Consider the following 111,521-nt stretch of genomic DNA (forward strand, 5'->3'; position numbering starts at 1 on the left):
CGAAGGACGTGGGACGCGACATGCGCTCGGGCGGCATCACCGGCCTGCATCCGACGCGCGAAGGGCACCTTTACATCTCGGCCAACACGCCGCATTTCTGGCAGGCACTGTGCGCCAAGGTGGGTTTGCCCGAACTCGCGGCCGACGAGCGCTACGACTCGGTGCGAAAACGCGCGCTGCACTTTGCAGAGATCGTTCCGCGCCTGCGCGACGCGCTGGCTGCGCGCACCGCGCTCGAATGGGAAGAACTGTTCGGCGAGGAGGTGCCTTGCGCAGCAGCCCGCACCGTCGAGGACATGTTCGACAACGAGCAGGTGCTGGCCGAGGACATGGTGGCGAACTTCGCGCATCCCACGCTCGGCTCATACCGAGGGTTCACGAGGGCAGTGAAGTTCGGACGAACGCCCGGCCCCGAACCTTTTGCGGCACCGACGCTGGGTCAGCACACGGACAAGGTATTGAAGACCGCGAACGCAGCGGACTGAAAACGCGCATGGACGTCAGCTACCCCAACAGCAGCGGAGCGCGCCGACCCGCCGGCGTGGCGCCGGAGGGCGCGTGCGATGCGCACATGCACATCTACGACCGCAGCTTCGCGCTGCATGGCTCGCCCGACGCGATGGTCGACAAGGCCACGGCCGACGACTATCGCCTGCTGCAGCAACGCATCGGCACGCAGCGAACGGTCGTCGTACAGCCGCGCGTGCATGGCACCGACAACAGCGTGACGCTAGCCGCCATTTGTGCGCTCGGTGCCGAGAACACGCGCGGCATCGCAGTGGTTTGCCCCGACGTAAGCGATGCCGAACTCGAATGGCTGCACGCAGGCGGCATTCGCGGCATCCGCTTCACGCTCTACACGCAGGCCAACGCGGCGACTGATTTCTCGATGGTCGAGCCGCTCGCGCAGCGAGTCCATGCGCTCGGCTGGCATGTGCAACTGCACTGGAGCGCCGATCAGATCGCGGCGCATGCGGACCTGCTCGCGCGGCTGCCGTGCACGATCGTCTTCGACCATCTTTCGCGCCTGCCGTTGCCCGATGCGCTGTCGCATCCTGCGTTCGATGTGGTCAGCCGGCTGCGCGAGAACGGCCGCACATGGATCAAGCTGTCCGGCCCCTACCTCGACTCGAAGGCGGGCGCCGCGGGCGGCTACGCCGACACGACGTCCATCGCGCAGGCCTGGGTCCGCCAGGCCCCCGAACGCGTGGTGTGGGGCAGCGACTGGCCGCATCCCACCGAGCCCATCGCCAAGCCCGACGACGCGGCGCTGTTCGACCTGTTGAGCCAATGGGTGCCCGACGCGGCCACGCGCCATCGCGTGCTGGTCGACAACCCGGCGCTGCTCTACGACTTTCATGAAATGACGACAAAGACCGAGACACCTGAAAAATGACGAAGAGACGCCTCCTGAAATTCATCGCCGCGCTGGCCGCGTGCACTCCGCTGCTCGGCTGGGCTGCATGGCCCGACAAGCCCATCCGCATGGTCGTGCCGTACGCCGCGGGCGGCGGCGCCGACAACACCGCGCGCGTCGTCGCGCAGCACATGAGCACTGCGCTTGGCCAGCAGATCGTCATTGACAACAAGCCAGGCGCAGGCGGCGTGATCGGCGAGGACAACGTGGCGAAGGCCCCGGCCGATGGCTACACCGTGCTCTACGACGCCTCGGCGTTCTCGGTGAACCCGTCGCTGCGCAAGCTGCCGTTCGATGCGGCGAAGGATTTCATTCCCGTCTCGCTGGTGGCCACCGCGCCACAGATCCTCGTCGTGCCCGCCACCGCGCCGTACAAGACGGTGGCCGAGTTCCTCGACTTCGCGCGCAAGAACCCCGGCAAGCTCAGCTTCGCCTCGGCCGGCGGCGGCACCGGCTCGCATCTGGCGGGCGAGGCGCTGAACGAGCAGGCGAAGGTCAACCTGATGCACGTGCCCTACAAGGGCGGCGCACCGGCGCTGACCGATGTGATGGGCGAGCAGGTGTCGGCGTACTTCGGCAACGTGGCCTCGACGCTGGGCTATGTGAAGTCGGGCAAGCTGCGCGCGCTGGCCGTGAGCTCAAGCAAGCGCGTGAACGGGTTGCCCGACACGCCCACGCTCGCCGAGTCGGGCCTGCCGGGCTACAACGTGGTCGAGTGGAACGGCGTGTTCCTGCCCAAGGGCACGCCGGCCGATGTCGTTCAGCGGCTGGGCAAGGCGGTGCAGGCGGCGGTGAACGATCCCACCGTGAAGCAGAAGCTGCTGCAGTTCGGCCTGGAGCCGGCGGGCACCACGCCCGAGGCGTTTGCGAAGTTCGTGCAGGACGAGACGGGGCGGGTGAGCGCGTTGGTGAAAGCTCGGAACATCCGCGTCGATTGAGCGCGGCCATGGGGCAGCGACTCAGGCAGGGGAGACGTCCCAGCGCTTCTTGAAGGCAGCGAACACCGCAGGCGGATTCAGCTGCTCGGCCGACCGGTCCTCCAACGCTTCGGCTTCGTCGGAATCCGAGATGCTGCAAAACAGGGTCAGCGCCTGCCTGTCGGCCCCCGCGCCGAAGAAACCTTCCTGGTCCAGATCGGCCAGTGCCTGGACCATCGTGTCGTGCAGTCGCGAGCGGAAGGCACCGAAGGCACGGTCGTCGTCCAGCGTCAATAGATGGGTGCTCAGACGCTTGCACGGTGCGTCGAACCGCTCCGCGTGCACGGCTTCGTAGGCCCACTCCGCAGTGCCCCAGCGGGCATATGCGACATCGGCGGGGTCGGTGAATTCGCCGTCCAGCAGGATGCGTTGAAAAGCCTCCTCGCTGTTGGCGCTCGGGCAGACCGTCATCGCGCCGTCGTCGGTGTAGAGGGCCATCGCATAGAACCGCTCGTTCGGTTGCGCGGCACGCAGCGTGCCGAAGGCGTGGCGGGCGGCATCGCGAATCTGGACGCGGAGCGTTTCGAAATCGAAAGAGGTCATGTGGGCTGAGGGCAAGTGAGCCAGCCGCGATGTTAGATGGGCTCGCTTTCATTGGCCTCCGCCGCTCGGACCACGCGAGCGCAATCAGCCTGCGCAAATTGCCGCGGCTGGCCCCGGGTACTCCATCTCCTGCATAACCCAGTCACGCCGTGCCTCGCCATGGCGCGCGGCAATCTCGCACAGCGTGCGGTCCAGTTGCTGAACCGGCTTGAGCGAGGAAGTCAGCAGCAGGCGGGTCGATTTTTCGCGAGCTGGCTGCGTAACGAGCACGAGGCCGCTGCGCAACGTGACCGCCCCGGACGCAGACGCGGACGCAGCATCGACTTTCATATGCCCCGTGCGCGTCCACGCATCCGCCGCCAGCGCAAGCGCAATGTCGTCGGTGCCGTTCCGCACTTCGATTTGTCCCTGCTCGCCGCGCCAGAACGCGGCCTTGTTGAGCAGGTAGCTGCTGCCGCGCTTCATGTTCAGGCCGAAGGGTGCACTGTCGTGTTCGGGGCTCCACGAAGCCACGCCCAGTTCGTTGGCCATCGACTTCGCCTTCTCCGGCCCGCCGATCGCCTCGACCAGCGCCAGCATCGTCGGCACCGAGGCGGTGATGCCGGTGGTGGTCGCGACATCGCGGTCCATCACGTAGCGTTGATGCGGCACATGGGTCGTACCGGGGTGCCGCTTCAGCAGCGTCTTGCGGTCGTACCAGTGGCCTGCGAAACGCCGCCCATCTAGCAGCCCGGCATGGCCGATCACCAGTGCGCCCGAGCAGACGCCGATCACCCGCGCGCCCCGTGCCGCCTGCTGCTTCAGCCAGGCCGCCACCGCTGGATCGTCTTCGACGATCATCGCCGGCACGATCACGTAGTCCGGACCCGAGGGATGCGCACGATCGAAGCTTGCGAAGTCCTGTGCGCCATCGACCTGCAGCGCGGGGTACAGGGTCACCGGGCCGCTCTTCGGCGCGACGATCCGCACATCGGCCAGGTTGGCGCGCTGCAGCACTGCGTGCGGCAACAGCAGATCGGTTGTCTCGGTGCCTTCGTTCAATGCGAGCACGGCGACCACCGGCCTGCCAGCGCGACGCGGTTTCAGGGCTTCGACGAAGGCCTGCTGCTCGCGCTCCCTCGCGGAGGCGTCGGCCGGCGCGGGCGGCAGTGGCGCGCCTGCGCCGCATCCTGCGAGGGCAAACGCTGCAATACTGGCGCCGATCAGCGCCCACACCGCTCTCCACATGGCTCTGTTCTCCTGTCAACCTGACGATGCCCAGAGATTAAGAATGCCGATCCCGACCCACAAGGACGAAGACACCGCGGTTCCTGCCAGCAACGTCGTGCTGGTCGTGTTCGACGGCGTCGAGGTGCTCGATGCCGCCGGCCCTTCCAGCGTGTTCAGCAAGGCCGAGGAGATGCGCCCCGGCACCTACCGCCTGCACATCGCATCGCCCGGAGGCGGTACGGTATCGACGAATGGCGGATTGCAGTTCGGCGGCACGCTGGCGCTGCAGCAGTTGCCCGCCACCATCGACACGCTGATCGTGGCCGGTGGCGACGAGCCCGCGGTGCGCGAGGCGATCGTCGAGCACCGCATCGGCGCGTGGCTGAAAGACGCCGCACCGGGCATCCGCCGCGTCGCGAGCGTGTGCAGCGGCGCCTTCGCACTCGCGGCGGCGGGCCTGCTCGACGGCCGCGCGGCCACCACGCACTGGCGCTGGTGCGACCAGCTGCAGGCGCTGCGGCCGCAGACGCGCGTGCAGCGCGAACGCATCTATGTGCGCGATGGTCCGGTGTGGACATCGGCCGGTGTCACGACCGGCATCGAGCTGGCGCTGGCGCTGGTCGAAGACGACCTCGGCCATGGCGTGTCGATGGACATCGCCCGCACGCTCGCGCTGCCGATGCTGCGCGGTGCGGAGCAACCGCAGCTGAGCCAGGCGCTGCAGGCGCAAGGCGCGGCGAGCCATCGGTTGCGCGAGCTGGTGGCGTGGATCGGCACGCATCCGCAAGAGGCGCTGTCGGTCGAGCTGCTGGCCGAGCGGGTGCAGATGAGCCCGCGGAATTTTGCGCGCGCATTCGCGGCTGAAACAGGATGCACGCCAGCGCGGTTCGTCGAGCAGACGCGCGTGGCGGCGGCGGCGCAGTTGCTGCGGCAGACGGAGTGGCCGCAGGAGCGCATCGCAGCGCGCAGCGGTTTCGGGTCGGTCGACGCACTGCAGCGTGCGTTCGCGCGGCAGCATGGTGTGACGCCACAGCGCTATCGCGATGGTGGCGATGGCGAAGGGCGCCATGCATCCAGGTAGCGAACTGCCATTCGACCCGGCGCGGCCGCCCCCGATGAACCGTCACGCGCAGATCGAACTGAATGAACAATGACAACGAGGAGCACCATGACCCTTTCGACGAAGAACCTGAAGCCGCTCCCGGGCATCCAGGAACTGAAGCGGCTGACGCAATCGCTCGCCATGCTCGACGCCATCCTGTCGCCGGAGTGGGAGTACCGCTACTACTCGTTCAACCAGGCGTGGTCGGATGGCGGGATGATGGCCTCGATGCGTAATGGCTCGGGGGACCACTGGTTCGCCATCTTCTGCGCGGCGGGTGCCGCCATCCATGGCCTTGCGCATGAGGCGCCGATTTTCAGGCACGGCAATCCGCAGCCCGCGATCTTCGAGGGCCTGCCTTCGGCGTTCCACGCGAACCTCTTGCACGAGCCCGCATTCGCCACCCACGACAGCACGTTCTGCATCTGGCGCCTGAGCGACGACGAACACTGGTCCTGCGGAAATGTCGAACTTCCGGCGGGGGAAGACCCCGATGGATCGGCTGATTTGCTCGGAATTCTTGCGGGGCGCCCCGAGCAATACGCAGCGTTCGCCGGCGAGTACTACGAGCGCGATGTCGACGTGGGCGAGGTCGCCGCGATCTACCGCCACGAGCCGCTCAGCGTGGAACTCGTTCGGCGGCTCAATCCCGATATCGATCTGGCGTCGCTCGCCGATGACATCGCCGAGATCGGGTATCCGCGTTGAGCGCGCGCTAGATCACGACCACCAGCTTGCCCTTGGCCTCGTTCTGCTCCATCGCCCTGTGCGCTTCGGCGATGTCGTCGAACGCATAGGTCTTGTCGATGGGAACGGAAAGCTTGCCCGACGCCACATCGTCGAGATAGCCCTGCAGGACGGATGACGGCAGGTCCGCCGCCTCGCCCGAATAGGCGCACAGCCTCACCGCATCGGGCAGATAGCCGATCGGGTAGAAATCCTTGACGGTCCACTCATTCGACAGCATGCCCGTGAAGCACGCGACACCGCGCCGGCGCAATGCGCGCAGGGTGTCGGGCAGCGTGGGCGTTCCGACCAATTCAAGGGCGAGATCGACCCCTTCCGGGAAAAGCTTGCGGACCTGCGGCGCCACGGCACCGTCGTCGATCAGCACATGATCGACACCGGCTGCGGCCAGCGCGGACTGCTTGGCTGCGTTTCGCGTGGTCGCAAGGACGGTCAGGCCGCGTTGCTTCGCAAGGCTCGCCGTGGCCAGCCCTACCGATGAGGTTCCGCCCCGGATCAGGATTGACTGGCCCGCCTTTGCATCGAGCGCCGACACGAGCGAGCCGTACGCGGTCTGCAGCATCTCGGGCACCGCGCCCACCACGTCCCAGGGCAGCGTGCTCTTGAAGGCGATCACATTCGACACGGGCACGCAGGTGTATTCGGCATAGCCGCCGTCGTAGGTGCGGCCCATGTTGCCCATCATCGCGACGACCTGCTGCCCGACCGCGAACTCGTTGCCCGGGCACGCGGCGACTTCGCCGCACGCCTCGATACCCAGCACGCGCGGAAAGGTCACGCCCTCGGCAAGGCCGATGCGGGTGTGCAGCTCGGAGCGGTTGAGCCCGAAGGCGCGCACCTTGATGAGCACCTGCGCGGGACCTGGCACGGGAATGGGCAGGGCGCGAATCTTCAGGGCCTCGGGCGGGCCCGGGGCATCGAGCACGACGGCGCGCATGGTGGGGGTCATGGAAGTCCTTGGAGTCGAGGACCGAAGCGTAGCGTTGTCGAGTTGCCGCTGCGACTCCGCTGGGGAAAACTCATTTCCACCAGCGCGGGTAGTCTTTACCTCGATGGCTTGCCACGGGGCGTTGCCGGAAGCGTCACCGGATACGGAGCTCCTGCCCTTCGCATCGACAGACTGGGCCGTCAGGTGCTTGCCCGGGCCCGTCGCTGGCGTCCGCCCGCGGCATCGACTGACGGCTATACGTTTGCGGTGATGGCGCGGGCCGTGCCTGCCTTTATGCTGTGCGGGATCACAACGCACAGCCCTACGCCATGACCGACTTCCGCCCTGTCTACGACCCGCGCTTCGACAACATTCCCGCCGATCGACTCCCCGAACTGCTGCGCGCCATGCCCAAGGCCGAGCTGCACATGCACATCGAAGGCTCGCTCGAGCCCGAACTGATCTTCGCGCTCGCGCAGCGCAACGGCGTGGCCATTCCGTATGCCAGCGTCGAAGACCTGCGGAAGGCCTATGCCTTCACCAACCTGCAGAGCTTTCTGGACATCTACTACGCCGGCGCGAGCGTGCTGCTGAAGGAGCAGGACTTCTACGACATGGCCTGGGCCTACCTCGAGCGTGCCGCGGCCGACAACGTGGTGCACACCGAGATGTTCTTCGACCCGCAGACGCACACGGCGCGCGGCGTGGCGATGGAAACGGTGGTCGATGGCCTGCACCGCGCGTGCGTCGATGCGCAGCCCAAGCTAGGCGTGAGCGCATCGCTCATCCTCTGCTTCCTGCGCCACCTGAGCGAAGAAGAGGCTTTCGAAACGTTGGAGCAGGCACTGCCGTTCCGTGACAAGTTCATCGGCGTGGGCCTCGATTCGAGCGAGGTCGGCCATCCGCCCGAGAAGTTCGCGCGCGTGTTCGCACGCTGCCGCGAACTGGGCCTGCGCCTCGTCGCGCATGCGGGCGAAGAAGGCCCGCCCGAGTACGTGTGGAGCGCGCTCGATGTGCTGAAGGTCGAGCGCGTCGACCACGGTGTGCAGAGCGCGAAAGACCCGGCGCTGATGAAGCGGCTCGCGCAAGACCGCATTCCGCTCACCGTGTGCCCGCTGTCGAACCTCAAGCTCTGCGTGTTCCCGGACCTCTCGAAGCACAACCTCGGCGCGCTGCTCGATGCGGGGCTGGTCGCCACGATCAACTCGGACGACCCCGCCTACTTCGGCGGCTACATGAACCAGAACTTCACGCAGACCTTCGAAGCCACCGGGCTCAAGGTGCAGCACGCCTGGCAGCTCGCGGCCAACAGCTTCGAAGGCAGCTTCATCGACGTGGCCACCAAGCGCGCCTACGTGGACCGGCTCAACGCCGTCTTCGCGAGCTTCTGATCGGCAACGGCCGGCCGCGGCACCAGCAGCGGCATCGCCACCAGCGCGCAGGCGCTCGCCGCTAGCCACACCATCGGCCAGCCCTGCAGCGCGAGCAGGTGCGGAATGGAGAAGGGCGTGACGAAGCACACCAGGAACACGCTGGTGTTCGCCATGCCCAGCGCAGTGCCGGCGCGCGCCGCGCCGGCCAGCGTGGCGAGCTCGGTGTAGGCCACGCCGTGCCAGGCCGACACGCACACGCCGCTCACCCCCAGCAGCACGACCAGCGCGATGCGCAATGCCAGTGAATCGGCGGTGTGCGTGCCCGCGGCCATCACCAGCACCGCGAGCGCGGCGAAGAGCAGCACGCTGAGTGCGCTGCAGGCGCGCAGGTAGGCGGGGCGGTTGCGGCGGCGGTCGGTCCAGCGGCCGCTCCACACGCGCATCACCATCGCGCCGACCTGGGTGAAGACCATGGTGGCCGTGATGGTCGCGAGGCCCGCATGGCCGAAGTCGTGCAGGAACACCGTGCCGAAGGACAGCACCGCGAACTGCGGCGCGCAGAGGATGCCGATGCCCAGCACGATGCGCCAGACGCGGGCGTCGCGCAGCGGGCCGGTCTTCGGGGCTTCGGCTGCTGTCGGGGCACGCGGCGCATCTTTCGCAATCGGCGGTTCGTGTACCCATGCCCAACTCATCAACGCGCTCAGCGCACACAGCAGCGCGAGCAGGCCGTAAAGCGCCGCGAAGCCGAAGTGCAGCGCGACGAACGGCAGCACGAGCGCGCCGATGCCACCGCCCAGTGGCACGGCAGTCTGTCGGATGCTCATCGCGAGCCCGCGTTCGCTCGCGTCGAACCATGTCATCACCGCGCGGCCGCTCGCGCCATTGACGCTGCCGCCCAGCAGGCCGACCAGCAGCAGGCCCGCGGCAAGCCAGCCGAGGCCGGGGATGTGCTGCGCGCTCGGCGCGGCCCAGAGCGCCATCGCGACGAGTGCCATGGCGGTGCTGCCGAGCCCTGTGAGGAGCACCGGCCGGTCACCCCAGCGGTCGGTCAAAAGGCCCCACGGCAGTTCGCTAACCGCGATGCCAAGGCCCATGAGGCCGAGCACAAGGCCGAGCGTCGCGTTGTCCAGCTGGTAGCCGGTGCGCATCAGCACTGCCGTCATCGGGATGCCGCTGAAAGCCACGGAGAACGCCGCGTTGGCGGCCACGCCCGCGGCCAGCACCTTCCAGCGGTGGCGGGGCGAGTACGAAGGAGAAAGAGGCGAGTGGATCATGGTGCGGCGAAGTTTCCGTCGCTGCCAAGGTTTTGAAAATCAGAAAATAATGAGTGAACCGTCCCGAAAATCAGGACGATTAAAAAAGGATGAATCCATGTCCCAGGTGATGTTCGATCTCGACGTGCTGCGCAGTTTTTCCACCGGCATCGCACTCGGCAGTTATGCCCGCGCGGCCGACCGGCTGGGGCGCTCGACCTCCGCAGTGAGCGCGCAGTTGAAGAAGCTGGAGGCGCAGGCCGGCACCGTGCTGTTCCGCAAGGCCGGCCGCGGGTTGGAGCTCACCGATGCCGGCGAAACCTTGCTGGCCTACGCCCACCGCATGCTCGAACTCAACGAAGAAGCGAGCGCCGCCATGCGCGGTGCCGACCTCGAGGGCTGGGTGCGCCTGGGCCTGCAGGAAGATTTCGGCGAGACGCTGTTGCCCGCGGTGCTCGGGCGCTTTGCGCGCGCGCATCCCAAGGTGCGCATCGAGGCCTGCGTGGCGCGCAGCGCCGAATTGCGCGAGCGTCTCGAACTCGGCAAGCTCGACCTCGCGCTGGCGTGGGATGCGGGGGACCAACCGCCGTCGCTGCACGCCGAACGGGTGGCGCGCCTGCCGCTGCAATGGATCGGCCCTGCATCCGGCGACGTGCTCGATGCGCCCTGGTGGAAGGAGCGCGAGCGCCGCGATGGCGTGGGTCGTGGCGCGCGCAAGTCGAAGGAGCCGCTGCCGCTGGTGCTGCTCGATGCGCCGTGCCCGCTGCGCGACATCGTCACCCAGACGCTCGACCGCGCCGGCGTGCCGTGGCGCCATGCGTTCACCAGCGCGAGCCTCGCGGCCTTGTGGGCCGCGAGTTCGGCGGGCCTCGGCCTCACGGTGCGCACGCCTTTCGGGCTGCCTTCGCATGTGCGCGCCATCGACCGCACGGCTGTGGGCCTGCCGGCGCTGCCGCAGATGTCGATGGCGCTCTACCGCGCGCAGGCCAATGCCGAGGCGCCCGTCGGCCGGCTCGCCACGCTGCTGCTGGAGGCTGTGCGCCAGCACGTGCAGGTGGCCCCTGTGCAAATGCACTGAGCACAATCCCTCGTATCGCTGCCGCGCCGATCCATGAGAATCCGCCGCTGGAGACAAAACACAAAAGCAACACGGCATGGCCACGCAGCAGCAGCAAAACTTCCTGCACCTTTGGGATGACAGGTTCCTCTACATCACGCCGGCGATCCAGTCGGGCCTCACGGCGCGCTCGTCGGCCACGCTGCTGGCCTCGGTGAGCGGCCATCCGTTCACGCTCGAGGCGGTCGATGGCACACGCGTGCGCTGCACAGCCGCGCTGGTGGCGCCGCATGTCTCGCGCCGGCTCGATGTCGATGGCTGCGGCCTGCTGTCGCTCAACCTCGACCCGGCCTCCACCGCCTACCGCATGCTCGCGCGGTGCATGGGCGGCCACGGCATCCAGCCCATCGATGCGCGCTGCTTCGGCAAGCTGCGCGATGACTTCGATCCCGCGCAGCGCGGCATGCTCAGCGACCGCAGGCTGCAATCGCTCAGCGCGAAGCTGGTCGAGGCGATCACCGAATGCCCCGAGCTCGCGGCGCCGATCGACCGGCGCATCGAGCGCGTGCTGCAGTCCATCCGCGCGCACGCGGGGCAGATTTCGCTGAAGGAACTCTCGGCCGTGGCCTGTCTTTCGCCCGACAGGCTGACGCATCTCTTCGCCGAGCAGGTGGGCGTGTCGGTCAAGCGCTATGCGCTGTGGACCAAGGTGCGGCGCACAGTGCAGCAGTTCACCAGCCACCGGCCGCTCACCGATGTGGCGCTGGTCAGCGGCTTCACCGATGCGGCCCACATGAGCCGAACCTTCCAGCGCTACTTCGGCTTGCCGCCGTCGTTTCTCGCGAGCAAGGTGCATGTGACGGCGGACGAGCAGGCCTCGCACGCATGGGGCGACGCGACCGTTCATTGAACCAGCGTTGCCCGCATGACAGCGGCTGCGTTCAAGCCGCAGCCGGTCTCCCTGCCTAAGCTGCAAGGTGCTCCGCCAAGAGAGCATCAACTGGAGACATCAATGAGACAGACATCCTCGCGCGGCGCCAAGCCGCGGCTTTCGCTCGTCCCGCTGGTCCCGCTCGCATTGGTCGCGGCAGCCGCGCTCACCGCCTGCGGCGGCGGTGGTGGTGGCGGCAACGGGTTCTCGTTCCTGCCCACTGCCGGCAATCCGCCCGTCAACCCACCGGCCGAAGGCAGCTACAAGGCCGAGATCCGCCGCACCGCCATGGGCGTGCCGCACATCAAGGCCGACAACTGGCCCGGCGTGGGCTATGGCTACGGTTTCGCGCAGGCCGAAGACGACTTGTGCACCATGGCCGACTCGTTCCTCACCTACCGCGGCGAGCGCTCGCAGTACCTCGGCGGCGATGTGCAACTCGTGGCCAGCAGCACCATCGCGCGGCCGAAGAACATCGACTCCGACTTCTTCCACAAGCATGTGATCTCGGCCGATGTGCTCCAGAAGATGATCGAGGCCCAGCCCGACAACCTGAAGCAGCTGGTCGAAGGCTTTGCCGCCGGCTACAACCGCTACGTGCGCGACGCAAAGGCCAGCGGCACGGCGCACGAGGCCTGCCGCAACGAGGCCTGGGTGAAGCCCATCACGGCCGAGGACATCTACCGCCGCATGTACGCGGCCAACCTCGCGGGCGGCTACAGCAACTTCCTGCCGAACATCGCCAACGCGATCGCACCCGCGCCGGCGGCGCCCACCAAGACGGCCGCGCGCGGCAAGTTCAACAAGGGCACGCTGCAACTCGCGGCTGGCGGCACGCGCGTGCCCGAACTCCAGGTCGGCGGGCACGAAGGCGTGGGCAGCAACATGATCGGCTTCGGCACGGCCGCCACCGGCGACAGCAGCCCGCTGCTCTTCGGCAACCCTCACTGGTACTGGCGCGGGCCCGACCGCTTCTACCAGGCGCAGCTCACGATTCCGGGCCAGCTCAACATCAGCGGTACCTCGTTCCTCGGCATCCCGGTGATCCTGATCGGCTTCAACGACAACATCGCGTGGAGCCACACGGTGTCGACGGCGCGCCGCTTCGGCTTCTTCGAGATGAAGCTCGCAGCGGGCGACCCGACCAGCTACATGCGCGACGGCAAGGCCGTGAAGATGCAGGCGCTGGCCCTCACGGTCAACGTGAAGCAGGCCGATGGCAGCGTGGCGCCGGTGACGCGCACGCTCTACAAGTCGGAGTACGGGCCGATGATCAACCTGGCCCCGCTGAACGCGGCGCTGGGCTGGAGCCAGACCACCGCCTTCGCGATCCGCGACATCAATGGTGAGAACTACCGCACCTTCAAGAACTGGCTGCGCTGGAACCAGGCGAAGTCGCTCGACGAATTCATCGCCATCCAGCGCGAGGAGTCGGCCATTCCGTGGGTCAACACGGTGGCTGTCGGACGAGGCGCGGCCAAGGCCTGGTATGCCGACATCGGCGCGATTCCCAATGTGTCGCCCACCCAGGTGACTAACTGCACAACGCCGCTGGGCGCAGCGCTCGGCCCGTCGCTGCCGCGCGTGCCGGTCTTCGATGGCTCCAGGAGCGAATGCGACTGGCAGACCGACGCCGACTCCGCGCAGAAGGGCGCGCTCGGCGCGTCGCGCATGCCCAGCCTGATGCGCGACGACTATGTCGAGAACTCGAACGACAGCTACTGGCTCGCGAACCCGAAGGCGCCGATGACCGGCTACCCGGACATCATGGGCCCCGCGGGCACGGAGGCCGTGAGTTTCCGTACGCGTCTGGGCAATCTGCTCGCGCAAGGGCGGATCGACGGCACAGACAACTACGCCGGCAAGGCGGCCACGCCCGACACCGTCAAGCAGATGGTGCTCAACAGCCGCGTGCTGACGGCAGAGCTCTTCAAGGACCAGGCGTTGACCATGGTGTGCGCCGCACCGACTATCAACGTGGCAACTGATCCGCAAGGCGGTGCTGCCATCGGGCGCGACGTCGACACCGGCCCGGCCTGCGCGGCGCTCCAGGCCTGGAACAACACCGGCGTGACCGGCGCGCGCGGCGCGCACATCTGGGACGAGTTCTGGAGCCGCGCTGCGCTTCTGCCTTCGGCCACGCTCTACAACGTGCCGTTCAGCGCGAGCGATCCGATCCACACGCCGCGCGACCTGAAGCCCGCAGCCGCGACAGCGCTGCAACAGGCCTTCGGCGCGGCCGTCGCGCGGGTGGAAGCCAGCGGCTACGCGCTCGATGCGCAGCGCGGCGACTATCTGTTCGCCACGCGCGGCGGCCAGAAGATTCCTCTGTATGGCGGCTGCCACGGCCCGGGCTACTTCACCATCGCCTGCTCGGAAAACCGTCTCGACAAGGGCGGCTACACCATGGACGGCAACCCGAACGGCAACAGCTACATGCAGATCGTGCGGTTCCCTGAAGGCGGCGTGGAGGCGCACACCTTCCTCACGTTCTCGCTGTCGGACGATCCCGCATCGACGCACCACGCCGACTACACCCGCGCCTACAGCGCCGGGAAGTGGCTCAAGGTGCCTTTCTCCGAAGCCGAGATCAAGGCCGACACGGCCTACCGCAGCGCGGTCGTCAGCGAGTAGCCGACGACGCAGCAGTGGATGCCGCGCGCTGCGCGAGCCAGTTCCACCCGGCGCCTGCTGCCATGAGCACGCAGGTGCCGAGGAACACGGCCCGCATGCCGATGTGTCCGCCCACGAAGCCGCCGAGCAGCGGGCCGGCGACCTGTCCCGTGTACTGCGCCGAGGTCGAGTACCCGAGCATGTTGCCGGCCACGCGCTCGGGCACGTTGTGGCGGATCACGCTCGCGATGCAGGGCAGCAGCCCGCCGAGCGAGAGCCCCATCAGGAAGCGCAGCACCACCAGCTGCCAGCCCGAGGTGACGAAGGCCTGCGGAATCAAGAGCAGCGCCGACACCGCCAGGCACCCGACGATCACGTTCCAGTGCCCCACGCGGTCGGCCAGTTTGCCCAGGCGCGAGGCCGAGAGGATGCTGCCGAGCGCGGCGGCGGACATCACGAGGCCGGCCATCATCGTCACGCGGTTCGGGTCCTCGACCAGCGTGGCGACGTAGACGGTGATGATCGGCTCGATCGACATGTTGGCCAGCATCAGCAGCATGCCGGTGAAGAGCATCGCGATGAGCGGGCGCTTGTCGGGAATGGCGGCCCAGCCGGTGTCGGGGGCGTCGCCGTGCTTCGAGGCCGACGGTGCCTTCTTCTCTTCGCGGATCATGAAGGCGGTCGCGAGAAAGGCCACGAAGATCATCGCGCCCGCCGCGAAGAAGGTCGCGCGGATGCCGATGAGCGGCGGCAGCGCGCCGCCGACCAGCGGGCCCACCAGGTTGCCGGCCATGATGGCCGAGGACATGGTGCCGAGCGCCCAGCCGGTGCGGTCCTTCGGCGTCTGCGTGGCGACCAGCACCATCGAGCCCGAGGCGTAGCCGCCCAGCAGGCCCGCGAGCAGACGCAGGCCGACCAGTTGCCACACGTTGCCCGCCATGCCGATGAGCGCCATCGCCACCGCCATGCCCAGGCTCGCGCGGATCAGCATCGGTTTGCGACCGTAGCGGTCGGCCAGGCGCCCCCACAACGGCGCGACCAGCGCCGCGCTGAAGAAGGTGGCGCCGTAGGCCACGCCGGACCATTGCACGATGGCCGCATGGTTCTTCACGCCCAGTTGCTCGACGTAGAGCGGCAGGAAGGGCAGCAGCAGCGTCATCGCCACGATGGTGGTGAAGGAGCCGAACATGCAGACGGCGAGGTTGCGCTGCCAATGCGCGTGGCTGGCTTGGGTGATCGGGTTCGTCATGGGCGGACGGATTCTCCGGGTGCGTGGCCGAATCCGCGCCTGCCGATTCGCGGCGGCACCCATCGTGGCGTTGCATGGGTGCGCATGGCACGTCGATTGACGCCGTGCGGGATGTCACTTAACTTATGGCTGGAATAAATTGAAAACCTCCTTTCAGGACATCATGCACAAGCGCATCGCAGTCGTCGTTTTTCCGGGCTTCCAGATCCTCGACCTGGCCGCCGTCGCCGCCTTCGAACTGGCCAACAAGCACGCGGGCCAGCCGGTCTACAAGGTCGAGCTGCTGTCGGAAGCCGGCGGCGTCATTCCCAGTTCGTCGGGCATCGGCGTCGAGACGAAGCGGTTGACCGCATCGAAGTTCGACACGCTGGTGATGACCGGCGCGCTCACCATCGAGCCGACCTCCGAAGGGCTTTGCAGGATGCTGCGCACGGGCCAGCGCAACGCGCGCCGCATTGCCAGCATCTGCACCGGCGCATTCGGTCTTGCGGACGCGGGGCTGCTGGACGGCCGGCGCGTGACCACGCACTGGGCCTTCGCGCAGGAACTGCAGAAGCGCCATCCGCTGGCCAAGGTGCAGCCGGACCGCATCTTCATCAACGACGGCTCGCTCTGGACATCGGCCGGCATGACCGCGGGCATCGACCTGATGCTCGCGCTGGTGGAGGAAGACCTGGGCGTGGAGGCCGCACGCATGGTCGCGAAGAACCTTGTCGTCTACCACCGCAGGGCGGGCGGGCAATCGCAGTATTCGGCGCTGCTCGAGCTGGAGCCCAAGTCCGACCGCATCCAGCAGGCGCTGGTGCATGCGCGCGCCAACCTGCGCGATGCGCTCTCGGTCGAAGACCTTGCCGAGGTGGCGCACCTGAGCCCACGCCAGTTCAGCCGTGCCTTCAAGTCGGAAACCGGCCAGTCGCCCGCGCAGGCCGTCGAGCACCTGCGCGTGGAAGCGGCGAAGGCGTTGATCGACGCGGGCGGCCTGGCGCTCAACGTGGTGGCCGATGAAACGGGCTTCGGCGACCCCGAGCGCATGCGCCGCGCGTTCCTGCGCACGCTGGGCCAGCCGCCGCAGGCCGTTCGCCGGGTCGCCAGGCAAATTTCGGAAGTGGCGTAAAAAGAGGTTTATACGACATTTACGCCATCGCACTGACGGAGGAAACTTACCTTCACGCCGCAACAACGCGGCTTTCAAAGGAACCTCCAATGACTGCGACATCCAAGGGCACTGCCCTCATCACCGGCGCTTCTTCAGGCATTGGCGCCGTCTACGCCGACCGGCTCGCCCGCCGCGGCTTCGACCTCGTGCTGGTCGCGCGAAATGGCGATCGCCTGCAGGCGCTGGCCGCCAGGCTCACGGCCGAGACGGGCCGCAAGATCGAGACGATCGCCGCCGACCTCACGGACAAGAAAGACATCGCGCGCGTCGAAGCCGCCATCCGCACGAACCGCGAACTCACGCTGCTGGTGAACAACGCCGGCGTCGGCGCCACCGCGCCGCTGCTCGCCTCGGACATCGAGAAGATGGAAGAGATGATCGCGATCAACGTGAATGCGCTCACGCGCCTGACCTATGCGGCCGTGCCGGGCTTCGTGGCACGGGGTGCGGGCACGCTGGTGAACATCGCGTCCATCGTGGCGGTCTCGCCCGAAACGCTCAATGGCGTGTACGGCGGCAGCAAGGCCTTCGTGCTCGCGCTCAGCCAGTCGCTGCAGCATGAAGTGGGCGACAAGGGCGTGCGTGTGCAGGCCGTGCTGCCGGGCGCGACCGCCACCGAGTTCTGGGGCATTGCCGGCTTGCCGGTGCAGCACTTGCCGAGCGCGATTGTCATGAGCGCGGAAGACATGGTCGATGCCGCGCTCGCGGGGCTCGACCAGGGCGAGAAAGTCACGATCCCGTCGCTGCCGAGCCAGGACGAGTGGGACGCTTTCGATGCGGCGCGGCGCGCCATGTCGGGCCGGATTTCCAGTTCGGTGCCTGCCGCTCGTTATGGCGTGAAGAGCACGAGTGCGGAGGCAGCAGCGGTGGCCTGAAAACGCCCGCACTAAAATCCGCATCCCGCAGTTGGGCGTCCCGGCCGACTGCGGGTTTTTGCTTTTCCGGGGCCATGTAGAGGACCACCATGTACAAAAACCTCGCGGGCCGCGCCGTTCTGGCGTGGGTGACCGCCTGTTTTTTATCTCCCGCTTTTTCGCAGACACAGGCGCCCGGTGCGCCGCTGAAGATCGGCTTCGTCTACGTCACGCCGGTCACCGATGCCGGCTGGGTGCGCCAACATGAAGAGGGCCGCAAGGCCGTCGATGCGGCGCTCGGCGCGAAGGTGAAGACCACCTTCGTCGAGAACGTGGCCGAAGGCGCCGATGCCGAACGCGTGATCCGCGATCTTGCGCAGCAGGGCAACAAGCTCATCTTCACGCCCAGCTTCGGGTACATGGAGCCGACGCTGAAGGTGGCGCGCGATTTTCCGGATGTGAAGTTCGAGTCGATCACGGGCTACAAGCAAACGCCGAATGTGGCGACGGCCAATGCGCGCTACTACGAAGGCCGCTATCTCGCGGGCATCGCGGCCGGGCGCATGACGAAGACGAACGTCGCGGGCTATGTGGCGGGCTTTCCGATTCCCGAGGTGCTGCAGGGCATCAACGCGTTCACGCTGGGCATGCGCTCGGTGAACCCGAATGCGAAGGTCATCGTGGTGTGGCTCAACGAGTGGTTCGATCCGCCGAAGGAGCGCGATGCGGCCATGGCGCTCTTCAACCAGAACGCCGACGTCGTCGCCTTCCACACCGGCTCCACGGCCGTGATGGCTGCGGCGCAGGAGCGCGGCAAGATGGCCATTGCGTACCACTCCGACATGCGCAAGATCGCGCCCGACGCGCAGATCGTCGCGGTCACGCACCAGTGGGGCGGCTACTACACGCAGCGCGCGAAGGCGGTGCTCGATGGCACCTGGAAGAGCGGCAACCTCTGGGGCGGGGTGAAGGAGGGAATGATCCGCGTCGGCGACTTCGGTACCAGGGTGCCCAAGGCGGTGCAGCAGGAAGTGCTGGCGCGGCAGCAGGACATCGCGGCGGGCAAGCTGCAGCCGTTTCGTGCGGTGGCGGGCGATGTGCGCGACAACGAGGGCCATGTCGTCATCGCCAAGGGCGCGCAGTTGAGCGACGAGCAGATCCTGAAGATGAACTGGCTCGCCGAGGGCGTGCAGGGCCGCGTGACGCGCTAATTAGCCCAATCGCTCCACAACGAAGTCGACGAAGGTCCGCAGCTTGGCGCTCGGCCGTGCTTCGGGCAATCGAATGATGTGCACGGCGCGCGTCGGCAATTGCCACTCGGGCAGCAACTGAACCACCTGGCCCGAGGCCAGGGCGGGGCCGAGCAGCGCATCGGCCTGCACGATCACTCCCACGCCGGCCATTGCGGCGGCGAGCAGCGCTTGCCCGTTGTTGGTGGTGAGCGGACCGCGCACCGGCACATGCACCGTCTGGCCGTCGCGCGTGAAGCGCCATGAATGGTCCGGACCCCAGGTGGCGAAGCCCAGCAGCGGAAAGGCTTCGAGCTCCGACGGATGCTTCGGCTGGCCGTGGCGCGCGACCCATGCGGGGCTTGCGACCGCGAACATGCGCGCCAATGCGAGCGGCCGCGCGATGAGGCGCTCATCGACCGCCGCGCCCGAGCGGATGCCGCAGTCGAAGCCTTCTTCGGCCAGATCGACCACACGGTCGTTGAGCACCAGGTCCACCTTCACCTGCGGATAGGCGGCGATGTAGTCGCCGATCACCGGGGTGAGCCGGTGTGCGCCGTAGGCCACCGGCGCCGTGACGCGCAGCACGCCTTGCGGCATGGCGCGCAGCGACTCGGCCACGCCGTCGGCGGTGTGCACGCTCGCGAGCACGTCGCGGCAGCGCTCCAGGTAGGCGGCGCCGATTTCGGTGAGCGCATGGCGCCGCGTGGTGCGCTCGAGCAGGCGCGCCCCCAGTTGCGTTTCGAGCGCGCGGATGTGCTTGCCGACCATGACGGCCGAGAGATCGAGCGCCTCGGCGGCCGCGGCAAAGCTGCCTGCGTCCACCGTCGCGACGAAGACTTCCATGGCGCGCAGCTTGTCCATATTGAGAACCCAGAGTTTCGAATTGCCGAACCGGATGGCAATTTATCAAACTATCCATTCGCAAAACAATGGGCGCTTCTTGATTCATTCGGCGAGGTTTTCATGAAGATTCTTGTTGTGGGCGCGACGGGTGCCATTGGCAGTGCGGTGGTTCAGGTTCTGGCCGAACGCGGGCACGACGTGGTGCGCGCAGGGCGCACGCGGGGCGACCTGCAGGTTGACATCACGAGCGACGCGAGCGTCGAGGCGCTGTATGCGGCGGTGGGGCGCGTCGATGCAATCGTCTCTGCGGCGGGCGGCTTGTTCTTCGGCCCGCTCGCTGAAATGCGGCCGGCCGATTTCAACGTCGGTCTACAGGACAAGCTGCTCGGCCAGGTGCGGCTCGCGCTGCTGGGCCAGCACGTTCTGGCTGATGGTGGGTCGATCACGCTGACCACGGGCGTCGCGGCCGAAGACCCGGTTCGTGGCGGGAGCAACGCGGCGGCGGTGAATGCCGGGGTCGAGGGTTTCGTGAAAGGCGCAGCGATCGAGCTGCCGCGCGGCCTGCGCATCAATGCGGTGAGCCCGACGCTGCTGACCGAATCGCTGGCCGCGTATGGCGCGCTCTTTCCGGGCGTCGAGACCGTGCCGGCCGCGCGCGTGGCGCTGGCATACGTGCGCAGCATCGAAGGCCCGCTGACGGGGCGCGTGTTGCGCGTATGGCAATGAACCGGCGCGCGCGGCTGGTCGGCATGTTGCTCGCGCTCGCCGCGACGGCGGCCACCGCCGCACCGCCCGTCGTGCAGGCGCTGCCCGAGGACTGGTATCCGGAGAGCGTCGCCATCGGACCGGACGGCGCGTTCTACGTCGGCAGCTGGCGCCAGGGCGCGGTCGCGCGATTGAAGCCGGGCGCCGCTACTAAAGCCGAGGTGCTGGTGAAGCCCGGTGCCAACGGCCTCGCGAACGGGCAGGGCGTGCTGGTCGATGCGAAACACCAGGCCCTCTGGGTCTGCTCGGGCAACAGCGGATTCACCACCGTGCCGCAGACGCCGAGCGCGCTCAAGCGCTACGACCTCGCCACCGGTGCGCCGCGTGCGAGCTATGCGATGCCGGATGCAGGCTACTGCAACGACCTGGCGCAGGACGCGCACGGCAACGTCTACGTGACCGACTCCTTCCATCCGCGCGTGCTGCGGCTCGCGCCGGGTGCGGCCGCGCTCGCGGTCTGGAAGGAAGACCCGGCGCTTGCCGGCGAAGGTCCCTACAAGGGACTGAACGGCATCGCGATCGATGGTGGGCGCGACGTTTATGTGAGCCTCGTGGCGGCGTCGTCGCATCTGCTGCGCATCGGCTTGGGCGCGGACGGCCGGGCAGGCGAGGTCACGCGCATCGAGACGCCACGCGTGATGAAGAACGTCGACGCGATCCGCGCCTGGAAGCCCGGGCGGCTGGTGCTGTTCGAGAGCAATGCCTTCGGCGACGGCCCGTACGGCGGCCAGGTCACGGTGGCGCGTGTCGATGGCGTGAGGCTCGGGCTGCAAACGGTGGTGGCAGGGCTCAACGATCCGTCGTCGGGCGCGGTGCTGGGCGATCGCGTCTATTTCATCGAGTCGAAATACGCGCTGCTGACCAAGCGCAAGGGCGGCGACGGGCCCGTGCCGCCCGGCGTGCCGTTCGACATCCAGTCGCACGTGTTGCCGCAAGACTGAGAGGCCGCCGGGGAGTGCATTCGGCATATAGCACTCATATGCGCATGGAAATTGCGACTGCGCGGGGCTGGATTACCCTCCGCAGCCACGATGAAAAAAGCCTACCGCGCCTCCCTCCTGCGATTCGACAACGCCGGCCTGCCCCTTTTCGATGAAGACGGCCTGCTGGTCGTTGCTCCCGACAGCGCCGGTCGCCAGCGCGTCATCGATGCCGGCAGCCATGCCGCCGTGTCGCCGCGCCATCTCGATGCCGAGGTGACGCACCTGCCGGGCCGCATCCTGGCGCCGGGTTTCGTGGACATGCACATCCACTTTCCGCAGACCGACATCATCGGCGCGCCGTCGCCAGGCCTCTTGCCCTGGCTCGAGAACTACACCTTTCCGGCCGAGAGCAAATTCGTCGACCCGGCGCATTCACGCGAAGTGGCCGATGTGTTCTTCGACGAGCTGCTGCGCAACGGCGTGACGACGTCGCTCACGTTCGCGACCTCGCACGTTGCCTCGGTCGATGCCTTCTTCGAGAGCGCGCAGCGCCGGGGCCTGCGCATGATCACCGGCAAGGTGCTGCAGGACCGCAACTCGCCCGACGGCGTGCGCGATGAAACCGAGCAGAGCCTGGTCGATACCGAGTCGCTGATCCGCAAGTGGCACAACGTTGACCGCCTGGGCTACGCCATCACGCCGCGCTTTGCGCCGACCAGCACCGACGCGCAGATGCGCGGCGCGGGCGAGCTGGCCGCGAAGTACGGCGACACCTGGATCCAGTCGCACGTGGCCGAGAACAAGGACGAAGTGAAGTGGGCGCGGGAGCTCTATCCGAAGTCGCGCTCCTACCTCGACGTGTACGCCGGCTTCGGTCTGATGCGCGAGCGCGCGGTGTACGCGCACTGCATCTACATCGACGACGAAGACCGCCGCCTGATGCGCGAGACGAAAACCGCCGCGGCCGTGAGCCCGACGAGCAACCTGTTCCTGGGCAGCGGCTTTTTCGACTTCGGCGCGGCCGACCGCATCGAGTCGCCGTACGGCCTCGCGAGCGACGTGGGCGGCGGCACCAGCTTCAGCCCCTTCCACACCATGCTGGCAGCCTACTACGTCGGCCGCGAAGGCCAGACCAAGACCGGCCTGAGCATCCCGCCCTCGCGGCTGTGGTGGCACCACACCGGCGGCGCGGCGCGCTCGCTGGGGCTCGATGGGGTGGTCGGCAACCTGCAGCCGGGTTGCGAAGCCGACTTCCTGGTGCTGAATCCCGCCGCCACGCCGCTGCTGGCGCGCAAGACGAAGCAGGCGAACACGCTGGAGGAAATGCTCTTCGCGATGATCGTGCTGGGAGACGACCGGCTCATCGAGCGCACGGTGATCTCGCAGGCCGGCTGACCTCTGCGGGGGAGGGCGTCGAGGGCGCCCATGCCACAATTCGGCCCCGATTCCCCCGCAGCAGCAGCGAGCGCATATGAGCATCAAGAGCGACAAATGGATCCGGCGCATGGCCGAGCAGACTGGGATGATCGAGCCCTTCGAGCCCGGTCAGGTCCGCGAAGCCTCTGGCCACAAGATCATCAGCTACGGCACCTCGAGCTACGGCTACGACATCCGTTGCGCGCCCGAATTCAAGGTCTTCACCAACATCCACAGCACCGTGGTGGACCCGAAGAACTTCGACGAGAAGAGCTTCGTCGACATGCACGGCGACTACTGCATCATCCCGCCCAACAGCTTCGCGCTGGCGCGCACCGTCGAGTACTTCCGCATCCCGCGCAACGTGTTGACCATTTGCCTGGGCAAGAGCACGTACGCGCGCTGCGGGATCATCGTCAACGTGACGCCGTTCGAGCCCGAATGGGAAGGCTACGTGACGCTGGAATTCAGCAACACCACGCCGCTGCCCGCCAAGATCTACGCGGGCGAAGGCTGCGCGCAGGTGCTGTTCTTCGAGAGCGACGAAGTCTGCGAGACCAGCTACAAGGACCGCGGCGGCAAGTACCAGGGCCAGCGCGGCGTCACTCTGCCGAAAACCTGACGCGCCACCGGGCTCAGCACTGACGCCCGGTTACCCCGGGCCGCCTTAGGGCAAGTACCATCCTGCAACGGTCCGGCAACACTTGTGCAACGCCGGGAAGGAGACTGCGATGAGATGGGAAGGCAACGAACAATCCGACAACGTTGAAGATCGCCGCGGCGAGGGCGGCGGTGGTGGTGGAGGCGGCTTCATCGGCGGCCGCAGCATCGGCATCGGCACCATCGCGGTTGCGTTGATCGCAGGCTGGGTCTTCGGCATCAACCCGCTCACCGTGCTGAGCCTGCTCAGCGGCGGCGGCGGTCCGGCCCAGGTGCAGCAGGCACCGCAGGGCCCGGCACCCAAGCCACCTTCGGGCGACCGCGAAGCGGCCTTCGTTTCGACCGTGCTCAAGAACACCGAAGTGGTGTGGACCGACATCTTTCGCAAGAACGGCGGCAACTACCAGGCGCCCCGGCTCGTGCTGTTCCGCGGCGCCACGCCCACGGCCTGCGGCACTGGGCAATCGGCGATGGGGCCGTTCTACTGCCCGGGCGACAAGAAGGTCTACATCGACCTCGGTTTCTACGACACGCTCAAGAACCAGCTCGGCGCGCCGGGCGAGTTTGCGCAGGCCTACGTCATTGCGCACGAGGTCGGCCATCACGTGCAGGACGAGCTGGGCATCACCGCCAAGGTCGACGGCATGCGCGGGCGGCTGAGCCAGTCGCAGAACAACGCGGTGAGCGTGCGCGTCGAGCTGCAGGCCGACTGCTTCGCGGGCGTGTGGGCGCACCATTCGCAGGAGTCGAAGAAGTGGCTCGACCCGGGCGATATCGAGGCCGCCATGAACGCCGCGCAGAAGATCGGCGACGACGCATTGCAGCGTTCCGCGGGCCGTGCGGTGGTGCCAGACAGCTTCACGCATGGCTCCAGCGCGCAGCGACAGAAGTGGTTCGGCGCGGGTTATCAAAGCGGCGACATGAAGTCGTGCGACACCTTCAACGCGCGGAATCTTTGAACTTCATGGGCCCGCAGGCCCGATGTTTATTAACTTCGATGCTATTGAATAAGTAGCAATGCCGGCGGCGCGGACGTTGTCACGGCGCCGTCACTGCCGTTTTTTGCGGCAATGCGACAATAGCGGGCTCAATGACAAGCTCCTTCTCCAATCTTTCGCTGGCAGAACCGCTGGCCCGCGCCGTAGCCGAAATGGGCTACGAGACCATGACACCGATCCAGGAGCAGGCCATTCCGGTCGTGCTTTCGGGCCAGGATGTGATGGGCGCCGCGCAGACCGGCACCGGCAAGACGGCAGCGTTTTCGCTCCCGCTGCTCCAGCGCATGCTCAAGCACGAAAACGCCTCCACCTCGCCTGCGCGGCATCCGGTGCGCGCGCTCGTGCTGCTGCCCACGCGCGAATTGGCCGACCAGGTCGCGCAACAGGTCAAGCTGTACGCCAAGTACACGAACCTGCGCAGCACGGTGGTGTTCGGCGGCATCGACATGAAGCCGCAGACGCTGGAACTGAAGAAGGGCGTCGAAGTGCTGGTCGCCACGCCGGGTCGCCTGCTCGATCACATCGAAGCCAAGAACGCGGTACTCAACCAAGTCGAGTACGTGGTGCTCGACGAAGCCGACCGCATGCTGGACATCGGCTTCCTGCCCGACCTGCAGCGCATCCTGAGCTACCTGCCCAAGCAGCGCACCACGCTCCTGTTCTCGGCCACGTTCTCGCCCGAAATCAAGCGCCTCGCCGGCAGCTACCTGCAGAACCCAGTCACCATCGAAGTGGCGCGGCCGAACGAAACGGCTTCCACCGTCGAACAGCATTTCTACAGCGTCTCCGACGACGACAAGCGCCGTGCGCTCAAGCAGATCGTCAAGCAGCGCGGCATCACGCAGGCCTTCGTGTTCGTCAACAGCAAGCTCGGCTGCGCGCGCCTCGCACGCTCGCTGGAGCGCGACGGTCTGCGTACCACCGCACTGCACGGCGACAAGAGTCAGGACGAACGCCTGAAGGCGCTCGCCTCGTTCAAGGCCGGTGAAGTCGACCTCCTGGTGTGCACCGACGTCGCGGCCCGTGGCCTCGACATCAAGGACGTGCCCGCCGTCTTCAACTTCGACATTCCGTTCAACGCCGAAGACTACGTGCACCGCATCGGCCGCACCGGCCGTGCCGGCGCCTCGGGCCTGGCCGTGAGCTTCGCCAGCGGCGGCAACGATGCGCGCCTGGTGGCCGACATCGAGAAGCTGATCAAGAAGAAGATCGAGCTCGAACCCGTCGAGTTCGAAGAAGACCGCCCGCGCGGCCGCATCAACGACGGACGCCGCCACTGGCGCGAAGAAGGCGAAGCAGGCGATGCACGCGACGTGCTCGACCAGCCGCGCGAACGCAGCAGCAGCGGCTTCGGCGCCGACGCTCCCCGTCGCAGCAGCAGCGGTGGCGGTGGACGCCCGCACCGTGCGCCTTCGGCGCCGCGCGATCCGTTCTTCGACAAGCCCTACGAGCCGGGCGCAGCCGACGCCACACCGGCATGGGAAGCCGCCGCCAAGGCAGCGCCTGCACGCGGCATCTCGAGCAACATCAAGAGCAAGCGCAAGGTCGCGGCGCTGTTCAAGAGCGCCGAGCCGAGCTGATCCGGTAGGCGAACCGCGGCGCGATCCGCCACGGTTCATTGGCGCTCATCGCCATCCGCGGTGCCAGCCGTATTGCGGATGGTGCCAACCCCAGCCATAGCGCGGGTGGTACGCCCACACGAAACCAACCCCTGGCGACACATACGTCGGCGCCATATAGGCCACGCCCGGAGGCGCCGAATAGACGGGTTGGGCCGGTGCAACGACGCAACCGGTAAGGGCGGCTGAGAGCGCAGCGGCCGACAGCGCAAGAACAACAGGAAATCTCATGGTGAAGCTCCTAGGGACGAGTTGTTGTGGATGGTGCACAACCAACGCCCTGCAGAGCCCGTGGATGACGGCCTTTACGCCTGCGACACAGTGTCACCGGCGTGTTGTCATCCTTTCAAAACGCTTTCTCAGATCACCTTGAAATGATGCGTGCCGTCGCGCCCGAGTTGCGCGACCAGGCCGTACTCCCAATCCAGATACGCCTGCATCGCTTCCACAGGCGCATCGGTGCCTTCGTAGGGCCGGCGATAGCGATCGGTGCGTGCCGTTGCAAGGCGCGTCTCGCCGGTTTCCGCTTCGAGTCCGGCAGCAAACCATGCCGTGTTGCCACCGGCGAGCACCAGCACTTCGACATCGCGCTGCCCGCGCGCATCGAGCAGCGCGCGCAGGTCGGCTGCGGCATAGCGTGCGAGCAGACTGCTGCCGCAGGTCAGCACATAGCGCTGCGATGCAGGAATCGCAGCATCGATCGCACCCGCGAGCTGCGCGCGAATCACGTACCAGGCGCCCGGAATGTGACGCTTCACGTAATTCGCGCTGGTGGTCACGTCGAGCACGGCGGTGCCGGGCTGCTTCAGCAACTCGGCCAGTGCGCTGGGGGCGATCTCGCCGACCGTCGCGGCGACGCGCGGATAGGCGGGTGAGGGCGCCGCCTTCTCGGTGAACGCCGAAGCGGAAGGCGCCGTGTCAGGCACATAGACCTCCCACCCCATCTGCGCGAGCCACGACGCGCTCATCGAAGCGCGCACGCCATCGTCGTCCGCCAGCACGATGCGCGCACCACGCACCGGCACCTGGTGGTCGGTCTCCTGCACCAGTTGCCCACCGGGCGCGCTTGCAAAGCCGGGCAGATGGCCTGCCGCGTATTCCTCGGGCGTGCGCACGTCGAAGCGATAGACCGTGCGGCCCGGCGCCTCCAGCGTCTGCACCGCATCGAGCGGGATGCGGCGCACGCCGGCCTTGTCGGCCACGCGACGCGCATCGGCCTCTGCCTGCGCACGATGCGCATCGGACACCGCAGCCGGCGCCTGCCGATCCGCCCCGTGGTCCAGCACCTGCCCAGCGAGCTTCCAGCCGATCGTGCCGTTGCGCAGAGCAGCCACCGGATTCGGAATGCCCGCATTCACCAGCGACTGCGTGCCGATGATGCTGCGCGTGCGGCCCGCGCAATTGACGATCACCTGCGTCGCCGGATCGGGCGCCAGTTCGCGCACCCGCAGCAGCAGCTCCGCGCCGGGCACGCTGGTGGCCGAGGGAATGCTCATCGTCTGGTATTCGTCGAAACGGCGCGCGTCGAGCACCACCACGTTGGCCTTGGCTTCCACCAGCGCCTTCACCTCGGGTGCCGAAAGCGATGGCGTGTGCCGCTCGTGCTCGACCAGTTCGCCGAACGACTTGCTCGGAACGTTCACGTCGCGAAAAAGCTCGCCGCCCGCCGCGCGCCAGCCTTCGAGGCCGCCTTCGAGCAGGTGCACGTTCGTATAGCCGAGCGCGGTGAAGGTGCGCGCGGCAAGCGGCGCCAGATCGACGCCGTCATGCGCGCCGTACAGCACGATGAAAGTGTCGAGGCGCGGAATGCGCCGCCACGCCTCGATCTCGATCTTCGAGAGCGGCAGGTTCGCGGCCCACAGCGGATGCTCCTGCGCGAACGGATCTTCCTCGCGCAGGTCGAGCAGCGCCGTCTCTTCGCGCGCAATGAGCCGCTCGCGCACGGCGGAAAAAGACACGAGGGGGAAGGCGGTCGTCGTCATGCGAATGTCGATCTGAGTTCTTCGGAGCGGTCCCAGAGGTTGGGAAGCAGCGTGTTGGAGTAGCCCGAGACAAAGGGCTTGCGCCCGCCCTCGGCCGGGTAAGTATGCCGCCGTACCGCACCGATGTTGGCGCCGTAGACGTGGATGCTGATCGACACGCGGTCCGCATGCGCGTTGTGCACGCGGTGCAGATCGCCGACGGTCGGCGACACGGCCTCCACGTCGCCGGCATCGAGCCGCACCGCGTCGCCCTGCGGCTGCGCGCGGCCTTCGCCATCGAGCACATAGCCCTGGCTGTACTCCGCGCCGCGCAGCATGCCGATGAGGCCCCACACCGTGTGGTCATGGATCGGCGTGGCCTGCCCCGGCCCCCAGACGAAGCTCACGACCGAGAAGCGCTCGGTGCTGTCGGCATGCAGCAGGAACTGCTGGTAGCGCGCCGGGTCGGGCCGCGCGAAGGCGTCGGGCAACCAGTCGTCGCGCGCGACCAGCGTGCGCAGCAGCGCACTGCCCTCACGGAGGATGCGGGGCTCGTCGGGCGCGCTGTCGAGCAGCCGGCCGAAAGCGCCGACGAAGTCGCGCAGCGGCGCGATCACGCGGGGCGCTTCCAGAGCTGCGTGTCGGTGATGGCGCGCACGTCCACGCGCACCGGCAGGATGCCGTCGCGCGCCGAACGGTCGGCCACGGCTTGCAGTGCGACGATGTCCGCCTCGCTCACCGGCCTTCCCGCGACAGAGGCGCGCGCTGTGATGATGCGTGCCGACTCGATCGGCAAGCGCGTGAGCTGGCTGTAGGCCTGCGCATAGGCCTCGGGGTTGGCCAGCGCCCAGTCGCCCGCGCGGCCCAGCCGGTCTAGGAACTGCACGATGGCCGCGCGCTTGGCCGGATCGGCCAGCGAATGCTCGCTCGCGGTGATGAAGCCCAGGGCCGTGTTGATGCCGCGCCCGTCGCGCAGGATGCGGCCGCCCTGCTGCAGCGCGATCGCGTAGTACGGATCGAAGATGGCCCAGGCGTCGATCTGCTTGGAGGCGAACGCGGCCGCCGCATCGGTCGGCAGCACGAACTTCACCGTGACCTCGCTGCGCGGCACGCCGGCCTCTTCGAGCGCGCCGTAGAGCTGGTACTGCGAAATGCTGCCGCGCGCCGAGGAGACGATCACCGTCTTGCCGCGCAGGTCGCTCACGCTTCGCAGCGGTGAATCGGGCTGCACCACGATGCCCAGCGAATCGGCCTTGCCGACGCGCGTGGCGACGATCTTGAGCGGCGTCTTGCCAACTGCCGCGGCGAGCACCGGAAGATCGCCGGCCATTGCCGTATCGACCGCGGCGCTGCGTTGCGCCTCGAACAGCGGCGCGGCGCCCTGGAAGTTGGCCCAGCGGTAAGCAAATGGTGCGCCCTCGAGCGCCTTCGACGCTTCGAACAGCGAGCGCAGGCCACCGGCTTGGTCGCCGAGGATCAGCGTGGTTTGCGGCTGCGCCCACCCACGCAACGAGCCGGTCGCGGCCAGCGAGAGCGCGGCGCCTTGTTTCAACCAATTGCGGCGCGATGCCTTGGAGAACAGCAGGTCGGTCACGCGGCAACTCCCGTCGAGAGCAGCGCGCGCTTGCCCGCGCCCACCAGGATCGCATCGTTCTGCGGCGTGTGGATGCGGCTGCACAGCACGTCGCGGTAGTGGCGCTCCAGCGGGTTCTGCCGCGTGAGGCCGTGGTTGCCGCTCAGTTGCAGCGCGAGTTCGACCACGCGCACTGCGTTGCCCGTCACCGTGTACTTGAGCAAGCCGCTGTCGATGGCTGGCTGCGCGTGGCCGTTGTCGACGGCCGAGGCCGCGTCGTCGAGCAGCACGCGGTTGGTGCGCAGCAGCGCCTCGATCTCGCCGACATGCTCCTGCACGCGCGGCAGGCTCGCGAGCGGCGCGCCCAGGCTGCCGGGCGCGCGCTGGTTCAAGAAGCCCACCAACCAGTCGCGCGCGGCCTGCGCCACCGCGTCGTAGAGGCTGCCGAGCAGCACGACCATCCAGGCCTGCTGGGTGGCGTGCGCGTCGATGTCGGTCTGGCTCCCGGCGTCGGGCGCCCAGTCGGCTGGTGCGCGCAGGTCGACGGCGTGGTCGATGTCGATGGCCACGTTCTCGAAGATCACCTCGTGGCTGCCCGAGGCGCGCAGGCCCAGGTGGTCCCAGCTGGCGATCACGCGCACGCCGGGGGCGTTGCGCGGCACCAGGAACACGCCGGTGCGCGGCGTCGCTTCGTCGGTGCGCGCCCACACGGCGAGCCATGTCAGGCCTTCGATGCCGGTGGTGTAGAGCTTGTGGCCGTCGATGGTCCAGCTGCTGCCGTCGCGGCGTGCGACGGTCGCGGGCAGGCCGCCGCGGGCCGGTGAGCCCAGCGCGGGCTCCACGCGCAGCGCATTGATGAGCGCGCCGCGTTCCACCGCATCGCGCGCCACGCGTTCGCGCAGCTGCGGCGGCCAGCGGTTGTCGCCGCGCGTGAGTGCGTGGTGCTGCAGATAGGTCATCGTGAGGATCAGCGCAGTGGCCGGCTCGCCGCGCGCCACGGCGGCGATCACGTGCCTTGCCGTCGCCAGCGTGGCGCTACCGCCGCCATGCGCCGCGGGCGCGACGAGGCCGATCAAGCCGTTTGCCTGCAGTGCCTCGAAGTTCTGTTGCGGGAAGGCGCCGCTGCGGTCGTAGTCGGCCGCGGTGGCTGCGAACTGGGCCGACAGCCGGGCCAGCAGCGCGGCATCGACGGTGGTGGAGGGGGGTTCTTCTTCAGGCGTGGCCGACGGGCGGCGCAAGGGGAGTGCACTCATGGTTCCCGCACGGTACCGACCCGCCGGCCGCCCGAAAACTACGCATCCTGCATATGCAAACTCGTTTTTCTGCGTTCGCTTTTGCGAGGCGTCTCGGTACGGTCTCGCTTCTCTCCTGCGGCTCCCGTGGGCAGGGAAGAAGAAAGACCGCAACGCATGACACCCGATTTCCCCCTCGATCGCCGTAGCCTGCTGCAGGCCGCCGCCGCATGGGGTGCAGCAGCCGCCGCTGGCCTGGGGGCGCAAGTGGCCCAGGCCGCAACGCCATCGCGCGACCTCTCGGGCGTGACCTTGCGCGTCGGCACCTACAAGGGCCTGTGGCGTCCGCTGCTGCAGGCATCGGGCCAGGCCAACACGCCCTACAAGATCGACTGGCGCGAGCTCAACAACGGCGTGCTGCACATCGAGGCCATCAACGGCGATGCGCTCGACCTGGGCTCGGGCAGTGAGATCCCGCCGGTATTCGCGGCGCGCCAGAAGTCCAGCGTGCGGCTCGTCGCCGTGACGCACGAAGACCTCAACAACCAGGCCACGCTCGCGCGCAAGGACGCGCCGATCCGCACCATCGCCGACTTCAAGGGCAAGCGCGTGGGCTACGTGCGCGCCACCACCTCGCACTACTACCTGTCCAAGCAACTGGCCGAGGCGGGGCTCTCGTTCAGCGACATCCAGGCCGTGAGCCTCACGCCCTCGGACGGCCTCTCGGCCTTCGCACGCGGCGACCTCGATGCCTGGGCGATCTACGGCTACAACGGGCAGATCGCGCGCACCCAGTACGGCGCGCGGGTCATCAAGACCGGCGTGGGTTATCTCTCGGGCAACTTCCCCATTTACGCCAACCCGCGCGCGCTCGACGACACGCTGCGCCGCGCGGCTTTGAGCGACCTGCTGCAGCGTCTGCAGCGTTCGTTCGCGTGGATCAACGGCAACTACCTGGCCTATGCGCGCGCGCAGTCGGCCGAGACGCGTGTGCCGGTCGGCGACATCGTCGAGCTCTTCAACGGCCGCAGCGGCGACTACAGCCTCGGCCCGGTCAGCGACGCGGTGGTGCGCAGCCACCAGGACGTGGCCGACACCTTTTTGAAGATCGGCGTGCTCGATGGTCCCGCCGACGTGAAGCCCCTGTGGGACCGCAGCTTCGAAAGCGTGCTGCGCCTGCCCGCCGCCTGAAATTCCCCAACACCTCGACAACAACACAAGGACTCCCATGAGCCAGAACACCCAGAGCGACGTTGAATTCATCGGCATGATCCAGGGCCAGAAGGTCTCGGAGATCCACCCCGCCAAGGGCCCGGCTATCGACAGCGACTACGTGCGCGCATTCGCACAGGCGCACGAGAACGCCGGCTTCGACCGCGTGCTGGTGCCGCACCATTCGACCGGCCCCGACGCCACGCTGACCGTGGCCTACGCCGCCTCGGTCACCGAGCGCATCCACTTCATGCTCGCGCACCGCCCAGGCTTTGTGGCGCCCACGCTTGCGGCGCGGCAGTTCGCCTCGCTCGACCAGTTCAGCGGCGGCCGGCTCGGTGTGCACTACATCTCGGGTGGCTCCGACGAAGAGCAGCGCCGCGACGGCGACTGGCTCGACCATGACCAGCGCTACGCCCGCACCGACGAATACCTGGACGTGCTGCACAAGGTGTGGACCGCCGACAAGCCCTTCGACCACGAAGGCGCGCACTACCACTACCAGAACGCTTTCTCCGAAGTGAAGCCGCTGCAGACGCGCAACGGCAAGCCGCATGTGCCGGTGTATTTCGGCGGTGCCTCGGAAGCTGCGATTCCGGTCGCGGGCAAGTACGCCGACGTGTATGCGCTCTGGGGCGAATCGCTCGATCAGGCGCGCGAGCTCACGACGCGCGTGCGCGCCGAGGCTGCGAAGCACGGGCGCAGCGTGCGCTTTTCGGTGTCGTTCCGCCCGATCCTCGCGGAGACCGAAGAGGCCGCATGGGCGCGTGCCGAAAACATCCTGGCCGAGACCAAGCGACTGCGCGTGGTGCAGGGCTACAACCGCGGCGGCCCGCAGCAAAGCGAAGGCGCCAAGCGCCTGCTCGCCGCGGCCGACAAGGGCCCGCGCGTCGACAAGCGCCTCTGGACGGCCGTCGCGCAGGAAATCGGCGGCCGCTCCAACAGCACCGCGCTGGTCGGCACGCCCGAGCAGGTGGCCGATGCGCTGCTCGACTACTACGACCTGGGCGTGACCACCTTCCTGATCCGTGGCTTCGATCCGCTGGAAGACGCGACCGACTACGGCCGCGAGCTGATTCCGCGCACGCGCGAACTCGTCGCGCAGCGCGCTCAATCGCAACGCAAGGTGGCCTGAGCGATGAGCGCCGTTCTTTCCATCGACCGCAGCGCGGCCCAGCCGCTGAAGCTCAACCCGAACCCGCAGCAGAAGTACTGGTTCGACCCGGTCCCGCCGCGCACCAGCGTGCAGGCCGAGCGCCGCCACCGGCAGGAGCGCCTCGCAGGCGCGTTCCGCCTGTTCGCGCGCTTCGGCTTCGCGCAGGGGCTGGCCGGCCACATCACCGCGCGCGACCCCGAGCTCACCGACCACTTCTGGGTCAACCCGCTGGGCATCCACTTCTCGCGCATCAAGGTGTCCGACCTGCTGCTCGTCAACGCGAAGGGCGAAACCGTGATCGGCGACAAGCCGCTCAACAAGGCCGCCTTCGCGATCCACGCCGCGATCCACGAGCACAACCCGAAGATCGTCGCCGCCGCCCACACGCACTCGACCTACGGCAAGGCCTGGTCCACGCTCGGCCGCAAGCTCGATACGATCACGCAGGACAGCTGCGTGTTCCACGAAGACGTGGCGCTGTTCGACGACTTCACCGGCATGGTGGTCGACACCAGCGAAGGCGACCGCATCGCCGAGGCGCTGGGCGACAGGAAGGGCGCGATCCTCAAGAACCACGGCATCCTGACCGCGGGCCCGACGGTGGAGGCCGCCGCGTGGTGGTACATCGCGCTGGACAACGCCTGCCACACCCAACTCCTCGCCGAAGCGGCCGGCAAGCCGCAGCCCATCGACGAGGAAACCGCGCGCCACACGCACAGCCAGATCGGCGGCCCGGAGGGGGCGATCCATTCCTTCGACAGCCTCTATGAAGGGCTGGTCGAGGCCGAGCCCGAGTTGCTGCTTTGAAGCCCGATCGCACACGGAAACCCATGGACCCGCGCCTCGACCCATCCCGCCGCAAGCTCCTCACCCAAGGCATTGCCGCCGTCACCGCCGCCGCCTTACCCGCCTTCTCGCTGCCTGCCCGCGCACAGCAGGGCCGCCCGGTGCTCAAGGCCGGCGACCAGAAGGGCGGGCTGCGCGCGCTGCTCGAAGCGGCCAACGGGCTCGAAGGGTTGACCTACGACATCCAGTGGTCAGAGTTCCCCGCCGCGGCGCCGCTGGCCGAAGCGCTGAACGCGGCGGCGGTCGATTCGGGCCCGATCGGCGATGCGCCTCTGATCTTCGCGCTGGCAGCGGGCACGCGCGTCAAGGCCATCGGCGCGAACCGGTCGGACTCCTACGGCACGGCAGTGCTGGTGCGCCCCGATTCGACGCTCAAGACCGCGGCCGACCTCAAGGGCAAGAGCATCGCGACCAACCGGGGCTCCATCGGCCACTACGTGACGCTCAAGGCCATCACCGCGGCGGGCCTGAAACCCGAAGACGTGAACATCCGCTTCCTCGCGCCGGCCGACGCCAAGCTGGCGCTCACGCAGGGCTCGGTCGATGCCTGGGCCACCTGGGAGCCCTACACCGCGCTGGCCGAGGTGAGCAAGCACGCGCGCGTGCTCGTGAGCGGGCGCGGCCTGCTGCCGGGGTTGAGCTACCTTGCCGCGACAGATTCAGCCATCGCGGCCAAGCGGCCGGTGCTGCAGGACTTCCTGCAGCGCGTGGTGAAGGCGCAGCTCTGGTCGTACCGCAATGTCGATGCCTACTCGGCCGCGCTGGCCCGCATCATCGGCATTCCGCCCGAGGCGGCGAAGCTGCAGTTCGAGCGGCGCCAGCAGAAGTGGGTGGCCATCGATGCGCAGGTGGTCGCCGACCAGCAGGGCACGGCGGATTTCTACCGGCAGGTGGGGCTCATCAAGCAGCCGCTCAATGTGAAGGGCACCTTCGACACCGGCTTCGGCGTTGCGGCTTAGGCGGACGGCACCTGCGGCATCTGCCAGGGGTCCGGGCGCTCGAGGCGGTACGTCTGCGACAGCGCGCGGAACTCCTGCGGCGCCATGCCGTGGGCCCGGCGAAAGGCGCGGGTGAAGTCCGACGCGCTCTTGAAGCCGACCGCATAGGCCACGTCCGTCACCATCATGTGCGGGTAGCGGGCGAGCTCGTCGGCCGCCTGGCGCAGCCGCAGGTGGCGGATGTAGGCGCCCAGACCGCCTTCGTGCTGGAACATGCGGTAGATGGTCGGGCGCGACACATGCAGGGCGCTGACCACGCCTTCGGGCGTCAGCTCGGCGCGGTGCAGGTTGGCCTGGATGTAGCGCCGCACCCGGCCGAACAGCGCCGCCCGCGCCGCCGAGCGTGCATTGCCGCTCAGGCCGGCCTGCTTGCCGAAGGCGGCGACCACCAGATGCGCGGCGTTGCGCACGGCGCTGTCGGCCGCGGCGGCGGTCATGCCGCCGATGTTGGCGCCCAGCGCCGCCGCGTGTTCGAGCGCCAGCCGCGTGAGCGGGGTCGCGTCCTGGATCGTGCGGCCGTGGATGGCTTCGGGGTCGGGCAAGGTCTGCTGCACCAGCGAGGCCGGCACGAAGAAGGTGAGCACCCGGCAACTGCTGCGCCGCATGCGCACCGGCTGGTTCATGTCCAGCGCGAGGATCTTGGTGGTGGCGCTGGAAGAGGGTGTTTTGTGGCGCGGCGTGGAGGCGCGCAGTGCGACGTCATCGACGCCGCCCTCGGAGAACACGTGGAAGACGTAGTCGCGCACGTTGTCGGTCGAAATGCGCGCCAGCGAGCGCTCGAGCAGCATCGCGTCGGAGCGGCAGTCGGTGAAGAGGAGGCCATCGACCTTGTAGCGGTCGATCTCCGCGCTGAAAGGCTTCCCGATGTCCGCCTTCGAAGGCAGCACGTCGATCACGTGGCCCACCCGCTCCCGCCAGGCCAGCAGTTGCCGGTGCGCCGGCTCGCCATGCACGCTGAAATGGCTGCGCGCCACGATGCCTTGCGCGGGAAGGGCGGGGGCCTGGAGGTCGCCTCGGCGGGCGCGGGAGTTCATGGGTGAGGAGAAATTCGCGAGGTGCGACCGCTGCGATTGCGCGATCGCGGCACCCAATGAATGGAAAAAACCGTTAAATAAGGCGCAAATTCGAATGAATTCTCTCAATAACTGAGACGGACGGTCAAGTCCGCCGGAGCGGCTCCACGACTCTTGCCTTCGAGCGGCCGCATGGCCGAACGAACCTGATTTCTTGAGCGAGTACCGAAATGTCCACAGGAAAAGCCGATCCCGCCGCAGCCACCGCCGCAGCCGGTACCTTCGGTCATCTCTTCAACGAGGCCAGCGAGGACGAACTGGCCGCCCTGATGTTTTCCATGGAGCGCAGCCATTCGCCCGGCGCCTCGCGCATCGCGCGCCACATGCTGGCGTTGATCGCGGCGGCCGCGAAATCCCGGCCTTCTTCGGCCATCGCAACGAAGCCGCGCCCGGGCGCCGCGCCGCCGGCGGCGAACGTTTCGCTGTCTCCGCGAGAACTGCAGGTGCTGCAACTGGTGTCGCAGGGCCTGAGCAACCGCCGGATCGCCGAGGCGCTCAGCCGGTCGGCCAACACCATCGACACGCAGATCAAGAGCATCTACCGCAAGCTGGACGTCAATTCGCGGACCCGGGCGGTGCGCGCGGCGATGGAGCAGGGCTTGCTGAGCTGGGACGGCAGCCGGCCGCAGTAGCCCGGCGCCCAAAGCGCTTCAGGCGCCGATGCGTTCCGCAGCCCGCGCCAGTTGCGACAGCCGCTTGATCAGCGGCTCGAAAAGCTCCGCCGACGTGTTGCCGTAGCCCAGCACCAGCCCGTTGTCCGAGGGCAGCGGCTGCAGCGCGAAGCTCGACAGGGCCACGGGCGCGAGCTGGTGGCGCAGCGCCTCGGCGGCAATGCGGCGGTCGTCGAAGCGGGGCGGCAGGCGCACGGTGAGGTGCAGCCCGCAGTAGCCGCCGTCGATCTCGTGCGGCACTTTCAGGTGCCGGGTCAGCGCGAGCCGCAGCGCCTGCTGCCGGTCGCGGTACAGCCGCCGCATGCGGCCCAGGTGCCGGCCGAACTGGCCGCTCTCGATGAAGTCGGCCATCGCCAACTGCTCGTGGCGGTGCCCGCCGCGCAGCATTTCCTCGAGCGGCGCCTGCACGCTGGCCAGGAGCGCTTCGGGCAGCACCAGGAAACCCAGCCGCAGCGAGGGGAACATCGTCTTGCTGAAGGTGCCGATGTAGAGCACGGGCGCGTCGGGCACCAGTCCCTGCATCGCGCCGATCGGCTCGCCGGTGTGGCGGAACTCGCTGTCGTAGTCGTCCTCGATGATCCAGGCACCGTGCCGGCGGGCCTCGGCGATCAGCGCGAGCCGGCGCGCGATGCTCAGCACCGCACCGGCCGGGTACTGGTGCGAAGGCGTCGTGTAGACGAGGCGGGGCGGGTGCTTCTGCCAGTCTTCCGCACTTGCGTTGAGGCCTTCCGCATCGACGCGGATCGGCACCATGTGCATGTCGCCCGCGCGCATGGCCGCCTTTGCGCCGCGGTAGCCCGGGTCTTCGATCCAGCCGGTTTCGCCGGGGTTCGAAAGCAGCCGCACGCACAGCGAGATGGCTTCCTGCGCGCCCTCGGCGATGACGACCTGCCGCGGCTCGCAGCGCACGCCGCGCGCAATCGCCAGGTGGCGCGCGATCGCCGCGCGAAGCCGGGGCTCGCCCAGCGGATCACCATAGCCGAGCGTGGCCGGGCTCGCGGTGCGGATGGCGCGGTCGAGCGCGCGCCGCCAGGCGGTCGCGGGAAAGTGCGACAGCGCGGGCACGCCGGGGCGAAAGGTGGCATCCGGCTCGGTGAAGGCGGTGCGCGGCTGGATGCTCGCGAGGCGGTGCGCGGTGGTTGGCGAGCCCGGGGGCTTGGTTGTCGTCGTGGTCGCCGCCGGAGACGACAGCTCGGTCACCCGCGTGCCCTGGCGGTCGGGCTGCACGTAGCCCTCGGCGGCCAGGTGCTCGTAGGCGGCAGTGACGGTGTTGCGCGAGATCGCGAGCGCCTCGGCCAGCGCGCGCGAGCCGGGCAGGCGGCTGCCCGGGGCGAGGCGGCCATCGAGGATGGCGCGCTTCAGGCGCTCGTGCAGCTGGCGCTGCATCGAGTCCGCGTCACGGTCCCGCGCAAGCGGGGACTCGAGCAATGCGGCGAGATCTGGCGGATTGGGCATAAGGCGATGGATCGGAGCGTGGCACCACGAAATGAATACCTCGTGGCACTTCTCGTGGAGCCACGGCGGGCGTACTTTACCGTTCTCCGGCATCGCCGCTCTTCGCTCCTGAAAGACTCTTCATCCCATGCCAGCCCGCCACAACGAATTCGGCCAATCCCTCGGCCCCCTCATGCCCGAATGGAGCGCCCGCCCGCTGCCGCCGCGCGCGCCCGTCGAAGGCCGCTACTGCACGCTCGAGCCGGTGAACGCCGCCAAGCACGCCGACGACCTGCACGCCGCCTACGCGCAGGCCCCCGACGCCCGCGACTGGACCTACCTGGGCGCCGAGCGGCCCGCCGACCTGAATGCCATGCGCGCCCACATCGAGCGCCTTTCGCAAACCACCGACCCGCTGCACTTCGCCGTCATCGACAGGCAGAGCGGCCGGGCTGTCGGCACGCTGTCGCTGATGCGCATCGACGCCGCCAACGGCGTGATCGAGGTCGGCCATGTCAATTTTTCGCCGCTGCTGAAGCACACGCCGATGTCGACCGAAGCCCAGTACCTGCTGATGAAGCTCGTCTTCGAGGGGCTGGGCTACCGGCGCTACGAATGGAAGTGCGACAACTTCAACGAGCCGTCCAAGCGCGCGGCAGGCCGCCTGGGCTTCCAGGCCGAGGGCCTGTTCCGGCAGTACAGCATCTACAAGGGCCGCAGCCGCGACGCGGCGTGGTTCGCGATCCTCGACAGCGAATGGCCCGTTCTGCGCAAGGCGTTCGAGCGCTGGCTCGCGGCGGAGAACTTCGATGCGGAGGGCAGGCAGCGCATGGCGCTGGACAAGTTCCGGCTGCCGCGCGCGGATTGAGGGGAGGGCGGGGCGGCGCCGGGCTCGCGCGGCCTTGGGGCAGCAGGCGCGGGAAATGCTAGATGGTTCAGGAAACTAACGATTGTTGAAAGCCCGGCAGCTTTCTATGCTGGGCGGACGCCTGCATTCTTTCGCTCTCCTGTTCTGTCTTCCCCCTTGCCACCCATGCCCATCGATTTCGCATCCACCCCTTCGCCTCGTCAAAACCGTCATCAGCGCCGCCTGTTCGCGCTCGTTCCCGCCGCCTTCCTGCTCTTCGGCCACGGCCTCGCGCAGGCCGCCGAACTCTCTCCGGCCCTCGCCGAGCGCCATGCACAGGCCACTTACCGCGAGTACTTCGAACTGCTGGCCCTGCCCAACGACGCCACCGTGCCGGAGGACATCCGCAAGAACGTCGACTGGCTCGAGCAGGCCTTCCGCAAGCGCGGCTTCACGACGAAGCAGTTGCCCAACAACGGCAAGCCCATGCTCTACGCCGAGTTCCCGGGGAGCGACCCTGCGCGCAGGACGGTGCTCTTCTACATGCACCTGGACGGCCAGCCGGTGATTCCCGCGCAGTGGGCGCAAAAGAGCCCGTGGACGCCGGTGCTCAAGCGCAAGACGGACAAGGGCGACTGGGAAGAGATCGATTCCGCCCCGCTCTTCAGCGGCCCGCTCGACCCCGAGTGGCGCGTGTTCGGCCGGGCCTCGGCAGACGACAAGGGGCCGATCATGATGATGCTGGCGGCCATCGATGCGTTAAAGGCCGGCGGCGGGCAGCCGGCGGTCAACGTCAAGGTGATCCTCGACAGCGAAGAGGAAAAGGGCTCGCCGTCGATCAGCCAGGTCATGCAGGCGCACCGCGAACTGCTGCGCAGCGACGCCATCGTGATCCACGACGGCCCGATGCATGCGACCAACCGGCCCACGCTGGTGTTCGGCAACCGCGGCGCGGCCGATGCGCGGCTCACCGTGTACGGCGCCAAGGTGCCGCTGCACAGCGGGCACTACGGCAACTACGCGCCCAACCCGGCGCAGCGCCTCGCCAGCCTGCTGGCCTCGATGAAGGACGACACCGGCCGCGTAACCGTTCCGGGCTACTACGACCGCGTGAAGATCGGCGAGGCCGACCGCAAGATCATGGCCGCCGTGCCGGACGACGAGGCCGCGCTCAAGCGCCGCCTGGGCATCGCGCAGACCGACAAGGTCGGCGCCAACTACCAGGAGGCAATGCAGTACCCCTCGCTGAACGTGCGCGGCATGGCCTCGGCGGCCGTGGGCGACAAGGTCGCGAACATCGTCCCCGACAAGGCCGAGGCCGAGATGGACCTGCGCACCACGCCCGATTCCGACGCGCCGTACCTCGGCAAGCTGATCGAGGCGCACATCGCCAAGCAGGGCTACCACCTCGTGAAAGGCTCGCCGACGGATGAGGAGCGCGCCCGCTACGACAAGATCGCGAGCTTCAGCTACCGCAGCGAGGGCGCCGACGCGGCGGGCTCGCCGATCAATTCACCGATCGGGCAGTGGGCCTACACGGCCTTGACCGACACCTTCGGCACCAAGCCCGAGCCGGTGCGCATCCGCATGATGGGCGGCACCGTGCCGACGGCGGAAATCGTGCGCGTGCTGCAGGTGCCCTTCGCGATCATTCCGCTGGTGAACGCCGACAACAACCAGCACGCGGCCAACGAGAACCTGCGCATGGGCAACTACGTGACCGGCGTGCAGACGGTGTACGCGCTGATGACGCACGGGTTCTGAGCGCGCGGCGCGCTTGCTCGTCAGGCTTGCTTGCCGGGCTTCTGCGCCGCTTCGCACTTCACCTGGATCAGCTCGCGCTCCTCGATCGTCGCGCCGATGCGAACGGCGCTGAGGCATCCGCCCCAGACGCAGCCGGTGTCGGTCGAGAGCAGGTCGGGCCGCGAGAGCCAGCCGAGCGTGGACCAGTGGCCGAAGGCGACGGTGGCTGCCGCGGTCTTGCGGCCCGGCACGTCGAACCACGGCAGGAGGCCTTCGGGCGCGGGGATCGCGCCGTCCTTGGTTTCGAAGTCCATCACGCCCTCGGGCGTGCAGTAGCGAAGGCGCGTGAGCGCGTTGACGATCACGCGCAGGCGCGCGCTGCCGCTGAGGGTGTCGCTCCATTGCGCCGGCTCGTCGCCGTACATGGTGAGCAGGAAGTCGCCGAGCGCCGGGCCGCGCAGCACCGATTCGACCTCTGACGCCAGCGCGAGCGTGTCGCCGACCGTCCACTGCGGCAGCACGCCGGCGTGCACCATCAGCAGGTCGCCGCCACCGATCTGCATGTGCAGCGCCATGTGCTGGTGGCGGACCCAGTCGAGCATCGCCTCGCTGTCGGACGCGGCCAGGAGGTCGGCCAGCGTGTCCTTGCGGCCGGCCTTGCGCGCGCCGTGCGCCACGCCCAAGAGGTGCAGGTCGTGGTTGCCCAGGAGGCTCCGTGCCGAGGCGCCGTAGCCCTGCACGCGGCGCAGCACGGCGGCCGAATCGGGGCCCCGGTTGACCAGGTCGCCGAGCAGAACGAGGGTGTCGCGGCTGGGGGAGAAATCGATCTCCGCGAGCAGCCGCCCGAGGGCAGGGTCGCAGCCCTGCACGTCGCCGATACAGTAAAGTGACATTCCCTCATTCTCTCCCCCTGTTCATGGATGTCTTCCTGCTGGCCTTGCTGACCACCCTCAACGCGGTGTTCGCAATGTCCGAAATGGCCCTTTCAACCAGCCGGCGCGCACGCCTCGCAGCCCTGGCCGAAACGGGGGACACCGGCGCGGCCGCCGCGCTGAAACTGATGGAGGCGCCCACCCAGTTCCTCTCGACCGTGCAGATCGGCATTACCTCGATCGGCATGCTGAGCGGCATCGTCGGCGAGGCCGCCTTCGCTGCGCCGCTGGCGGTGTGGATGGAAAGTGTGGGCATGGGCGCGGGCACCGCCAGCATCGCCTCCACCGCGGTGGTGGTGACCTGCATCACCTTCTTCACCATCATCTTCGGCGAGCTGGTGCCCAAGCGCATCGGCCAGCTCTACCCCGAGCCGGTGGCGCGCTGGGTGTCGCGCCCGATGCGGGGCCTCGCCAAGGGCGCGAAGCCCTTCGTATGGCTGCTGGCCGGCGCCACGGCCACCATGCTCAAGGTGCTGCGCATCGATGCCAATGCGGCACGCTCGGTGACTGAAGAAGAAATCTCGGCCAGCCTCGAAGAAGGCGTCGATGCCGGCGTGATCGAGCAGCACGAGCACCAGATGGTGCGCAACGTGTTCCACCTGGATGACCGTCGCCTGTCGTCGCTGATGATCCCGCGCGCCGACATCGAATGGCTCGACGCTTCCAACACCGTGTCGCAGGCGCTGCAGAAGGTGGCGGATGCGGCTGCGCTCAACCTCGTGCACTCCTGGTATCCCGTCTGCCGCAACTCGCTGGACGACGTGGTCGGCGTGATCAGCGTGGCGCACCTGCTGCGCCTGGGTTCGGCCCACAAGGGCGTGCTCGGCCAGGAGGCCACGCCGGCCGTGTTCGTGCCCGAGACGCTCACCGGCATGGAGCTGCTCGAGCAGTTCCGCGCCCGCGCCGGCCGGCTGGTGTTCGTGGTCGACGAATACGGCGTGGTGCAGGGCCTCATGACCCCGCGCGATCTGCTCGAAGCCATCACCGGCGAGCTGCAGCCCGGCATGCAGACCGACGCCTGGGCGCGCGAGCGGCCCGATGGCGTGTGGGAGCTCGACGGCCTCATGCCCGTGTCGGAACTGCGTGCGCGCCTGGGCATCCGCGAACTGCCCGAAGAAGACCGCGGCCGCTACAACACGGTGGCCGGCTTGCTGATGTCGGTGTCGGGCCGTCTGCCCGCGGTGAGCGAGCGCATCGAATGCGCGGGATGGATCTTCGAGATCGTCGCGCTCGAAGGCCGCCGCATCGACCGCGTGCTGGCCTCGCCCGATCCCGCGGCGCCGCGCGAAGAATAAGCAACAGGCATCGCACGGCCATGCTGTCGCTGCTCGCACTGAGCTGCCCGCAATGCTCCGCGCCGCTGCCCCGCGCCGCACGCTGGCGCACCGTCAACTGCAGCTACTGCGGCGCGACCATCACGCGCGGCGAGGAAACGGTGGAGCGCGAGAGCTTCCGCGCGGCCTTGCGGCGAGCCAATGCCGACGTTGCAGGCGGACGCATCGTGCAATGGCGCGGCGCGCGCTACCGCGTGCTGGCGCCGCTGGGCTTCGGCGAGCACAGCGAAGTGCTGTTCGCCGAGCGGCTCGGTGCGGTGCCTGAGCGCGTCACGCTGAAGCTGGCGCGCGAAACGTCCGACAACGATGTGCTGCTGCGCGAAGGCGCGGTGCTGCAGGCGCTGCAAGCCCTGTCCGTTCCGGGCGCCGCCTACTTCACGCGCCGGCTGCCGCAGCCGTTGGGCACGGGCATCGCCGAAGGCCTCGGCGACGGCAAGCGCCAGGCCCTGGTGCTGCGCCATCCGACCGGTTTCTGGGGCAGCCTGCAGGACGTGCAGCAGGCCAACCCGCAAGGCATCGACCCGCGCCACGCCGTCTGGATCTGGCGCCGCATGCTCGAGGTGCTGGCCTTCGTGCATGGCGCCGGCTGGACGCATCGCGATCTTTCGCCCGCGCATGCGCTGGTGCATCCGCGCGACCATGGCGCGCTGCTCATTGGCTGGTCGCAGGCGCGGCAAGCCTCGGGTTCGGCGCATGCCGCCGCTGCGGCGCGCGACCTCGCACAAACCGCGTGGACCGTGCGCGCAGTGCTGCACGGCGGCGCGGCGGGCGATCCTGGCTTCGGCGCACACACACCCGCGCCACTGGCCGCACTGCTGCGCCAGTGCAGCGAAGACACCGCCTTCTGCGAACGCCTCGGCGCGCAGGGCATCGAGCAGGCCCTGTCGGCCGCATCGCGCGAATCCTTCGGCGCGCCGCAGTTCGTTCACTTCGATCCCGCGCCGCGCCTCGGCGGCTGACTGACCGACATTCCAAGGAGCACCCCATGGGTTACGGAAACTATTCGCACGCCGCCCACACGGCGCTGATCGCCGACCGCGCCGCCAAGCCCGGCGCCGAGGTGTTCACGCAAACGGCCACGCATGCGCTGATGAACCCGCACGGCCTCAAGGTGCGCGAATCGCGCGACAACGCCGACCATCCCAACTCGCTCGGCATCGTGTTCGCGCTCGACGTCACCGGCTCGATGGGCGACATCCCGCAGACTCTTGCGCGCCGCGAGCTGCCCACCTTCATGAAGCTCTTGACCGACTGCGGGGTGGCCGACCCCCAGCTCATGTTCATGGCCATCGGCGACGCCACCTCAGACCGTGCGCCGCTGCAGGTCGGCCAGTTCGAATCGACCGCCAACCTCATGGACCAGTGGCTCACCTGGAGCTACCTCGAAGGCGGCGGTGGCGGCAGCGGCGAAGAGAGCTACGAACTCGCCTTCTACGTGATGGCGCAGCACACCGACATGGACTGCTGGGTCAAACGCAAGAAGCGCGGCTACCTGTTCGTGACCGGCGACGAGCTGCCGTACCCCGCCGTCTCGCGCCACCAGATCGAGGGCCTCATCGGCGAGAAGCTCGACGAGGACATCCCCATCGAGGAAGTCATCGCCGCCGCGGCCGAGACCACGAACCTGTTCTTCCTGATTCCCGACGCCCAGCGCCGCCGCCGCTGCGAGCCGCGCTGGCGCGAGCTGCTCGGCGATCACGTCATCTGCATGGACTCGCCCGACGACGCCTGCGCCGTGGCCGCCGGCATCGTCGCGCTCACCGAGAAGGCCGTGCCCAACCTCGACGGCCTCGCCAGGGTGATGGGCGCGACCGGCATGGCCAAAGAGCGCGTGGGTGGCGTGCTGCACGCGCTCGATGCGTATGCGGCGCTGCTCGACCCGACTGCGCCGCGCCGCGCGCCGCCGGCCACGAGCGCGCCACGGTCGTCGTGGTGGAAGCGGCTCTTCGGCTGAAGGCTGCGTGAGCATCACCGCCGCGGCCACGCGCTACGTCTCGCTGCTGGGCCTGGGTTTCGGGGACTGCGGCAAGGGCCTCTTCACCGATCACCTGTGCGGCGCATGGCAGGCGCACACGGTGGTGCGCTTCAACGGCGGCGCGCAGGCCGGCCACAACGTGGTGCTGACCGATGGGCGGCACCACACCTTCTCGCAGTTCGGCGCCGGCAGTTTTCATGCGGGCGTGGCGACGGTGCTCGCGAGCCCGGTGGTGGTGCATCCGACGGCACTGCGTGTCGAGGAAGAGGCGCTGCGCCGCGTGGGCGTGACCGATGCGTTCGCGCGCTTGCGGATCGACGCGCGCTGCCGTGTGACCACACCATTCCATCAGGCTGCCGGCCGGCTCCGCGAGTGGGCGAGGGGAGCGGCGGCGCATGGCACGTGCGGTGTGGGTGTCGGCGAGACGGTGCGGCAGGCGCTGGCTGCGCCCGGCGATGCGCTGCGCTACGGCGACCTCGTGCATCGCGCGCGCACGCTCGAAAAGCTGGAGGCTTCGCGCATGGCGCTGCGCCGCGAGTTCGCGGACATGGCGCCATCGCACCCCGAGGCCGCGCAGGAGCTGGCATTGCTGGCCGACGCCTCGCTCGCCCAGCGCTGGCTCGATGCCGCCGCGCCATGCGTTCGCCTGTCGCCGCCTGCAAGCGCCGACGCCATCGGTGCAAGGCTCGCGCGTCCCGGCACCGTGCTGTTCGAAGGCGCACAGGGTGTGCTGCTCGACGAATGGCGCGGCTTTCATCCGCACACCACATGGAGCACCATCTCGGCCGCCGCTGTCGAAGCCGTGCTGCATGACGCGGGGATCGATGCGCCCGTGCAGCACCTGGGCGTGCTGCGCAGCTATCTCACGCGCCACGGTCCTGGCCCGCTGCCCACGCACGATCGCGCACTCGACGCGCGATTCGCCGAGCCGCACAACGCCGACGAAGGCTGGCAAGGCGCGTTCCGACGCGGCCACCCCGACGCGGTGCTGCTGCGCTATGCGCTCGCGGCGGCCGGACGGCTCGACGGTTTGGTGGTGAGCCACCTCGACGCCATCGACGGCGCGGACCTGCGTTGGTGTACCGGCTACCGCACCGCCGATGGCGCCAACGTCGCGTCACTGCCGTTCAGCGACGAACCGGATCTCGAGCATCAGCACGCGTTGACCCAACTGCTGCAGGGCGCGCAACCCCTCTACGAACCGCAACCTATCGGCACCGCGCAAGCGTGGGTGGAGCGCGCCGAAGCCCTCAGCGGTCTGCCTGTGCGCTTCGGTGCCTTCGGCCCGACGCGCGACACCGTGCGTGCGCGCGAGCACATCCGAAAGACCGTGTGACGCCCAACATCTTCCTGATCGTCGGCGCAGCGCTCAGCGCCGTTGCCGCGCTGCTGCACATCTGCGTCATCTTCGGCGGGCCTGCGTGGTATCGCTTCTTCGGGGCCGGCGAGCGCATGGCCAGGGGCGCGGAAGCGGGGCACTGGTATCCGCCCATCGTCACGCTGCTGATCGCCGGCGTGCTGGGCGTGTGGGCCGCGTACGCGCTCTCCGGTGCAGGCGTGTTGCAGCCGCTGCCGTTGCTGGCATTCGTGCTGCCCGCCATCACCTCGGTCTACCTGCTGCGGGGGCTCGTTGCCGTGGCGCTGGTCGTGTTCGACCGGCGGCGGCTGAGCGCCTTCTGGGTGTGGAGCTCGGCCATCTGCTTCGCGTTGGGCCTCGTCCATCTGATCGGGCTCGTTCAGGTCTGGGAGGCGCTCTGAACGACGTCGGCTCGCAGGCCGACGGACTCTCTTACCCCTGCGCTTCGAACCCAGGCGCCTGGCTCATCTCCGAAGGCTTGTAGATCTTGTGCTGCGCGATCGCAGTGCCCGCGTCGGAAACCACCAGCAGCCGCCAGAGCGGCTCGCGCACCGAGCAGGCCTGTTCCTCGCTCGTGAGCTGGAACTTGGGCGAGCCCGTGGCGGTGCCCTTCACCACGACGCGCAGGAGCGTCGCGCCCTTCGCATTCGACACCTCGATGCTGTAGCCGATGTTCTTGCCGGTCAGGTCTTCGGCGTTGTAGCCGTAGCCCTTGAAGTGGCGCATGACGTAGTCCATGGCGGCGGCCTGGACTTCTTCGCGCGAAACCGGCGCGGGCGGGGCGGCGACTTCCGGCTCGGCCTCGGCCACGACCGGCACGCTGCCGCGCGCCGCGGCGGCCTTCACTTCCGCCTCGTCGGGCGTCCAGCCGCGCGGGCCGCGGACCAGCACCGCGAGCTGCTGCTCGGGCTCCCAGCTGGCGACGTGCCATTCGGCATCGTCGCGCACGCGCGTGGAGACCTTCGCGGCCTTGTTGCTTTCCAGTTCGGCGATGGCGACCCGGTTGGTCTGCAGCACCGCCCGGAAGCCCTGGCCTGCGTCGAAGGTGCGCTTGAGCAGTGCGAGGCGGTCCTTGGCGCGCTGGACCTGGAAGGCGGTGCGCGTGCCGCCGCCGGCGCGAAGCTGCGTGTCGAGCGATTCGAGGCAGAACCAGCGCCCGCCGCTGCCGACGCTCACGTATTCCGCCCAGATGGTGGCGATGACGTTGTCGCCGGTCGCCAGCCAGGCCTGGTCGAACGGCTTTTCCCGAGCGTCGAACACCCCCATCTTGGCGACGATCTCGACCGGCGTGAGCCGGGGTCCTGAGAGTCGCATCTCATCGATGACGGTGAGTACGTGGGGGTCGACTTCCTTGTCCATGCGGGGTGGGTTCGTGGCGTGTTTGGGGGGTGGGAGTATGCCGCATCGGGTGCGACCGATGCCGCGTGGCAGGCCGTCGCACTTGTCGCGGCGGCCGCAATGGGCCATTCTTTTGCCATGCCGGGCGTCCGTTCGGCGTTCGGAAAAAGGAATTGCCATGACCGGGGCCGACCTGCCCACCCTCTACCGAAGCTATATCGCCTGCCTCAACGCGCGCGACTGGGCGAATCTCGACAGGTTCGTTCACGCGGAGGCGCACTACAACGGCCGGCGCATCGGCCTCGCCGGCTATCGCGCGATGCTGGAGAAGGACTGCGAAGAGATCCCCGATCTGCACTTCGACATCCGCTTGCTCGTCTGCGATCCACCCCGCATCGCCAGTCGGCTGCAGTTCGATTGCACCCCGAAGGGGACTTTTCTCGGGCTGCCGGTGAACGGCCGGAAGGTCTCGTTCGCCGAGAACGTGTTCTATGAGTTCCGGGACGAAAGGATCGCAAGCGTCTGGTCCGTCATCGACAAGGCGGCCATCGAGGCTCAACTCGTCGGCGACAGCAGCAACAGCGCGGCACCGGAACAAGCAAGGCAATCCCCATGAAGATGTCCGCCTGAAGGCGCCGACCGCGCGGCGACCTCACATCGGCGGCATCCTGTCGAACTTCGGCAATGCCGGGTCCAGGAAATCCCATGCGTGACCGCGCACGCCGTATGTGATTGCCTGCGGTCGGTAGCGGCCAGGGTCATCGAGGCTCGCGGCATGCACGGTGAACACCTCGGGCATCGCGGCGAAGGTCAGGTACACGGGGGATCCGCAGTGCGGACAGAACGCACGGGTCTTCAAGTTGCCGCTGTCGCCGACCATGTCCCACAGCGTCGCTTCGCCGCTGTGCTTCACGCCGGCGCGGGGAAAGGTGAGGTACGAGCCATGGCCGGTGCCGCTCTTGCGCTGGCAGTCGCGACACTGGCAATCGTTCTGGAAGACCGGCTTGCCCGAGATCTCGTAGCGGATCGCGCCGCATGCGCAACCGCCGGTGTAGGGCTGGTCGATCTCTGCTGTTTTTTCGATGATGTCGGTCATGGGCGCTCCGTTCCGTTGGTTCCAAAAAATCCACGCATGCCGCATGGCGTGATGACCAATCTATTCGAGGGAGCGAATCGCGAGGGAGTAACAAGATCGTCGCGAATCACCGTGTCGGGCCGCGCGTTGGTGCGCGGTCTCGACGAGGTTTCCGCTGGATATCATCGCGCTCCAAAACAACGGAGCGGATTCATGGGGAACAAGTCTTCGCCATCGTGTTGCTGGCGTTCGGGGCTTACAAGCTGTTCAAGCGCTAGGCCTCATCAGCGGCGCTGCCGCTGAGACATTGCGCTTTGCCATTTATCGAAGCCGGGCCTGAATGCTCCTCAGATTCGAGAGCCACGCGAGATAGTCTTCATCGTCTTCGCCCAGCTCCGCCCACGTATCGTGCCCATCCGCTTCGGGGTCGTCGATGATGGCCTGGATCGCATCGATGGCGGCTTGCTTGAGTGAGGCCGGCGGCGCGGCCTTTCCGGTGCACCATGCGACGACATCCGGATGGACGTCGCCGCAGTCTTTTCCGCTGAGTACCGCGAGCACGGCGCCGGCTGCAACGACGCTCTCCGTCGAGCCCGAGGTCAATGTCTCCTCGATGAACGGCAGTGCGCCGGGCGCTTCCTGCAACTGGCCAAACCAATCCAGCGCATCGTCATTGCCAAAGCTTTCCCCAGACCATGTGCCCATTGCCGAACTCCTGTGCTTGTGTGTGAGAGGGTGCGTGCAGCATAGCTAGAAAACGAACTCGACCTCGCGATCCGTTGCCGCAATGCTTTGAACCGCGGTGTCCGGGGCCACGACGAAGAGCGGTCCCCGCGCAGGCAGCTCACCGGGGCTGAAAACAATGGCCACCTCCTTGCCCGCGATGCGGCAGTGCAGCGCCGTATGGGTCGATGAGTACTGCAGAAAGCGTGAGGCCACGACGGCGTTCACCAGGCTTTCGAGGCTGCATCGCTCGGGCAGCTCGAAGGTTCGCGCCAGCGGCCCCATCTGGTCGTCCTGTGCGCAACACGCTTGCCGATGGACTTCGATCTTCATGTGGCTTCTCCGTTGCGAGGGCTTGTGCCCGCATGGCGCGCGTGGTCGGTTCAGGAGGCCGGCTGATCGTCGTCCGCAAGCTGCAGTTTCGTCGCGATGCCATAGAGCGCCAGCATGCCCAGCACGTGTCCGATGGCGACGCCCGGCTCGCCCGATTCGATGCGCGCAATGGTCTGGACATGCACGCCCAGCCGCGCCGCGGCGGCCGACTGGCCTTCACCGGCGCGCGTGCGTGCCAGCTTGGCCTGAGCCCCCATGTGCTTGATCGCCTGGAGGGCGTTGCTGTCGATGTCTGCCGAGATGCGTTTGCCTTGAGCCATGGCGGGATTGTCGCTGCACGATCCCGCCGTGGCTCCAGCCGAGCGCGCGAAACCTGGCGTCAGAATAGCCACCGTCAGTCAGTCAGTCAGGTGACATGGAAGGATTCGGCATGGCGGTGATTGCAAAGGATCTGCGGATGGCGGCGTTGCAGGGGCTTGGCCTGTCCGAACCCCTGATGCGGCTGGCGGCGGGCGAGTGCATCCACGATGCGTTCAGAGGGCGTTGCCTGGGGCCTCCGTTCCATGTCTACCACCGCGCCGGTGTACCCACCGGGCCGCCATTGATTCCACTGTGGGACAGCGGCGACATGGTCTTCGGCGTGTGGGAAAAGGCCGATGCCCTCGAGTTCATCGAATTCAGCATCGAGACCCCCGAAGAATTCGGGCTCGTCGCGAAAACCGAGCAAGGGTTCTGGGCTGCGCGCTTCGACTTCCTGTACGAATGCGATTTGCCCGATGAGGATCTTCAAAGCGCCGCGGCTTCGGTGGGCTTCCGATTTCTGACTCGGCAACTGGCGTCGAGGGAAGAAGCCGGGGAACGGCTCGATACCTTCCAGGGCCATTGGGCATGGCTGCAAGAACTGGTCGCGGAAATCGATCGGGATGTGGGCCAACACCAGGAGAATCCATCCGGCTTCCGCCGCGCGCTGCATCCGTCGGCGCTTTCCTGAACGCAGACCGCGAGAACGTGCGCATGAAATTGAACTGGTCATATCGCTTGCCCAAAGAGCGACAGGTCGGGGCCAGAGTCCCCGTCGCAAGCGCCGAAGCGGTGCTCGTTGCCTTTCACTATGACAAGGCGGATTTTTACGAAAGCGCGCTCGTCGCACTCGATCGGACGACCGGCGAGGAACGCTGGCGCACCACCATTCCCCATGTGATCACCGAGCCCGTGACGACACCGGATGGCGCCGCGTACGTCAGCAGCTTTTCCGGCACGGTCCACGCTTTTGGCAGCAACGGAGAGAAGCTGTGGGACGGACGATGCGGAGACCGCAACATGGGCAAGCCCTGCCTCGTCGGCAACGATCGGCTCGTGGTTGCGGAAGCCGGGGGCGGTGCGTCCAGGACGTGGTGCCTCGATGTGCGAACGGGCGCGGTCGTCTGGGCCTTCGAGAACCAGGGACACAGCTACGCCCTCGCGGCGAGCAACGGCCGCCTTGTTCATGCGACGGTGCTTGCAAAGGGCGCGGGGGTCCGCCTCCATTGCGTGGAGATGTCGAGCGGGCGCTCGCTTTGGGCCGTCGAAAGCGCGGAGTGGATCTTTCATCCGGTCGTGCAAGACCAGACGGTCCTGATCGGCGCCCGCGGATCGCTGCGCGCCTATGCGTTGCAGACCGGCGAGTTGCTGGCAAGGCTGGACCTGCAAGACCAGGAGGCCATCGATGGGCAGATGCTGGTCTCGGACGATCGCGTTTATTTCGGCACGGATGCGGGACGCGTTCGCTGCGCGGTGATGCAGAACAAGCGATCCTTCTTCAAGACCCGGCTCTCGCTCGAGAGCGCGTGGCAGGCCGCATGCGAAGGCGGCATCCGCGGTCGGCCGGTCATGGCGGGCAATGCGCTGGCAGTTCTCGCGCAAGAGGAGGGAATCGTCTTTCTGGAGGCGTCCACCGGGCAACGGCTTTCGGTGCTCAAGATGCCCAAGGGGGACGGCGGCGGTCTGCTGTATGACCGCGAGTGGCTCCATGCATCGGTGGGGCGGGAGGTGCGGGCCTTTGGTCCTGGATAGATCGATGGAGCGGTCAGGGCAGAGGTTCGGGCGGAGCACGCAGGGCCTGTCGCTGCACAATCCAGCCGTGCCCCGAACCCTGCCAGACCCTCAGCCCGCGCCCACTCCTTACTGGCTCTATCTCCTGGAGTGCGAAGGCGGCGTGTACTACGCGGGAATCGCGCTCGATGTGGAGCAGCGCTTTTTCCAGCATGTCTTCGGGCTGGGCGCCAAGTTCACGCGCGCGCGTCCGCCGTTGCGTGTGCTTGCTGCCCGCGTCTATCCGGACAAGGGGGCCGCATTGCGGGCGGAGCTCAAGGTGAAAGCACTGCCTCGAATCCGCAAGCTCGCCTTCTTCGAGGCCGATACCTAGCCGCGGTCCGCCGCAGGAAGAGAACAGCGCATGGCGACAAAGGTGCTCCTGGGTTTCATCGCTTCGGTTTGCGACAAGGGCCTGCTGCTGCGAATCGACGCCAGATCGGTGCTTCGTCCGGTCCTCGCGCTGGGACTCGCCGCCATGCTCGCGGCCTGCTCCAGCCTGCCTCCGCAAGTCGCCACGCCGCCGACCGCCGCCATCGGCGACTACGCGCAGACGCCCCTCGGCGCCATCACGCAGAAGGTGCTCCCCACCGATGGCCGCTCTGGGTTCCGTCTCCAGCCCTACGGCCCCAATTCGTTCGCCACGCGCATCGAACTCACGAAGCTCGCCACCCGCAGCCTCGACGTGCAGTACTACCTGCTGCCAGGCGACAACACCGGCCGCGCGCTGATGCGCGCCATGCGCGATGCCGCCGCACGCGGCGTTCGCGTGCGGCTCCTGGTCGACGACCTCTACACCTCCGGCGAAGACGATCTGCTGCTCGGCCTTGCGAGCTACCCCAACGTCGAGGTGCGCCTCTTCAATCCGTTCCCGGGCGGCCGAAGCAGCATGGCCACCCGCTTCATCAGCTCGGGCTTGTTCGACGTCCGCCGCGTCAACCGGCGCATGCACAACAAGCTCTTCGTTGCCGACAACGCGGCGGCCGTGGCCGGTGGCCGCAACATGGCCGACGAGTACGTGATGAATGCCGAGGGCAGCAACTTCATCGACATGGACACCTTCGTGGCCGGACCGGTGGTGCGCGACCTGTCCGCCGAGTTCGACCACTACTGGAACAGCGAGGTCGTGTATCCGCTCGAGCGCATCGCGCACAGCGGTTTGAGCCGCGCGCAGTTGCAGGACCACTTCGAGCGCCAGACCGCGGCCGCCAAGCCACCCGTGGCGGCCGAGATTCCACTGGACGGCAAGCCGCTGCATCCGAGCCCGGACGATCCGCCGCTGCTGCCGCTCGAACTCGTGCCCATGCTCAATCTTCCGTTCGAGCTGGCGAAGCGCCAGGTGAGTCCGCTGCTGTGGGCCAATGCACGCGTGCTGTTCGATCCGCTCACGAAGACACAGGGGCTCAACGAGCGCGAAGGCTCGATCAAGGGCACTGTCACCGAAAGCGTCGTGCAGTGGCTCATGACGGCCGACAGGAACATCAAGATGGTGTCGCCGTACTTCGTGCCGAGCGACGAGGCCGTGGCGAACCTCGTGCGGGCGCGCAAGGCCGGCCTCGGCGTGGAGCTGGTGACCAATTCGCTCGCATCGACTGACGAGCCCTGGGTCTACGTGGGCTACTGGCCGCACATCAAGGATCTGCTGGCCGCGGGCGTCGTCATCTACGAGATCAGCCCCTCGCTGAGCGTGAAGCGGCGCAAGCTCGGCGTCTTCGGGCACCGCACCGGCGCGCTGCACATGAAGAACGCGATCCTCGACCACAAGGAAGTGTTCCTCGGCTCGATGAACCTCGACCCGCGCTCAGCGAGGCTCAACACCGAGCTGGGCATCATCATCCAGAGCGAGGAAATGGCGCGGCAGCTGGAGAGCTTCGCGGATGCGGGCAGCGGCTACACGCTGCGCCTGGGTGCCGATGGCCAGAGCATCGAATGGGTGGAGGAAGACGACGACGGCAAGCAGACGGTCTACGACGTGCCGCCGGAGACGACCGCGTGGCAACGCCTGCGGCTGCGCCTGCTGGCGCCGTTCATTCCCGAGCAGGAGCTGTAGCAGGCCCGGCGATGTTCGTGCCCTTTGGGGACGAAGGCCTGTTGCCAATGAACACGCCTTTCGCGAGGCGCCCTTGAATAAACTGTTCCGATGAAACGCAAGAGCCTGGGCATCGGAACGGGCCTGGCCGTGGGTGTGGCCATCGGCCTGGCGATCGACAACATCGGTATGGGAATCGGCATCGGGCTCGCGCTCGGCATCGCGCTGTCCCTGGCCATCGACAGGAAGGACAAATGACTTCATGAGCACCGCGGACGATATGGACGATATGGACGATATGGACGACACGGACGACATGGAAACCTGGCTCCTCGAAGCGGGCGACGCAATCATCGAGAAGAAGGCGGCGCAAGGCGAAGCGTCGCTCTCGCCGCCCGAGCGTGCGATCTATTGCATGTGGGCCCTCGACTACGCCGTGAGAAATGCGGGCTCTCTCGATGCGCTGGAAGACGTGCACGAGACCGCGATCGAAGAACTGGCGGCCTTTGCTCGCGCACAGAAGATCGACACGCTTTCCACGCTGCTCGACATGGCTGCGGATGAGGATGAGGAAGCGTTCGTCGATGCCTACTACGAGCAGTTCGACACCGTCTGCACCGAACTGAGGCGTTTGAACGAAACAAGGCATTGAGCGGAAAGGGCTGCGCTCTTGGAGTGCATCGATATGATCGCCGCCACACAACCGCGGAGACCGGCGATGCGCATGCACCGAAAGATCGATTCTTCACTGGCCCATCTCGCAACCGCATTGCTGTTCGCGGCCATGCCGTTCAAGTCCGCATGGGCCGATGAGCCCGCCACGTGGCCCACCGCAGGTTGGGCCACGAGCACGCCCGAAGCGCAGGGCATGGACTCGGCGGCGCTCGCCAAGCTGGTCGAACGCGGCGAGGCGAACAGCCTGGACAGCATCCTCATCACGCGCCACGGCAAGCTGGTCGCCGAGGCCTACTACGCGCCGTACCGCGCGGGCCTCAAGCACGCGGTCAACTCCGTCACCAAGGCCGTCGTCGGCACGTTGACCGGCATGGCGATTCAAGACGGCCTGCTGGCCTCGCGCGAGCAGCCCGTGCTCGAGTTCTTTTCCGATCGCACGGTGGCCAACGCCGATGCCGCCAAGAAGTCGATCACCCTCGGGAACCTGCTCGACCAGACCTCGGGCCTCGACTGGAAAGAAAAACTCGACGCCAGCATTCCCGAGAGCCTGATCCAGTTGCGCCGCAGCCGCGACTGGCAGGGCTTCGTGCTCGACCGCCCGATGGCACAGGCGCCCGGCAGCGGCTTCAACTACAACAGCGGCAACTCGCACCTGCTGTCGGCCATCGTCGCGAAGAAGACCGGCGGCAGCGCGCTGGCCTATGCGCAGAAGCGGATGTTCGAGCCGCTGGGCATCGCCGACGTGCGCTGGATCAAGGACCCGCAGGGCATCGAAGCGGGCGGCTTCGGCCTCTACCTGCAGCCGCGCGACATGGCGAAGATCGGCTATCTCTACCTGCGCAAGGGCCATTGGGCGGGCCGGCAACTGCTGCCCGCCGAATGGGTAGAGAAGGTGTTCAGCGCCTCCGTCGACATGGGCTTCGGCGCGAAGCCGGCCTTCAGTTATGCCAATGGCTGGTGGACGATTCCGGAAAAGCGCGCCTACATCGCGGCGGGCTACAACCGGCAACTGATCATCGTGCTGCCCGAGGTCGATGTGGTCGCCGTGACCACGAGCCGGCGCAACTTTCCGCTGCCGCCGCTCATCGACGCGATCACCGCCGCAGCGCGCTCGACCTCGCCTCTGCCCGCGGACACCGCCGCAGAGGCGCAACTGGCCGACCGCATCCGCAATGCATCTATCGAGAAGCCGAGTGCCGTCGGCCCCACGTCCGAGCTGGCGACAGCGATTTCCGGCAAGGTGTGGCAGTTCGATCGCAATGCGCTGGGCGTGAGCCGCCTGACGCTCGACCTGAAGGCCGCCACGCCGACCTACGAGATCGTGTTCGACAGCCGCGACCCCGGTGCGGTCGCGCAGCCTTTCACCGGACCGATCGGGCTCGATGGCCTCTACCGCGTCAACGACAAGGCCCCCAACGCGCCGGTCGCGGTCAAGGGCAACTGGCTCGACGCGCAGAGCTTTCGCATCGACTCACGCGTGCTTGGCGAAGACGAGGTGACGATGTACACCCTGCGCTTCGACGGGCAGCGGGTGAACGTGGCCTTCGAGAACAACCGCGGCTTCAAGGCGCAGATGCAGGGCAGGGCGGCGGAGTAGCTGCGCAGGCGATGAAACCGCGCGCATGTTCGCGCCGGACGGCTTGCCGCGCATCGGCCGGCTCGGGTGCCATCGGCGGGCGAAGGAAGAAGAAAACGCCTCACCCGCCGGGGAACTAAATCCTGACACAACCCTACCCAGGAACGAGGCGAAACTAGGGCACCGCTCAAGTACAGAAACACAGGCCTCGCGCCACCTGCCTCGCTGCTCAGGAAAAAACCTTGCTCTCCAAAGCCAAAGTCGCCCGCATCGCGCTCTCCGCCTCGGCCGCCGCCATCGGCAGCCTCGCCGCCTACTGGACCCTTCTTGCCACGCGGCAGGGGCACATCCTCTTCAATGCCCGCAAGCACCCGGTCGTCCAGCTGTCGGACGACTTTTCCACCTATTCGCACACGGTGCCGGGCGGTATGGTGCGCGGCTATGTCTACCACCCCCAGGGCGAAGACGCGGTGCAGGACCTGTTCATCTATTTCGCGGGCCGCAGCGAAGACGTTCGCGCGACCGCGCAGACCTTGCACTGGCTGCCGGAAGGCTTCGGCTTCGCCGCCATCAACTACCGCGGCGTGGCCGACTCGCAAGGCCACCCTTCGGAAATCGCCTCGGTCGAAGACGGCGCGCAGTTCGCGAAGCACCTGCGCCGCGCCTTCCCGAATGCGCGGCTGCACGTCGTCGGCCGCAGCCTCGGCACGGGCGTGGCCATCCAGCTCGTGGCGCGGCAGGAATTCGCGAGCCTGCAACTGGTCACGCCCTACGACTCGATGCTCGAAGTGGCGAAGAAGCGCTTTCCGCTCGTGCCGCTGTCGCTGCTGCTGCGCAACCGCTTCGACTCGCTCACGCACTGCGCGGAGGTCGCCGCCAAGACCCAGGTGCTGCTCGCCGAGCGCGACGATGTCGTGCTGCCGGAGCGCTCGCAAAAGCTCATCGCGGCATGGCCGACGCCGGTGTCCGTGGAGACCGTTCCGGGGTCGGACCACTACAACATCATGGGGCTCGAAGAGACGTGGCTGAGGCTGATCGACTTTGCATTGACGGCGATATTGCCGGAGCCGAAGGCGGCGTAAGTCGCCTTCGAATTCGATAAGGCGGCCATGAAGTTTCAACGCATCGGCAAGCTGGAGGGATTCCTCCACTTGGTGGATGGCGCAATCGGCCTCGGATTAATCTCCGGCGCCGCGCTGGCAGCGATCGTCGGGCAATTCATCCTGGGCGGAATATTGGCGGCGCTCGCGCTCGGCATGTTCTTGCGATTCAAGCGCGGGCGCGTTCGCAAGTAGAAGCTCCGAAGCCAGCACGCACCCGCATCGAAACCACGGCAAACCCCGCTGGCGATCAAGCCTGTAACGGCGAGCATTGCCGCAGTGTGAACACCGACCGCCGCGAACGCGAGCATCAGTGAGTCGGATGCGGCGATCTGCTTGCCCGCGCCATCTGTCATGCACAGCGGAATCAACGCCGGCACCAGCATCAACCCCGCCCCATGCGCGGTGGACATCATGAAAGACCAGAGCGCGAGCCCGGCGTGCCCTGCCGGCGCACGCGCAGCCTTGGGTGTCCGGCGCCACAGGTGAAGCACCGCGGCCGCAACGAACAAGCCGCCGGCCAGCACCTGCATCGCCACACGGTCCATCGCGAGGCCGAACGCCACCGCGCCGGCGACCAGCCCGATCGATGTCGCATGCCCGACAGCGATCGGCATCAGTGCCCGCAGCGCCGGTGCCCGATCACCCGAGCGCACGCCCCACGCGGCGGCCAGCATCCAGCCGGTTGCGGGATTCAGCCCGTGAAGGGCGCCGACCCCCGCGACGGCGAGCCATGGCCAGAGGTCCGCGGCTGCCATGGCATCGTCTCCGCGCGTTCAGTGGTTGCCGTGGTCGTCGCCGTGGCAGCACGAACCCGCCGCGGGCTTCGCGGCCACCGGCTGCGGCTCGTAGCGGTCGTGATGCCGCACCCAATCCATCGCGTAGACCGGATTGGGCTCGTCGCGGCCCTTGGGCGTGAGGTCGAGCAGGTTGTAGGTGCCCATCATCACTTCGACGCCGCGCTCGTAGGTCGAGTAGGTGTGGAAGACCTCGCCCGTGTCGTCCTTGTAGAACACGCTGATGCCGGGCGCCTCCTGCGCGGGGAAGGGCCGCACGCTGTAGTTGTAGTAGACCTCCCCCTTGCCCTCGGCCCACGCCTCTGGCTTGAAGCTCACGCCGAAGTCGTAGTTGAAATCGCTGTCGTATGCCGACACCCACTTGAACTGCCAGCCCATGCGTTCGCGAAAGCGCTCGATCTCGGCCAGCGGCGCGCGCGAGACGACCAGCAGCGTCACGTCGCGGTGCTCCAGGTGCACCTGCATGCCCGCGATGTGATCTGCCATGTACGAGCAGCTCGGGCAGCCTTGCTCCCACTCCGGGCCGAGCATGAAGTGCTGCACCACCAGTTGGCGGCGGCCCTCGAAGAGATCGGCGAGCTTGCGTGGGCCTTCGGGTGTGTCGAAGCTGTAGTTCTTCTCGACGCGTGTCCACGGCATGGCACGGCGCTCGCGGGCGATCTGGTCGCGCAGGTGCGTGAGCTCCTTCTCGCGCGCCAGCAGCGCCTTGCGCTGGGCGAGCCATCGGTCCTTCGACACGACGGGGTGGTTCTTCAGGCTGCTGGTTACTTCTGCAACGGCGGTGTTCATGGTGTGTTCTCCTTGAGTGAGTGGGGAGCGCGAAGGCTGTGTTCAGGCCCGGACGGATTTCGGACGGCGCACGGCGCGGATTTTTCCGGTGCCGCCGCCACCGCAATAGAAGAGATCGGCCCCATCGGACTCGAGCCCGCTGATGTTCACGCCGCGCGGCATTTCCAGCCGGTCGAGCACGGCGCCGCTTCGGGGATCGATGTGGCGCAGTTCGCTCTCGTCGCCTTCCCAGGTGGCGTGCCACAGCTCGCCGTCGACCCAGGTCACGCCGGTCACGAAGCGGTTCGATTCGATGGTGCGCAGCACCGCACCCGTGGCGGGGTCGATCTGGTGGATCTTGCGGTCGCGGTACTGGCCGACCCAGAGGCTGCCCTCGGCCCAGGTGAGGCCCGAGTCGGCGCCGTGGCCGGGCGCGGGAATCGACTTCAGCACGTCGCCGGTGGCGGGGTCGATCTTGTCGATGCGCTCCTCGGCGATCTGGTAGAGGTGCTTGCCGTCGAAGGCGGTGCCGGCGTCAGCGGCGCGGTCCAGCGTGCGGGTCTGTTCGCCGCTGTCGGGGTCGAAGGCGATCAACCGGGCGCCGGTGGCGGCCCAGACGCGCTGGCCGTCGTGCGTCACGCCGCCGACCTTGTCGACGCCGTCGAAGGGGCCGTACTCGCGCACGACCTCGGCCATGCGCACGGCGGACTGGGTGCTGCTGCTGTCTTTCTTGCTGTTCATCGTTGGCTCCTTGGGGAGGCACCGCGGATCGGCGCCTTGGAGACAACTTTAGGCAATCGGCAGCGAAGAGGGGAGTAACAAGATCGTCGTGAATCCCGCGAGCGGCGGCGCGAGCCAGCGCTGCGCCCGCGCCCGCCCGATGGCGCGCACGCGTCCCTCGGCTTCCAGCTCGGCGAGCGCGCGCTGCACGGTGCGCTGGCTGGCGTCCAGGGCGAGCGCGAGGGCCGAGGTCGACCACGCCGCGCCATCGGAGAGCAACGCCACCAGCGCGCCCTGCTCGCCGTCGATGGGCGGCGCCAGCAGCACCACCTCGCGCCCGTCGCGCGGCCTGAGGGCGAAGCCGCGCGCGGTGGCTTCGATGCCCGCTTGCGCCCCGACGAGCGCGCGCAGGCGGCCGATTTCGACGCGCAGGCGCGCGCGCAGCGTTTCGTCGGGATGGCGGGTGTTGAAGGCGTAGGCGATCAGCGCCTCGCGCTCGACATCGCCGGGCCAGGCTTCCGCGAGCGCACGCGCCAGAGCGAACAACACGGGCCGGCGCGCGAGCGGCCGCCATGCATCGCCGGCGCCCACGCCGCGGCGGCAGGCATCGACCACCAGCGCGTTTGAGGCCAGGAGGTCGGCGACTTCGTCCAGCCGCAACGCCTGCTCGCCACCGGGAAAAAGCCGGCGTGCGGCGGGGCGGTCGAGCGCGGCCAGCGCTTCCGCCACCTCGGCCGCGAGCGCCGGCACTCGGGCGCGCCCGGCCGCCTCGTGCGCACGGGCGAGCGAAGCACGCGCGGGGCCGATGCGCAGCGAGCGCAACGCGAGCTCGGCCGCGGTGAGTTCGGCCACCGCCGCGAGCGGCGGCGACAGCGCCAGGCCGTCGAGCAGCGCCAGCGCGGCGGCGGCCTCGTCAAGGCGTCCGAGCAGCAGCAGCCGGCGCGCCGCGATGAGTCGCGCCTGCCGCGCGTTGGCGAAATCGTCATGCGCTTCGAGCGTGGCAGCCGCCGCTGCGAGCGCGCGTGGCGTGCCGCCCAGGTCGCGCATCGCCATCGCCACTTCGGCCTCGGCGACGATGCAGCGCGCGCGGGCCAGCTCTTCGTGCGCACCGAAGGCACGCGCGGCGCGGCGCAGCAGCTCGCGGGCGCGCGGGTGTTCACCAAGCTGCGCCATCGCGATGCCGCGCAGGGCCAGCGCGGGCGGATCGTCGCGCAGCGCGACCCGCTTGAGCGCGCCGAGCGCATCCCCGCCGGCGAGGGCGCGTGCGGAGGCGGCGATCAGGGAGTCCATGGGGGCCGAGGCTACACCGGCAGGGGCGCCATCGGCCTCCATGTCCGGCCGGCATGCTTCCTCCTGTCCTACACGGATCTCGCGGCATGGTCCGCAGGATCGCCGCATGAACAAACTGATCCTTGTGGGTGTGAGTGTGGTCGCGTGGTCTTCGTTCGCCGCCGCGGAAGAGGTGAAGGTGCCGATCGACAGCAGCGACAAGGGCACCGTTTACGTCGCCCCCAACGTCAACTCGACCGAAACCTCGGCCTACACCAAGGGCGCGACCGTCGGCGTGCAGCGGCCCGACGGCAGCGGCACGTACATCGGCACCGACACCTCCATGCCGCGGCCGGTCTACTCGCTCGGCGGGAGCACGGGCGGCAGCCTGTCGTTCAACGGCGGCGTGACCTCCGACGGCAAGGCCAACAACGGAGTGAAGGCGGGCGTCACCATCAAGTACTGATCCGGTCCGACGGATAGACTCCCCCGCACCATTGCTTGAGGAGACCCTTGATGCCGATCGACACCCTCGCCACCTGGCACCAGCTCGTGAAATCGCATGACGCGAAGGGGCTCGATGCCCTTCTGGACGACAACGCAGTCTTCCTCTCCCCCGTGGTGCACAAGCCGCAACTGGGCAAGGCCATCACCGCCAAGTACCTGGGCGCGGCCTTTCATGTGTTCTTCAACGAAAGCTTCCGCTACGTGCGCGAGCTGAAGAGCGAGCGCGATGCGGTGCTCGAATTCGAAGTCGAGATCGACGGCATCTCGGTCAACGGCGTCGACATGATCAAGTGGAACGACGCGGGCCTGATCACCGAATTCAAGGTGATGCTGCGGCCCCTGAAGGCAGTGAACCTGATCCACGAGAAGATGGGCGCGATGCTGCAGGCGGCATCGTCGCTGTCCTAGCAGGCCCCTTCAGACCAACGTGCCGTACACGATGAACCCGTCGTGCGCGGCCACCTTGTCGTAGAGCGTGCGCCCCGCTGTGTTGGTCACATGCGTCTGCCAGTAGACGCGGTGGCCGCCCACGCGCTTCACATGCGCGTACACGCCTTCGATCAATTGCCGGCCTACACCCTGGCCGCGCTCCGATGACAGCGTGAACAGGTCCGACAGGTAGCAGGTCGGCTCGATGCGCGTCATGCTGCGGTGAAAGAGGTAGTGCGTGAGCCCCACGAGTTGGCCGTCACGCTCCGCGACGAGCGCATGCATCGGCTCGTACACATCGAAGAAGCGCTGCCACGTGACCTGCGTGATTTCGTCCGGCAATGCGGTCGAACCTTCGCGTCCATAGAAGGCGTTGTAGCCGTCCCAGAGCGGCTTCCAGCCCGCGTAGTCGTCGGCCACCGGCGGGCGGATCAAAAGAGGGGAAGAAGAGGTCGTCGTCATGCGTCGGCTGCCTGCACGTTGTTGAAAAAACGTGCGATTGCAACACGGCCCCGGGCTCAGCGCGAGAAGAAAATCGCTCAGCGCCGCCTCCGGCAGCCGCTCGCGCAACCCGATCGCCACCACGGCCGCGCGCGCATCGTCCGGCGGCACGGCCTTGCGCAACGACCCGTGACGGCCCGCGAACTGCACCTCTGACCATTCGTCGCCGCCACCCGCGCCATGGCCGGTTCGCAGCATGCCCTTGAGCCGCAGCACGCCGGCGGGCACCTCGCGCAGCCAGGTGCGCAACGCGGCGGCGGGAATGACCGCCTCGGGTTGCGCGCTCCAGGTCGCGAACAGCGCGCCGTGGTCTGGCGCGTGGTCGTGATGGTCGTGGTGGTCGCACTCGGGACCGCAGGCATGAGCGGCCGCGTGCGCAGTCGCAGGCAACGCCAGGCCGCTCAGCAGCGACAGCGGCACCGTCGCCTGCGCGGTCTGGATGCATGGCGTTCCGGGCGCGGTGGCGTCCACCCAGGCCCGCGCTTCGGTCAAAGCCGTTTCGCTCGCCAGGTCGATCTTGTTGACCACCACCAGGTCGGCCGACTTCAACTGCCGCGCCAGCGTGTCCGCCAGCAGCGGGTCGCGCGACTGCCGCGCCGCGGCGCTGGCGTCGACCAGCACGATCACGCCCTCCAGGCTCAGCTCCGGCGCGGCCATGCCGATCTGCGCGATGCGCCAGGGGTCCGACACGCCGCTCGCCTCGATCACCACCGCGTCGAACGGCGTCGTCGCCTCGATCACATCGACCAGCGCGCGGCCCAGGTCGTCGCCGATCTGGCAGCACACGCAGCCGTTGGTCAGCGCGAGCGTGTCGCCGTGCGTGGCGGCGATGAGGTCCGCATCGATGTTGAGCGCGCCGAAGTCGTTCACCAGCACCGCCATGCGCAGGCCCTTCGCCTCGCGCAGCCAGCGGTTGAGCAGCGTGGTCTTGCCGGCGCCCAGAAAGCCGCCGATCACGGTGAACGGCAGGCGCTTTCTTGTCGGCATCACGCGTGCGCCCCGTTCAAGCGTATTGCGCCTTGAACACGCGGCCAGAGAGCACCGTGCCCCACACGCGCGCATCCTTCAGGGCCATCGGGTCCATCTCGAGCGGGTCGTCTTCGAGCACGCAGAAATCGGCGCGCTTGCCGCACTCGATGCTGCCGATCTCGCCGTCCAGCTTCAGCGTCCAGGCCGCGCCGAGCGTGATGGCGCGCAGCGCCTCGGCCACCGTGATGCGCTCGGCCTCGCCCAGCAGCCGGCCCTTGGGCGTCACGCGATTGACTGCGCACCACGCGGTGAAGAGCGGCCCGAGCGGCGTGACCGGCGCATCGGAGTGAATGGCCAGCGGCACGCCTGCGGCCAGCGCGCTGCCGCAGGCATCGAGCCGGTTGGCGCGGTCGGGACCCATGGTCATTTCGTAGTGCTGGTCGCCCCAGTACCAGATGTGGTTGGCGAAAAGGTTGGCGCAAAGGCCGAGCGACGCCATGCGACGGAACAGCGGCGCATCGATCATCTGGCCGTGCTGCAGGGTGTGGCGGTGGTCGGGCCGCGGCGCACGCGTGAGCACGCGCTCGATGGCATCGATGGCGACCTCGCTCGCCTCGTCGCCGTTGGTGTGCGTGTGGATGGTGAGGCCGGCGCGGTGGTAGGTCTCGAAGTCGGCCTCGTACTGCGCGGGCGCCGTGACCCAGATGCCGTTGGGCGCGCCGTTGAAATGCCCCGGCCAGCGCAGCCGCGCCGAGAAACCCTGGATCGAGCCGTCGAGCATCATCTTCACGAGGCCGTAGCGCAGGCGGTCGGTGTTGCGCGGCACGAGGCTCTTCACGTGCTCCGCGCCCAGCGCCGCACCGTGCGTGCCGTGAAAGGCCTGGAATGCGGGGAGGATGCGCACGCCGAAGCCGTCGTCGCCCGTCGTTGTCTCCAGCACGCTGCAGTCTTCGGGCGTGAGCTTGTTCACCAGGTCGGTCGCGGTGGTCACGCCCTGCAGGCAGGCCAGCTTCGCGAAGGAGCGCACGCCGGCCTCGGTCATCGGCGCGAGCAGGCCGGCGTTGCCGATCTTGCGCAGCACCAGGAACATGGCGGCCGGCTCCTGCAGCTCGCCGGTGGGCTCGCCTTCGCTCGGCCCTTCCGCGAACTTGACCACGCCCTCGACTTCGTTGTCGCACGTGATCTCGGCGATGCGCAGCATCGCGCTGTTCACGTTCATCAGGTGGCCGTTGGCATGGCCGATGACGATGGGGCGCGTGGCGCTCGCGCGGTCCACGTGCCGCACGGTCATGCGCTCGCCGCCGAAGTAGATCGGGTCGAACCCCCAGGCGATCAGTGGCTCGGTGTCGGGCACGCCTTCGGCGGTCATCTTCGCGGCCACCTCGGTGAGGCGCGCCACGACTTCGTCCATGGAGCGCAGGCCGCTCCACACCTTGCCCGCGGGGTCGCGGCGGTCGAACCAGCCGAGGTATGTCCAGTCCCACATGCTGCCTTCCTTCAGGTGGCAGTGGCCTTCCACGAGGCCGGGCATCAGCACCTTGCCGGCAAAACGCTCGTCCAGCGTGAACGCGCCCCAGGCCTGCATGTCCGCGAGCGTGCCGACGGCCAGCACGCGCCCGTCGCGCACCGCCACGTGGGTGGCGTGCGGCTGCATCGGGTTCATGGTGATGATCTTGCGGGCGGGGTAGACGGTGGTGGTTGCGTTGTTGGGACTCATGGCGACTCTGGAATCGAAAGAGGAGGGTGCGGCAGTCCGTCGACGACGTCGACGCGCCTGCAGCGCACCCAGTGATCGGGCGCGACCTCGCGCAGCGGCGGCAGCTCGGCCGCGCAGGCCGGCTCGGCCACGGGGCAGCGCCCTGCGAAGCGGCAGCCCTTGGGCGGATCGATGGGGCTCGGCGGATCGCCGCTCAGCTTGATGCGGTTCGCGGCGCGGCGGCGCCCGCCACTGACCGTTGGCACGGCCGACATCAGCGCCACGCTGTACGGATGCAGCGGCCGCGCGAAGAAGCTGCGCCGCGGCGCGCGCTCGACGATCTGGCCGAGGTACATCACAGCGATGTCGTCGCAGATGTGTTCCACCACCGCCATGTCGTGCGAGATGAAAAGATAGGTCAGCCCCAGCTCGCGCTGCAGCCGCGCGAGCAGGTTGAGGATCTGCGCGCGGATCGCGATGTCCAGCGCCGACACCGGCTCGTCGCACACCACCAGCTCGGGGTTGGTGGCCAGCGCCCGCGCGATGTTGATGCGCTGGCGCTGCCCGCCCGAGAACTGGTGCGGAAACAGGTGCTGCTGCTCGGGCCGAAGGCCTACGGCCTCGAAGAGTTCCGCCACGCGGCGGGTGCGCTCCTCGGGCGTGCCGACGCGCATCAGGTCCAGCGGCGCGCGCACCGCCGCGCCCGCGCGCTCGCGCGGGTTGAGCGAGGAGAACGGGTCTTGAAAAATGATCTGCATGCGCGTGCGCGCCTGCCGCAGCGCCTCGCCCTGCAGCGCGCCCAGGTCGGTGTCGCCCAGCTGCATGCGGCCCGAGGTGACGGGTGCGAGCCGCATCACCGCCAACGCGGTGGTGGTCTTGCCCGAGCCCGATTCGCCCACCACCGCGAGCGTGCTCCCGCGGCGCACCGCGAACGACACGCCATCCACCGCCTTCACCACTTCGGGCTGGCGGCCCCAGCCGGACTTGCCGCGCGGAAAGTGGACCTTGAGGTCTTCGACCGAGAGCAGCGTGTCGGTCTTGCCGATGAATGTCATGCGGCCTCCCGTTCGCGTGCTTCGAGGGTTTTGACGGTTTGGGCATGCAGCCAGCAGGCCGCGCCATGCGGCGTGCCGGCCGCCACTTCGCCAGTCACCGCGAACATCGGCGGCACCTCGGCCGCGCAGCGCTCCATCGCGCGCGGGCAGCGCTCGCGAAAGGCGCAGCCCGTGCCCAGTTCCCAGATCGAGGGCACCACGCCCGCGATCTCGGCGAGGTCCTCGCGCACGTCGCCTTCCCGGGCCGCGCTGCTGCCGAGCTCGGGCAGGCAATCGATGAGGCCGCGCGTATAGGGGTGGCCGGGCTCGGACAGCACCTGCTCGGTGGTGCCCTGTTCGATGACGCGGCCGGCATACATCACCATCACGCGGTCGGCCATCTCGGCGACCGCGCCCATGTCGTGCGTGATGAACATGATGGCCGTGCCCTTCTCGCGCTGCAGTTCGCGCAGCAGGTCGAAGATCTGCGCCTGCACCGTCACGTCCAGCGCGGTGGTGGGCTCGTCGGCAATGAGGATGTCGGGCCGGCAGGCCAGCGCCATGGCGATCATCACGCGCTGGCGCATGCCGCCGGAGAGCTGGTGCGGGTACTCGTCCACGCGCCGCTCGGGTGCCGGAATGCCCACCTGGCGCAGCATCTCGATGGCGCGCTGGCGCGCCTCGCGCGCGTTCATGCCGGCATGCAGCTGCAGCGATTCGCCGATCTGGTCGCCCACCGTGAACACCGGGTTCAGCGAGGTCATCGGCTCCTGGAAGATCATCGAGATGCGGTTGCCGCGCACCTCGCGCATGCGCGCGTCGCTCGCCTGCACCAGGTCTTCGCCCTGGAACAGCACGCGGCCATTGCGAATGCGCCCCGGCGGCGAGGGGATGAGCCGCAGCAGCGCCAGTGCCGTCATGCTCTTGCCGCAGCCCGACTCGCCGACCACGCACAGCGTTTCGCCGGCGCGAATCTCGAAGTCGACCCCGTTGAGCACCAGCGCCTGGCCACGCCGGGTCTTGAACTCGACGTGCAGGTCCTGCACGCGGAGCAATGCGTCATCGTGGTTGTCGTTACCCGTCGCCATCAGCGTTCCCTCAGCTTGGGGTTGAGGGCATCGTTCAGCCCGTCGCCGATGAGGCTCACGGCCAGCACGGTGATGAAGATCGCGGCGCCCGGAAAGGCCACCGCCCACCAGCACGACAGCACGTACTGCCGGCTCGAGCCGATCATGAGGCCCCAGCTCATCTGGTTCGGGTCGCCGAGGCCGAGGAAAGACAGGCCCGCTTCGAACAGGATGGCCGCGCCGATGGCCAGTGTGGCCGACACCACCAGCGGCGGCAGCGCGTTCGGCAATATCACCTTCCAGATGATGCGTGCGTCGCGCGCGCCGATGGCCCGCTCGGCGCGCACGAACTCCAGCCCGCGATATTTCATGAACTCGGCGCGCGTAAGACGCGCGGTGCCGGTCCAGCTCACGATGCCGATGGCCAGCGTCACCGTCACCAGCGTGGGCGAGAAGAGCGTGACCACCACCATCGCGAAGAGCAGCGCGGGCAGCACCTGAAAGAACTCGGTGAGCTTCATCAGCGCCGCATCGATCTTGCCGCCGTAGTAGCCCGCGAAGGCGCCGAGCGTGATGCCGATCACCACCGACAGCAACGCGGCCACCGCGCCCACCAGCAGCGTGGCGCGCCCGCCGTAGATGAGCGCGGTGAGCACGTCGCGCCCGAGGTAGTCGCTGCCCAGCCACGCGTCTTCGCTGAAGGGCGGGGTGAGCGGCGCGGTCCTGATCTCGAACGGATCGGCCGGATAGAGCCAGGGCCCGGCGATGGCCACCGCCAGCATCAGCACCAGCATGACCATGCCGGCGATGGCGGCGGGGTTGCGCAGGAACATGCGCATCGCTTCCATGCCCGGGTGCTCCACCCGCACCGCCGCGGGCAAGGCCTTGGAAGCTTTTGAAGATGCGGCTGCGACAGAAGGCATCGTGATCACCTTGCTCATGAGGCCTTGATCCTCGGGTCGATGAAGCGATAGCAGAGGTCGGTGAGCTGGTTCATCACCACCACCACGACCGAGGAGAACAGCAGCACGCCGAGGATGGTCGGGTAGTCGCGCCGCAGCACCGATTCGAAGGCCAGGCGGCCGAGGCCCGGCCAGTTGAACACCGTCTCCACCAGGATCGCGCCGGCCAGCACGTTGCCGAACTGCAGCCCCAGCACGGTGACCACCGGCAGCAGCGCATTGCGCAGCGCGTGCTTGTAGAGCACCACCCGGTCGGCCAGCCCCTTGGCGCGCGCGGTGCGGATGAAGTCCGAGCCCAGCACGTCCAGCATCGAGGAGCGCGCAAGGCGGCTGTACTGCGCGAGATACACCAGGCTCAGCGTGAGCGTGGGCAGCACCAGGTGGTGCGCCACGTCGAGCATGTCCTTCAGGCCACCGCCGCCGGTGGAGTCGATGGAACGCATGCCTGCGACCGGAAGAATCGGGAACACCGAGGCCAGCAGGATCACCAGCATGATGCCCAGCCAGAACACCGGCGCCGCGAACCCCACCAGCGACAGCACCGTGATGAACTGCGAGAGCCAGCCGTTGGGCTTGCGCGACGACAGCACCCCGAGCGCCGTGCCCGCGAAGAAGGCCAGCAGCACCGAGCTGAGCACCAGCAGCAGCGTGGCCGGGACGCGCTCGGCGATCATGGCCGTCACCGGCAGGTTGAAGAAGTACGAGTAGCCCAGGTCGCCCCGCGCCACCTTGCCGAGGTAAACGCCCAGTTGCACCGGCAGCGATTGATCGAGCCCGTACTGCGTGCGCAGTTGCGCCATGAGTTCGGGCGACATGCCGCCGCTGGCGCCGGCGATGGTTTCCACCGGGTCGCCCGGCGCGGCGTGCACCAGCACGAAATTGAGCACCACCACCGCGAGCACCAGGCCGATGGCCTGGAGCAGTCGCGAGGCGGCGTAGCGAAGCGTGTCCATCGCGCCCGCCCTACTTGAAGTAGACCTCGTCCATCGGCGAGAGTGGCCCCCAGATGGTGGCGGGCACGTTGCCCAGCTTCTTGCTCGCGATGGTGTGGTAGGGCACCTGGTTGATGAACTCGATCGGCAGGTCGTCCGTCACGATCTTCTGGAAGGTCGCGTAGTAGGCCTTGCGCTGGGTCGCGTCGATCAGCCCGCCCGCGGTGTTGAGCAGCTCGTCGACCTTCGGGTTGGCATACGACTGCGTGTTGGTCCACACGATCGGCTTGATGTTGGTCGACAGGTACGTGCGGTGCACGCCGATGATCGGGTCGCCCCAGTTGAACACCAGGTCCATCGACATGTCGAAGTCATGCGAGGCCAGGCGCTTGGCCCACGCCGGAAAGTCGGCCGAGGCACGCACCTCCACCGTGATGCCCACCTTCTTGAGCTGGCCGCGGATGTATTCGGCCACGTTCTTCTGCTGATCGTCCGCGCCCGGCAGGTAGTCGATGGTGAGCTTGAAGCGCTCGCCGTTCGCGCCGGCCTTGTAGCCGGCCGCATCGAGCATCTCGCCGGCCTTCTTCAGGTCGAGCGGATAGCGCACCAGGTCGTTCACCGCGAAGGGGCTCGCGGCCACCAGCGGGCCGTCGGAGACGGTCGCGAAGCCGCCCATGAGCGCCTTGGCGATGAAGTTCTTGTCGATGGCCGTGGCGATGGCCTTGCGCACCTGCACGTCAGAGAGCGGCTTCTTCGCGGTGTTGAAGGCCAGCCAGTTGAGCGCGCCGATGCCGTCGTAGCCCTTGGGGGTGAGCGATACCTTCGGGTCGGTCGCCATGCGGCGCAGGTCGGTGGGCAGCGTGGCAAAGGGCAGCATCTGGATGTCGCCGCGCTCCATGCCGAGCATGAGGCTCGCCATGTCGGGCGTGACGTTGACGATCACCTTGTCCAGGTAGGGCTTGCCGGCCAGGAAGAACTTGTCGAAGCGCTCCAGCACGATGCGCTGCGCGGGCTTGAACTCGGTCACGCGGAACGGGCCCGAGCCCACCACGTCGGTCGTGTTGCGCGGATGGTTCTTCAGGTCCTGCCCGTCGCCGTAGATGTGCTTGGGAAGAATGGGGCACAGCGCCGGCGACATCGCCAGCACGATGGCCGGGTGCGGCACGCTCATGCGGATGATGGCCGTCTGCGCATCGGGCGTCTCCACCTTCTCGACCGGGCCGAGCATGGTGGTGAACGGATGGTTCGCCTTGATGGCCATCACCGAGAACGCCACGTCGGCCGAGGTGACCGGCTTGCCGTCATGGAACACCGCGTCCTTGCGCAGCTTGAGCGTGAGCGACTTGCCATCGTCGGCGAGCTTCCACGATTCGGCCAGGTACGGCTGCGGGTTCCACTTGTCGTCGAAGCGCAGCGGGCTTGCGAAGATCTGCGTGGAGGGCATAGCGGTCGCAATGCCCGACTGCACCGCGCCGTTCAGGTGCCGCGGCGTCTGCGTGCTGCCGATCACCAGCGTGCCGCCGCGCTTGGGTTCGTCGGCGGCCGATGCGGGCAGCGGGAGCAGCGTGCTCGCGGCCACCGAGGCGGCCGAGAGCAGGGTGGCACGGCGCGTGAAACGGGGAAGGGACATGGCGGGACCTCAGGAAGTTCGACACAGGCAACAGGCTTCGGCCGCTTGGGCCTTGGCGTCGAAGATAGGCGCTGGCCGCGCAGGGACGAAGAGCCAATTGCGCGCGACTCGCAGGGCCAGAAGCCACGGGTTTGCCCCGTTGTGCACCAGCGGCATGCGCCACTTCGGTGAATGCGCGCGGGCGGTGCGCGGCTCGGCGCTCCTTGATTGCTTGCTTGTCTACTTTTCCTACTTCTCGTCGCGCAGCCAATACCACTTGTAGAGCGCGCGCTGCCCGATGCGCCGGAATGGCGCGAACGCGCGCGACTCCACCAGCCCCATCACGTTCGGGAACGGCAGCGGCGAGTGGTAGATCGGGAGCTCGAACACGTCCTGCCCCGCATCCTTGCCCGCCACGCGCTCGGCGAGCCGCTTGCCCGCCCATGTCGAGAACGACACGCCGTTGCCGCCGTAGCCCACGGCGTACCAGATCTTCTTGGCCGCATCGGGCTGCGTGATGCGCGGCATCATGTCGTGGCTCATGTCGACCCAGCCCCACCACGAGTAGTCGATGCGGATGTCGGTGAGCGGCGGAAACTTGCGGGCGATCGCGTCGGTCAAGAGCTTCAGGTGCACCGGGTCTTCGGCATCCGCGCCGCTCACCGCGCTGCGGCTGCCGATCTGCAGCCGGTTGCCCTTGAGCAGCCGGTAGTAGAAGCGCAGCGTGCGCGTGTCGGTCAAAAAGGTGTGCGACTTGAAGTTGGTCGCGGCCAGTTCCGCATCGGAGAGCGGCCGCGTCACCACCGAGTTCGAGAGGATCGGCATGATCCGGTTCTTCAGCATCGGGCTCAGCGCCTGCCCCGTGTAGCCACCCGTGCACACCGCCACGCGGCGCGCGCGCACCGTGCCGGCCGGCGTGCGCAGGTGGTGCACGCCGTCGATGGTGTGCCAGCCCTGCACCGGGCTCGAGGTGTGCACCGTCACGCCCAGCGCGCGCGCCCGGCGCATCAGCCCGAAGGTGAACTTCAGCGGATGGATGCCCACGCCCTCGGCCTCGAACATCGCGCCCTTGGCCTCGCGCTCGTCGCAGTAGTCGCGCCGCAGTTCCTCGGTGCCCATCATGCGGGTCGCGTAGCCGAAGGTCTCGCGCATCAGGCGGGCCTCGGCTTCCAGGCCGACCAGCTTCTCGGGCCGGTGCGCGAGGTAAAGATGGCCGCCATCGAAGGCATCGCAATCGATCTGCGTCGTGAGGTGGCGGAAGTTCTCGAAACCCTTGCGGATTTCGGCATCGAGCTTCTTCGCGGTGTCCAGGCCCCAGCGTTCGATCCACTGTGAGCGCTTGAGGCGCCCGCTCGCGTTCTGCCCCTGTCCGCCGCTGCGACTGGAGCACCCCCACGCGGCCTGGTTGGCTTCGAGCACCGTCGCCTTGATGCCGTGTTCCTCCGCGAGGTACAGCGCCGTCGCCATGCCCGTGGCGCCCGAGCCGATGATGGCCACGTCCACATCGATGTCCTGCAGCAAGGGGCCGTCGTCTTCGGGCGGCGTGCCCGCGCTCGCCACCCACCAGGTGGGCGCGTACGCGCGGCCCGCGCCGGGGTCGGGCGCGAGCAGCGGGTCGTATTGCGGGTCGTAGGGGCGAAACGGGTCTTGCGGTGGTTGCATGGGGGCGGCGCCGTCGATGGTCGCGGCGCTGGCGTCACTGGTGAATCGGGTGGTCCCTGCTGCGATGGTCATGAGAGGGCTCCAGGTGAGGAAGGCGGGTCGCTGCCGGCCAGCTACTTCGCTGCCGGCAGGTTCGGCCGGGCCTTGCGGAACACGTTCTTCAGGTGGATCTTTCCGTCCCTGAAGGTGAAGACGTCGATGCCGTCCGTTTCGATGCGGCTGCCGTCGGCGGCGGTGCCGGTGAAGGTCCATTGCGAAGTGCCGAAGTCGCCGTGCACGAAGTGCTGGCCGTTGATCCACTGCGCATCCGGCACCGCCTGCCAGGCGCCCGCGAAGGCCTTGCGCACCGCCTCTGTGCCGACATGCCGGGCGCCGCAGGCATCGGGGCCAGCAGCGGTCTGGAAGATGCAGTCCGGCGTCATGAAGCTCATCAGCGCGTCGATGTCGTGGCGGTTCCAGGCGTCGCTGAAGGCGGCGAGGGTGTCGGTGGTCACTGAGGAAGAAGAGGAAGAGGGCTGGGCGGTCACGCGGGAACTCCGGAGCGGAAATGAATGGCACAAGCGTAGGCAGCCGGGTGGCGGCGCGATAGGGCCAGATGGGGTGATTCGACCGAGCCAGAGCGCCATCGGGCATTGCCGGGGCACCACGAAGGGGGTGCCTGTCCTAAACTGCGGCGCACCATGCCCTCGAACCCGCGATCCACCCAGTGGGCGCAGCTTTTTGCGCTGCCCGACCAACCGGCGCTGCCGCTGCAGGCGCGTTTGCGAACCGCCGTGGTGCAGGCGATCCTCGAAGAGCACCTTGCGCCCGGCGCGCCGCTGCCGTCATCGCGCGAACTGGCGGCGCTGCTCGGGTTGAGCCGCAACACGGTGACCTCGGCGTACCTGCAACTGATCGACGAAGGCTTTCTGGAAGCGCGCCCGCGCAGCGGCGTGTTCGTGGCGCACAACGCGCGCCCGCTTTCCGCCGTGCATGCCGAGCCGCTGGTCGGCCGCAGCGGGCAGGCGAGCCAGCCACCCGACTGGTCGGGCCGCGTGCTGCGCTCGCTGGTCGACAAGCCCACGCTCTCCAAGCCGGACAGGTGGCGCGACTACCCGTATCCGTTCGTCTACGGCAACTACGACCCGCAGTTATTTCCGACCGAAGACTTTCGCGAATGCTGCGCGCGCAGCCTGGCGCGTTCGCAGTTGCCGCACTGGACGCCCGATTTCGAAACCGACGATGTGCCCGACCTCATCGAGCAGATCCGCACGCGCTTGTTGCCCAAGCGCGGCGTGTTCGCGCTGAAGGAGGAGATTCTCGTCACCATGGGTGCGCAGCACGCGTACTACCTGCTGGCCGAGGCTCTGTTCGACGAGCAGACGCGCGTCGGCCTCGAAGAGCCCGGCCACCCGCATGCGCGCAACAGCTTTTCGCTGCGGCAGCCGAAGTGGGTGGAAGTGGATGTCGATGAAGACGGGCTCGTGGTCGATGCACTGCCCGCGGCCGATTACCTGTTCGTCACGCCCTCGCACCAGAGCCCGACGACTGCGACGCTGAGCCTGGAGCGGCGGCAGTGGCTGCTGCGCAAAGCCGAGCTGCAGGACTTCGTGATCATCGAGGACGACTACGAGGCGGAGAACCTGTACGAAGGCGCGCCGATGCCTGCGTTGAAGAGTCTCGACAAGACGGGGCGGGTGATTTACGTGGGGTCTGTGTCGAAGAGCTTGTCGCCTGCTTTGCGGCTGGGGTTCATCGTGGCGCCTCGGGCATTGATCAAGGAACTGCGCGTTATTCGGCATGCGATGGTTCGGCATCCGAGTGCGTTCTTGCAGCACGCGTATGCGCTGTTTCTTTCGCTGGGGCATCACGAGTCGCATGCGCGGCGGGTGAATCATGCAATGCAGGAGCGGCTGGCGATGGCGGCGCAGGCGCTGCGGGATCATTTGCCGGATTTCGAGTTCCGTCTGCCTTCTGGGGGAGCGTCCATTTGGGTTCAGGCGCCTACCTGGGTGGATGCGACGGAGCTGTCTCTTATGGCTCGGAGCCATGGGGTGCTGATCGAGGCTGGTGATGTGTTCTTTGCACGGCCGCCGTATCCGTGTCCGTTCTTTCGGCTACGGCTTTCGTCAATTGCTGCTTCACAAATTCCGGCTGGTATCCGTGCGCTAGGGATGGCGGTTGAGGAGCTGGCTTTGGCGCGCGGCGAGAAGAGAACCGCTGGATTTCGTACGCATTGATCTAGTTTTCTTTCCGAGGCCGGGTCTCGCCCCGGCAGGCGACTTACTTTCTTTTGCTTCGCCAAAAGAACGTAAGCAAAGAAAAGGCGACCCCACTGTCTGCGACCCCTGCGCTTCGCTACGGGGCAACCTGCGGTGCTCGCGGTTCGCGGGGTCTCGCAGAACTCGCCTTCGGCTCAAACAGCTGCGAGCCCTGATCCGCGAACCGCTGCGCTCCTCGGCGCAGCCAGAGGGGCTTGGGCACCGAACGGGCCATTGCTTCGCTCGGCCCGAGGGGCAGACACGCTTTGCGTGTCTGCCTTGCATTGGCTGTTGATATTGCCTTGCCGAGCGCAGCGATGGCGTGTTGGTCCCCAAAGCCCTTCTGTATGCGCCGAGGAGCGGAGCGTTTCGCGGATCAGGGCTCGCCCTTGTTTGAGCGAAGCGAGTTTGGGCGAGACCCCGCGAAACGTGAGCACCGCAGGTTGCCCGAAGCGAAGCGTAGGGACGCAGACAGCAGGGTCGCCTTTCTTTTGCCTACCTTTCTTTGGCGAAGCAAAGAAAAGTAGGTCGCCCGCCGGGGCGAGACCCGGCCTCGGAAAGCAAAAGAAAGCAAGTAACTCAAAGCCCAGGCAGCGCCGCGGGGCCAGCAAGAACGCCCCGTCTGAGTGCCATATGCACCACAACAAGGGTATTCACGGACAAGCTGGCTCCATCCCCCCAACCTCGCTGGTACTTCCTGGCCGCACGCGTTAAGTGCAAAGTCGCTCCGATTCACTCAATTGGAGAAACCCGATGACCACGTCCCGCCGTCTCCCCCTCCAACTCGCCATCCTGGCCGCCACCCTCACGCTCTGCGGCATCTCCTCCGCACAGCAAGCCAAGGAGGTCACCTTCGCCCACCAGGACATGCTCGTCCCCCTGCGCCTGGTCATGGAATCCGGCGAGGTCGAAAAAGCCACCGGCTACAAGATCAACTGGCGCATGTTCTCCGGCGGCGGCGACGTCATCCGCGCGATGGCTTCAGGCGACGTGCAGATGGGCGAGACCGGCTCCAGCCCGCTCACCGCTGCGGCCAGCCAGGGCCAGGACATCAAGCTCTTCTGGATCTCGGCGGACATCGCCAACGCCGAGGCGCTCATCGCCCGCAACGCGTCGGGCATCAACAGCATGAAGGACCTCGCCGGCAAGAAGGTGGCCACGCCCTTCGTCTCGACCGCGCACTACCAGCTCATGGCCGGCATGAAGATGGACGGCGTCGACCCGAAGAGCGTCAACGTGATGAACATGCGCCCACCCGAGATCGCCGCCGCATGGGAGCGCGGCGACATCGACGCCACCTTCATCTGGGACCCGGTGCTCTCCAAGATCAAGGGTACGGGCAAGACCATCGCCACATCGGGCAGCATCGGCAAGCGCGGCGCACCGACCTTCGAAGGCATCGTCGTCAACGCCAAATGGGCCGCGGCCAACGAGCCTTTCATGATCGCGTTCGTCAAAGCGCTGAACCGTGCGAACGAAGAGTACAAGGCCACCGGCAAGAGCTGGACGCCCGATTCGCCGCAGACCAAGGCGATGGCCAAGTGGACAAAGGCCGACCCGAAGGACGTGGGCGCGGCCATGTCGCTCTACACCTTCCCGACCATGGCCGAGCAGGTCTCGCCCACGTGGCTGGGCGGCGGCGCGGCCAAGGCGATGGCGGGCACGGCGGCCTTCTTGAAGGAACAGGGCCGCGTGCAGGAAGTCAAACCCGACTACGGCGCCTATGTGACCACCGTGTACGTCGACAAGGCGATGGGCAAGTAAGAGCGGGGCGCACATCCGATGCCCACGCTCGACATCCGCGACCTCACGGTCAACTACGCCGTCAAGGGCGGCACGCTGCAGGCGCTGGCGCCCGTCAACCTCACGATGCACGACGGCGATTTCGTCGTCGCGCTCGGTGCTTCGGGCTGCGGCAAGACGACGTTGCTCAACAGCATCGCGGGCTTCCTGCCGCCATCGACCGGCGAGATTCTTCTGGATGGCAAACCCGTCGTCGGCCCCGGTGCGGACCGCGGCGTGGTGTTCCAGAAACACGCGCTCATGCCCTGGCTCAATGTGCGCGACAACGTGGCGCTGGGCCTGCGCCTGGCCGGCGTTGGCAAGGCCGAGCGCGATCGCATCGCCGAAGACAAGCTCGCGCTCGTCGGCCTGCAGCAGTACGCGGATCGCGCGGTGTACGAACTCTCGGGCGGCATGCAGCAGCGCGTGGGCATTGCGCGCGCGCTGGCCAGCGACCCGGCCGTGCTGCTGATGGACGAACCTATGGGCGCACTCGATGCGTTCACGCGCGAGCAGGTGCAGGAGATCCTTCTCAAGGCCTGGTCCAAGTCGAACAAGATGGTGTTCTTCATCACCCACTCGGTGGAAGAGGCGCTGTTCCTCGCGACGCGCCTCATCGTGATGAGCCCGAGCCCGGGGCGCATTTCGCACGTTTATGACAACGTGCCGTTCTCGCGCCAGTACCTCTCGCACGGCGATTCGCGCAAGGTGAAGTCGGAGCCCGAATTCATCCGCATGCGCGAAGAGGTCTTGTCGATCATTCACCATCGCGAGGCTGCCCATGCCTGAGGTCACCATCGCATCGCCCAGTGTTGTTGCCGTCATGACGCCGCCATCGAAACCCGCCGCAACGCCGCCACCCGCCCCGGGCGCCAAGCTCAAGACCAGCGCCTTCAAGGTGCCGGGCGAGGGCTCCAGCGTCGTCATCAGCGTGGTCACCGTGGTGTCGCTGGTCGCGCTGTGGTTCATCGTGACCAACATGGGCTGGGTCAAGCCGCTCTTCCTGCCGACGCCGCAGGCGGTGTTTCAGCAGTTCTACGAATACCTCACGGGCCAGGCCAACGACAAGCCGCTGTGGCAGCACTTCCTCGCGAGCATGTTCCGCGTGTTCTCGGCTTTCTTCCTTGCGTGCGCCACCGCCATTCCGGTCGGCATCGCGATGGGCATGAGCCGCTTCTGGCGCGGCATCTTCGATCCGCCGTTGGAGTTCTATCGGCCGCTGCCGCCGCTCGCATACCTGCCGCTCATCATCATCTGGTTCGGCATCGACGAACTGCCCAAGGTGCTGCTGATCTTCTTGAGCTGCTTCGCGCCGCTGGCCCTGGCCGCGCGCTCGGGCATGCGCAGCGCATCACAAGAGCAGATCAACGCCGCGTACTCCATGGGTGCGAGCTACATGCAGGTGATCCGCCACGTCATATTGCCCTCGGCGCTGCCCGACATCCTCGTGGGCATGCGCATCGCCATCGGCTTCGGCTGGACCACGCTGGTGGCCGCCGAGATGGTCGCGGCCAACATGGGCCTCGGTCAGATGGTGCTGAACGCGTCGAACTTCCTGCGCACCGACATCGTCATCATGGGCATCATCGTCATTGGCGTGGTGGCGTATCTGTTCGACCTGCTGATGCGGTGGCTCGAGCGACGCCTAGTGCCCTGGAAAGGGCGCATGTAACAGGGGGCGAGACCGGTGACGCCGGCGGCGATGCCGGCATCGTGGGCGGGTCGCCCAGCGGCTCCATCGACTTCTCCAGGAAGTCGAGCATCGCCCGCATCGCCGCGCTGTTGTGGCGGCGCTGCGAGTACGCCGCATACAGCCAGTGGTCGCGCGGCATGTGCTCGCGCAGCACCGGCACCAGCGCACCGCGCTCCAGGTGCGATTGCGCCAGCGGCTCCGGCACATAGGCCACGCCAACGCCGCGCAGCGCCAGCTCGATGAGCGCCATCGCGTCGTTGGCCTCCATGCGGCTGTGAACCGCCACCTCGTGCGGCCTGCCGTCGGTCTCGAAGGGCAGGTGCGTGGTCGGCATCGACGCATAGCTCAGGATGTCGTGGCGGCCCACGTCCTCGGGCACCTGCGGAATGCCGCGCCGCGCCCAATAGGCCGGCGAGGCGCACACCACCATGTCGTACTGCACCAGCCGGCGCACGATCAGGTTCATGTCGTCGATGCGTCCACCCGTCAGGTGGATGTCGATGCCTTCCTCGATCAGGTCGATGTCGCGGTTGGTGAACACCAGGCTCACGTACACGTCGGGATAGAGGTTGATGAACGCGGCCATCACATCCGAGAGCCAACCCGCGATCATCCCGTTCGGCGCGCTCATGCGGAGGCGACCCCTGGGGTGCGAGCCGTGCGCCTGCAGGTCGTTGAGCGTGTTCTCGGCCATCGCGACCAGTTCGGTGCTGCGGTCCAGCAGCACCTGCCCGGCATCGGTGAGGCTCAGCGAGCGGGTGGAGCGATTGAGCAGGCGCACGCCGCTGCGCGTTTCGAGTTCGGCCACATAGCGGCTGACCGTGGCCTTGGACATGCCGAGCGAATCGGCGGCGCGGGAGAAGCTGCGGCGGAAGGCAACTTCGCGGAAGGTTTTGATGAGGTCGAGGCCGTCCATGGTGGGCGATCGTTTCAGCTTCGAACTCGATGCATCGGGCCGCAGGGCACCCTCATGCCAGCACCTTCAGTCCGTGCTTCTCGACCACGGCCAGCAGCTTGAGCGCCATGCCGCTGGGCCGCTTGGTGCCGGCCTCCCACTTCTGCACCGTCGATTCGCTGGTGTTCAGATAGCGCGCGAACACCGGCTGGCTCACATGCGCGGCTTCGCGGATGTGCTTGATCTGCTGGGGCTCGAGCACCGGCGGAGCGACGAGGCAGCTTTCATCGAACTGGCGCATGGTGGCCTTGTCGATCGCGCCGATCTTTCGAAGGGCGCTCGCCGAGGTATGGATGGCTTCGAAGGCATCGCTCTTGAACTTAGGCCGTGTCGTCATGGCATATCTCCACAAAATGTTTGGCGCGCACCAGTTGCGCGATCTGCAGGTCCGTGAGCCCGGCATAGCTTTTGGCCAGCAGGCGGAACGCAACCAGTTCGTCGGGCTCGATGTTGTCGCGGTCTTTCTTGGCGAACAGGTACTCGTAGACCCAGTAGCGCCCGCCCTTGGCGAGCACGATGGAACGATGCATGTTGTCGTTCAACCGCTTCTTGAACACGCCGCCGCCCAGATCATCGGCCTGTCCGGCCATCGCCTGGGCGATGGCCTCGCACAGGTCCACGTCACTGATTCGCGCCTTCTTTGCATCCCTGCTGAACCTGGAGGTCTTGAAGACCCGTGTTTTTCTTCTGGAAGGCATGCAAAAAGTGTATCACCCAGTGCTACTTCGAGGCCCGCATTGCCTTTCGACCCCACAGCTTTCGGGGGTTGCCGAAGGGAATCTCCAGTTGGCTTCGAGGTGAGCTCTACAGCAACTGCGGCCGCTCACGCATTTGCCGCGCCGTGCGCCGTATGTCCGCAAGCTCGTCGGTGCCGAATTGCCGAAGGTTGTGCGTCATCACCGTCGTGCGCGGGTTGTTCTCGAGCATGCGCGCATGCCGCGCCACGAAGTCCCAGTACATCACCGTCATCGGGCAGGCGCCTTCGCCGCTGCGGGTGCCCGGCTTGTAGCGGCAGCCGTCGCAGTAGTTGCTCATTCGGCGGATGTAGGCGCCGCCGGCGGCATAGGGCTTGGTCACGAAGCGTGCGCCATCGGCGTAGAGCGACATGCCCACCGTGTTCGGCAGCTCGACCCACTCCACCGCATCGACATACACCGACAGGTACCACGCATGCACCTGCGCCGGCGCCACGCCGAAGGTGAGCGCGAAGTTGCCCGTGACCATCAGCCGCTGGATGTGGTGCGCATGGCCGCGTTGCAAGGTCTGGCCGATCGCCTGCTTCATGCAGTTCATGCCGACGTCGCCCGTCCAGTACCAGCCGGGCAGGTCTTCGTGGTGATCCAGTGCGTTGGCGCCGGCCAGTTGCGGCATGCGCCACCAATACACGCCGCGCATGAACTCGCGCCATCCGAGGATCTGGCGCACGAACCCTTCGACCGATTCCAGCGGCGCCGCACCCGCACGCCACTGCGTGACGGCCGCATCGATCACCTCGCGCGGATCGAGCAGCTTGAGGTTGAGCGACGACGACAGGAGCCCGTGATACAGCACCGGCTCGTCGGTCCACATCGCGTCCTGGAAGCGTCCGAAGTCCTGCAGCCTGTGGGCCATGAAGTCGTTCATGGCGACGAGCGCCTGCTCGCGCGTGACCGGCCAGTCGAACTGCGCGGCGCTGCCGTAGTGGCCAGCGAAGTGCGTTTCGACATCGGCCAGCACCTCGCGCGTGATCGCGTCGGGCGCGAACGAGGGCGGCGGCGGCAGCATGCCCGGCCCGTTGCGGCCGAACGCGTTGCGGTTGTCGTGGTCGAAGTTCCACTGCCCGCCCTCGGGCTGGCCGCGCGCATCGAGCAGCACCTCGTGCTTGAGCCGCATGCGGCGGTAGAAGTCTTCCATCACGAGGCGGCGTTTTCCGTGCGCGTGCTCCGTGAACTCGGCACGCGAGGCCATGAAGTGCAGGTCGTCGCGAACCACCAGCCGCACCTGCGCGGCTTGGCACACCTTTGCGATCGTTTGTTCGAGACGCCATTCGCCCGCCTCGATCATCACGACCGCTTGGGGGCGATGGTGCGACAGCGCGTACGTCAACGCGGCCTCGATCGATGTGAAAGCGTGCGCGCCCAGCTTCAGGTAGTCGATGGGCATGCCGCGTGCGGTGATCGCCTCTGCAAAGTGGCGCATCGCAGACAGGAAGAGGGCCGTGCGCATCTGCGTGCTCGGCACATGCTCGGACTCCTCGCGCACCTCCGCCATCCACACGCGGTCTTGCGCGGCGTCGAAGCCATCGAATGCCACGCTGGAGAGGCTCAATTGGTCGCCCAGGACCACGACTAGGTTGCGAACAGGCACGTTTCGATGAAGAGGTGAGGGGTGGGTGGGAAGTGCTTGCAGGGTCAGGCGATTGCCCGTCTTGCGGTGTCAGCGCGGGGCTGATCTTGTTGTGGTGCGTGGCTATACTGCGCCGGTCACGTCAAAAACAGGCGTGACCGGGATTGGCGTCCCGAGTAACTGCTGCGACGAAAGCCGCAGATTTTCTCCGCAGAGACCTGCGGCTTTTTTCGTTCGTGCCTCCAGTTTTGGCGGCTCGAGCAGGGAGCCGCAAGGCTCGCCGGTTTGCGCAAGCAGTTCCCGGTACGCCAACCTGTTCGAGCTGCCGCCCTCAATTGGCGTTGGGTGCGGCGGTTTACCAAACCGAACTGCTTGGAGGCCACTGATGGCTCACTCTCCCTCGTCCCCCGAATCTTCTGAAATCCCCGGCGCAGGATTGCTCGCGCTGCGGGCTTGCGATGACATCGACAGTCTTCGTGTTGTGCAGCGCGCCTATGCGTGCCTTGAGAAACTCATCGGGCCGCAGCATGCGAGCGACACGGAAGAATTCGGCCCGGATCGCACGGAACTCTGCGCGCTGGTGGGGCTTGTCAACGAGGCTTTGGAACGGAGTATCGGAGCCACGGATATCACAGTGCAGTCGCTGCGCGCTGCCTTGGACGGAGGCGCCGCGCCAGCGACGAGCAAGCGGCCCGTCTGAGAGCCAAGAACCGTATCTTCGTACCGCGAGGGCCGCTTATCGCTATCTGGAAAGCCGATGGGGGGTTCCGGCCTCGCGGCCAGGGGAACGGGGATCAAAAAAATCCAGGCTCATCCAAACTGGCTTCAGCTGCGTACAGCTCCCAACGGCACGCTTGCCTTCGAGGAGAACCCTATGCCCCAAGACCTCACCTCCGCCCTCCACTGGGTAGAAAAAGGCCTCATTCCTGACCCTTTCGTCCGCCGAGGCATCCGCCGCCTCCTCAAGGACCGCCTGACTGAGCTGCAAGCCGGCAACCCCCTGGCCATCGCCGACCTCACCCAAGCCTTCCTCACCCAGATGCGCTCCGCCCACCTGGCTCCGCTCCCGGAGAAGGCCAACGAGCAGCACTACGAAGTCCCCGCCGCCTTCTTCGGCGAGGTTCTGGGAAACCACCGCAAATACAGCAGCTGCTACTGGCCCGAAGGCACCCACACCCTCGAGCAAGCCGAATCCGCCGCCCTCACCGCCACCTGCGAACGCGCCGGCATCGTCGATGGCCAGGACGTCATGGAACTGGGCTGCGGCTGGGGCTCCCTCACCCTCTGGATGGCGGCGAACTACCCGAACAGCCGCATCACGGCCCTCTCCAACTCCAACTCCCAGCGCGAATACATCGAGGCCCAGGCCACCCAACGCGGCCTCGCCAACGTCCGCGTGCTGACCCGCGACATCAACGCTTTCGACACCGAAGAGCGCTTCGACCGCATCGTCTCCGTCGAGATGTTCGAGCATCTGCGCAATTGGCCGCAGGCCTTTGCCAACGTCGCGCGCTGGCTCAAGCCGGAGGGCCGCTTCTTCATGCACGTCTTCGCGCACCGCGAGGCGCCGTATCCGTTCGAGGTGCGCGATGCGAGCGACTGGATGAGCAAGTACTTCTTCTCCGGCGGCATGATGCCCAGCGACGATCTCGCGCTGCACTGCCAGGACGACCTGCGCCTCTTGCGCCGCTGGCGCTGGGAGGGGAGCCACTACCAACGAACGGCCGAGGCGTGGCTGCGCAACATGGACGCGCGGCGCGAGCAACTGCGCCCGCTGTTCCAGGCCACCTACGGCGCCGAGGCCAATGTGTGGTGGACGCGCTGGCGGCTGTTCTTCATGTCGGTGGCGGAGCTGTTCGGCTTCGATGGCGGACAGCGTTGGTGGGTGAGCCACTACCTCTTCGAGCGCCGCGCATGACGACAGGGGGAACAACAGGCATCGCATTCGCCGGATTGGCATGGGCCGCGCTGGTCGTGCTGCTCACCTGGCTCGCCAGCCTCGCGCGCCATGACGTGAGCCTGGTCGACCGCGTGTGGTCCGTCTGCATCGTGGGCGCGGGGCTCGTCTACTTCGCGCTGTTGCCGGGCCACACGGCGCGCGGCCTGTGCATGGCGGTGCTGGGCGCGGCATGGGCGGTGCGGCTTTGCCTCTACATCACCTGGCGCAACTGGGGGCACGGCGAAGACCGCCGCTACCAGGCGATGCGCGCGCGCAACCAGCCGGGCTTCGCGCTCAAGAGCCTGTACATCGTGTTCGCGCTGCAGGCGGTGCTCGCGTGGATCGTCTCCGCGCCGTTCCTGCCGGGTATGGCGGCGGTGCAGCCGATGGGGTGGATCGACATCGCCGGCATCGCGCTCTCGCTGTTCGGCCTTTTCTTCGAGGCCATCGGCGATGCGCAGATGGCGCGCTTCAAGGCCGACCGCGCGAACGAAGGCAAGGTGATGGACCGCGGCCTCTGGCGCTACACGCGCCACCCCAACTACTTCGGCGAGGCCTGCGTCTGGTGGGGGCTGTGGCTCATCGCCATCGGCGGCGCGGGCTGGAGCGGCGCGTGGACCGTCGTCTCGCCGCTGCTCATGACCTGGCTGCTGCTGAAGGTCTCCGGCGTGCGCATGCTCGAAGAAGACATCGGCGAGCGCCGCCCCGCTTATCGCGACTACATCGCACGCACCAACGCCTTCGTGCCCGGGCCTGTGCGCAACCACCGGAATCGCTCATGAGACAAACGCTCTTCGTGCTGGTCGCCCTGTGGTGCGGCGCCGCTTCGGCCGCCGGCCCCGCCAGCGGCGAATGGAATTTCCGCGTGCTGCTCGACGACTCTCCCATCGGCGAACACCGATTCGTACTGGCGCCGAACGGCGAAGAGCGCAAGCTGACCAGCGAGGCGCAGTTCGCGGTCAAGCTGCTGGGCGTCACGGTCTATCGCTACCGGCATTCGGCGACCGAGCAATGGCGCGGCGATTGCCTGCGCCAGCTCGCATCGAAGACCGACGACGACGGCACGCCAGAGAAGGTGGATGCAAGCGCGACCGGCGACAACGCGCTCACGGTGACCACGGCCAAGGGCACGCAATCGGTCGACGGCTGCGTGATGAGCTTCGCCTACTGGAACCCCGCCATCCGCAAGCAGGAACGCCTGCTCAATTCGCAAAGCGGCAAGCTCGAAGCGGTGCAGGTGAGCCGCACCGGCAGCGGCACGGTGGAGGTGCGCGGCCAGCAGGTCGCGGCCACGCGCTGGCGCATCGCGACGCCGGCGCAGCCGATCGACATCTGGTACTCGGCCGAGGGCGAGTGGATCGGCCTGGACTCGACGGTGAGCGGCGGCCGCAAGCTCAGCTACCGGCTGAAGTAGAGCGCCGCCTCAGCGCGAAGCGGTGACAACGGGCGCATCCGCCGTATCGACCGCATCCGCCGGCGATGGGCTGCGCCCGATCATCCACGCACACAGCGCCGACACCACGCCCGCGAACAGCACGTACATGCAGATCTGCCACGGCTCGCCGCCACCCGATTTGAGCAGCGCGGTCGCGATGATCGGCGTGATGCCCGAGGCGAAGATGCCCGAGAACTGGTAGACGAAGCTGATGCCCGTGTAGCGCACCTTCGCATCGAACAGGTCGCAGAAAAGGGCGGCTTCGGGCCCGTACACCGAGGCATACAGGATGCCGAAGGGCACGATGATCGCGAGCCACACCAGCAGCACGTTGCCCCCGCTGTGCGTCATGAGCCAGAAGCCCGGAAATGCCGACACCGCGGTGATGAGCGACCCCCACATGTAGACCTTGCCGCGTCCCACCTTGTCGGACATGCGGCCGAAGAAGGGGATGAAGAAGATCATCACCACCGCCGCCGCCATCACGCCCAGCAGCGCGTCGGTGCGGCTGATCTTGATGGTGCTGGTGAGATAGTTGATCGAGAACACGCCGAAGATGTTGAAGAACACGCCGTCGATGTAGCGCGCGCCCATGCCCTTCAACACATTGCCCGGGTAGCGGCGCAGCATGTCCATGAACGGAATGCGCAGCTCGGCGTTGCGCGCCTTCACCGCCGCGAACTCGGGCGTTTCCTGCACATGCAGGCGGATGTACATGCCCACCAGCACCATCACGCCGGAAATCAGGAACGCGATGCGCCAGCCCCACGACATGAACTGCTCGTCGGTGAGCAGCGACGACAGCAGCGCCACCACGCCCGAGGCGAGGCAGAGGCCAATGGCCAGTCCGATCTGCGGCAGCGATGCATAGAAGCCGCGCTTGTCCTTCGGCGCGTATTCATACGCCATGAGCACCGCGCCGCCCCATTCGCCACCAAGGCCGATGCCCTGTGCCACGCGAAGCAGCAGCAACAGCACGGGCGCCGCGATGCCGATCTGCGCATAGGTGGGCACGAGGCCGATGAGGAAGGTGGCCACGCCCATGATCATCAGCGTGATGATGAGCATGCTCTTGCGGCCGATCTTGTCGCCGAAGTGGCCGAAGATCACGCCGCCCAAGGGCCGCGTGACGAAGCCCACCGCGAAGGTCGTGTAGGCCAGCAGGACCGACACCACCGGGTCGCTGCCCGGAAAGTACAGCTTGCTGAACACGATGCCGGCCACCACGCCGTACAAAAAGAAGTCGTACCACTCGATGGTGGCGCCCACCAGGGCGGAGATGACCACCCTGCGAATCGCTTTCTCGTCGGTTGCGCTCATGTGTTTGTCTCCAATGCGTTGTTGTATTGCGGCGGCCTCTTCGGGCCTTTGATATCAGGAACCCTTGGCGTCCTCTCTGATCATGTCGACGGCCTTCTCGGCCATCATCACGGCGGGTGCGTTGGTGTTGCCGGACACCAGCGTCGGCATCGCCGAGCAATCGATGACGCGCAGGCCCGCGATGCCGTGCACGCGAAGGCGTGCATCGACGACGGCGAGCGCGTCGCTCCCCATGCGGCAGGTGCCGGTGGGATGGAAGATGGTGGCGCCGTTGTTGCGGCAGAACTCGAGCAGGTCTTCATCGCTCGCAGCCGTGGGGCCGGGCTTCACTTCGCGCTTCACGTAGGGACGCATCGCGGGCGCATCGGCAATGGCGCGCGCCGCCTTCACGCCGGCCACGGTGGTCGCGCGGTCGAGTTCGGTGGCCAGGTAGTTGGGCTGCATCTCGGGCGGCTCGGCCGCATCGAGCGAGCGGATGCGGATGTGCCCGCGCGACTCGGGCCGCAACTGGCACACCGACATCGTGAAGCCCGAGTACGGATGCACCTTGCCGCCGGCCATGTCGGCCGAAAGCGTGGCGACGTGGAACTGGATGTCGGGCGTGGCGGCCACGGGTTGGCCGTGTTCGTCCTTCAGCGCGCGCATGAAGCAGCCGCCCTGGTTGATGCCGACGGCCAGCGGGCCGGTGCGGTGCATCAGCCACTCCATGCCCATGCCGATCTGGCCGGACCAGGCGTTGAGCTGGTCGTTGGTGGTGATGGGTTTCGTGCACTCGTAGCCGAGGCGAATTTGCAGATGGTCTTGCAGGTTCTCGCCGACACCGGCAAGGTCATGCACGACCGGAACGCCCAGGCGATCGAGCAGCGCGCGCGGCCCGATGCCCGAGAGCTGCAGCAACTGCGGCGACTGGATCGAACCTGCCGAGAGCAACACTTCGGCGCGGCAGCGTGCGGTCTTCAATTCGCCGCCTTGCCGGTAGGTGATGCCGACGGCGCGGCGCCCTTCGAACACGAGCTTGCTCGCGAGCGCTTCCGTTTCGATGCGCAGGTTGGGGCGGTGCTTCGCGGGCGTGAGGTAAGCCTTGGCGGTGCTGCAGCGCCAGCCCTTGTAGGTCGTGAGCTGGTAGTAGCCCGCGCCTTCTTGCGCGGCGCCGTTGAAGTCCTCGGTGCGCGGCACGCCGGTCTGCCGCGCGCCGTCGATGAAGGCTTCGATGAGTTCGTGCTTCGCTGCGATGTCCGACACCTTGAGCGGCCCGTCGCCGCCGTGAAAGGCATCGCCGCCGCGCTGGTTGCCTTCGGACTTGATGAAGTAGGGCAGCACGTCGTCGTAGCCCCAGCCGGCGTTGCCGAGCGCGGCCCAGTGGTCGTAGTCCTCGCGCTGGCCGCGGATGTAGATGAGGCCGTTGATCGCGCTCGATCCGCCCAACGTCTTGCCGCGCGGCCAGTAGATGCGGCGGCCGTTCATGTTGGGGTCGGGGTCGGTCTCGAAGCGCCAGTTGTAGGTGGGGCTCCACATGGTCTTGCCGTAGCCGATGGGCAGATGAATCCAGAGCGACCGGTCGCGCGGCCCGGCTTCGAGCAGCAGCACGCGCGTGGCGGGGTCTTCGCTCAGCCGGCCGGCCAGCACGCAGCCGGCCGACCCGGCGCCGACGACGATGTAGTCGAACTCTTCATCACGCATGCTTGGCACCGCTTGGCATCACTTGGCATTCGGGGAGTGGAACAATCGCTTCCGATCCGCCGCATCCTAGGTTATTGTTTTTCGGAACGCAATGTTCCATTTTTAAGGTTTACCCGCATGCCACGAGCCGCGCGCGCGCCTGCTGAAGTGATTTCCGCCGTTCCTGACGCCCCTCTTGTCGAGGAGGCCGCCTCCGGTTCGTCCGCCGAGCGCAGCCTGCGCTTGCTGGCGCTGCTGGCCAACGAGGGCCGGGCGCTGACGCTGGCCGAACTGGCCGCGCAGCTCGGGCTGCCCAAGGGCACGGCGCACCGCATCTGCACGCAATTGCTGGCGACGGGGTTCCTGGCACGCGATGTGGACGAGCGCTCGTTCAGCGTCGGGCCCGCCTTGCGCAAACTGGCGTTCGACACGTTGAACCACGGCGTGGTGCGGGGGCTGCGGCACGAGGTGCTGTCCGAGCTCGTGCGACAGGTCGGCGAGACCTGCAATCTCACGACGCTCGACGGCGCGCAGGTGCTGTATCTGGACCGGGTCGAAGCGCAATGGCCGTTGCGGTTGACGCTCGATGTGGGCTCGCATGTGCCGCTGCATTGCACTGCGAGCGGCAAGCTTTTTCTGGCGCTGATGCCCAAGCATGCGCGCGATGTGTTGATCGACAGCCTGCCGCTGGTGCGCAAGACGGCCAACACGGTCACCAATGCCGATGCACTGCGCACCGAGTGCGATCAGATCGCCAGGCGTGGCTACTCGCGCGACCGTGAGGAGTTCATCGCGGGGCTGGTGGCGGTGGCTGTGCCGGTGCGCGATGCGGCGGGCGAAGTGCGCGCGGCGCTGGCGGTGCATGCGCCGACGGCGCGGATGTCGATGGAGGAGGCGGTCAAGCGCATCGATGCGTTGAAGGCGGCTGCGGAGAGGATGAGCAGCTTGCTCTGAGGTTCAGGGCGTGCGCACAGGCCACCGGGTACTCCCCTCCGCGAATGTCCCCCGGGGCTTCGCCCCTCCTCCTTGATTTCGCTGCGGGGAGCACCCGATGCCCTGCGCGCACAGGGCGCTGTCGTTGTGCCGGACGGTTGAGCGCGGCGCTCATTGTTCGTAGGAGATGTCCAGGCGGACCAATGCGCCTTTGCTGTCGATGCGGTCGGCGCGGAAGTAGTAGCGGTTGCGGTAGCTGTCGAGGTGAAGGGGCAGGTCGACAGGGTCGCCCCAGCTCGTGAGTGCGAAGCCTTGGTCGCGCAGATGTTGCAACAGGGCATTCAGGCGCTGCGGGTCTGGGTCTACGCGGATGTCGGCGTCTGCGGGCGGGGTGCCTTGCGGGGCTTGCAGCCATCGCGCGAAGCTGCCGAGCAGGGTGAAGGTGTGGCCCTGTGCGCGCAGGGTTTCGAGCAACGCGGCGGTGGCTTGCAGGTCGATGCGCTCGCGCTGTTTGCAAAAGACCAATGCGTATTCGTGGCGACGGTCGGTGCGCGCATCGGTGCTGGGCTCATCGCTTTCGTGTGGGTAGATGAGAACGCGCTCTTCCTCCATGACGAAGAGCGAACCCAGGATGCGCGCGAGGTCGAAGGCGAGGGGCAGCACGCGGTCGCCGAGGCGGATGTTCTGCACCATCGCAATACACGCGCCGCCCTCGCGCAGGCCCGCGCGGACGCGGTGGAACACGTTGCGAAGACCGTCGAGGTGTTGGGCGTAGCTCTGGCTGTCGTAGAGCTGCGAGGCCGCGGGCGCGCCAGTCCAACCGCAGCCGAAGTAGGGCACGTTGGCAAGGCAGAGGTCGAAAGGCGGGAGTGAGGCGTCGTCGAGCGCATCGCACGAGCCGTACAGGAGCGTTGTGCCCTGCGCGAGATCGTGGCGCGTCAGCCGCTCGCGGATGAGACCGATGCGGTCCGCATCGACCTCGCAGCCCGAAGCCAGCCGACCTTCGAGCCTTGCCGCCAGCAACGTCGTGCCGAAGCCTGCGAACGGATCGAACACCGTGTCGCCCGGCTGCGAGAACTGGCGCACGAAGGGCAGCATCTGCTCGACCCATCCGCAATCGCGCCCGCCCATCGGATCGCGTGCGCGCAGGTCGTCCGGCAGCCGGTAGCGCGGCGATTCGTGGTCGAGCATCAACCAGCTGTGGCTAGCCATGGGCGAGGGCCTGTTGTTCGGTGCGGGTGTCGAGCAGCACGTCATGCCCCGGCTCCCAGCCTGCGCAGAGTTGGCCGTCGGCAAAGTAGACGAGCTTGTAGATGTCGCCGGTCGCATGGCGTTCGTGCATGGCGCCGTAGTCGGCGCTTTCGAAGACGACGTTCAGTCCGCTGGCGGTGCGAAGGCGCAGGTTCCAGAAGTAGTAGCCCTCGGTGAGGGCGTCGAGTGTCCATCCGCGCGAGACGTCGGGGTTGTCGAGGCAGGCGGTCAGCAGGGCGTCCATGGACACGCGTTCCGCGCGCAGGTAGCGCGCGGTGGCGTTGTCGCGGTAGCCGTCGTCCAGGCGCGAGAACTCGCGGAAGACGACGGTGCCGGCGCCGCATTGCCGTGCCCACAAGAGGTACGCCGCCACGTCCTGCGGTTGCGCGACGCCGCCGCGCTGCAGGATGCACACGAGGCGCAGCGGAACCGCGTCGGCCAGTTGCAGCGCGGTGCGTTCGAACACCGCCTGATCGCCGATCGCCACCTCGGGGCGGAATCGCATGATGGCCTGGTTGGTCGCGCCGTCGTGGTGATGGCGGGACAGCTCCAGCCAGCTCAGGCCGAAGGCTTGCAGTGCGCGTCGCAGCGCCTCGCCTTGCGGCGCGGCGAAGCCGGCACCGTTGGTGTAGAGCACGCGATCTTCGATGAGCGGGCCGTCTTTTTCGCTCGCGGTGAGCGTGTGAAGTAGCTGAAGCATCCAGTCGGCGTCGTCGCTCGTCTCAAGTCCCGAGAGCGACCACGAGAGCGGCACGCCGCGCAGGGCCCGCAACGCGCGAGCGAGGCCGTCGAAGTAATCGGACGCGGGGCGCAGCCGTGAGGCCGGCGTTCCGCCATCGGTCTTGCGCAGGTTTTCCGAACAGAAGCTGCAGCGCGCCGAGCAGGGCCGTACCGACGCATACGGCGTGAAGGTGATCGGCTGTGCAAAGCGCCGCGCGACGCCGCCGATGGTGTGCGTGTGCCAGCGCGCGGCTTCATGCGCCAGCGGGGTGCGCCGGGTCACCTGGCTCACCGAGGCGCGCAGCCGTTCGAAGAGCGGGGAACCCGCGCTTCGTGGCAAGTCGGCAAGGGCAATTTCGACGGGAGGGGCGTGGTGCATCACGGGTGGTGGAGGGGGCGGAAATGGCTGCAGCCGCAACGATACGACAGCGCCGTCTCCGATTGGGAATTCGTGCGCGATCTGTTAGAACCGCCCCATGCGCACCTCCCTCGTCCTCATCCCGCTTTTCTTCGCCGTCCTGGCCGCGAATGCGGACGTGGTGCGCTGCACCGATGCCAACGGCAAGATCTCGTACACCGACAGCAAGTGCCCGACCGACACCAAGCAGTCGCGGCAGGTGGCCATCGACGACTCGCCGCCTCCGCCGGTGCCGGCCCCGCGCCCGCAGGCCGAGGAATCGCGCCAGCCGGCCTACACGCCGCCGCCGCCAGTTGCCGCGCCTTCGGGCCCGGCCATCATTCCGCGCCACCCGGTCGCCGAGGCGCCGCCCATCGATCCGCCGGTCTACATCCTGGGGCCGGAGCCTTACTACGACGGGCCGCAGCGGCATGCGCAGCGTCCGCCCCGCGTGCGCGATCCGGGGCCGCCGCCCGGCCAGCGGCCGTGCCAGAACCTCGCGGGCATCAAGCGCAACAACTGCTGAAGGCTGAGGGGCGCCGGCCCTGCATTCGATCCATGACTCTTTCCGCTTCCGCTCCGGAGCGCCCGCACCACTGGACCGTCCATTGCGACGGCAGCGCCATGCCCAACCCGGGCCGCATGGGCATCGGCGCGGTCATCACGCAGCCCGACGGCACCCGTCACACGCTCTCGCAGGCCACGCATGCCATCGGCTGCAACAACGAGGCCGAGCTGCGAGCGCTGACCCTGGCCTTGAAGGAACTGCGCGCCCGCGGCGCCAGCGCCGTGGTGGCCTACAGCGACAACAGCATCCTGGTCGAGCAGCTCGGCGCGGCCGATGCCCGGCCGATCGCGCGGCTGGCACCGCTCTACGACGATGCCCGTGCGCTGCTGGGCGAGTTCGAAGAAGCCCGCGTGCAATGGATTCCGCGCCATCGCAACGCCGAGGCCGATGCGCTGGCACGCGCGGCCCTTGGCATGGGGCCGAAGCCGCCGCCCAAGCCCTGGAAAAAGCGGCGCTGAAAAGCGCCGCTGGTCGAGGTCCTTATCATTCGGGTCGTTCCCGAACCACAGACTCCCATGACCGAAGAAACTTCCCGCCCGCCGCTTCCCGATCACCTCTCCACCGATGCGCGCAGCCCGCACCACGTGGCCGCCGTCTTCGAATTCCCCATCGGCATCCGCTTCAACGGCAAGGAGCGGCTCGACGTGGAGGAGTACTGCATCAGCGAAGGCTGGATCAAGGTGCCGGCCGGCAAGGCGGTGGACCGCAAGGGCTACCCGCTGCTGCTGAAGCTCAAGGGCACGGTCGAGGCCTACTACCGGTAAGACAGAAGGAGGGGGCCTTGCGCCCCTTCAGCGCCACTGCAGCAACAGCGACCACGGCTGGCGGCTCATGTGGCGATCGATGCAGCCGGCCATGCCAGTCGTTCCCGTTGCACCGGCCGTGCATCCCTCGGGCAAATAGCTCCGATCCAGCAGTCGCGTGCCGGGTGCGAACGCCAGGCGCCGTAGGGTGACCGACTGGATCACGTTGCCGCCGATGGTGTCGAAGCCCGCCGCATCGACACCCACCACCACATCGCAATGCATCGGCAAGGCCTCGCCGCCTGTAGGGCGCTGGGCCAGCACTTCGCCGATCCGCTCGAAGGTGTCATAGCCCGAACCAGCGCCTCGCGCCTGGCAGACGAGGTCGCCCACGCGCGGCGGTGTGCGCATCAGGTCGCAGGCGCGCATTGCATAGCGCGTCGGCCGGTTGGCCGCTTCGTCGAGGCCCGCTTTCCACGCCGCGCCTGCGTAGTCGGCATGGGCTTCCGAGAAAACGAATTCATCGTTGCCGAGCCCGGCCCGCTGTGCGATCCAGCTGATGAAGGCGGCGGACCACGGCGCATCGATCACCGCGACTCGGCTCAATGCGTTGTCGATGGACTGCGGCTCGGACGAGTCGAGCGCGGCATCGGGGTCGGTGCCGCGCAGGCGCACGCCGGTCGCCTGCCAGTAGCCGAGCACGCGCTGCCAGGGCGCAAGGTCTTGCGCGGTGGCGCGGAAGTTCTCTGCCTCCCAGGCCCCGGCGTAGGTGAGGCGGCCGTCGGCATCCATGGTCTGTGCGCCGAAGGCCTGGTGCTCCTGTTGCGCGAAGGTCGCCATGGCGAGTGCGCGGGAGGGCGACGGGATCTGCGTGGCGGTGTCGAGGCAGCCTGACGCGGCCGAGGCGCTGCCCGCGGCCGCCAGCAGAAAAACAAAAACGCCCACGGCCAGGCTCTTCGGAGATGAAGAAATGGCGGTGGGCGAATTCATGGCAAAGGAGCATAGCCCGTCGGGCCATGCGCCTGTCGCCATGCGCGTACTAGTTGCAGTACTGCGCGTCGTTGTCGGTGTTGATCGGCGCGGGTGGGTCGGCCAGGAACTGCTGCACCGGCACGATGGTCGCCTGGCAGTTCGCATCGGTGGTCATGTCGAACACATGCCAGATGCGCGTCGAGGAGGTCTCGCCGGCCGGCGGAGCGAAGATCGACTGCGCGCCGCGGTTGGCCACCTCTATCCGTGCTGGAGAGCCGGTCTGTCCCGGATCGAAGGTGTCGGAATAGTTGTGCACGACGAAACGGTAGGTGCGGTTCTTCGCGAGCTTCGCGAACGTGGTGACCTCGGGGCCGAAGCTGTCCCGGTCGTCCACATCGAGGCCGATGAACGGCGCCTCGGTGAGCGAGCCCTTGTTCTCGAAATACACCAGCTCGTTGGCGTTCGCACCGAAGGTGTACGAATCCAGGTCCAGCGGGCGCGAGCCCCAGGTGAGCTTGACCGACACCGCCGAGCGCGTGAGCGTCAGGCAGGCGCCCAGCGAGACGTCTTCGTCGCCGACAGACACCGTGGGTGCGTTGGAGATTTCGGTCGTGGTGTTGGCGATGACGTAGGCCTCGCTCGTGCGTTTCACCGCCACCGAGAACTCGCCGTTCGCGTTGGTCAGTGCGGTGGCCAGGCCGGTGTAGGTCTTGCCTTCGCTTGCGACCAAGGCGCCGCCCACCCGCTCGCCGGCCGCGTTCTGCACGCAGCCGTTGATGCGCACGGTGTTGTAGATCTGGTCCGCGTTCCAGGTCGTGAAGTGCGTGACCGTGCCTTCGTAGTACTGCGACGGCGCCGTGCCCTGCAGCGTGGCCGTGCCTTCCTGTACCCACAGGCCAGTCGTGGTGTTGTAGTGGAAGAGCGGCACGCTCGGCGGCAGCACCGTGGCGCGCGACGAGGGCGCGATGCGCAGCGTGGCGTCCATGCCCGCCGTGAGGTTCAGCGGTGCGCCGTCCGCATCGACGAAGCTGGCGTCCAGTGCGCCGAAGCTCTCGATCGGTGCGGCGCCGCCGTCCGTGCCGGCGAGGTAGTTGCCGGGCATCACGTTGACGTCGCTCGCAGGAGCAATGGGCGTGACGCGTGCGGTTGCAGGGCCGGTGGGCGCGCTGCCGTCGGCGCGGCGCAGCGAGTTCGCGCGCAGCCGCGCCATGGCGGTGGAGCCGGGCACGACGACGTCGTACGCGGCCTGCGGATCGAAGTTCACCGTGACCGCCACCGGCAGCATCGGGATGTTGATGACCGTCGAGGAGCCCGAGGCCGACAGCGCGGCGGTGGCGCGGCTCTGCGGCACCATGCCGGCCTTGGTGAAGCTCAGCAGCACCGAAGTGGCGGGCGCGATCTCGGTGAGGGTGTAGCTGCCGTCGTCGGCGGTGAGGGTGGACGAGGAGCCGGTGCTGACCGTGACCTGGCCCACGCCCTGGCCGCCGAGTGCGTTGGTGACGCGGCCGGTGACCTTGGCTTTTTCTACCGGCGGTGGGGGCGGCGGCTCCTCCGGCGGTGGCGGCGGGGGCGGAACCTGATACCAGAACGGATTCGATCCGCCGTCGCCGCCTCCGCAGGCAACAGTAGCCAGGGCGACGAATGCAGCCGCCAGCAGTAGTTTGAATTTCATGGTGATCCCCTCTTCTCTTTGAAAACGATTTGTTGAGCCATGTCGCGGGCTCGAATCGCCAGCCGGCAGGGCTGCCCGATGGTGCGGAACACGGGGGCGTCATGCCAGTGCCGAAGGGCACGTGTCGAAAGACACATGCCGAAAGTCACTTCGAACGAGAGAGGAGACGAGAGGAGAGCTTCGGCCCGCAAACGCAGGTCGATGGAACTCTGTTTCAGGCCAGCAGGCTGAAGAGCGAACGCAGCACGCTCACCGTGGCCAGCGCGATCAGCAGGTTCAGCACATGCTTTCTGAACTGCTCGGGCGACACGCCCTTGAACGAGCGCTGACCCCACCAGATGCCCGCCAGCATCGCGGGCGCTAGCCACAGCGCCCACTTGAGCGTGGCAGGTCCGAGCAAGTTGCCCGACGCATGCGCGGAAGATGGCATGAGCGCCGCGGCGATCAGCGACACCACGTCGCTGAAGAGCAGCAGCGCGATCAGCGTGGCGCGCAAGGCGGCGGGCGCCATCTTCGCGGTGCTCAGCAGCACCGCGATGGCGATGCCGCCGATGGCTGCCACGCCATTGATGAAACCCGAGGCCAGCCCCGCCGCGAGCCGCACGCCGCGCGTGGGCACGAGGGTGACGTGCGCGCCGCCGCGCAGCAGCAGCGCCGCGGCCATCAGCAGCGCACCGATCAGAAGGCGCAGCGGCGTCTCGGGCAGCCATGCGAGCAGCGCCACGCCGAGCGGAATGCAGATGAAATTCCCCACCATCAACCAACTGAGCCAGGGCATGTCGACATCGCGCGCGATGCCGCGCAGCTGGCTCAGGCTCGCGAGGATCTCCAGCATGAAGATGGCCGGCACCACGAGCGCGGGCGAGACCACCAGCGACATCCCCGCCACAGTGATGGCAGAGAAGCCGAAGCCCGCGAAGCCGCGCACGATGCCGGCCGCGAACACCACGCAGAGGCTGTAGGCGAGCAGCGCCGGCGCGAGCGGCGGAACCAGCAGTTCGGCCGCCGTCATCCCTCGAAGAGCGGCAGCAGTTTCAGGCGCTGCACCTTGCCCGAGGGTCCGCGCGGCAGGTCTGCGACGAAGCGGTAATGGCCCGGCGTCTTGTAGCGGCCGAGCGCGGTGGCGCTGAAGACGCGCAATTCGTCCTCGGTGCAGGCGCAGCCTTCGCGCAGCACGATGCACACGCCGATCTCCTGGCCATAGTGGCGGTCGGGAACGCCCACGGCCGCGGCTTCGAGCACGGCGGGGTGCCGCAGCAGCGCCTCGTCGATCTCGCGCGGTGCGATGTTCTCGCCGCCCTTGATGATGAGTTCCTTGATGCGGCCGGTGACGAAGAAAAAGCCGTCCTCGTCGCGGTGACCGAGGTCGCCGGTGCGCAGCCACCCGTCGGGCGTGAAGCTCGCGCGCGTGGCCTCTTCGTTCTTGTAATAGCCGAGCATCACGTTCGGCCCACGGATGACGAGCTCGCCGGTGACTCCGTCGGGCACGGCCGCAAGCTCTGCATCGACCACGCCGGCCATGCAGCCCGAAGCGCGGCCGACCGAGCCGAGCTTGCGCGCGGCCGGGTCCATCGGGTTGGAGAACGAGGGCGCCGCGGTCTCGGTGAGGCCCATGGTCTCGACGATGCCGATGCCGAACATCTGCTCGAACGCGCGGTGATGTTCGGGCGGCAGCGCCGCCGAAGCCGAGCGGCAGAAGCGGATGGCCAGCGTCTGCGCGAGCGGCGGCTTCGGGCCTTCGAGCAGGTACGAGATCATGGTCGGCACCACGTTGATCCAGCTGCACTGCGTTTGCGTCGCCTGTTCCCAGAAGCGGCCGGCCGAGAACTTCGGCGGCATCGCGAGGCTGCCGCCATGCGCGAGCGGCGCGAGCATGGTCACGGCGAAAGCGTTGATGTGATAGAGCGGCAGCACCGCGAGCACGCGGTCCGCGGGTTGCAGCGCATGCTCGGCGCTGATGGCATGCGCATTGGCTGCGAGGTTGCGCTGCGAGAGCATCACGCCCTTGGGCATGCCGGTGGTGCCGGAGGTGTACATCAGCAGCGCGACGGCATCAGGGGAAAGCGGTGGCGCATCGGCTGCTGCATCGGTTTCGCCCGGCAACGCCTCGGCTTCCGGATCGACCACGATCACCGTCACCGCCCGGTCGAATGCGTGCACCATCTCGCGCACGCGCGTTTCCCATTCAGGCGCCACGCAGACCACGCGACAGTCGGAGTGCGCGAGCACGTAGCGCATCTGCTCGGGCTGCGAGAGCAGGTTGACCGGGTTCACGCAGTAGCCCGCGTGCATCGCACCCAGCAGCAGGCGCAGCGTCTGCAGGCCGTTGGGCATGACGACCGAGATCGTCTCCCCGGGCTTGGCATGCCGGGCCAGCACACCCGCCGCGCGACGGCAGCCGCGTGCGAGTTCGCCATAGGTGATGTGGCGATCGCTCTCGGTGGCGCGCGCATACACCGCATGCGGCTGGCGCGCCGCCTGGCGCTCGATCAGCGCATGGACTGTCGTGGAGGCTGCGGCGCCGTTCATTTCGCTCCGTGCCTGGCGAAGTACGCGCCGAAGATCTCGTCCTCGCTCGGCACCTTCTCCGGAATCGGCCGCGACACGCGCGTGATGTTCAGGTAGTGCCGGTAGTTCATGTTGTCGGAGAAATTGTTCTTGCCCCAGGTGCCGCAACCCATCGAGAGCGAGAAGGGCAGCCCGTTGTCGAAGCTGCCGCCGGTGGCGATGCAGTGCGCCTGGTCGACGATCACGCGTGACACCGGCAGCGTGAGGCCCAGCGCCGTCGCGCGCTCGGGCACGGCGCTGTGCAGGCCGACCGAGTGGCCCGCGCCTTCGTAGGCGTAGATGCGCTCGACCGTGGCGGCTGCTTCTTCGAAATCGCGTGCGGCGTAGACCGCGAGCACGGGACTCAGCTTCTCGCCCGAGAACGGATGGTCGTGGCCCACGCCGTCTTCGGCCACCATGAGGATGCGCGAGTCGGTGGCGGCAATGGCGAGCCAACCTTCACGGTTGGCTCCATCGACTTCCGCAGCGCGCTGTGCGATCGTGCGTGCCGATTGGCCGATGACGGCGGCTGAGAGCTTGCCCTCGGGCCACATCAGCGATTGCAGCGTGGCCTTCTGCGCGGCAGCGAGCATGACGGCGCCGCGGTCCTTGAGCGCAGCGAGCATCGAGGCGCGCACCGCATCGACGATCACCAGGCTGTTCTCCGACGAGCAACTGGTCGCGTTGTCGAAGGTCTTGGAGCGCACGATGCGTTCGGCCGCCGCGTTCACGTCGGCCGTTTCATCGACGATGCCCGCCACGTTGCCCGCACCCACGCCGAAGGCCGGCGTGCCGCTCGCATACGCGGCGCGCACGTTGGCCTGCGAGCCGGTCGCCACCACGAGGTCGCACAGGCGCATCAGCTCGGCCGTCGCCTGCTTGTTGATGGGCATTGGCAGCAGCTGCACGAGGTCGCGCGGCGCACCGATGCGGTCGAACTCCGCATGGATGAATTCGACGAGCCGCGCCGCAGTCGACCAGCCCTTGGGCGAGGGTGCGACGATGACCGCGTTGCGCCCCTTGAGCGCATTGATGATCTTGTTGGCCGGCGTCGCGCCCGGGTTGGTCGAGGGCGTGACCGCGCACACCACGCCCACGGGTCGCGCGATTTCCACGATGCCGCGCGCCGGGTCTTCGCCGATCACGCCGACCGAGCGCGCACCGTGCAGGTCGCGCAGCAAGCCGAAAGTCTTTCTATGGTTCTTGCGGACCTTGTCCTCGACGTTGCCCACGCCGGTGTCGGCCACGGCCAGCTCGGCCAGCTCGCGGTTGCGCGCCGGTTCGATGATGGCCCAGCCGGCCGCGACCACCGCGGTGTCGACCTGTTCCTGCGACCAGGTTTCGTAGATGCGCTGCGCGGCGCGAGCGCGCGCCACGAGCTCGGCAATGGGGGAAGAAGAGGGGGCTGCGTTTTCCATGGATCTTGTTTGTCTGTCTGCGTCGATCAATCGACTTTGATGCTGGCTTCTTTCGCGAGCTTCTGCCAGCGCACGAGTTCGGTCGTCACGACCTTGCCAAGTTGCTCGGGCGTGCCGCCGACGCCTTCGCTGCCTTGCGCCAGCAGCTTCTCGCGGATCTCGGGCTCCTTCACCACGGTGTTGATCACGCGGTTGAGCTTGTCGATGACGGGCTGCGGCGTCTTCGCGGGCACGAACACGGCGTACCACGAGTCCACGTCGAAATCGGGAATGCCGGCCTCCTGCATCGTCGGCACGTCGGGGAAGGCGGCGCTGCGCTTGGTGGTAGAGACCGCGAGCGCCTTGAGCTTGCCGGCCTTCACGAATTGGGCGGCTGCGGGAATCGACACCCACAGCAACGGAACCTGCCCGCCCATCACGTCGGTCACGGCCGGGCCGCCGCCGCGGTAGGGAATGTGGGTCATGTGCGTGCCGGTGCGCAGCTTGAGGAGCTCGCCCGCGAGGTGGCCGGGCGAGCCGTTGCCCACCGAGGCGAAGGAGACGCTGTCGGGCTTGGCCTTGGCGAGCGCCACGAGTTCCGCCACGGTGTTCGGCGCGAACTGGTTGTTGGCCACCAGGATCTGCGGCAGCGATGCGACGAGGCCGACGGGCGCGAAGTCCTTCGCGGTATCGAAGCTCAGCTTGGTGTAGATGGCCGGATTGATGGTGTGCGAAGAGAGCGTGAAGAGCACCGTGTAGCCATCGGGCGCGGACTTGGCGACGACCTCGGTGCCGATGGAGCCGGCCGCGCCGCCGCGGTTGTCGATCAGCACCTGCTGGCCGAGGAGGGTCGAGAAGCGCTCCTGCACGATGCGCGCGATCACGTCGGTGCCGCCGCCGGGCGGGTAGGGCACGACCAGGCGGATCGGCTTGGTCGGGTAGTCGCTGCCGTTCTGCGCCTGCGTGGCGAAAGGTGCTGCCAAGACTGCCAAAGTTGCAGCGGCCAAGAGGCCCGCGCGCAGCCAGGGGGCGGGGAACAGGTTCATTCGAGTCTCCTTCTCTTTATGGTGGATGTCGTCGGCAGCGCGCTCGCGCGGTAGCCCAGCGTCACGCTCGCATCGCGCGCACAAGCCATGAGGCGGTCGGCCAGGCCCCGCGCCTGCGTGCGCGCGAAGCGGATCGAGGGCACGCTCATGCCGACGGCCGCGACCGCTTCGCCGCGTGCGTTGAACACCGGCACGCCGAGGCCGCAGACGCCCAGGCGCCATTCCTCGCGGTTCTCCGCGTAGCCGCGCGTGCGCGTGCGTTCGAGTTCGAGAAGGAGTGCATCGAAGTCGGTGATGCTGTTCTTCGTGTGGGCGGCCAGCGTGCCGAAGCGCTCGTGCAGCGCGGGCGCATTGGGCGCCGCTGCGGCCAGCAATGCCTTGCCCGATGCCACGCAGTAGGCCGGCGCCCGGCCGCCGATGCGCGAGTAGGCGGCCACCGGCAACGGGCTGTCGAACTTGTCGAGGTAGACGATCTCCGCGCCGTCGAGCACGGCGAGGTGAATGGTTTCGCCCGTTTGCTGCGCGAGCGCCGCCAGGTGCGGCCGCAGCAGCGCGCCGACATCGGCCGCATCGCCGATCAGCGCGCCCAACTCGAAGAGGCGCAGGCTCGGGCGGTAGGCGCTGGTGTCCGGGTCCTGCACGGCCCAGCCGCAATCGACCAGCGTCTGCAGCGTGCGGTGCGCGTTGCTGCGCGCCATGCCGAAAGCTTGCGCCAGATCGGTGAGGCGGCAGGGGCGTTGCTGGCGCGTCATCCATTCGATGGCGGCAAGACCTTTGGCGAGCGTGGAATCCATGAGGCTTTCAGATGTGTTCCAAATATCGGAACGCTGTTCCCGGATATGAAACCCAATGTAAGAACCATGGGTGCCCTTTGTCAATCGGGACTTGGATGTAATCCGAAAAGCCTCAGCCTTGCCTCAGCGCTTTGCCTGCCTCAACGGCGGTGGCGGCCTGCCATCAAGTCGATCACTTCGCGAAAGATCGTGTTGCCCGTGGACGTGGCCAGGTCGAGCACATGGCTGCGGCTGTAGTACGGACTCAGGTCGAGCCCGACGCCGATGCCCGCGATCTCGATGTCGCCGCGCTGCTCCTGGCGCGCGACCACGTCGCGCAGGTGGTGGTCGAGGTAGTGCGCGTCGTTCGCGAGGTGGGTGGCGCTGTCCATGGGCGAGCCGTCGGAAATCACAAGCAGCAGCTTGCGTGCCTCGAAGCGTTGGCGCAGGCGCATGCAGGCCCAGTCGACCGCCTCGCCGTCGATGCCTTCGCGGAACAGGTCGGCTTTCAGCAGCGCGGCCATCGCGGGGCGCGCGCGGCGCCATGGCGTGGCCGCGGCCTTGAAGACGAGGTGGCTGCGCTCGTTGAGGCGGCCGGGATGGGAAGGCCTGCCGGCGCGAACCCACTCGCGCTGCGGGCGGCCACCGGTCCATGCGCCGGTGGTGAAGCCCAGCACTTCGCTGGTCACTCCGGCCTGCTCGAGCGCGCGCGCGAACACATCGACCATCATCGCGACCGATTCGGCGTGCTCCTTCATCGAGCCCGAGCAGTCGATGAGAAAGCTCACCATGCAATCGGCGACCGGCTCCATGCGTTCGGTGCGAAAGAGGCGTCGCTCGGTCGGCGAGGCGACGAGCTGTGCGAGCCGGCGGCCGTCGATGAGGCCTTCTTCCTGCCCGCCGTCCCAGCCGTCGCGCGTGGGGTCGGCGAGCAGCGCGCGCAGTTCGCGTGCGAGGCGCGCGATGTTCACGCCCTGCGCGGCGATGCGGCTGTCGAGCTTTTCGCGGTGGTCAGCGAGCACTTCCTTGCGCGCGAGAGTGGCCGCGTCGTGCTCGCGGTCGTAGGCGGTGGTGAAGACGCGGTAGGCGCCGCCGGCCTCTTCCATCACCGCGCTGCGGCCCGACTCGGCGGTGGTGAAGCGCTCGATGATCTCGCGGTCCATGTCGGCGACGAGCATGAAGACGCTGCGCTTGTCGTCCACATGGGGGGCGCGCGCATCGGAGCTTTCCTCGCCGGCCTCGTGCAGCATCGCGGCGACGGTGCGCGCGATGGCGAGGGCGTGCACGGCGTAGGCGGCCTGGTCGGCGCGGTCGCGGCGCAGGCCCGCAAGTGCGTGGCCGATGAGCGGGGCGAGGTGGAAGCGCGTGGCTTCGAGCATGTCCTCGGTTTCTTCCACCACCTGTTGGCCGCTCACACGCGCTCTGCAGATCTGCGCGACGGCATAGAGCAGCAGCCCGCGCGCGGTGTCGGTCAGCCCCGAGTGGTGAAAGGCGAGCGACCACTGCTCATGGCGATGCCGCAGGTTGTGGCGCATGCCCGCCATGACCTCGGGCGCGAGCGCTTCGACGCGGAACTGCTCGAGCATTTCGAACAGCATGCGTTCGACCGGCTCTTCGGGCCGAAGGCTTTCATGCAGCGCCGCATCGGACACGGTGAGCCGCAGTGCGAGCCCGTCGGCCACACCGCGAAACGACGCAAAGTCATCGGTGTCCGCCGAGGGATGCAGGTGCGGCGCGAACCACGGCAGCGCCACGCGCCCACGGTGCAGGCGCTTGCCGCGAAAGTGCAGGTCGCGCTCGCCGCTGAAGGCCCGCACCACGCCCGCGCAGAGTTCGGCGACCTGCTCCTCCTGCCGCACGCGGCGCTGCATCGCGCTCGCGGACGTGTCGGTCATTCGCTCGAACCCGACGACAGCTGGTGCGACTCCTTCAGTTCCTGGTCGAAACAGCGCTGGAAGTATTCGGCCACCAAGGGCCGCTCGGCGTCGTCGCACTTGTTGACGAAGGAGAGCCGGAACGCGAGCGCCGGGTCCTTGAAGATCTCGACGTTCTCGGCCCAGGTGATGACGGTGCGCGGCGACATCAGCGTGGAGAGGTCGCCCGCCGCGAAGCCCTTGCGCGTGAGATCGGCCACGGCCACCATCGCCGTGACGAGCTTGCGGCCCGCAGCGTCGGCCAGCGAGGGCACGCGCGCCTGCACGATCGCGATCTCTTCATCGGCCGGCAGGTAGTTGAGCGAGGCGACGATGTTCCAGCGGTCGATCTGCGCATGGTTGAGCCGCTGCGCGCCGTGATAGAGCCCATTGAGATTGCCCAGGCCCACGGTGTTGGCGGTAGCGAACAGGCGAAAGAACGGATGCGGCCGCAGCACCTTGTTCTGGTCCATCAGCGTGAACTTGCCGTCGCGCTCCAGGATGCGCTGGATGACGAACATCACATCGGGCCGTCCGGCGTCGTACTCGTCGAAGATCAATGCCACGGGCCGCTGCAGCGACCACGGCACGATGCCTTCCTGGAATTCGGTGACCTGTTGGCCCTCGCGCAGCACCACCGCGTCCTTGCCCACGAGGTCGAGCCGGCTGATGTGGCCGTCGAGGTTCAGCCGCACGCAGGGCCAGTTCAGGCGCGCGGCCACCTGCTCGATGTGCGTCGACTTGCCGGTGCCGTGCAGGCCTTGCACCATCACACGGCGGTCGCGCGTGAACCCGGCGAGGATCGCGAGCGTCACGTCGGGGTTGAAGCGGTAGACCGCATCGACCTCGGGCACGTGGTCGTCGCGCTCTGTGAAGGCGGGCACCTGCAGGTCGGTGTCGATGCCGAACACCTCGCGCACGCTGAGCATCCGGTCGGGTCGCAGGTCTGCGATATCGGTCACGGTGGGGCTTTCGAAAAGAACTCTTGGGGATCAGGCCGTGGCGCGGTCGCTGCCCACGTCGGTGTCGATGCGGCTCAATGCGAGCGCAGCGCGTTGCAGCGCGGGCAGCAGCGTCTTCGCCTTGGCCGCGTCGAGCCGCATGATCGGCGCCTGCACCGCGATGCAAAGGTTCGACGGCGCTTCGTCACCCGAAGGCACCAGCGCGGCAATGCACAAGAGGCCGGGCAGGAACTCTTCGTTGTCGATCGCAAAGCCGTCCTTGCGTACGCGCTGCACTTCCTTCTCGAGCGCTTCGGGATCGGTCAGCGTCTTGGGCGTGTACGTTTCGAGCGGCGCGTTGGAGAGCAGTCTTCGGCGCTGCGCCGCACTCATCTGCGAGAGAAAGATCTTGCCGCTGGCCGAGCAGTGCACCGGCACGCGCGAGCCCGGGTGCAGGTAGAAGCGCAGCGGCGCGGCGGTCTCCACGCGGTCGAGGTACACGACCTCGCTGCCCGAGAGCGAGGTGAGGTTGCAGCTCTCGCCGATCTCTTCCACCAGTTGACGCAACACCGTGTGGCGCGCGCCGTGCAGGCTGTCGTTGAAGAGCAGGTTCTCCGACAGGCGCCGCAGCCGCGTGCCGATGCCGTAGTGGCGCCCGTCGCCTTCGCGCTGCAACAACCCCGCGCCTTCGAGCTGCTGCAGCATGCGGTGTAACGTGGGCTTGGGCAGGCCGGTCTCTTCGACGAGGCCCTGCAGCGAGTAGCGCTGGTCCTTGGCGGCCATGACTTCGAGCAGCCCGAAGAGGCGCATGGTGGGCGTGTCGCCCGCCGGTTCGGACGCTTCCGGACGCGCTTCAGAGGAAAGGCCTTTGACGATCTTCATGCGGCGGATCATAGTTGTTTTACAAAAAACAAGACGAGGCGTACCGATTTTTGTAAATTGTTTGACGCCAAGGCATTGCCGTCCTATATTCCGCCGGAAAGAAATTCGGAACAAGTGGTTCCGACTTTCGAGCTTCGGCATCCCGCCCGACCCCGCCCCATTCCCATCAGGAGACGCTTCCATGAGCCAGAAGAAACCAGCAGCACCCGCCCGCGAAGCCGTCACCGGCGTGCAGAAGATGACGCCCTCCGAGGCCTTCGTCGAGACCATGGTCGCCAACGGCGTGACCGACATCTTCGGCATCATGGGTTCGGCCTTCATGGACGCGATGGACATCTTCGCGCCCGCCGGCATCCGCCTGATTCCGGTGGTGCACGAGCAGGGCGGCGCGCACATGGCCGACGGCTATGCGCGCGTCTCGGGCCGCCACGGCCTCGTGATCGGCCAGAACGGCCCCGGCATCAGCAACTGCGTGACTGCCATCGCAGCCGCCTACTGGGCGCACAGCCCGGTCGTGATGATCACGCCCGAGACCGGCACCATGGGCATGGGCCTCGGCGGCTTCCAGGAGGCCAACCAGCTGCCGATGTTCCAGGAGTTCACCAAGTACCAGGGCCACGTGAACAACCCCAAGCGCATGGCCGAGTACACGGCGCGCTGCTTCGACCGCGCCATCTCCGAGATGGGCCCGACGCAGCTCAACATTCCGCGCGACTACTTCTACGGCGAGATCACCACCGAGATCCCGAAGCCGATGCGCGTGGAGCGCGGCGCGGGCGGCGAAAACAGCCTGAACGCAGCGGTCGAATTGCTGGCCTCGGCCAAGTTCCCGGTGATCCTCTCGGGCGGCGGCGTGGTGATGGGCGACGCCGTGGCCGAATGCCAGGCGCTCGCCGAGCGCCTGGGTGCGCCGGTCGCGAACGGCTACCTGCGCAACGACTCCTTCCCCGCGAGCCATCCGCTGTGGGCAGGCCCGCTGGGCTACCAGGGCTCCAAGGCCGCGATGAAGCTCATCGCGCAGGCCGACGTGGTGCTCGCGCTCGGCTCGCGCATGGGCCCGTTCGGCACGCTGCCGCAGCACGGCATGGACTACTGGCCGAAGGACGCGAAGATCATCCAGGTCGAGGCCGACCACACCAACCTCGGGCTGGTGAAGAAGATCACCGTGGGCATCCACGGCGATGCGAAAGCCACCGCCAAGGAATTGCTCAAGCGCCTGCAGGGCAAGACGCTCGCCTGCGATGCCACCAAGGCCGAGCGCGCCGACAAGATCAAGGCCGAGAAGGCCGCGTGGGAAAAAGAGCTCGACGAGTGGACCCACGAGCGCGACCAGTTCAGCCTCGACGCCATCGAGGAAGCCAAGGGCGAGAAGACACCGACCGGCGGCACCTACCTGCATCCGCGCCAGGTGCTGCGCGAACTGGAGAAGGCCATGCCGCCGCGCGTGATGGTCTCCACCGACATCGGCAACATCAACGCCATTGCCAACAGCTACCTGCGCTTCGAGGAGCCGCGCAGCTTCTTCGCGCCGATGAGCTTCGGCAACTGCGGCTACTCGCTGCCCACCATGATCGGCGCCAAGTGCGCCGCGCCCGACCGCCCGGCCGTGGCCTATGCCGGCGACGGCGCCTGGGGCATGAGCATGGTGGAAATCATGACGGCGGTGCGCCACGACATTCCAGTGACCGCCGTGGTCTTCCATAACCGCCAATGGGGCGCGGAGAAGAAGAACCAGGTCGACTTCTACAATCGCCGCTTCGTTGCGGGCGAGCTCGAAAGCGAGAGCTTCGCGGGCATCGCCAAGGCGATGGGCGCCGAGGGTATCGTGGTCGACAAGCTGGAAGACGTGGGCCCCGCGCTCAAGAAGGCCATCGACATGCAGATGAACGAAGGCAAGACCTGCGTGATCGAGATCATGTGCACCCGCGAGCTGGGCGACCCGTTCCGCCGCGACGCGCTCTCCAAGCCGGTGCGCTTCCTGGACAAGTACAAGGACTACGTCTGACCGAATCGCTGCTCACGCTGAACGCCGGGTCGTCGTCGATCAAGGTCGCGCTGTTCGCGGCGGGCGGCGACGGCGATGCGCTGCCGGCTGCGCGCTGGTCGGGGCAGGCAGATGGGCTGGGCGCCGGGCTGAAGGCAAGGCTGCGTGTGCGCGATGCGGAAGGTCGCACGCTGCACGACGCGGCGCTCGATGGCGACCAGCGCTCGCACCAGGGCGCACTTGCGGCGCTGCTCGAATGGCATGCGCAGCAAGGTGGTGGCGACCGCATCGCCGCGGTCGGCCATCGCATCGTGCATGGCGGCGTGAACTTCGTGGCGCCGGTGCGCATCGACGATGCGGTGCTCGCCGAGCTGGCCGCGCTCGAACCGCTTGCGCCGCTGCACCAGCCGCACAACCTGGCGGGCGTGCACGCTGCGATGAAGGCTTTCGATGGCGTGCCGCAGGTGGCGTGCTTCGACACGGCTTTTCATTCGACCCAGACCGAGGTCAACCGCCGCTTCGCGCTGCCTCGTGCGCTGCACGATGCGGGCGTGCGGCGCTATGGGTTCCACGGGCTTTCGTACGAGTCGATCGTCGCGCAGTTCATGCGGCTTGCGCCCGAGCTGGCGGACAAGCGCGTGATCGTTGCGCACCTGGGCAATGGCGCCTCGATGTGCGCGATGGCGCAAGGGCGCTCGGTCGCGACGACGATGAGCTTTTCGCCACTCGACGGCTTGACGATGGGCACGCGCTGCGGGCACCTCGACGCGGCCGTCGTGCTGTACCTCATGCGCTCGCATGGCATGTCGGCCGAACAGGTCGAGACGCTGCTGTTCCGCGAATCGGGGCTGCTCGGGCTGTCGGGTGTCTCGAGCGACATGCGTGAGCTCGAGGCCTCCGCCGCACCCGAAGCCGCCGAGGCGATCGCGCATTTCATCGAGCAGGTCGTGCAGCACATGGGCAGTCTCGCTGCGGCGCTGCGCGGTGTCGATGCGGTGATCTTCACGGGGGGCATCGGCGAGAACGCGAGTGCGTTGCGCGAGCGCATCCTCGAAGAGTGCGACTGGCTCGGCGTGCACGTCGATGCGGCCGCCAACGGCGCGGGCCATGCGCGGCTCACGACGCCCGAGAGTCCCGTGAGCGCCTGGATGTTGCGCACCGACGAAGAGGCGGTCATCGCGCGGCACACCGCGCAGGTCATCAGCGCCTAGCGACCAGCGGCCGTGCGCGGCACCGTCGCGCCGCAGTGCCGAAGGAAGTCGGCCGTCGCGCGCCCCAGCAACTTGTCGCGGTGCATCACCGTCGCGAGCCGCCGCATGCCCGCCGGAAGCCGTGTGCGCAGCTCGATCAGATGCCCGTCCTCCAACGCCTGCGCTACCGTGTAGCGCGAGAGGCAAGCCAGGGCCGTGCCCGAAGCCACCACGCGCTTGATCGCCTCGGTGCTGCCGAGTTCGAAGCCGACATGCACCTGCTCCAGGTTCTGGATCAGCCACGCATCGGTGACCTGCCGCGTGCCCGAGCCAAGCTCTCTCAGAACCCAGGTGGCCTGCGAAAGCTGGCGGTGCGTGGCTACGCGGTTCGCGAGCGCGTGACCCGGCGCGGCGACGATGACCAACTCGTCTTCGCGCCATGCGCGCACCACGAGATCGGGGTGCGTCTGCGGGCCTTCGATGAAGCCCACGTCCACCTCGAAACCGGCCACCGCTTCGATCACGTCGCGCGTGTTCGCGATGTGCAGGTGCACCTGGCTCTGCGGATGCAGCGCGGTCCATTGCGACACGCGCTCGGGCAGCAGGTATTCGCCGATGGTGAAGCTGGCCGCCACGCGCAGCGGCGCCGCATGCTCGCCGCTGAAGAGCGCCTGCACCTCGCCCGCCTGGTCGAGCAGCGCCTGCGCCTTGGGCAGCAGCGCGCGACCGTTCTCGTTGAGCACCAGCCGGCGGCCGATGCGGTCGAACAGCAGCACGCCGACGGACGACTCCAGATCGGCCAGCGCGCTGCTCGCAGCGGACTGCGAACGCGCCACGCGATCGGCGGCTGCGCGGGTGCTGCCGCCTCGCGCCGTGGCCACGAACACCTCGAGCTGGCGCAGGTTCAGGCGCAGGCGCTGAGGAAGCTGTTGATCTGATTTTCCGGTCATGGTGAGCGATATTCTCCGCTTTTCCGATTGATCGCGGCTCCCTAACATCGGCGCTGCCCCCGCTTGAAAACAAAGGACCGCCAGTGTTCAGTTTCCTGTCCAAAGAGCCCGTGCACGACCCGCTCACCGCGCCGACGCCCACGGCGGACACCGAGGTCAAGACCACCACCTGCTACATGTGCGCCTGCCGCTGCGGCATCCGCGTGCACCTGCGCGAAGGCGAGAAGGGCCCCGAGGTTCGCTACATCGACGGCAACCCGGACCACCCGCTGAACCAGGGCGTGATCTGCGCCAAGGGGTCCTCGGGAATCATGAAGCAGGTGTCGCCCGCGCGCATCACGCAGCCGCTCTTGCGCAAGGCCGGCAGCGAGCGCGGGGCAGGGGAGTTCGAGCCCATCAGCTGGGAGCGCGCCTACGACATGCTGACCGAGCGGCTCGGCAAGATCCGCGCGACCGATCCGAAGAAGTTCGCGCTCTTCACCGGGCGCGACCAGATGCAGGCGCTCACAGGCCTCTTCGCGCGGCAGTTCGGCACGCCCAACTACGCGGCGCACGGCGGCTTCTGCTCGGTCAACATGGCTGCGGGAATGATCTACACCATCGGCGGCAGCTTCTGGGAATTCGGCGGGCCCGACCTGGAGCGCGCCAAGCTGTTCGTGATGATCGGCACGGCCGAAGACCACCACAGCAATCCGATGAAGATCGCGATCAGCAAGTTCAAGCGTGCGGGTGGGCGATTCATTTCGATCAACCCAGTGCGCACGGGCTACTCGGCGATTGCGGACGAGTGGATTCCGATCAAGCCTGGCACCGATGGCGCGCTGTTCATGGCGCTGCTGCACGAGCTCATCGGCAACGAGCTGGTGGACCATGCGTTCCTCAAGCGCTTCACCAATGCACCGCAGCTCGTGGTGCTGGACGAATGCGAGCGCGAAGGGCTGTTCGCTTTTGACCCGGAGCGCGGTGTGCCTGGTGACGGGCGCAACCCGCACAACAAGCTGGTGTGGGACAAGGCCAGCGGCAGCGTGAAGCCGGCCTACCCCGAAGGCATCGCCGATGGCTGCGACCCAGCGCTCGAAGGCCACTACACGCTGGCCGACGGCACGCGCGTCGCGCCTTCGTTCCAGTTGCTGCGCGAGCGCGTGGCGCTCTGCACGCCCGAGTGGGCAGAGGGCATCACCGGCATCGATGCAGCGCGCATCCGCAAGCTCGCGCGAGAGATGGGCGAGACCGCACTGCAGCAGGCCTTCGAGCTGCCGATTCCGTGGACCGATGCGTGGGGCAAGAAGCACCCGACCACGCAGGCGCGGCCCGTGGCCTTCCATGCGATGCGCGGCTTGGCGGCGCATTCCAATGGCTTCCAGACCGTGCGCGCGCTCGCGGTGCTGATGAGCGTGCTCGGCACCATCGATGCGCCGGGGGGCTTTCGCCACAAGGCGCCTTACCCGCGGCACATCGTGCCGAACTACCGCGCGTTCAACGACCCCGGAATGATCCAGCCGAACACGCCGCTCAACGCCGCGCCGCTGGGCTTTCCGGCGAATCCGGAAGAGCTGGCGATCAACCCCGATGGCTCGCCGATCCGCATCGACCATGCCTTCTCGTGGGAGCACCCGCTGTCGGCGCACGGGCTCATGCACAACGTGATCACCAACGCGGTGAAGGGCGACCCCTACCGCATCGACACGCTGCTGATCTTCATGGCCAACATGGCGTGGAATTCGAGCATGAACACCATGGGCGTGCGCGAGATGCTCAACCGCAAGGACGAGAAGGGCGAGCACATGATTCCCTTCCTCGTGGTGTGCGATGCCTTCCAGAGCGAGACCGTGGCTTTTGCCGATCTCGTGCTGCCCGACACCACGTACCTGGAGCGGCACGACGTGATGGGCATGCTCGATCGGCCGATTTCGGAGTTCGATGGGCCGGTCGATTCGGTGCGCGTGCCCGTGGTGCCGCCGACCGGCGAGTGCAAGCCCTTCCAGGAGGTGCTGATCGAACTGGCGTCTCGCCTGAAGTTTCCGGCCTTCACCACGCCGGAGGGCGGGCGCAAGTACACGGGCTACCCGGACTTCGTCGTCAACTTCGAGCCGCAGCCGGGCATCGGCTTTCTCATGGGCTGGCGCGGCAAGGACGGCACCGAGCATCTGCGTGGCGCGCCGAACCCGAAGCAGTGGGAGGCGTATGCAGCGAACAACTGCGTGTTCCAGTACCACATGCCCGAGACCATGCACTACATGCGCAACTGGAACCGGGAGTACCTCGATTTCGCGAAGGACAAGGGTTGGCGCCAGCGCAACGACCCGGTGCAGCTGGCGCTGTACTCCGACACGCTGCAGAGCTTTCGCCTCGCGGCGCAAGGCAAGAGCCCGGGGCGGCAGCCGCCCGATGCACTGCGTGAGCGCATCGACACCTACTTCGATCCGCTGCCATTCTGGTATCCGCCGCTCGAGGAGGCCGCGACCGATCTGGAAGCCTATCCACTCAACGCACTCACGCAGCGGCCGATGGCGATGTACCACTCGTGGGATTCGCAGAACGCGTGGCTGCGGCAGATCCACAGCCACAACTACCTGCATGTGAACCCACTGACCGCCGAGGCCGCGGGCATTGCGGATGGCGGCTGGTGCTGGGTCGAGAGCCAGTGGGGCAAGGTGCGCTGCATGCTGCGCTACAGCGAGGCGGTGGAACCCGGCACGGTGTGGACATGGAATGCGATCGGCAAGGCCGATGGTGCGTGGCAACTCGCCCCCGGTTCGGACGAGGCGCGCAAGGGCTTCCTGCTCAACCACCTGATCAGCGAGGAACTGCCATGCGAAGGCACGGCGAGCGGGCGCATCAGCAATTCCGATCCGATCACCGGGCAGGCGGGCTGGTACGACGTGCGGGTGCGCATACGGCCGGCGGAACCAGGCGAACCGGAAGAGAGCTATCCGCAGATCGCGAGCATGCCGAGCGTGCCTGGGGTGCTTGGCAAGGCGGCGAGTGTGTTGACGTACTTTGCGGGGCGGAGCAAGAAATGATGCAGTGGCTGAAAGACCTGATGGCGTCCGCTCCCGTCTTGCCCCCTCTCCCGCTTGCGGGAGAGGGCTGGGGTGAGGGCAGCGGCGCTGGAACTGGCGGCGCCGTGATGAAGGCCGCTGCACCCTCACCCCAACCCTCTCCCGCAAGCGGGAGAGGGAGCCAATCCAAACGCGCAGAGCCTGGCGAAACCCTCGCCAAGCAACTCGCCCTCGTCATC

General features: G+C 67.5%; 107 protein-coding genes and 2 pseudogenes (2 of these 109 running past the window's edge). 57 read left to right on the forward strand and 52 right to left on the reverse strand.

The annotated features are described in order from the left end of the window. The 3 genes in view from QFZ83_RS04840 to QFZ83_RS04850 are tightly spaced (at most 8 nt apart) and all read left to right on the forward strand, a layout consistent with a single transcriptional unit that may run on beyond the window. A protein-coding gene (locus QFZ83_RS04840) for a CaiB/BaiF CoA-transferase family protein (RefSeq protein ID WP_307503260.1) crosses the window boundary here: on the forward strand, positions 1–485 show its 3' portion. It extends 700 nt beyond the left edge of the window; 485 of the gene's 1,185 nt are visible here — the last part of the coding sequence; its start codon lies beyond the left edge, outside the window; it ends in the stop codon at positions 483–485. 8 nt (positions 486–493) lie between these two features. After that, positions 494–1,396 (forward strand): amidohydrolase, encoded by a 903-nt coding sequence (locus tag QFZ83_RS04845; RefSeq protein ID WP_307503262.1) that lies wholly within the window; start codon positions 494–496, stop codon positions 1,394–1,396. Continuing rightward, the gene (locus QFZ83_RS04850) at positions 1,393–2,355 is read left to right on the forward strand and encodes a tripartite tricarboxylate transporter substrate binding protein (RefSeq protein ID WP_307503264.1); all 963 of its coding nucleotides are present in this window, start codon (positions 1,393–1,395) and stop codon (positions 2,353–2,355) included. The genes QFZ83_RS04845 and QFZ83_RS04850 overlap by 4 nt, the downstream gene beginning before the upstream one ends. Before the next feature lie 21 nt (positions 2,356–2,376). Here QFZ83_RS04850 and QFZ83_RS04855 read toward each other — a convergent pair whose 3' ends face one another. Both QFZ83_RS04855 and QFZ83_RS04860 read right to left on the reverse strand, forming a co-directional pair. Then, entirely contained in the window at positions 2,377–2,937 is a 561-nt protein-coding gene (locus tag QFZ83_RS04855) for a DUF4303 domain-containing protein (protein ID WP_307503267.1), read from the reverse strand. Between the two features lie 84 nt (positions 2,938–3,021). Then, positions 3,022–4,164, reverse strand: coding sequence for a DJ-1/PfpI family protein (locus tag QFZ83_RS04860; RefSeq protein ID WP_307503269.1), 1,143 nt, complete (start codon positions 4,162–4,164; stop codon positions 3,022–3,024). A 43-nt stretch (positions 4,165–4,207) separates the two neighbouring features. On the opposite strand from QFZ83_RS04860, the gene QFZ83_RS04865 reads away from it, so the two are divergent. Both QFZ83_RS04865 and QFZ83_RS04870 read left to right on the forward strand, forming a co-directional pair. Beyond that, entirely contained in the window at positions 4,208–5,227 is a 1,020-nt protein-coding gene (locus tag QFZ83_RS04865; protein WP_307503272.1) for a GlxA family transcriptional regulator, read from the forward strand. Positions 5,228–5,314: 87 nt separating this feature from the next. Continuing rightward, the gene (locus QFZ83_RS04870) at positions 5,315–5,956 is read left to right on the forward strand and encodes a hypothetical protein (protein ID WP_307503275.1); all 642 of its coding nucleotides are present in this window, start codon (positions 5,315–5,317) and stop codon (positions 5,954–5,956) included. Between the two features lie 7 nt (positions 5,957–5,963). Here the strand turns inward: QFZ83_RS04870 and QFZ83_RS04875 are convergent, their stop codons facing one another. Further along, positions 5,964–6,944 carry a zinc-binding alcohol dehydrogenase family protein gene (locus QFZ83_RS04875; protein WP_307503278.1) on the reverse strand — a complete coding sequence of 327 codons (981 nt, stop codon included), beginning with the start codon at positions 6,942–6,944 and terminating at the stop codon, positions 5,964–5,966. A 308-nt stretch (positions 6,945–7,252) separates the two neighbouring features. Between QFZ83_RS04875 and QFZ83_RS04880 the strand changes: the two genes are divergently transcribed. Next, positions 7,253–8,314 carry an adenosine deaminase gene (locus QFZ83_RS04880; protein WP_307503280.1) on the forward strand — a complete coding sequence of 354 codons (1,062 nt, stop codon included), beginning with the start codon at positions 7,253–7,255 and terminating at the stop codon, positions 8,312–8,314. Here QFZ83_RS04880 and QFZ83_RS04885 read toward each other — a convergent pair. Beyond that, positions 8,275–9,573, reverse strand: coding sequence for an MFS transporter (locus QFZ83_RS04885; protein ID WP_306880645.1), 1,299 nt, complete (start codon positions 9,571–9,573; stop codon positions 8,275–8,277). The two genes, QFZ83_RS04880 and QFZ83_RS04885, sit on opposite strands and share 40 nt — an antisense overlap. A gap of 97 nt (positions 9,574–9,670) precedes the next feature. Here QFZ83_RS04885 and QFZ83_RS04890 point away from each other — a divergent pair, with 97 nt between their 5' ends. From QFZ83_RS04890 to QFZ83_RS04900, 3 genes are all read left to right on the forward strand, one after another. Next, positions 9,671–10,630: a LysR substrate-binding domain-containing protein gene (locus QFZ83_RS04890; RefSeq protein ID WP_307503282.1), complete on the forward strand. Its 960-nt coding sequence runs from the start codon at positions 9,671–9,673 to the stop codon at positions 10,628–10,630. Between the two features lie 76 nt (positions 10,631–10,706). Beyond that, positions 10,707–11,519, forward strand: a complete 813-nt coding sequence (locus QFZ83_RS04895; RefSeq protein WP_307503285.1) for a helix-turn-helix domain-containing protein — start codon at positions 10,707–10,709, stop codon at positions 11,517–11,519. Positions 11,520–11,621: 102 nt separating this feature from the next. Continuing rightward, entirely contained in the window at positions 11,622–14,174 is a 2,553-nt protein-coding gene (locus QFZ83_RS04900; protein ID WP_307503287.1) for a penicillin acylase family protein, read from the forward strand. Here the strand turns inward: QFZ83_RS04900 and QFZ83_RS04905 are convergent. Further along, complete coding sequence (locus tag QFZ83_RS04905) at positions 14,164–15,402, reverse strand: MFS transporter (RefSeq protein WP_307503288.1); 1,239 nt, start codon at positions 15,400–15,402, stop codon at positions 14,164–14,166. The genes QFZ83_RS04900 and QFZ83_RS04905 overlap by 11 nt on opposite strands. Positions 15,403–15,565: 163 nt before the next feature. On the opposite strand from QFZ83_RS04905, the gene QFZ83_RS04910 reads away from it, so the two are divergent. The 3 genes from QFZ83_RS04910 to QFZ83_RS04920 all read left to right on the forward strand — a co-directional run bounded on the left by QFZ83_RS04910 (position 15,566) and on the right by QFZ83_RS04920 (position 18,623). Next, on the forward strand, positions 15,566–16,516 hold the full coding sequence (locus QFZ83_RS04910; RefSeq protein WP_307512634.1) for a GlxA family transcriptional regulator: 951 nt from the start codon (positions 15,566–15,568) through the stop codon (positions 16,514–16,516). 89 nt (positions 16,517–16,605) lie between these two features. Then, positions 16,606–17,433 carry an SDR family oxidoreductase gene (locus tag QFZ83_RS04915; protein ID WP_307503291.1) on the forward strand — a complete coding sequence of 276 codons (828 nt, stop codon included), beginning with the start codon at positions 16,606–16,608 and terminating at the stop codon, positions 17,431–17,433. A gap of 89 nt (positions 17,434–17,522) precedes the next feature. Then, positions 17,523–18,623 carry a BMP family ABC transporter substrate-binding protein gene (locus QFZ83_RS04920; protein WP_307503294.1) on the forward strand — a complete coding sequence of 367 codons (1,101 nt, stop codon included), beginning with the start codon at positions 17,523–17,525 and terminating at the stop codon, positions 18,621–18,623. Here the strand turns inward: QFZ83_RS04920 and QFZ83_RS04925 are convergent, their stop codons facing one another. Beyond that, positions 18,624–19,505 (reverse strand): LysR family transcriptional regulator, encoded by an 882-nt coding sequence (locus QFZ83_RS04925; protein ID WP_307503297.1) that lies wholly within the window; start codon positions 19,503–19,505, stop codon positions 18,624–18,626. Positions 19,506–19,607: 102 nt separating this feature from the next. On the opposite strand from QFZ83_RS04925, the gene QFZ83_RS04930 reads away from it, so the two are divergent. The 6 genes from QFZ83_RS04930 (at position 19,608) to QFZ83_RS04955 (ending at position 25,829) form a co-directional block, all read left to right on the forward strand. Next, on the forward strand, positions 19,608–20,213 hold the full coding sequence (locus QFZ83_RS04930) for a short chain dehydrogenase (RefSeq protein ID WP_307503300.1): 606 nt from the start codon (positions 19,608–19,610) through the stop codon (positions 20,211–20,213). Further along, a complete protein-coding gene (locus tag QFZ83_RS04935) occupies positions 20,210–21,193 on the forward strand; it encodes a hypothetical protein (RefSeq protein WP_307503303.1) in 984 nt (327 codons plus the stop codon). The genes QFZ83_RS04930 and QFZ83_RS04935 overlap by 4 nt, the downstream gene beginning before the upstream one ends. Positions 21,194–21,283: 90 nt before the next feature. After that, positions 21,284–22,570, forward strand: a complete 1,287-nt coding sequence (guaD, locus tag QFZ83_RS04940; RefSeq protein WP_307503306.1) for a guanine deaminase — start codon at positions 21,284–21,286, stop codon at positions 22,568–22,570. Positions 22,571–22,646: 76 nt separating this feature from the next. Further along, entirely contained in the window at positions 22,647–23,213 is a 567-nt protein-coding gene (gene dcd, locus QFZ83_RS04945) for a dCTP deaminase (RefSeq protein ID WP_013542862.1), read from the forward strand. A 109-nt stretch (positions 23,214–23,322) separates the two neighbouring features. Beyond that, on the forward strand, positions 23,323–24,210 hold the full coding sequence (locus QFZ83_RS04950; protein WP_307503309.1) for a neutral zinc metallopeptidase: 888 nt from the start codon (positions 23,323–23,325) through the stop codon (positions 24,208–24,210). A gap of 131 nt (positions 24,211–24,341) precedes the next feature. Continuing rightward, positions 24,342–25,829 (forward strand): DEAD/DEAH box helicase, encoded by a 1,488-nt coding sequence (locus tag QFZ83_RS04955; RefSeq protein ID WP_307503312.1) that lies wholly within the window; start codon positions 24,342–24,344, stop codon positions 25,827–25,829. 45 nt (positions 25,830–25,874) lie between these two features. Here the strand turns inward: QFZ83_RS04955 and QFZ83_RS04960 are convergent, their stop codons facing one another. The 5 genes from QFZ83_RS04960 to QFZ83_RS04980 form a co-directional block, all read right to left on the reverse strand. Beyond that, positions 25,875–26,099 carry a hypothetical protein gene (locus QFZ83_RS04960; protein ID WP_013542859.1) on the reverse strand — a complete coding sequence of 75 codons (225 nt, stop codon included), beginning with the start codon at positions 26,097–26,099 and terminating at the stop codon, positions 25,875–25,877. A 128-nt stretch (positions 26,100–26,227) separates the two neighbouring features. Then, complete coding sequence (locus QFZ83_RS04965) at positions 26,228–27,850, reverse strand: rhodanese-related sulfurtransferase (RefSeq protein ID WP_307503318.1); 1,623 nt, start codon at positions 27,848–27,850, stop codon at positions 26,228–26,230. Next, positions 27,847–28,446 (reverse strand): cysteine dioxygenase, encoded by a 600-nt coding sequence (locus QFZ83_RS04970; RefSeq protein WP_307503320.1) that lies wholly within the window; start codon positions 28,444–28,446, stop codon positions 27,847–27,849. The genes QFZ83_RS04965 and QFZ83_RS04970 overlap by 4 nt, the downstream gene beginning before the upstream one ends. Then, the gene (locus tag QFZ83_RS04975; protein ID WP_307503323.1) at positions 28,443–29,423 is read right to left on the reverse strand and encodes an ABC transporter substrate-binding protein; all 981 of its coding nucleotides are present in this window, start codon (positions 29,421–29,423) and stop codon (positions 28,443–28,445) included. Before QFZ83_RS04975 ends, QFZ83_RS04970 begins: the two co-directional genes overlap by 4 nt. Further along, positions 29,420–30,655, reverse strand: a complete 1,236-nt coding sequence (locus QFZ83_RS04980) for an acyl-CoA dehydrogenase family protein (protein WP_307503325.1) — start codon at positions 30,653–30,655, stop codon at positions 29,420–29,422. Before QFZ83_RS04980 ends, QFZ83_RS04975 begins: the two co-directional genes overlap by 4 nt. A gap of 156 nt (positions 30,656–30,811) precedes the next feature. Here QFZ83_RS04980 and QFZ83_RS04985 point away from each other — a divergent pair, with 156 nt between their 5' ends. The 4 genes from QFZ83_RS04985 to QFZ83_RS05000 are packed head-to-tail and all read left to right on the forward strand — an operon-like array spanning position 30,812 to position 34,807. Then, on the forward strand, positions 30,812–31,825 hold the full coding sequence (locus QFZ83_RS04985; RefSeq protein WP_307503327.1) for an ABC transporter substrate-binding protein: 1,014 nt from the start codon (positions 30,812–30,814) through the stop codon (positions 31,823–31,825). 37 nt (positions 31,826–31,862) lie between these two features. Continuing rightward, positions 31,863–32,981 carry an LLM class flavin-dependent oxidoreductase gene (locus QFZ83_RS04990; RefSeq protein WP_307503329.1) on the forward strand — a complete coding sequence of 373 codons (1,119 nt, stop codon included), beginning with the start codon at positions 31,863–31,865 and terminating at the stop codon, positions 32,979–32,981. Between the two features lie 3 nt (positions 32,982–32,984). Beyond that, positions 32,985–33,809, forward strand: coding sequence for a class II aldolase/adducin family protein (locus QFZ83_RS04995; RefSeq protein ID WP_307503332.1), 825 nt, complete (start codon positions 32,985–32,987; stop codon positions 33,807–33,809). 23 nt (positions 33,810–33,832) lie between these two features. Continuing rightward, complete coding sequence (locus tag QFZ83_RS05000) at positions 33,833–34,807, forward strand: ABC transporter substrate-binding protein (protein ID WP_307503335.1); 975 nt, start codon at positions 33,833–33,835, stop codon at positions 34,805–34,807. Here the strand turns inward: QFZ83_RS05000 and QFZ83_RS05005 are convergent. After that, positions 34,804–35,880, reverse strand: coding sequence for an AraC family transcriptional regulator (locus QFZ83_RS05005; RefSeq protein ID WP_307503338.1), 1,077 nt, complete (start codon positions 35,878–35,880; stop codon positions 34,804–34,806). The genes QFZ83_RS05000 and QFZ83_RS05005 overlap by 4 nt on opposite strands. 209 nt (positions 35,881–36,089) lie before the next feature. Between QFZ83_RS05005 and QFZ83_RS05010 the strand changes: the two genes are divergently transcribed. After that, entirely contained in the window at positions 36,090–36,551 is a 462-nt protein-coding gene (locus QFZ83_RS05010; protein WP_307503341.1) for a response regulator transcription factor, read from the forward strand. Between the two features lie 18 nt (positions 36,552–36,569). On the opposite strand, the gene QFZ83_RS05015 is transcribed toward QFZ83_RS05010, so the two are convergent. Beyond that, on the reverse strand, positions 36,570–38,045 hold the full coding sequence (locus QFZ83_RS05015; protein WP_307503344.1) for a PLP-dependent aminotransferase family protein: 1,476 nt from the start codon (positions 38,043–38,045) through the stop codon (positions 36,570–36,572). A 127-nt stretch (positions 38,046–38,172) separates the two neighbouring features. Between QFZ83_RS05015 and QFZ83_RS05020 the strand changes: the two genes are divergently transcribed. Both QFZ83_RS05020 and QFZ83_RS05025 read left to right on the forward strand, forming a co-directional pair. After that, entirely contained in the window at positions 38,173–38,892 is a 720-nt protein-coding gene (locus tag QFZ83_RS05020; protein ID WP_307503346.1) for a GNAT family N-acetyltransferase, read from the forward strand. 165 nt (positions 38,893–39,057) lie between these two features. Then, the gene (locus tag QFZ83_RS05025; protein WP_307503348.1) at positions 39,058–40,635 is read left to right on the forward strand and encodes a M20/M25/M40 family metallo-hydrolase; all 1,578 of its coding nucleotides are present in this window, start codon (positions 39,058–39,060) and stop codon (positions 40,633–40,635) included. Between the two features lie 20 nt (positions 40,636–40,655). Here QFZ83_RS05025 and QFZ83_RS05030 read toward each other — a convergent pair whose 3' ends face one another. Then, on the reverse strand, positions 40,656–41,507 hold the full coding sequence (locus QFZ83_RS05030) for a symmetrical bis(5'-nucleosyl)-tetraphosphatase (protein WP_307503351.1): 852 nt from the start codon (positions 41,505–41,507) through the stop codon (positions 40,656–40,658). Positions 41,508–41,530: 23 nt separating this feature from the next. Here QFZ83_RS05030 and QFZ83_RS05035 point away from each other — a divergent pair, with 23 nt between their 5' ends. Genes QFZ83_RS05035 through QFZ83_RS05055 form a run of 5 tightly spaced genes read left to right on the forward strand, consistent with a single transcriptional unit; the run spans position 41,531 to position 46,613 of the window. Further along, positions 41,531–42,841, forward strand: a complete 1,311-nt coding sequence (locus tag QFZ83_RS05035) for a hemolysin family protein (RefSeq protein ID WP_307503353.1) — start codon at positions 41,531–41,533, stop codon at positions 42,839–42,841. Positions 42,842–42,861: 20 nt separating this feature from the next. Continuing rightward, on the forward strand, positions 42,862–43,839 hold the full coding sequence (locus QFZ83_RS05040; RefSeq protein ID WP_307503356.1) for a lipopolysaccharide kinase InaA family protein: 978 nt from the start codon (positions 42,862–42,864) through the stop codon (positions 43,837–43,839). Positions 43,840–43,865: 26 nt separating this feature from the next. After that, positions 43,866–44,834, forward strand: coding sequence for a VWA domain-containing protein (locus QFZ83_RS05045; RefSeq protein ID WP_307503358.1), 969 nt, complete (start codon positions 43,866–43,868; stop codon positions 44,832–44,834). Positions 44,835–44,841: 7 nt separating this feature from the next. Beyond that, a complete protein-coding gene (locus QFZ83_RS05050) occupies positions 44,842–46,191 on the forward strand; it encodes an adenylosuccinate synthetase (RefSeq protein ID WP_307503361.1) in 1,350 nt (449 codons plus the stop codon). Continuing rightward, positions 46,188–46,613: a hypothetical protein gene (locus tag QFZ83_RS05055; RefSeq protein ID WP_307503365.1), complete on the forward strand. Its 426-nt coding sequence runs from the start codon at positions 46,188–46,190 to the stop codon at positions 46,611–46,613. The genes QFZ83_RS05050 and QFZ83_RS05055 overlap by 4 nt, the downstream gene beginning before the upstream one ends. 31 nt (positions 46,614–46,644) lie before the next feature. On the opposite strand, the gene QFZ83_RS05060 is transcribed toward QFZ83_RS05055, so the two are convergent. Continuing rightward, positions 46,645–47,571, reverse strand: a complete 927-nt coding sequence (locus QFZ83_RS05060) for a protein NO VEIN domain-containing protein (protein ID WP_307503368.1) — start codon at positions 47,569–47,571, stop codon at positions 46,645–46,647. Between the two features lie 157 nt (positions 47,572–47,728). Between QFZ83_RS05060 and QFZ83_RS05065 the strand changes: the two genes are divergently transcribed. After that, entirely contained in the window at positions 47,729–48,166 is a 438-nt protein-coding gene (locus QFZ83_RS05065) for an ester cyclase (protein WP_307503371.1), read from the forward strand. A 36-nt stretch (positions 48,167–48,202) separates the two neighbouring features. On the opposite strand, the gene QFZ83_RS05070 is transcribed toward QFZ83_RS05065, so the two are convergent. The 4 genes from QFZ83_RS05070 to QFZ83_RS05085 form a co-directional block, all read right to left on the reverse strand. Further along, the gene (locus QFZ83_RS05070; RefSeq protein WP_307503374.1) at positions 48,203–48,646 is read right to left on the reverse strand and encodes a GFA family protein; all 444 of its coding nucleotides are present in this window, start codon (positions 48,644–48,646) and stop codon (positions 48,203–48,205) included. A gap of 300 nt (positions 48,647–48,946) precedes the next feature. Next, positions 48,947–49,330, reverse strand: coding sequence for a DUF4259 domain-containing protein (locus tag QFZ83_RS05075; protein ID WP_306880609.1), 384 nt, complete (start codon positions 49,328–49,330; stop codon positions 48,947–48,949). A 45-nt stretch (positions 49,331–49,375) separates the two neighbouring features. Further along, positions 49,376–49,681: a hypothetical protein gene (locus tag QFZ83_RS05080; RefSeq protein ID WP_307503377.1), complete on the reverse strand. Its 306-nt coding sequence runs from the start codon at positions 49,679–49,681 to the stop codon at positions 49,376–49,378. 50 nt (positions 49,682–49,731) lie between these two features. Continuing rightward, positions 49,732–50,001, reverse strand: a complete 270-nt coding sequence (locus tag QFZ83_RS05085) for a helix-turn-helix transcriptional regulator (protein ID WP_307503380.1) — start codon at positions 49,999–50,001, stop codon at positions 49,732–49,734. A 110-nt stretch (positions 50,002–50,111) separates the two neighbouring features. Here QFZ83_RS05085 and QFZ83_RS05090 point away from each other — a divergent pair, with 110 nt between their 5' ends. From QFZ83_RS05090 to QFZ83_RS05125, 8 genes are all read left to right on the forward strand, one after another. Beyond that, entirely contained in the window at positions 50,112–50,672 is a 561-nt protein-coding gene (locus tag QFZ83_RS05090; RefSeq protein ID WP_307503383.1) for a hypothetical protein, read from the forward strand. Positions 50,673–50,695: 23 nt separating this feature from the next. After that, complete coding sequence (locus tag QFZ83_RS05095) at positions 50,696–51,733, forward strand: PQQ-binding-like beta-propeller repeat protein (RefSeq protein WP_307503385.1); 1,038 nt, start codon at positions 50,696–50,698, stop codon at positions 51,731–51,733. A 67-nt stretch (positions 51,734–51,800) separates the two neighbouring features. Further along, a complete protein-coding gene (locus QFZ83_RS05100; RefSeq protein WP_307503388.1) occupies positions 51,801–52,085 on the forward strand; it encodes a GIY-YIG nuclease family protein in 285 nt (94 codons plus the stop codon). 30 nt (positions 52,086–52,115) lie between these two features. Next, positions 52,116–53,801, forward strand: coding sequence for a phospholipase D family protein (locus tag QFZ83_RS05105; RefSeq protein WP_307503391.1), 1,686 nt, complete (start codon positions 52,116–52,118; stop codon positions 53,799–53,801). A 90-nt stretch (positions 53,802–53,891) separates the two neighbouring features. Continuing rightward, complete coding sequence (locus QFZ83_RS05110; RefSeq protein WP_306880602.1) at positions 53,892–54,038, forward strand: hypothetical protein; 147 nt, start codon at positions 53,892–53,894, stop codon at positions 54,036–54,038. Between the two features lie 4 nt (positions 54,039–54,042). Beyond that, positions 54,043–54,432, forward strand: a complete 390-nt coding sequence (locus tag QFZ83_RS05115; RefSeq protein WP_306880601.1) for a hypothetical protein — start codon at positions 54,043–54,045, stop codon at positions 54,430–54,432. Positions 54,433–54,498: 66 nt separating this feature from the next. Then, entirely contained in the window at positions 54,499–56,052 is a 1,554-nt protein-coding gene (locus tag QFZ83_RS05120) for a serine hydrolase (protein ID WP_306880600.1), read from the forward strand. Positions 56,053–56,273: 221 nt separating this feature from the next. Continuing rightward, complete coding sequence (locus QFZ83_RS05125; RefSeq protein ID WP_306880599.1) at positions 56,274–57,113, forward strand: alpha/beta hydrolase; 840 nt, start codon at positions 56,274–56,276, stop codon at positions 57,111–57,113. 146 nt (positions 57,114–57,259) lie between these two features. Here QFZ83_RS05125 and QFZ83_RS05130 read toward each other — a convergent pair. From QFZ83_RS05130 to QFZ83_RS05145, 4 genes and pseudogenes are all read right to left on the reverse strand, one after another. Continuing rightward, positions 57,260–57,889: pseudogene (locus tag QFZ83_RS05130) on the reverse strand (hypothetical protein); the annotation flags it as partial. Between the two features lie 18 nt (positions 57,890–57,907). Beyond that, the gene (locus QFZ83_RS05135) at positions 57,908–58,717 is read right to left on the reverse strand and encodes a DUF899 domain-containing protein (protein WP_306880597.1); all 810 of its coding nucleotides are present in this window, start codon (positions 58,715–58,717) and stop codon (positions 57,908–57,910) included. Positions 58,718–58,759: 42 nt separating this feature from the next. Next, positions 58,760–59,437, reverse strand: a complete 678-nt coding sequence (locus QFZ83_RS05140) for a hypothetical protein (RefSeq protein WP_307503394.1) — start codon at positions 59,435–59,437, stop codon at positions 58,760–58,762. A gap of 48 nt (positions 59,438–59,485) precedes the next feature. Beyond that, positions 59,486–60,706, reverse strand: a complete 1,221-nt coding sequence (locus tag QFZ83_RS05145) for a helix-turn-helix domain-containing protein (protein ID WP_307503396.1) — start codon at positions 60,704–60,706, stop codon at positions 59,486–59,488. A 106-nt stretch (positions 60,707–60,812) separates the two neighbouring features. Here QFZ83_RS05145 and QFZ83_RS05150 point away from each other — a divergent pair, with 106 nt between their 5' ends. Both QFZ83_RS05150 and QFZ83_RS05155 read left to right on the forward strand, forming a co-directional pair. After that, complete coding sequence (locus QFZ83_RS05150) at positions 60,813–61,151, forward strand: hypothetical protein (RefSeq protein ID WP_307503399.1); 339 nt, start codon at positions 60,813–60,815, stop codon at positions 61,149–61,151. A 50-nt stretch (positions 61,152–61,201) separates the two neighbouring features. Then, complete coding sequence (locus tag QFZ83_RS05155; RefSeq protein WP_307503402.1) at positions 61,202–61,600, forward strand: nuclear transport factor 2 family protein; 399 nt, start codon at positions 61,202–61,204, stop codon at positions 61,598–61,600. Between the two features lie 9 nt (positions 61,601–61,609). Here the strand turns inward: QFZ83_RS05155 and QFZ83_RS05160 are convergent, their stop codons facing one another. The 10 genes and pseudogenes from QFZ83_RS05160 to QFZ83_RS05205 form a co-directional block, all read right to left on the reverse strand. Next, complete coding sequence (locus tag QFZ83_RS05160) at positions 61,610–62,083, reverse strand: GNAT family N-acetyltransferase (protein ID WP_307512636.1); 474 nt, start codon at positions 62,081–62,083, stop codon at positions 61,610–61,612. A gap of 81 nt (positions 62,084–62,164) precedes the next feature. Beyond that, positions 62,165–63,184, reverse strand: a pseudogene (locus QFZ83_RS05165) (GTP-binding protein); the annotation flags it as partial. Next, positions 63,126–64,808 carry an amidohydrolase gene (locus QFZ83_RS05170; RefSeq protein WP_307503405.1) on the reverse strand — a complete coding sequence of 561 codons (1,683 nt, stop codon included), beginning with the start codon at positions 64,806–64,808 and terminating at the stop codon, positions 63,126–63,128. The gene QFZ83_RS05170 and the pseudogene QFZ83_RS05165, both read right to left, overlap by 59 nt. Further along, entirely contained in the window at positions 64,805–65,842 is a 1,038-nt protein-coding gene (locus tag QFZ83_RS05175) for an ABC transporter ATP-binding protein (RefSeq protein WP_307503408.1), read from the reverse strand. Before QFZ83_RS05175 ends, QFZ83_RS05170 begins: the two co-directional genes overlap by 4 nt. Beyond that, positions 65,839–66,909, reverse strand: coding sequence for an ABC transporter ATP-binding protein (locus tag QFZ83_RS05180; protein ID WP_307503411.1), 1,071 nt, complete (start codon positions 66,907–66,909; stop codon positions 65,839–65,841). The genes QFZ83_RS05175 and QFZ83_RS05180 overlap by 4 nt, the downstream gene beginning before the upstream one ends. Continuing rightward, positions 66,909–67,829, reverse strand: a complete 921-nt coding sequence (locus tag QFZ83_RS05185; protein ID WP_307503413.1) for an ABC transporter permease — start codon at positions 67,827–67,829, stop codon at positions 66,909–66,911. The genes QFZ83_RS05180 and QFZ83_RS05185 overlap by 1 nt, the downstream gene beginning before the upstream one ends. Then, entirely contained in the window at positions 67,826–68,803 is a 978-nt protein-coding gene (locus QFZ83_RS05190) for an ABC transporter permease (RefSeq protein WP_307503416.1), read from the reverse strand. The genes QFZ83_RS05185 and QFZ83_RS05190 overlap by 4 nt, the downstream gene beginning before the upstream one ends. Before the next feature lie 10 nt (positions 68,804–68,813). Next, positions 68,814–70,412, reverse strand: coding sequence for an ABC transporter substrate-binding protein (locus QFZ83_RS05195; RefSeq protein ID WP_306880586.1), 1,599 nt, complete (start codon positions 70,410–70,412; stop codon positions 68,814–68,816). Between the two features lie 228 nt (positions 70,413–70,640). Beyond that, positions 70,641–72,053, reverse strand: a complete 1,413-nt coding sequence (locus QFZ83_RS05200; RefSeq protein WP_306880873.1) for an FAD-binding oxidoreductase — start codon at positions 72,051–72,053, stop codon at positions 70,641–70,643. Between the two features lie 113 nt (positions 72,054–72,166). Beyond that, positions 72,167–72,580, reverse strand: a complete 414-nt coding sequence (locus tag QFZ83_RS05205; RefSeq protein ID WP_306880585.1) for a nuclear transport factor 2 family protein — start codon at positions 72,578–72,580, stop codon at positions 72,167–72,169. Positions 72,581–72,733: 153 nt separating this feature from the next. Here QFZ83_RS05205 and QFZ83_RS05210 point away from each other — a divergent pair, with 153 nt between their 5' ends. From QFZ83_RS05210 to QFZ83_RS05225, 4 genes are all read left to right on the forward strand, one after another. Beyond that, positions 72,734–74,272, forward strand: a complete 1,539-nt coding sequence (locus QFZ83_RS05210) for a PLP-dependent aminotransferase family protein (RefSeq protein ID WP_307503417.1) — start codon at positions 72,734–72,736, stop codon at positions 74,270–74,272. Between the two features lie 774 nt (positions 74,273–75,046). Beyond that, the gene (gene tauA, locus QFZ83_RS05215) at positions 75,047–76,057 is read left to right on the forward strand and encodes a taurine ABC transporter substrate-binding protein (protein WP_306883249.1); all 1,011 of its coding nucleotides are present in this window, start codon (positions 75,047–75,049) and stop codon (positions 76,055–76,057) included. 18 nt (positions 76,058–76,075) lie between these two features. Further along, positions 76,076–76,864, forward strand: a complete 789-nt coding sequence (locus QFZ83_RS05220; RefSeq protein ID WP_307503419.1) for a taurine ABC transporter ATP-binding protein — start codon at positions 76,076–76,078, stop codon at positions 76,862–76,864. Continuing rightward, entirely contained in the window at positions 76,857–77,747 is an 891-nt protein-coding gene (locus QFZ83_RS05225) for an ABC transporter permease subunit (RefSeq protein WP_307503421.1), read from the forward strand. Before QFZ83_RS05220 ends, QFZ83_RS05225 begins: the two co-directional genes overlap by 8 nt. On the opposite strand, the gene QFZ83_RS05230 is transcribed toward QFZ83_RS05225, so the two are convergent. The 4 genes from QFZ83_RS05230 to QFZ83_RS05245 all read right to left on the reverse strand — a co-directional run bounded on the left by QFZ83_RS05230 (position 77,665) and on the right by QFZ83_RS05245 (position 81,069). Further along, the gene (locus tag QFZ83_RS05230) at positions 77,665–78,684 is read right to left on the reverse strand and encodes a LysR family transcriptional regulator (protein WP_307503424.1); all 1,020 of its coding nucleotides are present in this window, start codon (positions 78,682–78,684) and stop codon (positions 77,665–77,667) included. The genes QFZ83_RS05225 and QFZ83_RS05230 overlap by 83 nt on opposite strands. 52 nt (positions 78,685–78,736) lie before the next feature. Further along, the gene (locus QFZ83_RS05235; RefSeq protein WP_013542807.1) at positions 78,737–79,060 is read right to left on the reverse strand and encodes a DNA-binding transcriptional regulator; all 324 of its coding nucleotides are present in this window, start codon (positions 79,058–79,060) and stop codon (positions 78,737–78,739) included. After that, positions 79,044–79,421 carry a type II toxin-antitoxin system RelE/ParE family toxin gene (locus QFZ83_RS05240; protein WP_307503426.1) on the reverse strand — a complete coding sequence of 126 codons (378 nt, stop codon included), beginning with the start codon at positions 79,419–79,421 and terminating at the stop codon, positions 79,044–79,046. The genes QFZ83_RS05235 and QFZ83_RS05240 overlap by 17 nt, the downstream gene beginning before the upstream one ends. Before the next feature lie 106 nt (positions 79,422–79,527). After that, positions 79,528–81,069 (reverse strand): cryptochrome/photolyase family protein, encoded by a 1,542-nt coding sequence (locus QFZ83_RS05245; RefSeq protein WP_307503428.1) that lies wholly within the window; start codon positions 81,067–81,069, stop codon positions 79,528–79,530. A gap of 364 nt (positions 81,070–81,433) precedes the next feature. On the opposite strand from QFZ83_RS05245, the gene QFZ83_RS05250 reads away from it, so the two are divergent. From QFZ83_RS05250 to QFZ83_RS05265, 4 genes are all read left to right on the forward strand, one after another. Then, positions 81,434–81,748, forward strand: a complete 315-nt coding sequence (locus QFZ83_RS05250; protein WP_307503432.1) for a hypothetical protein — start codon at positions 81,434–81,436, stop codon at positions 81,746–81,748. A gap of 174 nt (positions 81,749–81,922) precedes the next feature. Then, complete coding sequence (locus tag QFZ83_RS05255; protein ID WP_307503433.1) at positions 81,923–82,966, forward strand: cyclopropane-fatty-acyl-phospholipid synthase family protein; 1,044 nt, start codon at positions 81,923–81,925, stop codon at positions 82,964–82,966. Continuing rightward, on the forward strand, positions 82,963–83,769 hold the full coding sequence (locus QFZ83_RS05260) for a DUF1295 domain-containing protein (protein WP_307503436.1): 807 nt from the start codon (positions 82,963–82,965) through the stop codon (positions 83,767–83,769). The genes QFZ83_RS05255 and QFZ83_RS05260 overlap by 4 nt, the downstream gene beginning before the upstream one ends. Further along, positions 83,766–84,401: a DUF6134 family protein gene (locus QFZ83_RS05265; RefSeq protein WP_307503439.1), complete on the forward strand. Its 636-nt coding sequence runs from the start codon at positions 83,766–83,768 to the stop codon at positions 84,399–84,401. The genes QFZ83_RS05260 and QFZ83_RS05265 overlap by 4 nt, the downstream gene beginning before the upstream one ends. A 9-nt stretch (positions 84,402–84,410) precedes the next feature. Here QFZ83_RS05265 and QFZ83_RS05270 read toward each other — a convergent pair whose 3' ends face one another. Then, positions 84,411–85,742 carry an MFS transporter gene (locus QFZ83_RS05270; RefSeq protein ID WP_013542800.1) on the reverse strand — a complete coding sequence of 444 codons (1,332 nt, stop codon included), beginning with the start codon at positions 85,740–85,742 and terminating at the stop codon, positions 84,411–84,413. Between the two features lie 54 nt (positions 85,743–85,796). Next, positions 85,797–87,422, reverse strand: a complete 1,626-nt coding sequence (locus tag QFZ83_RS05275) for a GMC family oxidoreductase (RefSeq protein WP_307503443.1) — start codon at positions 87,420–87,422, stop codon at positions 85,797–85,799. Positions 87,423–87,539: 117 nt separating this feature from the next. Here QFZ83_RS05275 and QFZ83_RS05280 point away from each other — a divergent pair, with 117 nt between their 5' ends. Further along, complete coding sequence (locus QFZ83_RS05280; protein ID WP_307503446.1) at positions 87,540–88,355, forward strand: IclR family transcriptional regulator; 816 nt, start codon at positions 87,540–87,542, stop codon at positions 88,353–88,355. Between the two features lie 150 nt (positions 88,356–88,505). Here the strand turns inward: QFZ83_RS05280 and QFZ83_RS05285 are convergent, their stop codons facing one another. Together QFZ83_RS05285 and QFZ83_RS05290 are read right to left on the reverse strand one after the other, a co-directional pair. Further along, entirely contained in the window at positions 88,506–89,546 is a 1,041-nt protein-coding gene (locus QFZ83_RS05285; RefSeq protein ID WP_307503449.1) for a DNA methyltransferase, read from the reverse strand. Continuing rightward, complete coding sequence (locus QFZ83_RS05290; RefSeq protein WP_307503452.1) at positions 89,539–90,684, reverse strand: hypothetical protein; 1,146 nt, start codon at positions 90,682–90,684, stop codon at positions 89,539–89,541. Before QFZ83_RS05290 ends, QFZ83_RS05285 begins: the two co-directional genes overlap by 8 nt. Before the next feature lie 97 nt (positions 90,685–90,781). Between QFZ83_RS05290 and QFZ83_RS05295 the strand changes: the two genes are divergently transcribed. The 3 genes from QFZ83_RS05295 to QFZ83_RS05305 are packed head-to-tail and all read left to right on the forward strand — an operon-like array spanning position 90,782 to position 92,034. After that, positions 90,782–91,228 carry a DUF4124 domain-containing protein gene (locus QFZ83_RS05295; RefSeq protein ID WP_307503455.1) on the forward strand — a complete coding sequence of 149 codons (447 nt, stop codon included), beginning with the start codon at positions 90,782–90,784 and terminating at the stop codon, positions 91,226–91,228. Positions 91,229–91,260: 32 nt separating this feature from the next. After that, entirely contained in the window at positions 91,261–91,728 is a 468-nt protein-coding gene (locus QFZ83_RS05300) for a ribonuclease HI family protein (protein ID WP_307503459.1), read from the forward strand. A 57-nt stretch (positions 91,729–91,785) separates the two neighbouring features. Continuing rightward, positions 91,786–92,034, forward strand: coding sequence for a DUF3297 family protein (locus QFZ83_RS05305; RefSeq protein ID WP_042582123.1), 249 nt, complete (start codon positions 91,786–91,788; stop codon positions 92,032–92,034). Between the two features lie 27 nt (positions 92,035–92,061). Here the strand turns inward: QFZ83_RS05305 and QFZ83_RS05310 are convergent, their stop codons facing one another. From QFZ83_RS05310 to QFZ83_RS05355, 10 genes are all read right to left on the reverse strand, one after another. Then, positions 92,062–93,003 carry a DUF2272 domain-containing protein gene (locus QFZ83_RS05310; RefSeq protein WP_307503462.1) on the reverse strand — a complete coding sequence of 314 codons (942 nt, stop codon included), beginning with the start codon at positions 93,001–93,003 and terminating at the stop codon, positions 92,062–92,064. A 49-nt stretch (positions 93,004–93,052) separates the two neighbouring features. Next, on the reverse strand, positions 93,053–94,657 hold the full coding sequence (locus QFZ83_RS05315; RefSeq protein ID WP_307503465.1) for a carboxypeptidase-like regulatory domain-containing protein: 1,605 nt from the start codon (positions 94,655–94,657) through the stop codon (positions 93,053–93,055). Positions 94,658–94,871: 214 nt separating this feature from the next. Next, on the reverse strand, positions 94,872–95,669 hold the full coding sequence (locus QFZ83_RS05320; protein ID WP_307503468.1) for a sulfite exporter TauE/SafE family protein: 798 nt from the start codon (positions 95,667–95,669) through the stop codon (positions 94,872–94,874). Next, on the reverse strand, positions 95,666–97,186 hold the full coding sequence (locus tag QFZ83_RS05325; protein WP_307503471.1) for an AMP-binding protein: 1,521 nt from the start codon (positions 97,184–97,186) through the stop codon (positions 95,666–95,668). Before QFZ83_RS05325 ends, QFZ83_RS05320 begins: the two co-directional genes overlap by 4 nt. Beyond that, positions 97,183–98,649: an aldehyde dehydrogenase family protein gene (locus QFZ83_RS05330; RefSeq protein WP_373457526.1), complete on the reverse strand. Its 1,467-nt coding sequence runs from the start codon at positions 98,647–98,649 to the stop codon at positions 97,183–97,185. Before QFZ83_RS05330 ends, QFZ83_RS05325 begins: the two co-directional genes overlap by 4 nt. Continuing rightward, entirely contained in the window at positions 98,649–99,647 is a 999-nt protein-coding gene (locus tag QFZ83_RS05335) for a tripartite tricarboxylate transporter substrate binding protein (RefSeq protein WP_307503476.1), read from the reverse strand. Before QFZ83_RS05335 ends, QFZ83_RS05330 begins: the two co-directional genes overlap by 1 nt. Further along, complete coding sequence (locus QFZ83_RS05340; RefSeq protein ID WP_307503479.1) at positions 99,644–100,441, reverse strand: IclR family transcriptional regulator; 798 nt, start codon at positions 100,439–100,441, stop codon at positions 99,644–99,646. Before QFZ83_RS05340 ends, QFZ83_RS05335 begins: the two co-directional genes overlap by 4 nt. A gap of 140 nt (positions 100,442–100,581) precedes the next feature. After that, complete coding sequence (locus tag QFZ83_RS05345; RefSeq protein ID WP_307503482.1) at positions 100,582–102,315, reverse strand: cobalt chelatase; 1,734 nt, start codon at positions 102,313–102,315, stop codon at positions 100,582–100,584. Next, positions 102,312–103,295, reverse strand: coding sequence for an AAA family ATPase (locus QFZ83_RS05350; protein ID WP_307503484.1), 984 nt, complete (start codon positions 103,293–103,295; stop codon positions 102,312–102,314). The genes QFZ83_RS05345 and QFZ83_RS05350 overlap by 4 nt, the downstream gene beginning before the upstream one ends. A 30-nt stretch (positions 103,296–103,325) precedes the next feature. Continuing rightward, positions 103,326–104,156 (reverse strand): IclR family transcriptional regulator, encoded by an 831-nt coding sequence (locus QFZ83_RS05355; RefSeq protein WP_307503487.1) that lies wholly within the window; start codon positions 104,154–104,156, stop codon positions 103,326–103,328. Between the two features lie 181 nt (positions 104,157–104,337). On the opposite strand from QFZ83_RS05355, the gene xsc reads away from it, so the two are divergent. Together xsc and QFZ83_RS05365 are read left to right on the forward strand one after the other, a co-directional pair. Continuing rightward, on the forward strand, positions 104,338–106,161 hold the full coding sequence (gene xsc / locus QFZ83_RS05360; RefSeq protein ID WP_307503490.1) for a sulfoacetaldehyde acetyltransferase: 1,824 nt from the start codon (positions 104,338–104,340) through the stop codon (positions 106,159–106,161). Beyond that, positions 106,158–107,351 carry an acetate/propionate family kinase gene (locus QFZ83_RS05365; RefSeq protein WP_307512637.1) on the forward strand — a complete coding sequence of 398 codons (1,194 nt, stop codon included), beginning with the start codon at positions 106,158–106,160 and terminating at the stop codon, positions 107,349–107,351. The genes xsc and QFZ83_RS05365 overlap by 4 nt, the downstream gene beginning before the upstream one ends. On the opposite strand, the gene QFZ83_RS05370 is transcribed toward QFZ83_RS05365, so the two are convergent. After that, positions 107,348–108,280, reverse strand: a complete 933-nt coding sequence (locus QFZ83_RS05370; protein ID WP_307503494.1) for a LysR family transcriptional regulator — start codon at positions 108,278–108,280, stop codon at positions 107,348–107,350. The genes QFZ83_RS05365 and QFZ83_RS05370 overlap by 4 nt on opposite strands. An 83-nt stretch (positions 108,281–108,363) precedes the next feature. Here QFZ83_RS05370 and QFZ83_RS05375 point away from each other — a divergent pair, with 83 nt between their 5' ends. Beyond that, positions 108,364–111,303 (forward strand): molybdopterin oxidoreductase family protein, encoded by a 2,940-nt coding sequence (locus QFZ83_RS05375; RefSeq protein ID WP_307503497.1) that lies wholly within the window; start codon positions 108,364–108,366, stop codon positions 111,301–111,303. Positions 111,304–111,410: 107 nt separating this feature from the next. After that, positions 111,411–111,521, forward strand: the 5' end (the start) of a protein-coding gene (locus QFZ83_RS05380; RefSeq protein WP_307503500.1) for a 4Fe-4S dicluster domain-containing protein. It continues 615 nt past the right edge of the window; the window shows 111 of its 726 coding nt (coding positions 1–111); it begins with the start codon at positions 111,411–111,413; its stop codon lies off the right edge, out of view.

Origin of the sequence: Variovorax sp. W1I1, assembly GCF_030815625.1 — a bacterium.
Classification (GTDB): Bacteria; Pseudomonadota; Gammaproteobacteria; order Burkholderiales; family Burkholderiaceae_C; genus Variovorax; species Variovorax paradoxus_C.

Coding starts and splice junctions, on each gene's coding strand:
- QFZ83_RS04845 (WP_307503262.1), top strand. CDS start 494: ATGGACGTCAGCTACCCCAACAGCAGCGGAGCGCGCCGACCCGCCGGC.
- QFZ83_RS04850 (WP_307503264.1), top strand. CDS start 1,393: ATGACGAAGAGACGCCTCCTGAAATTCATCGCCGCGCTGGCCGCGTGC.
- QFZ83_RS04855 (WP_307503267.1), bottom strand. CDS start 2,937: ATGACCTCTTTCGATTTCGAAACGCTCCGCGTCCAGATTCGCGATGCC.
- QFZ83_RS04860 (WP_307503269.1), bottom strand. CDS start 4,164: ATGTGGAGAGCGGTGTGGGCGCTGATCGGCGCCAGTATTGCAGCGTTT.
- QFZ83_RS04865 (WP_307503272.1), top strand. CDS start 4,208: ATGCCGATCCCGACCCACAAGGACGAAGACACCGCGGTTCCTGCCAGC.
- QFZ83_RS04870 (WP_307503275.1), top strand. CDS start 5,315: ATGACCCTTTCGACGAAGAACCTGAAGCCGCTCCCGGGCATCCAGGAA.
- QFZ83_RS04875 (WP_307503278.1), bottom strand. CDS start 6,944: ATGACCCCCACCATGCGCGCCGTCGTGCTCGATGCCCCGGGCCCGCCC.
- QFZ83_RS04880 (WP_307503280.1), top strand. CDS start 7,253: ATGACCGACTTCCGCCCTGTCTACGACCCGCGCTTCGACAACATTCCC.
- QFZ83_RS04885 (WP_306880645.1), bottom strand. CDS start 9,573: ATGATCCACTCGCCTCTTTCTCCTTCGTACTCGCCCCGCCACCGCTGG.
- QFZ83_RS04890 (WP_307503282.1), top strand. CDS start 9,671: ATGTCCCAGGTGATGTTCGATCTCGACGTGCTGCGCAGTTTTTCCACC.
- QFZ83_RS04895 (WP_307503285.1), top strand. CDS start 10,707: ATGGCCACGCAGCAGCAGCAAAACTTCCTGCACCTTTGGGATGACAGG.
- QFZ83_RS04900 (WP_307503287.1), top strand. CDS start 11,622: ATGAGACAGACATCCTCGCGCGGCGCCAAGCCGCGGCTTTCGCTCGTC.
- QFZ83_RS04905 (WP_307503288.1), bottom strand. CDS start 15,402: ATGACGAACCCGATCACCCAAGCCAGCCACGCGCATTGGCAGCGCAAC.
- QFZ83_RS04910 (WP_307512634.1), top strand. CDS start 15,566: ATGCACAAGCGCATCGCAGTCGTCGTTTTTCCGGGCTTCCAGATCCTC.
- QFZ83_RS04915 (WP_307503291.1), top strand. CDS start 16,606: ATGACTGCGACATCCAAGGGCACTGCCCTCATCACCGGCGCTTCTTCA.
- QFZ83_RS04920 (WP_307503294.1), top strand. CDS start 17,523: ATGTACAAAAACCTCGCGGGCCGCGCCGTTCTGGCGTGGGTGACCGCC.
- QFZ83_RS04925 (WP_307503297.1), bottom strand. CDS start 19,505: ATGGACAAGCTGCGCGCCATGGAAGTCTTCGTCGCGACGGTGGACGCA.
- QFZ83_RS04930 (WP_307503300.1), top strand. CDS start 19,608: ATGAAGATTCTTGTTGTGGGCGCGACGGGTGCCATTGGCAGTGCGGTG.
- QFZ83_RS04935 (WP_307503303.1), top strand. CDS start 20,210: ATGAACCGGCGCGCGCGGCTGGTCGGCATGTTGCTCGCGCTCGCCGCG.
- guaD (WP_307503306.1), top strand. CDS start 21,284: ATGAAAAAAGCCTACCGCGCCTCCCTCCTGCGATTCGACAACGCCGGC.
- dcd (WP_013542862.1), top strand. CDS start 22,647: ATGAGCATCAAGAGCGACAAATGGATCCGGCGCATGGCCGAGCAGACT.
- QFZ83_RS04950 (WP_307503309.1), top strand. CDS start 23,323: ATGAGATGGGAAGGCAACGAACAATCCGACAACGTTGAAGATCGCCGC.
- QFZ83_RS04955 (WP_307503312.1), top strand. CDS start 24,342: ATGACAAGCTCCTTCTCCAATCTTTCGCTGGCAGAACCGCTGGCCCGC.
- QFZ83_RS04960 (WP_013542859.1), bottom strand. CDS start 26,099: ATGAGATTTCCTGTTGTTCTTGCGCTGTCGGCCGCTGCGCTCTCAGCC.
- QFZ83_RS04965 (WP_307503318.1), bottom strand. CDS start 27,850: ATGACGACGACCGCCTTCCCCCTCGTGTCTTTTTCCGCCGTGCGCGAG.
- QFZ83_RS04980 (WP_307503325.1), bottom strand. CDS start 30,655: ATGAGTGCACTCCCCTTGCGCCGCCCGTCGGCCACGCCTGAAGAAGAA.
- QFZ83_RS04985 (WP_307503327.1), top strand. CDS start 30,812: ATGACACCCGATTTCCCCCTCGATCGCCGTAGCCTGCTGCAGGCCGCC.
- QFZ83_RS04990 (WP_307503329.1), top strand. CDS start 31,863: ATGAGCCAGAACACCCAGAGCGACGTTGAATTCATCGGCATGATCCAG.
- QFZ83_RS04995 (WP_307503332.1), top strand. CDS start 32,985: ATGAGCGCCGTTCTTTCCATCGACCGCAGCGCGGCCCAGCCGCTGAAG.
- QFZ83_RS05000 (WP_307503335.1), top strand. CDS start 33,833: ATGGACCCGCGCCTCGACCCATCCCGCCGCAAGCTCCTCACCCAAGGC.
- QFZ83_RS05005 (WP_307503338.1), bottom strand. CDS start 35,880: ATGAACTCCCGCGCCCGCCGAGGCGACCTCCAGGCCCCCGCCCTTCCC.
- QFZ83_RS05010 (WP_307503341.1), top strand. CDS start 36,090: ATGTCCACAGGAAAAGCCGATCCCGCCGCAGCCACCGCCGCAGCCGGT.
- QFZ83_RS05015 (WP_307503344.1), bottom strand. CDS start 38,045: ATGCCCAATCCGCCAGATCTCGCCGCATTGCTCGAGTCCCCGCTTGCG.
- QFZ83_RS05020 (WP_307503346.1), top strand. CDS start 38,173: ATGCCAGCCCGCCACAACGAATTCGGCCAATCCCTCGGCCCCCTCATG.
- QFZ83_RS05025 (WP_307503348.1), top strand. CDS start 39,058: ATGCCCATCGATTTCGCATCCACCCCTTCGCCTCGTCAAAACCGTCAT.
- QFZ83_RS05030 (WP_307503351.1), bottom strand. CDS start 41,507: ATGTCACTTTACTGTATCGGCGACGTGCAGGGCTGCGACCCTGCCCTC.
- QFZ83_RS05035 (WP_307503353.1), top strand. CDS start 41,531: ATGGATGTCTTCCTGCTGGCCTTGCTGACCACCCTCAACGCGGTGTTC.
- QFZ83_RS05040 (WP_307503356.1), top strand. CDS start 42,862: ATGCTGTCGCTGCTCGCACTGAGCTGCCCGCAATGCTCCGCGCCGCTG.
- QFZ83_RS05045 (WP_307503358.1), top strand. CDS start 43,866: ATGGGTTACGGAAACTATTCGCACGCCGCCCACACGGCGCTGATCGCC.
- QFZ83_RS05060 (WP_307503368.1), bottom strand. CDS start 47,571: ATGGACAAGGAAGTCGACCCCCACGTACTCACCGTCATCGATGAGATG.
- QFZ83_RS05065 (WP_307503371.1), top strand. CDS start 47,729: ATGACCGGGGCCGACCTGCCCACCCTCTACCGAAGCTATATCGCCTGC.
- QFZ83_RS05070 (WP_307503374.1), bottom strand. CDS start 48,646: ATGACCGACATCATCGAAAAAACAGCAGAGATCGACCAGCCCTACACC.
- QFZ83_RS05075 (WP_306880609.1), bottom strand. CDS start 49,330: ATGGGCACATGGTCTGGGGAAAGCTTTGGCAATGACGATGCGCTGGAT.
- QFZ83_RS05080 (WP_307503377.1), bottom strand. CDS start 49,681: ATGAAGATCGAAGTCCATCGGCAAGCGTGTTGCGCACAGGACGACCAG.
- QFZ83_RS05085 (WP_307503380.1), bottom strand. CDS start 50,001: ATGGCTCAAGGCAAACGCATCTCGGCAGACATCGACAGCAACGCCCTC.
- QFZ83_RS05090 (WP_307503383.1), top strand. CDS start 50,112: ATGGCGGTGATTGCAAAGGATCTGCGGATGGCGGCGTTGCAGGGGCTT.
- QFZ83_RS05095 (WP_307503385.1), top strand. CDS start 50,696: ATGAAATTGAACTGGTCATATCGCTTGCCCAAAGAGCGACAGGTCGGG.
- QFZ83_RS05105 (WP_307503391.1), top strand. CDS start 52,116: ATGGCGACAAAGGTGCTCCTGGGTTTCATCGCTTCGGTTTGCGACAAG.
- QFZ83_RS05110 (WP_306880602.1), top strand. CDS start 53,892: ATGAAACGCAAGAGCCTGGGCATCGGAACGGGCCTGGCCGTGGGTGTG.
- QFZ83_RS05115 (WP_306880601.1), top strand. CDS start 54,043: ATGAGCACCGCGGACGATATGGACGATATGGACGATATGGACGACACG.
- QFZ83_RS05120 (WP_306880600.1), top strand. CDS start 54,499: ATGCGCATGCACCGAAAGATCGATTCTTCACTGGCCCATCTCGCAACC.
- QFZ83_RS05135 (WP_306880597.1), bottom strand. CDS start 58,717: ATGAACACCGCCGTTGCAGAAGTAACCAGCAGCCTGAAGAACCACCCC.
- QFZ83_RS05140 (WP_307503394.1), bottom strand. CDS start 59,437: ATGAACAGCAAGAAAGACAGCAGCAGCACCCAGTCCGCCGTGCGCATG.
- QFZ83_RS05145 (WP_307503396.1), bottom strand. CDS start 60,706: ATGGACTCCCTGATCGCCGCCTCCGCACGCGCCCTCGCCGGCGGGGAT.
- QFZ83_RS05150 (WP_307503399.1), top strand. CDS start 60,813: ATGAACAAACTGATCCTTGTGGGTGTGAGTGTGGTCGCGTGGTCTTCG.
- QFZ83_RS05155 (WP_307503402.1), top strand. CDS start 61,202: ATGCCGATCGACACCCTCGCCACCTGGCACCAGCTCGTGAAATCGCAT.
- QFZ83_RS05160 (WP_307512636.1), bottom strand. CDS start 62,083: ATGACGACGACCTCTTCTTCCCCTCTTTTGATCCGCCCGCCGGTGGCC.
- QFZ83_RS05170 (WP_307503405.1), bottom strand. CDS start 64,808: ATGAGTCCCAACAACGCAACCACCACCGTCTACCCCGCCCGCAAGATC.
- QFZ83_RS05175 (WP_307503408.1), bottom strand. CDS start 65,842: ATGACATTCATCGGCAAGACCGACACGCTGCTCTCGGTCGAAGACCTC.
- QFZ83_RS05180 (WP_307503411.1), bottom strand. CDS start 66,909: ATGGCGACGGGTAACGACAACCACGATGACGCATTGCTCCGCGTGCAG.
- QFZ83_RS05185 (WP_307503413.1), bottom strand. CDS start 67,829: ATGAGCAAGGTGATCACGATGCCTTCTGTCGCAGCCGCATCTTCAAAA.
- QFZ83_RS05190 (WP_307503416.1), bottom strand. CDS start 68,803: ATGGACACGCTTCGCTACGCCGCCTCGCGACTGCTCCAGGCCATCGGC.
- QFZ83_RS05195 (WP_306880586.1), bottom strand. CDS start 70,412: ATGTCCCTTCCCCGTTTCACGCGCCGTGCCACCCTGCTCTCGGCCGCC.
- QFZ83_RS05200 (WP_306880873.1), bottom strand. CDS start 72,053: ATGCAACCACCGCAAGACCCGTTTCGCCCCTACGACCCGCAATACGAC.
- QFZ83_RS05210 (WP_307503417.1), top strand. CDS start 72,734: ATGCCCTCGAACCCGCGATCCACCCAGTGGGCGCAGCTTTTTGCGCTG.
- tauA (WP_306883249.1), top strand. CDS start 75,047: ATGACCACGTCCCGCCGTCTCCCCCTCCAACTCGCCATCCTGGCCGCC.
- QFZ83_RS05220 (WP_307503419.1), top strand. CDS start 76,076: ATGCCCACGCTCGACATCCGCGACCTCACGGTCAACTACGCCGTCAAG.
- QFZ83_RS05225 (WP_307503421.1), top strand. CDS start 76,857: ATGCCTGAGGTCACCATCGCATCGCCCAGTGTTGTTGCCGTCATGACG.
- QFZ83_RS05230 (WP_307503424.1), bottom strand. CDS start 78,684: ATGGACGGCCTCGACCTCATCAAAACCTTCCGCGAAGTTGCCTTCCGC.
- QFZ83_RS05235 (WP_013542807.1), bottom strand. CDS start 79,060: ATGACGACACGGCCTAAGTTCAAGAGCGATGCCTTCGAAGCCATCCAT.
- QFZ83_RS05240 (WP_307503426.1), bottom strand. CDS start 79,421: ATGCCTTCCAGAAGAAAAACACGGGTCTTCAAGACCTCCAGGTTCAGC.
- QFZ83_RS05250 (WP_307503432.1), top strand. CDS start 81,434: ATGGCTCACTCTCCCTCGTCCCCCGAATCTTCTGAAATCCCCGGCGCA.
- QFZ83_RS05255 (WP_307503433.1), top strand. CDS start 81,923: ATGCCCCAAGACCTCACCTCCGCCCTCCACTGGGTAGAAAAAGGCCTC.
- QFZ83_RS05260 (WP_307503436.1), top strand. CDS start 82,963: ATGACGACAGGGGGAACAACAGGCATCGCATTCGCCGGATTGGCATGG.
- QFZ83_RS05265 (WP_307503439.1), top strand. CDS start 83,766: ATGAGACAAACGCTCTTCGTGCTGGTCGCCCTGTGGTGCGGCGCCGCT.
- QFZ83_RS05270 (WP_013542800.1), bottom strand. CDS start 85,742: ATGAGCGCAACCGACGAGAAAGCGATTCGCAGGGTGGTCATCTCCGCC.
- QFZ83_RS05275 (WP_307503443.1), bottom strand. CDS start 87,422: ATGCGTGATGAAGAGTTCGACTACATCGTCGTCGGCGCCGGGTCGGCC.
- QFZ83_RS05280 (WP_307503446.1), top strand. CDS start 87,540: ATGCCACGAGCCGCGCGCGCGCCTGCTGAAGTGATTTCCGCCGTTCCT.
- QFZ83_RS05285 (WP_307503449.1), bottom strand. CDS start 89,546: ATGGCTAGCCACAGCTGGTTGATGCTCGACCACGAATCGCCGCGCTAC.
- QFZ83_RS05290 (WP_307503452.1), bottom strand. CDS start 90,684: ATGCACCACGCCCCTCCCGTCGAAATTGCCCTTGCCGACTTGCCACGA.
- QFZ83_RS05295 (WP_307503455.1), top strand. CDS start 90,782: ATGCGCACCTCCCTCGTCCTCATCCCGCTTTTCTTCGCCGTCCTGGCC.
- QFZ83_RS05300 (WP_307503459.1), top strand. CDS start 91,261: ATGACTCTTTCCGCTTCCGCTCCGGAGCGCCCGCACCACTGGACCGTC.
- QFZ83_RS05305 (WP_042582123.1), top strand. CDS start 91,786: ATGACCGAAGAAACTTCCCGCCCGCCGCTTCCCGATCACCTCTCCACC.
- QFZ83_RS05310 (WP_307503462.1), bottom strand. CDS start 93,003: ATGAATTCGCCCACCGCCATTTCTTCATCTCCGAAGAGCCTGGCCGTG.
- QFZ83_RS05315 (WP_307503465.1), bottom strand. CDS start 94,657: ATGAAATTCAAACTACTGCTGGCGGCTGCATTCGTCGCCCTGGCTACT.
- QFZ83_RS05320 (WP_307503468.1), bottom strand. CDS start 95,669: ATGACGGCGGCCGAACTGCTGGTTCCGCCGCTCGCGCCGGCGCTGCTC.
- QFZ83_RS05325 (WP_307503471.1), bottom strand. CDS start 97,186: ATGAACGGCGCCGCAGCCTCCACGACAGTCCATGCGCTGATCGAGCGC.
- QFZ83_RS05335 (WP_307503476.1), bottom strand. CDS start 99,647: ATGAACCTGTTCCCCGCCCCCTGGCTGCGCGCGGGCCTCTTGGCCGCT.
- QFZ83_RS05340 (WP_307503479.1), bottom strand. CDS start 100,441: ATGGATTCCACGCTCGCCAAAGGTCTTGCCGCCATCGAATGGATGACG.
- QFZ83_RS05345 (WP_307503482.1), bottom strand. CDS start 102,315: ATGACCGACACGTCCGCGAGCGCGATGCAGCGCCGCGTGCGGCAGGAG.
- QFZ83_RS05355 (WP_307503487.1), bottom strand. CDS start 104,156: ATGAAGATCGTCAAAGGCCTTTCCTCTGAAGCGCGTCCGGAAGCGTCC.
- xsc (WP_307503490.1), top strand. CDS start 104,338: ATGAGCCAGAAGAAACCAGCAGCACCCGCCCGCGAAGCCGTCACCGGC.
- QFZ83_RS05370 (WP_307503494.1), bottom strand. CDS start 108,280: ATGACCGGAAAATCAGATCAACAGCTTCCTCAGCGCCTGCGCCTGAAC.